This window comes from Microbacterium sp. SZ1 (assembly GCF_002362255.1).
In the GTDB taxonomy this organism is placed as follows: domain Bacteria; phylum Actinomycetota; class Actinomycetes; order Actinomycetales; family Microbacteriaceae; genus Microbacterium.
This window is the reverse complement of record NZ_LPVV01000034.1, coordinates 1-112634: the sequence shown is the minus strand read 5'-3', so window position 1 is coordinate 112634 and position 112634 is coordinate 1. Positions and strand designations below refer to the sequence as shown.

Below are 112634 nucleotides of genomic sequence, written 5' to 3'. Positions count from 1 at the left end.
CTGGTCTGAGAGTGACTGTAGGGCTTCGGGCTCGCACGAGAAACCGTCGAGTGAGACAGCGGTGGACCCTGCGCGGCAGCAACACCGTGGTGAGGCGTCAGAACGGCGGGGCTGCCCCGGGTGGCGCCGAGCCAGCGGTGTTCGTGTCGGTGTTCGTCTCCGTGTTCTGTTCGGGAGGCGCGTCGACGTAGGTGCGTCCGGTGGGGCTGGTCCAGGCGTACAGAGCGTCGCCCAGGTGTTGGACGTGCCAGGGCGTGTGATGTTTGAAGCTGTGGTGACGGCGGCAGAGGGTGCCGAGGTTTCCCCCGTCGGTGGAGCCGCCGAGCGCGTGATCTCGCGTGTGGTCGATGTCGCAGTCGCGCGGCAGCTGACCGCATCCCGGGAACCGGCATCGTTGATCGCGCGCTCTGAGATGCCGCTTCAGCTCTGCCGAGGGCCGGTACCGGTCGACAGCGAGGAGCCGACCGCTGACGGGGTGGGTGAGGATCCGATCCCATCCGCTCGCGCCGCCGGCGAGCCGCCGCGCGGTAGCTGAGTCGATCGGAATGCGTCCGTCGAGTTCCGCCGGCATCGTGCTCGTCCCCATCAACGTCTGCACGGGGACGGTGACGCTCACCGATCCGGCGATGGCTGCCAGCATCCCGTCGTCGGAATCGTGACCGGCCGGCGCCCCGGTGAGAACGAGGTCGAGTGTGAGGTCGCACCGGATCTGAGCGAGCGTCCTGGGGGTGGGAGCGGTCTCGGGCGCGCCGTGACGAGGACCCCCGAACGCATCACGAACCGTGCCAGCCGAGGGCAGGTCACCCTCGCCGCCGCGCCGTCCGCGTCGAGGCTCAGACTTCTGCGTCGAGGCGTCCGCTTCCCGCGTCGAGGCGTCCGCTTCCCGCGTCGAGGCGTCCGCTTCCCGCGTCGAGACTTCCGCCTCCAGGGGCGTGCGCTCCGCCTCCAGGGTCGTTCGCTCCGCCTCCGAAGTCGTTCGCTCCGCCTCCTCGCCCGCGACGGACTTCGACATCGCAGTGATCCGGTCGTAGGCGCCGTGAACGAGGGCGGCCGGCCCGAGCAGTCCGAGTTCGGCCATGCCGTCGGCCCGCTCCTTCACCCAGACCGCGCGGTGTTCGCGAGCGCTCTGATGACGCTCATCGATGGTGCGGCGCTGGATTCGATCGGCCACGCGTCGCGCTCGGCGGGCCAGGCGGCTCGGGGACTCGGTCTGCGCCCACTTGAGCATCTCCGCGGCGTAGGCGTCGCGGTCGTCGGCATCGTCGAGGTGCAGCCCCGCGTCGATGATCGTCCTCGACTGAACGGCGCTGAGCCGACCGTCTCCCTGGGCATGCCACAGCACGGGGAACTGCAGGACGAGCAGCTCGGCGTCGGCCATACGGCGCTGCACGGTGCGATCGCTGAGGCGCAGCGCGGCCGCGAACTCCGCTGCCACCGCGCGCAGCGCCATCTCGCCGGCATCATGAGCCCGGCTGTCGCGATCTCGGGCATCGCCGTCGTCGGCATCGTGCACAGTCTGGAGCGCGATCCGCGCACCCGTGGCGAGGAGCCCATCGCGGCAGGCCATCAGGGAGCTGATGGCGCGATCGAGGGCCACGAGCGTCCCGGTGATCGCGCCCACCGCGGCCACCTGCTCTGTCGTCGCGTCCATCAGTGCTGTCATACCCACACTGAACCAGGACCCACCGACATTCGAGGCCCAGATCAGCGGGGAAATCGGACGATCAGATGAAGTACTCCGGAACCCCGGAATGCAGCGCGAGAGCACTGCATCCGAACAGCCGCAGTCTCACCCCACGATGAGCTCGAAACCCCCGTCGGCGCCCGCACGCACGGAGACCTGTGTGAGGTCGGCGACGTGGTACTCGGGGGAGTGCGTCGCGGCGTGCGCGCCGATCCCGATGACGCGCATTCCCGCCGCCTGAGCGGCCTGGATCCCCGCGCCGGAATCCTCGAAGACCACGCAGTCCGCCGGGTCGACCCCCAGCAGCTTCGCACCGAGCAGGAAGCCCTCGGGGTCGGGCTTAGAGGCCGAGACGCTCTCGGCTGTGACGACCAGCTGCGGCACCGTCAGCCCCGCCTCGCCCATCCGCGCGTTCATCAGGGGCACGTTCGCCGACGTCACGATCGCGTGCGGCACGTCGGCGAGCGCCTCCAGCAGAGCGCCCGCCCCGCGGATCTCGACGACACCGTCGACGTCGCTCGCCTCCTTCGCCAGCATCCGCTCGTTCTCGACCAGGTTCACCGCGTGATCGCGCTCGGGAAGCATGATGGCCATGCTCTGATGACCCTGACGACCGTGGACGACGCTCAGCACGGTCGCCGGGTCGAGTCCGTGCGGCTCCGCCCACGCGAGCCAGAGCCTCTCCACGACCGCGGTCGAGTCGACGAGGGTGCCGTCCATGTCGAGCAGGACGGCGTGGGTGGAGACGATCTCGGTCATCTTCCCAGGCTACTGCGCCACAGGAGGCGCGCTCCCGGGCGATGGAATGCTCGCGGCACTCACTCCGCGCGCAGAGCCTGCGTGGCCTCGGCCGTGCGCTGCAGCGCCTCGACGGCATCCGCTCGACGCCGACGCGCGACCCCCACGAACAGGCAGTCGACGAGGGCGAGCTGCGCGATGCGACTGACCATCGCTCCGGCGCGGAGGCGCGGCTCTCTCGCGTGCGTGAGCAGCACGACGTCGCCGGACGCCGCGACGTCCGACTCCGACACGCCGGTGATCGCGATGGTCCTGGTACCGGCGGCCCGAGCCGCTTCCAGAAAGCGCTGGGTCTCGATCGTCGTGCCGGACTGCGAGATGCCCACCGCGACCGTGTCGTCTGCCGAGAGCGCGGCCGCCGCGCTCGCCACGTGCGCGTCGGTGAGGATGACCGCCGCGCGCCCGATCCGGAGCAGCTTCTGCCCGAAGTCGGCCGCGACGAGTCCGCTGGCTCCGATGCCGAAGAGGAGGATCCTCTGGGCGCCGTCGAGGGCCGCCACCGCCTCGTCGAGCTGTTCGTCGTCGAGTCCGGCGATCGTCTCCTCGATCGCCAGCACCTCGAGTGCCGCGACCTTCGCCGTCGCCTCCCGCAGCGAATCGTCGAGCGAGATCTCCGAGCCGAAACCCGTCGAAGCACTGAACTGCACCGACTCGCGGCCGAGCTCGGCGGCCAGCGCCATGCGCAGCGCCGCGTACCCGTCGACGCCCACCGAGCGGCAGAACCGCACGACGGATGCGACGGAGGTCTCGCAGATCGCCGCGAGCTCGGTGATGGTGCTGTCGACGACGACGCCCGGGTTGTCGCTCACAGCTCGCGCGATGCGCGCAAGGGAAGGGGGCAGCGTCTCTGCCGCTCCCGCGATGCGCGTCTGAATGCTCATGTCTCTCCGCCGTCCGCCTTGTGAACAATTCTTTCATGCTCTGCGGCTTATGCGTACACTATTTTCATGCCTGACCGTTCCGTGCTCGCCGTCGACCTCGGCAAGTCGCGCTGCCGCGTCGTGGTCTCCGGACCCGAGCGCCGCGCGGCAGTCGAGGGCGTCGGGTCGCCGGGACTCGCCGCCGCGGGCGGCATCGACGCCGCGCTCGCCGCCATCCTTCCGTTGACCTCCGACATCACGGGCTACGAGGCCGTGTCCGTCGGAGCCGCCGGCGCCTGGGCGGCGCCCGCCGCGGCATCCGAGCTCGCACAGCGTCTCCACGCCAGGCTCGACGTCCCGGTCGCCGTCACCTCCGACGTCGTCTCCGCCCACGTCGGTGCCCTCGGCGGGGGAGTGGGAGTGCTGTTGATCGCCGGGACCGGCGCTGCGGCCCTCGGCGTCGATGCCGACGGCATCCGCCTCGTCGACGGCTGGGGACCCGAGGTCGGCGACCTCGGCAGCGGATCCTGGTTCGGTCGCGAGGCCCTGCGCGCCGCGCTCCGCGCCTCCGTCGGACTGGTCGCTCCCACCGTCTTGTCGGAGCGCGTCGCCGCGGCGATCGGCTCGCTCGACGAGGTCCAACAGTGGCTCGCGCAGGACTCGCCGCTCGCCCGCAGACTTGCCACGCTCGCGCCCCTCGTGCTCGATGCCGCCGCCGACGGTGACCCCGTCGCACTCGACATCGCGCTGGATGGCTCGCGCCTGCTCGTCGACTCCGCCGTCGCGGCTGCCGGACACTCGGCGCGGGTCGCCCTGCACGGCGGGCTCACCCTTCACCCCTGGTTCCGCGATCTCCTCGGCGGAGCCCTGCGCGAGGCCGGTCGCGAACCCCTCGACGCCGCGGGCGATGCCCTCGACGGCGCCCTGCTCATCGCCGAGCGCACGGGCGCCGGTTCCCCGCTCCCGCACGAGAGGTACGTGCACCGTGCCGGCTGAACGAGACCAGGCTGAATCAGAGCGCGCGAGCGCGGCATCCGAGACCAACGAACCTTCCCGCACACGAGCCCCGAGAGGTCCGCACACCGTGCCCACTGAAGCCCAGCGACTGTCCGCCCTGCTCGACGAGCTCTCCGCCCTCGGCACCGAGGCGTCGTCGACCGAACGCGGAGACCTCGACCTGCTCGGCACCGCCGAGCTCGTGCGCCGCATGAACGCCGAAGACCGGCGCGTGGCGGATGCGGTCGCCGACCGCGGTGCCGAGATCACCGCCGCCGTCGACGGCATCACCGAGCGGTTCCGCCGCGGCGGACGCCTCATCTACATCGGCGCCGGCACCGCAGGACGCATCGGCGTGCTCGACGCGAGCGAGTGCCCGCCCACCTTCGGCACCGACCCCTCGATGGTGGTCGGTCTCATCGCCGGCGGCGAGACCGCCATTCGGTCCGCCGTCGAGAACGCGGAGGACGACGACCACGCGGCCGGCGAATCGCTCCGCGAGCTGCAGCTGACCGAGCGCGACACCGTGGTCGGCATCTCGGCCTCCGGTCGCACGCCGTACGTCATCGGTGGACTGGAGTACGCCCGCGGCATCGGTGCGCTCACCGTCGCGATCGCCTCGAACGCGGACTCGGCGATCGGAGCGGTCGCCGACATCGCGATCGAGGTCGTCACCGGCCCGGAGTTCATCTCGGGCTCGACACGCCTCAAGTCGGGGACGGCGCAGAAACTCGTCGTCAACATGCTCACGACGCTGTCGATGATCAACCTCGGCAAGACGTACCACGGCGTCATGGTCGACCTCCTCGCCACGAACGAGAAGCTGCATGCGCGGTCGATCCGCACCGTCACCGAGCTCACCGGCTCCGACGTCGCCCAGGCGTCGTCGGCGCTCGCGGCGGCCGACGGCTCCGTCAAACTCGCCATCCTCATCCTCACAACGGGGGCGGAACCGGATGCCGCGCGCGCCGCGCTCGTCGACGCCGACGGCATCCTGCGCGTGGCGATCGCCGCGCTCAACGGGTGATCGCCGCTCTCTCGAAGCACGCAAGCCAGGGGAGCGGGAGAGGCTCGCACTAGGCTCTCCCCGTGGATCATCTCGTCCCCGCGGCTCCGTGGTTGATGGCGCTCGCCGGCGTGATCTCCGGAGTCGCGTGCCTCGCTGCCGGACGGGGCGTCCCCTGGCAGGCGCGTCAGATGGCTCTCCTGCGGTCGGCGTCGCTGGCTGCCCTGGCGTTCGCGGGCGCTGAGACGCTGCCGCGCCTGCTGATCGGCGTCGCTCTCCTGCTCTCGGCCATGGTGGGCACGATCGGCATCCGCGGCTCCCGCACCGCGCCGATGTGCTTCCACCGGGCCGTGGTGTCGCTCGTGCTCGCGATCTGTCTGTGGGACACGGTCGCCTCTCCGACCGCCGCACCTGCGGGCGTCTCGACCGGCGCGCACGACCACGGGCCGGCGTTCACCGGCGTCCTGTCGGTGCTGGGGATCGCCGGGGTCATCGGCATCGTGCTCTGGACGATCGTGTCGGAGCGCGTGATCGAACCCACTTCGGATCGGCGCATCGACACGCTGCTCGGGGTCGAATCATGGGCGATGGCCGCGGGCGTCGCCGTGCTGTGTCTCGCGGTCTGACGCGGTCCCGGATCCTCCGCGCCTCGCACAGCGCGCGATCCGGCATCCCGATTTCTCGGCACCCTCTCGCTCGCCGTACCCTGGTGGCATCCCCCGAAGCTCACCCGGCAATTCCGCGCGCCGGCGACCTCGGCGCGCTCACACATGCAAGGACGCAGATGAACGACACCGCCGCATCCCACGACGCCTGGACGGCACGCGAAGAGCTCGCCGAGCGGATGATCCCGCTCATCGGAGCGCTCAAGCGCGACCGCGACGTGGTCACCTCGTTGCACGGCCACCGCCTCGTCGGACTCTCAGCCACCGGGATCGTCGAGATGCACGACCGCGTCGCCCAGCTCGGCCACGAGGAACTCGCACTGGAGGACACGCTCGCCGTCGTCGAGGCGATCCACGCGCTGGCACCCGGGGCCGCCTCGCTCGACGTCGCGCGCCTCGCCGAGGGGCACCGCGACAGCGGAGCGTCGCTCACCGACCACCTCGCGGAGGCCCTCGCCCCCGCGATCGGCGCGACGGCCGCCGAGCCCACCGACGTCGTGCTGTACGGCTTCGGGCGCATCGGCCGGCTGCTCGCCCGCATCCTCATCGCGCACACCGGCGGCGGCAGCGGCCTGCGGCTCCGCGCGATCGTCGTGCGGCGCGGCTCGGCCGACGACCTCGTCAAGCGCGCCTCGCTGCTGCTGCGCGACTCCGTGCACGGACGCTTCGCCGGGTCCGTCACCGTCGACGAGCAGGCCGAGCAGATCATCGCCAACGGCACCCGCATCCAGGTGATCTACTCGGACGACCCCGCATCGATCGACTACACCGCCTACGGCATCCGCGACGCGATCGTGGTGGACAACACGGGGCGTTGGCGGGACGAGGCCGGACTGAGCCGCCACCTCGAGTCCACCGGCGTCGCGCGGGTGCTGCTCACCGCGCCGGGCAAGGGCGCGCTGAAGAACATCGTGCACGGCATCAACGACCAGACGATCACGTCGGACGACCGCATCGTCACGGCGGCCTCCTGCACCACCAACGCCATCACCCCGGTGCTCAAGGCGGTCGATGAGGCGTACGGCATCGTGCGCGGTCACGTCGAGACGGTGCACTCGTTCACGAACGACCAGAACCTCATCGACAACTTCCACAGCGGCGACCGCCGGGGACGCTCGGCCGTGCTCAACATGGTCATCACCGAGACCGGGGCGGCGAAGGCCGTCGCCCGTGCCCTGCCGGAACTCGAGGGCAAGCTCACGGGATCCGCGATCCGCGTGCCCACGCCCGACGTCTCGCTTGCGGTGCTGCATCTGACGCTCGACCGTCCCGCGGTCAAGGACGAGCTCAACGACTACCTGCGCCGCGTCTCGCTGCACTCGAAGCTGCGTCAGCAGATCGACTACGTCGAGAGCCCCGAGGTCGTGTCGACGGACTTCGTCGGATCCCACCGCGCCGGCATCGTCGACGGACTCGCCACCATCGCGAACGACCGCGACGTCGTGCTGTACGTCTGGTACGACAACGAGTACGGCTACTCCTGCCAGGTGATCCGCGTGCTCGAGGTGATGGCCGGGTCGCACCCCGTCGTGCTCCCCGCACGTCGCGAGGTCACGCTGCACGCCTGACGTTCCCTCCCACCGCCGCCGAGCCACCCCTCTCTACGCGACCCACCCCTCTCGCGACGGCGACGAAAGGGGTGGCTCGAACAGGAGAGGGTGGGTCGGCGGGGGAGATTCCCGCCATCATGAGGGACATGAAGTCCGCGACCCTGCTCACCGAGCGCCTCCGCTCGCATCGCCTCACGGCTCCGGCCTCGACGGTGCGGGATGCCGCGGCGCACATGCTCGCCGTGCAGAGCCAGGACTTCACGGCCGGACGGTGGGCGCTCGCCTGCCGTACCCGCGGGGAGCCCACCCTCGCCGCGGTCGACGCTGCGTTCGACCGCGGCGACCTCGTGCGTGCATGGACCATGCGCGGCACCCTGCACACGATCCCCGCCCGAGACCTCTGCTGGGTGCTGTCGGTCACCGCGCAGCGGCAACGCCAGCAGGCGGCGGGGCGCCGCCGCGACCTCGGCATCGACGACGCGATGATCGACGTCGTCACGGCTGCGGTCGTGCCGCGGCTGCGCGACGGCGGGCTGACACGGGCGGAGATGTTCGAGGTGTTCGCGGGAGCCGGCGTCGACCCCGCCGGGCAGCGCGGCATCCACCTGCTGAGCGAGCTCACTCTGCGGGGCCTGCTGTGCCAGGGGCCGGTCGTGGCGCGAGACGGGATCACGCGCGAGCAGCGTTTCGTGCTCGTCGACCGACACATCCGCGAGCACGCCGCCCCCGAGGATCCGCTGGCCGAACTGTTCGTCCGCTACATCGACGGACATGGTCCGGCGACGGTCGCCGACTTCGCGTGGTGGTCGGGGCTCACCCTCGGCCTGTCACGACAGGCGCGCGAGCGTGCCGACCGGCGGGTGACCGAGGTCGAGGAGGGGGTCTTCGTCGCGACCGAGCGTCCGAGACGCGCGCCCGCCGCAGCATCCGTTCTCGCGCTCGGAGCCTTCGACGAGTACTACATCTCCTACGCCGACCGGACAGGGGTCTGCGCTCCCGAGCATCTGGCGGCCGTCGGCCCCGGCAAGAACGGCATGGTGCGCGCCACCCTCGTCGCGGACGGGAGGGTGATCGGATGCTGGACGCACGCCGCGGCATCCCTCGGCGCACCTCCCGAGCTCTTCGAATCGGGCGGTCCGCCGGTGGACGAGGATGCCGTGCGCGACGCCCTCGCGCGATTCACGCGCTTCCTGGGGAAGTAGAAGCGAGGGGCTGGGATCACTCGCTCGCGTGCCGCCCGAGGAACGAGTAGACCTCGTTGTCGTCGACGCCCGGGAACGCACCGCGGGGGAGCGGCGAGAACATGTGCGTGTGCACCCGGGCGCTGGGCCACGCCTTGCCGTTCCACCGCTCGGCCAGGTCGGCGGGCGGGCGGCGGCAGCACGCCTCGTCGGGGCAGCTCGACACGGCGCGGTCCGAGGTCTCGCGTCCGCGCCACCACCGCGCGTCGTCGAACGGCACGCCGACCGTCACCGAGAACTCGCCGTCGGTGGACGACCCCGTCTGCGTCGAGCACCAGAACGTGCCGGACGGCGTATCGGTGTACTGATGGTGCTCCGTCGTGCGGTTCTGCTGGGTGAAGGCGCTCCGCGCCTGGAACTTGCGGCACACCCGCTGCCCCTCCACCGAACCGGTCACGTCCATCGGCAGGGGCAGGCCGTCGTTCTCGTACACCCGGGTGATGGCACCCGTCGCGTCCACACGCAGGAAGTGCAGGGACATGCCGAGGTGCTGCGTCATGAGATTCGTCATCCGCATCCCCGCCGCCTCGTGGGTCACGCCGAACGCATCGCGGAAGTCCTCCACAGCGAGGTTGCGGTCCTTCTTCGCCTGCTGCAGGAACGCCACCGCCGCGGTCTCCGGCATCAGGCACGACGCCGCGAAGTAATTGATCTCCAGTCGCTGCTGCAGGAAGTCGGCGTAGTCGGTGGGAGGCGTGTGGCCGAGCAGGCGGTGCGCCATCGCCTGCAACGCCATCGACCGCAGGCCGTGCCCGCCGGGGATCGACGCGGGCGGCAGATAGATGCGCCCGTTCTCGAGATCGGTGACAGAGCGCGTGGAGTGCGGCAGATCATTCACGTAGATCAGCTCGAAGCCGAGCTTCTCGGCCATGATGCTCACGGTGCGGTGAGTGAGAGCGCCCTGCACATGACCGGCGGACCGCAGCTGCTTCTCGGCCAGCTTCTCGATGTCGCCCAGGTAGTTGTGCTGCGCCCGCATTCTCAGCCGCAGCTCGGTGTTGGCCCGGCGCGCCTCCTCGGGGGTGGCGATCGCCTCGCGCTCTCGGCGCTGCAGTTCGCGGTGCAGACCCAGCACCGACTCGATGGTCTCGTCGCTCATGCCCTTCGTCACACGCACGGGAGCGACGCCGAGCTGTCGGAAGACCGGGCTCTCCTGCGCCCGCTCCAGCTCGATCTCCAGTGCGGCGCGGCGGTTGGGTGGCTCGCCGGAGATCAGGTCGGTCACCTCGGTGCCCGTCGCCTGCGCCAGGGCCTGCAGGAGCGACAGCTTCGGCTCCCGCTTGCCGTTCTCGATGAGGCTGAGCTGCGAACCCGCGACGCCGACGAGCGCGCCGAGCTCGTCGAGCGTGAAGCCGTTCTCGAGTCGGTGGTGGCGGATTCGGTGGCCGAGAGTCGCCAGATGGATGCCGGAGGGTGCCATTCCTTGATACTAGCGAAAGAACACCGGTTCTTATCGGCGTATTCGTCGGAAAGTGACCCGTAACCCACAAGAAGATGGAGGCAACGGCCCCACTTCAAAGGAGAGCAGTCATGGCGATCGCCGAAGTCTTCACCCCTCGTGCAGCATCCGTCGCACCCGTGCGCACGTTCGGGACGGCACCGACCTATGACACCCCCGCGATGGCCGAGCTGGCGGCCTGGGTCGATGAGATCGCCGCGCTGACCCAGCCCGAGTCGATCCACTGGGTCGACGGCTCACGCGCCGAGAACGACTGGCTGCTGCGCGGCCTCGTCAGCGAGGGCAAGCTCATCAAGCTCAACCCCGAGTGGCGCCCCGGCTCGTACCTCGCCCGCTCCCACCCCAGCGATGTCGCCCGCACAGAGGGCCGCACCTTCATCGCCTCCGAGCGCGAAGAGGACGCCGGACCCACGAACAACTGGGCCGACCCCTCGCAGATGCGCGAGAAGATGACCGAGATCTTCGAGGGCTCGATGCGCGGGCGGACCATGTTCGTCGTGCCGTTCTCGATGGGACCGGTCGGCGGGCCCCTGTCGCACATCGGCGTCCAGGTCACCGACAGTGCCTACGCGGTCGCCTCCATCGGCATCATGACGCGCGTCGGCGACGCGGTCACCCGGCAGATCGCCGAGGGCGCCCCGTGGGTCAAGACGGTCCACTCGGTCGGTGCCCCGCTCGCAGCCGGCGAGCCGGACGTCGAGTGGCCGTGCAACGACGACAAGTACATCGTGCACTTCCCGGAGACGCTCGAGGTCTACTCCTTCGGCTCCGGATACGGCGGCAACGCGATTCTGGCGAAGAAGTGCTTCGCGCTGCGCATCGCCTCGGTCATCGCCCGTGACGAGGGCTGGCTCGCCGAGCACATGCTGCTCATCCGCGTGATCGACCCGACCGGCAAGGCCTACCACGTCGCAGCGGCATTCCCCTCGGCGTGCGGCAAGACGAACCTCGCCATGCTGCGCCCGACGATCCCGGGCTGGCGCGTCGAGACCCTCGGCGACGACATCGCGTGGATCCGCCCCGGCGAGGACGGACGGCTCTGGGCGATCAACCCCGAGGCCGGATTCTTCGGCGTCGCACCAGGCACCGGCGAGGCGACCAACGTCACCGCGGTCGAGACGCTGTGGGGCAACACGATCTTCACCAACGTCGCCCTGCGGCCCGACGGCGACGTCTGGTGGGAGGGGCTGACCGAGAACGCGCCGGCCCACCTCACCGACTGGGAGGGCAACGCGTGGACGCCGGACTCCGGTCGCCCCGCGGCGCACCCCAATTCCCGCTTCACGGTGTCGGCGTCGCAGTGCCCGCAGATCTCCGAGGACTGGGAGGAGGCCGTGCCGCTGGACGTCATCCTGTTCGGCGGGCGCCGCGCGAGCAACGTGCCCCTTGTCGTCGAGGCCACCGACTGGACCCACGGCGTGTTCCTGGGCTCGAACATCTCGTCCGAGCGCACCGCCGCCGCCGAAGGGAAGGTGGGTGAGCTGCGCCGCGACCCGTTCGCGATGCTCCCGTTCTGCGGCTACAACATGGCCGACTACTTCGGACACTGGCTGAAGGTCGGGCGCGGGCTCCGCTTCGATCGGGCGCCGCGCATCTTCCAGGTCAACTGGTTCCGCCGTGGCTCCGACGGCCGGTTCCTGTGGCCGGGATTCGGCGACAACTCCCGTGTCGTCGACTGGATCATCCGCCGGATCTCCGGTGACGTCCCCGCCGTCGACAGCCCCATCGGTCGACTGCCGCGCGTCGAGGACCTGAACCTCGACGGGATCGACGTGCCAGAGGCCGACCTCGACGAGCTCTTCTCGGTCGATCCCGAGGCGTGGAAGACCGAGGCCGACCTGACGGAGGAGTTCTACGACACCTTCGGCGACAAGGTGCCCGCCGCGCTGCGCGCCGAGCTCGCCTCCCTGCGCTACCGCCTCGACAAGGCGTGAGAGCCGGGCGCCGGTTCGGGGGAGCCGACGCCCCACACCCTCCACCGCGGAGGACCCCAGACCCGCGAGGGCGGGAAGTCAGAGACGAACCCATGGCTGAGTGGTCTCCGGCATCCCGCCCTCGCGTCTGTGCGGGTTCGGGGCCTGGGAACAGGAAGATCGCCTGAGATCAGGACGATCCCCGGCGGATGCGCCTGTCCTCGGGTTGCGATCCTGATCTTGGGCCCGCGGGAGACCGTCTAGGCCAGCAACTGATGCCGCGCGAGGTCGCGATACAGGGGCGTCGACTCCACGAGCTCGGCATGCGTGCCCTGGCCCACCACCACGCCGTCCTGCAGCACCACGATGAGGTCGCTGTCGACCACGGTCGAGAGGCGGTGCGCGATCACCACGAGCGTGCGGTCGGTCGAGACGGCGTCGATGGCCTCGCGCATCCGCTGCTCGTTGACGCCGTCGAGTGACGACGTCGATTCGTCCAGAAGCAGGATCGGTGCGTCCGTCAGCAGCGCGCGTGCGATCGCGAGTCGCTGCCTCTCGCCGCCCGACAGCATGACGCCGTCCTCACCGACCGGCGCCTGCAGTCCGAGCGGGCTGCGCTCGAGCACGTCGCCGAGGTTGACGGCACGAAGGACCCGCTCGCAGTCGGCATCCGAGGCGTCCGGAGACGCGAGCCGCAGATTGTCGGCGAGCGTGCCGGCGAGAGTCGGCGCATCCTGCTCGACATAGCCGTACTGCGCCCGCAGCTCGTCGCGGGGATAGGTGCGCGCGTCGTGCCCGTACAGGCGGATCGATCCACCCGTGGGGTCGTAGAACCGCTCGACGAGCGAGAGGATCGTGCTCTTCCCCGCACCGCTCGGGCCCACGAGGGCGACCCGGGCACCGCGTGGAACGGCGAACGACACCCCTCGGAGGACCTCGCGGTCGATCGCGGCATCCGCGGCATCCGCGGCATCCTCGTTCGGATCGAGATGAGCATCGGCGAGCAGCGTCCGTGCCTCCTTCTCGGCGGCAGCGCGAGCGGCGACGACGTTCTCGGGATACCGGAACCGCACGTCGCGGAACTCGATGGCGGGTGCGCTCGCGTCGGCCTCATCGCGCGTCACGGCGGCGGCGATCTCGGCATCCTTCTGCGTCTCCGTCGGCAGATCCAGGACCTCCTGGATGCGGCCGAGCGCCCCGAGTGCCTGATTGACCGAGGTGATGGCACCGAACGTGGTCGCGAGCGGCATCACGAGCATGAACAGGAACAGGATGAACGTGATGAGGGAGGCGATCGTGATCGCCCCGTCGGCGACGCGGAAGCCTCCGACGCCGAGCACCACGAGCAACGACAGCTGCAGGGCTACGCCCGCGATGGGAACGACCAGCGACGAGATCTTCGCGATCCGCACGCCGATGCCGTACGCCTCGGAGGCCAGCTTCGACACGGACTCGGTCTCGCGCTCGGTCGCGCCTGAGGCCCGAACAGTGCGGATCGAGCCCACGGCGCGTTCGACTCCGGAGGCCAGCTCGCCGACCTTCTCCTGCTGAGCGGTGGATGCCGTGCGGATCCGCCCGCTGAGGAGCGTGACGCCCACGACCGACGTGCCGATGACCACGACGATCAGCAGGAGCAGCACGGGATCGATCACGAGCATCGCGATGAGAGCGCCGAGGAAGAGCAGGGCGCTGCCCACGGCATCCGCCAGTCCCTGAGTGAGCACGGCGTACAGGAGCGTCGTGTCGGTGCCGACGCGCGAGACCAGGTCGCCGGTGCGGCGCGCGTCGAACTCGCTGATCGGCAGGTGCAGGATGCGAGCGATGAGCTTACGGCGGCTCGAATAGACGACCGCGGTGCCGGTGCGCTGCAGCAGGTAGTGCTGGTAGCCGGAGATGATCGACGAGACGATCACGAACCCGATGAGCAGCCAGACGAGAACGCCGATGCCGGCGTCGGACTGCACGGCCTCGATGACCTGGCCGACGAGCAGGGGCTGCGCGAGCGAGGTCGCCGCGCCGAACACGCTGAGGACGGCGACCACGATGAGCGTGCGCTTGTGCTCGAAGAGGAAGGGGAGGAGCTGGCGGAAGGTGGCGCGCGGACCGTCCTGCGGTGCGCCCCGTCCGCGTCGGCGTGACGTCGCCGTGCTGGACATGCGTGACCTCGTTCTGAAAGGGGGTACTCCGACCGTACTTCGTGCGGGCGGGGATTCTGTGGGTGGGCTGTGCGTCAGCGGCTGCCGAAGCGACGGTGGGCGGCCTGCTTGGAGACGCCGAGAGCGCCGGCGATCGCCTGCCACGAGTAACCCAGGTTGCGCGCACGGCGGACCTCGGCCTCTTCGGCGCGGGCGATCTCGGTGCGGAGCGCGGCGAGTCGGTGCAGCTCGGCGATCGGTTCGCCGCGGTCTTCGAGCGCGTGTGCTGTCGTGAGCGTCATGAGAATCTCCAACGGACGATCTGTCGATGTCGTCAATATTCGTTGACGCATGCCCGATTGTCAATATTCATTGACGAGGGAGGTCCGGCGGTCGCATCGCATAGGGTGTGCGGATGCCGAAGAAGCCATGGATCCTGTTCGACATCGGAGGAGTGCTGGAGGTCGTGGACGACGACACCTGGCAGGAGCGGTGGTGGGAGCGGGTCCGCGCTGTCTCGGGTCTCGCAGGGCCCGATCTCGACGCGCGGGTCGCCGGAGCGGACTTCCCGCGCATCGATCTCACCGTCGGCACCGAAGGCGCGTTCTGGGCCGGGCTCGCCCGGGCCCTCGACCTCGACGAACAGCAGCGGATCTCCCTTCGAGCCGACTTTTGGGACGCGTACTGCGGCGCGGGCAACCACGAGCTGATCGAATACGCTCGTTCGTTACGCGGGAGGGCGAGGACCGCGATCCTCTCCAACTCCGCCGACGGAGCGCGCGACGAGGAGGAGCGACGCTTCGGCTTCGCCTCGATCTTCGATCCGATCTGCTACAGCCACGAGCTGGGTGTCGCCAAGCCCGAGCCGCAGGCGTACCTGCGCACACTGCGAGCACTCGACGCCGACGCGGCCGATGTGCTCTTCATAGACGACCACCGGACGGCGATCGACGGGGCAGCCGCCGTCGGCATCCGCGGCGTGCTGCACCGCGACAATGCGGCGACGATCGCCGCGATCGAGAGCTTCCTCACCAGCCACTGAGCCCGGACGTGCGGAACGGCCGCACCCCGATCGGGATGCGGCCGTTCGCGAGGCGGGCTGCGTCAGAGCTCGACGGCGGCGGCGACCCCGAGGTCGGACTCGTAATCGGTGTCCTTCGTCTCGGGCGAGAGCACGAGGGCGATGAACGTCAGCACGCCCATGACCGACAGGTAGAGGCCGACGAGCCAGGGAGCGCCGTCGCCGAGCTCCCACAGCCAGACCGCGATGAGCGGCGCGACGGCGGCGCCGAGGATCGACGACACGTTATACGAGATCGCGGATCCGGTGTAGCGCACGTTCGTCGGGAACAGCTCCGGCAGCAGCGCGCCCATCGGCCCGAACGTCGCGCCCATGAGCATGAAGCCGAAGACGAGGAACGCCTGGGCGAGGGCGCCCGTGAACTTCGGGTCCATCGCCGGCAGCAGGAACGCGTTGAACGTGAGGCCGAAGACGATGATGAGACCCGTGACCCACAGCAGCAGCTTGCGGCGGCCGACAGCGTCGGCGATCGGGCCCGACAGCAGCGTGAAGATCCCGAAGAACACGACGCCGACGATCTGCATGAGCACGAAGTCGGTGTAGCCGAACCCCAGGCCGGGGTAGAACTGGGCGGCGAACGCCGAGGCGTCGAAGTCCTTGCCCGCGGCCTCGGCGGCCGCCTGCGCGGCGGCGGATGCCGTCTCCAGCGACGCGGGCTTGGTGCCGTATGCGAGGGTGAAGTTCGTCATCAGATAGAACAGCACGTACGTCGCCAGCATGATGAACGTACCGAGGATCAGCGCCTTCCAGTGGTGACGGAACACGGTCGCGAGCGGCAGCTTGCGGATCGCGCCGACCTTCTCGGCCTTCTTGAACGTGTCGGACTCGACGAGCTTGAGGCGCACCCAGAGGCCGATGATGACCATGACCGCCGAGAACAGGAACGGGATCCGCCAGCCCCACGACAGGAACGCCTCGGACTTCAGCGCCGGGTTCTCGGCGTGCGGCAGCAGCCAGTTGATGGCGAGGAAGAGGAAGTTCGCGATGATGAAGCCGAGGGGTGCGCCCAGCTGAGGGAAGGTGCCGTACCAGGCGCGCTTGCCCGCCGGAGCGTTCTCGGTTGCCACGAGTGCGGCTCCCGACCACTCGCCGCCCAGCGCGAAGCCCTGGAAGAGGCGCAGGATGAGCAGCAGCAGAGCGGCCCACCAGCCGATCTGCTGGAACGTCGGAAGCAGGCCGATCACGAACGTCGCGATGCCCATCGTGAGCAGCGACGCGACGAGTGTGGCCTTGCGGCCGAACCGGTCGCCGAAGTGGCCGAACACCACGGCGCCGATCGGGCGCGCGATCATGGCGGCGCCGAACACCGCGAACGACGACAGCAGAGAGGTGGTGTCGTTGCCCGTCGGGAAGAAGAGGACGGGGAAGACGAGCACGGCGGCGGTGGCGTACGCGTAGAAGTCGTAGAACTCGATCGTGGTGCCGACGAGGCTGGCGGTGATGACCCGCGAGCGTGGATTCGCGGGCGCTGTGGACGTACTCATGCTGCTCCTTAGATCCGTACGCCGGCATACCGGCGCACCGGGCGATCCTACGCCTTCCTGAGTGTTTGCTGGGCGTGCGTGACGGTCGGCTGCCGATATCGACCTGCGTAGAGTCGGAGGAGACGCCCTCGGAAGGATGCCGATGACCACCCGGATGCTGCTCCTCGCCGACACGCACGTGCCGAAGCGTGTACGTCGGCTGCCCGACGCCGTGCTGCACGCGATCGACCGTGCCGACATCGTGGCGCACGCAGGGGACTGGGTCGATCTGCAGACCCTCGATCTGATCGAGTCGCGGTCGCGCGTCTTCCACGGCGTGTACGGCAACAACGACGGCCCTGACCTGCGCGCGAGGCTCCCCGAGGTCGCCCGGTTCCAGGTCGAGGGCCTGCGCGTCGCGATGATCCATGAGACCGGACCGGCCGCGCGCCGCGAGCAGCGTATGGACGAGGCGTTCGCCGACACCGACCTGCTGATCTTCGGCCACTCGCACATCCCCTGGGACTCCGTCGCCCCGTCGGGCATGCGGCTGCTCAACCCCGGCTCGCCGACGGACCGCCGTCGTCAGCCTGTCTGCACGATGATGACGGTGACGATCGACGGCGTCGGGATCGACGCGACACTGATGCCGGTCACGTGAGCGAGGAGACTCCCGTCTACCGCGCGCCGATGAGATCGCGTGACGATGCGGTTTTGCACGGGGCTGGGGTGGAGCGGGCACTCGTGCTCGGAGTCTGCGGGATCGGCGGGAGGCTGCATCCTGCTCCCCGCTCCCTGGAGGATGCGCTGACGAAGGCTGACGCGCAGTCCGGCATCCGACTGGCGTGGCGTATCGAGAGATTCGCGAAGGCGCCGATGGGTGCTTTCGTCTGGACGAGAGACGTCGACGGGCTCACCTACCTCGGCCGCCTCGTCGGACCCTGGGCGTACGACACCGACGACGCAGCCGATGCCGTAGACCTCGTGCACGTCCGCGCGTGCGACTGGCTCGCGGAGCCCATCGCCGACGAGGCGGTGCCGCCGGACGTTCAGGCCGCGTTCGGCCGAGGCGGTCGCAATTGGCAGCGGATCCGCGCCGCGAGCGTCAGCGCACCGACGCAGGCGGTCTGGGATGCGGTCGCCGACGGGTGAGGCCGAGCGCGGCCGCCCCTGACCGTGCGCGCCGACCTACTCCTCGGTGTCGCCGAGGTCGGCGCGAGCGACGAACTCCGCCCGGGGATCCAGCAGCTGCTCGAGCTCGAGGACCACGACGCGGTTCGCTCCGGCCGACGTGGCGGGTGCGGGGACGTACAGCGTCCGGGTCGGACCGTTGCGCCAGTAGCGACCGAGGAAGAACCCGTTGACGAAGGCATACCCCTTGCCCCAGCGATCCGTGTCGAGGAACAGGTCGGTCGGTGAGGCGAGGTCGAACTCGCCGACCCACCCCAGCGGTCCGGCGGGCGTCTCGACGGGTGTCGAACCGTCGGCGGGGAAGTGCGCCACGCGCCCGGCGATGGCCGCGACGTCGAGAGGGGTCGACGTCCACCCGTCGAGGGCGACGCCGTCGAGCGTGACCGCGCCGATCAGACCCTTCTCCTCGCCCAGCCTGTGCTCGTAGTTCACCCGCCCCTGGTCCTCGACGAGGATGCTGAGCTCGCGCCCCGCCGGAACCTGCAGGCTCCGGTCGTGGCGGGTGCGTGACAGGGTGCCGACCGGCTGCCCGTCGACGCTCACCCAGGCGAGGTCGCGCACGTCCTCGACCGACAGCCGCCCGCCTCGACCCTCGGGCAGCGGCACGTCGTACCGGACGAGAGCGCTGGCGTGATCGAGCGCGTCGAACGTCGCGGGGTGATCGGTCAGCGCGCCGGTCGCCGCGGCATCCGTCCACCGCCCGACCGGGCTGAGCGGCGCCGAGAACTCGGGAGCCGGAGTCGCGGCAGAGGGCACCTCGTCTGGTACGGGAGCGTACCGGGCGATCACCTCGCGGAACGCATGGAACTTCGCGGTGGGCTCGCCGGCCTCGTCGAGCGGAGCGTCGTAGTCGTACGACGTCACGATCGGCAGATAGCGGCCCTTGTCGTTCGCGCCGTTCGTGAGACCGAAGTTCGTGCCGCCGTGGAACATGTAGATGTTCACCGACGCGCCCGCGGCGAGCAGGGCGTCGAGATCCGCTGCGGCTGCGGCCACATCGGTGGTGTGGTGCACGCCGCCCCACCAGTCGAACCAGCCGTCCCAGAACTCCGAGCACATCAGGGGACCGGTCGGCTGGTGCGCGCGCAGCGTCGCGAGGCGCTCCGCGCTGCGGGACCCGAACGACGCGGTCTTGTGCAGCGACGGGAGGCTGCCGTCCGCCAGCATCCGATCGGTGGGCTGATCGACCGTGGTCAGGGGCACCGTGATGCCCGCCTCCCGGGTGAGCGCGACGAGGGCCTCGAGGTAGGCGGAGTCCGCGCCATAGGCGCCGTACTCGTTCTCGATCTGCACGAGGACGACCGGTCCGCCGCGGTCGATCTGCCGCGGAGCGACGATCTCGTACACGCGTCGAAGGTACTCGCTCACGTCGGCGAGGAACGTCGGCTCCGACGAGCGGAGCTGGCGCCCGTCCGCCGTGAGCCACGTGGGCAGCCCGCCGTTGTGCCACTCGGCGCAGATGTACGGGCCTGGCCGCACGATCGCGTCCATCCCCTCCGCCTGGATCAGGTCGAGGAATCGGCCCAGATCGTTCCACCCCGTGGCATCCCACTCGCCGCGGCGCGGCTCGTGCGCATTCCACGCCACGTAGGTCTCGACCGTGTTGAGGCCCATCAGACGCGCTTTGCGGATGCGGTCCGCCCACTGATCGGGGTGGACTCGGAAGTAGTGGATGGCGCCGGAGATCACACGGTGGGGCTCGCCCGCGCGCAGGAAGTCGGTCTCGCCGATGGAGAAGGAGGTCACGATGCGGTGCTTTCGATGGAGGGCCGGGCGGAGGAGACCTCCGCCCGGCCCGGACGGTGTTACTTGTTGACGCTGAAGCCCTGCTCGTCGCCGTACTGCACGAGCGCCTCCTGCCACGACGCGAGACCCTCATTCAGGTCGGTGCCGTTCTGGTAGGACTGACCGACGGTGTCGCCGAAGATGCTGTTCGCGTACACCTGGTAGGGCAGGTAGCTCCACCCGTCGACGACCTCGCCGGCCGCGGCCGCGAGCACCTCGTTGATCTTCTGGCCGCCGAAGTACTCGGGGGCATTCGCGAGGAACTCCTCGCTGGAGAGTTCCGCGGTCGTGGAGGGGAAGCCGCCGGACTCCAGGAAGATCGAGATGCTCTCCTCCGAGTTGTTCAGCCACCACAGGAAGCCCGCGGCCAGCGCCGGGTTCTCGCTCTGCTTCGTCACGGCCTGGCCACCGCCGCCGTTCTCGGCCGTCGCCGGAGTGCCGTCGTACGTCGGCATCGGCGCCACGCGCCAGTCGCCGGAACCGTCAGGGGCGCCGGAGATGAGGTTGCCCGGCATCCAGGCGCCGATCACGAGCGTGGCGATGCTGCCGTCGCCGAGGGCGCGGAACCACTCGTCGCTCCAACTGCTGGTCGGGGCGACGAGACCCTCCTCGACCAGGCGGTTCCAGTTCTCGGTCCACTTCTTCGTGCCGGCGTCCTGCAGGTCGATCGTGACGTCGGTGCCGGAGGTCGCGAACGGCTTGCCGCCGGCCTGCCAGATCATCGACGTCGCGAAGCCCGCGTCGCCCGTATCGTTCGTGATGTACGCGTCGGGGTTGCTCGCGTGGATCGCCTTGGCCGCCTCGTAGTACTCGTCCCACGTGGTGGGCACGGCAACGCCCGCGGCGTCGAACACCGCCTTGTTGTAGAACATCGCCATCGGGCCGGAGTCCTGCGGCAGGCCGTAGATCGCGTCGCCGTCGGTGACGGAGTTCCACGTCGAGGCCGTGTAGTCGTCCTCGAAGTCGGCGAACCCGAACTGCGAGAGGTCGACGAACGCGTCGGTGAGGGCGAACTGCGGGAACGCGTAGTACTCGACCTGCACCACGTCGGGTGCGCCCGAACCCGCCTTGATCGCGTTCTGCAGCTTCGTGTACTCCTCGTTGTTGGTGCCCGCGTTGACCACGTTCACCGTCACGTTCGGATACTCCTTCTCGAAAGCCTCGACCTGGGCTTCGGCCGACGGAGTCCACGACCAGTACGTGATCTCGCCGCCCTTCTCGAGGGCCGCCTCGACCGAGTCGAACGATCCGTCACCGGCTGCGCCGGATCCTGCGTCGCCGCCGGTGCTGCAACCGGCCAGTGCGAGCGCGGCCACGGTGCCGGCCGCGAGCACCGCGACGGTGCGACGCGCGGCGGGGGAGGGAAGGTGCTTCATTGCTGTGTCCTTTCAGGGTGCGGTCCAGCGTCGGACCGGCTTTCGGGTGCGGAGGGTGCCGGACGCTACTGCTTCACGCTTCCGGCGGTGAGACCTGACTGCCAGAAGCGCTGCAGCAGCAGGAACGCGATGACGATCGGGATGATCGTGAGCAGCGAGCCCATGATCACGAGGTTGTAGATCGGCTGGGAGCCGGCGCCGATGGCCTGCGCGCTCCACTGGTTCAGGCCGACGGTCAGCGGGTACCAGTCGGGATCAGAGAGCATGATCAGCGGCAGGAAGTAGTTGTTCCACGTCGCCACGACCGTGAACAGCGCGACCGTGACGATCCCTGGCGCGAGAAGGCGCATCGAGATGGTGAAGAAGGTGCGGAACTCGCCTGCGCCGTCGATGCGGGCGGCCTCGAGCAGCTCGGTCGGAACGGACTCCGACGCGAACACCCAGATCAGGTAGAGGCCGAACGGGCTGATCAGCGAGGGGATGATCACGGCCCAGGGGGTGTTCGTCAGCCCGAGCTCACTGAACAGCAGGAAGGTGGGCACCGCGAGGGCGGTACCGGGCACGGCGACCGCGCCGAGCACGATCGCGAACACCGCGCGGCGGCCGGGGAAGCGGAACTTCGCCAGCCCGTAGCCGGCCATCGTCGCGAGCAGCGTCGCTCCGCCCGCGCCGACGACGACGTAGAGCAGCGTGTTGCCGAGCCAGCGCAGGAAGATCCCGTCGCGATAGGTGAGCGTCGCCACGAGGTTGTCGACGAAGGCGAAGTCGTCGGCGAACCAGAGACCGAACGAGCTGAAGAGTCCGGACTGCGTCTTCGTCGCGCTGAACAGCAGCCACACGAGCGGGATCACCGTGTACAGCGCGTACCCGATCATCACGATGAGGAGGATCTTCGACCGGCGCGGATTCAGCGGGTCGTGGCGCTCCGGGCTGGTGCGGGCGAGGGGGAGTGCCATGTCAGCGCACCTCCGACTTCGAGCCGCGCAGCTGCACGACATAGGCGATCACCGCGGTGATGACGCCCATGATGATGGCGACGGTGGCGGCGTAGTTGAACTGCTGCCCGGCGAAGGACAGGTTGTACGCGTACATGTTGGGGGTGAAGTACGTGGTGATGACGTTGGGGGCGAGCGGTCGCAGGATGTTCGGCTCGTTGAACAGCTGGAAGCTGCCGATGATCGAGAAGATCGTCGCGATCACCAGGGCGCCGCGCACCGAGGGGATCTTGATCGAGAAGATCGTCCGCCATGCGCCCGCGCCGTCCAGCGCCGCGGCCTCGTACATCTCGGTCGGGATGGTCTTCAACGAGGAGTAGAAGATCAGCATGTTGTAGCCGACGAACTCCCACGTGACGATGTTGCCGATCGAGACCAGCATCCATTCCTTCGCGAACGGCGTGATGGCGTCGACGCCGAGGAGATCGTTGATGTTGCTCGTGAGGCCGAACTGGTCGCCGTAGATGTACCCCCACATCAGCACCGCCACGACGGCCGGCACCGCGTAGGGCAGGAAGATCAGGATGCGGAAGAACGACGCCCCGCGCAGCCGTGCGCTGTCCAGCGCGAGCGCCGCAGCGAGGGCGAGCAGGAGCATGATCGGCACCTGCACGACGAGGAACAGCAGGACGCGGAGGAACGCCTCCCAGAACTGCGAATCGGTGAGGGCGCGCACATAGTTGTCGAGGCCGACGAAGGCGGTGCCTCCGATGAGCTTCTCCTGGAAGAAGCTCAGGTACACGGAGTAGGCGAGCGGGGCGAGGAACACCAGCGCGAACACGATCATGAACGGGCCGACGAAGGCCCATCCCTTCCAGTCGCGCTTCTCGCGCCGGCGGATGCCGTGATCGGCGATCACCGCGGAGTTCTGAGTCGTCATCGACGGGCCTTCTGAGAGAAACGGGGGCGCACTGCGCCGTGTGTCAACGTCAACATATGCGATGCGCTGCTAGTGTGTCAACGTCAACACATGAACGGATGGGTGACGTGACATCGCAACAGCTCGGAGAGGCGCCGCAACGTCGCCGCGATCCGTCGATGGAGGACGTGGCCCGTGAGGCCGGCGTCTCGGGGCAGACGGTGTCCCGCGTCGTCAATGCGCGCGGTTACGTGGGAGCCGCGACTCGCGAGCGTGTCGAGGCCGCCATGCAGCGGCTCGGTTACCGTCCCAACAGCGCGGCTCGGGCGCTGCGATCCGGACGCTTCCGTGCGATCGGCGTCGTCATGTTCTCATTCAGCTCCTACGGCAATCAGCGCACGCTCGACGCGATCGCCGTGCGTGCGTCGCAGAGGGGGTACGCGCTGACGCTGATCCCCGTCGAGTCCAGCGCGCGGGAGACCGTCGCCGGAGCCTTCCGGCGTCTCGAGGAGCACGCGCTCGACGGGATCATCATCGTGATCGAGGCGCATCAGCTCGACGAGGCCGATGTCGAGATCCCCGACGGGCTGCCCGTCGTGCTCGTCGACTCCAACCGCGGGTCGGCCCACCCGTACGTCGACACCGACCAGGCGCAGGGGGCGCGGCTCGCGACAGAGCACCTGCTCGACCTCGGCCACGAGACGGTGTGGCATGTCGCCGGCCCCGCCGAGTCGTACTCGGCCGAGCGTCGTCGCGAATCCTGGCGGCGCACCCTGACTGACCGCGGCCTGGTCGCTCCGGAGCCGCTGCAGGGGGATTGGACCGCGGAGTCGGGCTACCGGGCCGGTCTTCGACTGCGTGAGTCCGACGGCGTCACCGCCGTGTTCGTCGCGAATGACCAGATGGCGATCGGTGTTCTGCGCGCCTTCCGCGAAGTCGGCCTCGACATCCCGGGCGACATCAGCGTCGTCGGCTTCGACGGCCTCCCCGATGCCGCGCAGCTGTGGCCGCCGCTGACGACCGTGCAGCAGCACCCGGAGCGCGTGGGAGCGCTCGCCGTCGATGCCCTGCTGTCGGAGCTCGACGGCCGGGAGCCCGTTCAGACGCCGCTCGTGGGCACCGAACTCATCGTGCGAGGAAGTACGGCCCCGCCGCGACGCTGAGCGCAGCGCGGACCGTCGAGCGAGCGGAGCGAGACGAAACGCGGTGAGTCGTGTCCGGAGACTCAGCGCCAGATCGTCGCGATCGCGACGTTCGCCGCGGTCAGGATGCCGACGAGCCAGAACATCGCGGCCGGCACCGAACCGGACTTCCGCTGCCGCGCGGTGCCGATACCGAGCAGGGCGCCGATCGCGAGCAGCACGACGAGCTTCGTGCCGATCTTGGCGTAGTTCAGCTCCGCGCCCTCGGGAAGACCCCAGGGAGCGGCGAGTGCCAGACCCGCGACCGCGGCGATGGTCATGCCGATGCTCATGAGGCGGGTGAACTCGCGCTTGCCGCCGAACGCCTGCACCGCCCACGCTCCGAACAGGACGGCGAAGCCGATCAGGTGGACGAAGAGAACGATGTGGCGCAGGGTCTCCATGGCCTCACGCTACTGACGCGCGCTGATCCTCCGCCAGCAAGGACGACCTCACCTCAGCCGCGAAGCTCGCCGGTCACCAGCGCCGGCCGCAGCCTGGCCGGTTCAGCCGCGAAGCTCCCTCGTCACCAGTGCAGTGCGCAGCGCGGCATCCGCTGCTTCTGCGCCCTTGTCCTCGTGCGAGCCCTCGAGTCCCGCACGGTCGAGGCCCTGCTTCTCGTCGTCGAGCGTCAGCACGCCGAAGCCGACCGGCTTGCCGGCGTCGAGCGAGACCCGGGTGAGTCCGTCGGTCGTCGCGGCCGACACGTACTCGAAGTGCGGGGTGCCGCCGCGGATGATCACGCCCAGCGCGACCACCGCATCCGCTCCGCCCGCGAACGCGGCCTGCGCTGCGACCGCGAGCTCGAACGAGCCGGGGACCCGCACCACGCGGTAGGAGGCACCGGACTCGTCGAGCACGCGCTGTGCGCCGGCGATGAGCCCGTTCGTGATGACCTCGTGCCACGTGCCGGCGATGACGACGACGTCGAGGCCGGCTCCGTCGATCTTCTCCGTGCGGGGTGCTGCTCCTGCGCCGCTCATGCGTCGTCCTTCTTTCCGTCGGCGAGAGCCTGTGCCAGCTCCGCCTCTCCGATGATGTGACCCATGCGGTCACGCTTGGTCTCGAGGTACTGGTGGTTGTTCGGTCCGACGCCCACGATCAGCGGCACCTGCTCCACGACGTCCAGGCCGAGCGTGCGCAGCTGGTTCACCTTGTCGGTGTTGTTCGTCAGCAGTCGCACCTTCGACACCCCGAGGTCGGAGAGGATGCCGGCCGCCGCCGCATAGTCGCGGGCGTCTGCCGGGAGGCCGAGCGCGAGGTTGGCGTCAACCGTGTCGAGTCCCTCCTCCTGCAGGCTGTAGGCGCGGAGCTTGTTGATCAGGCCGATCCCTCGGCCCTCGTGTCCGCGCATGTAGATCACGACTCCGCCGTCCTGCTCGATGGCGTCGAGCGCCGCATCGAGCTGCGGGCCGCACTCGCACTTCAGCGAGCCGAACGCCTCGCCGGTCAGGCATTCGGAGTGCACCCGCACCAGCGCGGTCTCGCTGAGCTCGCCCGAGACGACGGCGATGTGATCGGTGCCGGTCACGCGGTCCTTGTAGGCCAGGAAGCGGAACGACCCGTGCTCGGTCGGTACCGTGGCGTCGGCGCGCAGACTGACGCGACGGCTTCCGGCGCCCGGGGTGGCCCCTGCGGGGTCGATCTCGTTGAGATGCGCGATGAGCTGCCCGATCGTGATGACGGGCACCCGGTCGCGGTCTCCCAGCTCGAGCAGTCCGGGTAGGCGCATCATGCTGCCGTCCTCCGCGACCACTTCCGCGATGGCTCCCACCGGGTGCAGGCCGGCGAGCTTCATGAGCTCGACCGCGGCCTCCGTGTGTCCGTCGCGCTCGCGCACGCCGCCGTCGACCGCGCGCAGGGGGAGCACGTGCCCGGGGCGGATGATGCTCGTCGCCGTCGATTCGGGGTTCGCCAGGACGTTCAGGGTGTGCGCCCTGTCGTGCGCGCTGATGCCCGTCGTCACGCCTTCGGCGGCATCCACGCTCACCGTGTAGGCGGTCGACCGGGCATCCTCGCTCGCGGCGACCATCGGCGGCAGGTTCAGCGAGTCGGCGAGGTCCGCGGGCATCGGGGCGCAGATGAACCCCGACGACCAGCGCACGGTCCACGCGACCCACTCGGGCGTCGCGAGCTGCGCCGACAGCACGACGTCGCCCTCGTTCTCGCGGTTCTCGTCGTCGGCCACGAGCACGGGGCGTCCGGCGCGCAGCGCCTCGAGCGCCTCGGGGATGGTGGACAGGCTCATCGCGAGCCTCCTTCCGCTGCGGCCCGGAAGGCGAGCAGCCGCTCGACGTGCCGGGCGAGGATGTCGGTCTCGAGGTTCACACGGTCGCCGACCGCGCGGGATCCGAGGGTGGTGGCGGCGAGGGTCTCCGGGATGAGCGACACCTCGAACCAGGCGTCGTCGGCGTCGGCCGGGCTCACGGCGCTCACCGTGAGCGAGGTGCCGTCGACCGAGATCGAGCCCTTGTCGACGACGAGCGGGGCGAGGTCGTCCGGCAGCGAGATGCGCAGCACGCTCCACTGCTCGCCGGGACGCACGTCGATGACCGCGCCGACTCCGTCGACATGCCCCTGCACGATGTGGCCGCCGAGGCGGGCGCCGACCGGCATCGCCTTCTCGATGTTCACTCGCGTGCCGACGGATGCCGTGCCCAGGGCCGCGACGTCGAGGGTCTGCTTCATGACGTCGGCGTCGAAGGACACCGGAGTCGACCCCACGACGGTCAGGCACACACCGGACACCGCGATGGATTCGCCGTGCACGGCATCCGCCGCCGCCTTCGGGGCACGGACGGTCAGCCGCCATCCGTCGCCGGACGGCGTGATCGCGGTGATCTCGCCGATCTCCTCGATGATTCCCGTGAACATCAGCGTGCTCCTTCTCGTGAGGTCTTCGCAGCCGGCGATGCGGGGTGCGCGATCGCGAGCAGGTCGGCGCCGAGCGGCATCCACTCGTCGACCGTCAGGCGACGTGCCCCGTCGATCGAGTCGACGCCGATGTCGGTGAGCGCGAGTCGGTCGCCGCCGAGCAGCACCGGCGCGAGGTAGGCGAGCACCCGGTCGGCGAGCCCCGCCGCGATGAACGCACTCGCCAGGGTGGGGCCTCCCTCGACGAACACGCTCTGGATGCCGCGGGCGTGCAGGTCGGCGAGCACGGCGTGCAGATCATGCGTGTCGTAGGCGAGTGGTGCGTGCGGATGCCGGCGGATCGCGGCGTCGGCCGGAACAGGACGCGACCCGATCACGACCGGGATCGGCTGGGTCGGGTACAGCTCGTCGCCGTCACGAGCCGTCAGCGACGGGTCGTCGGCGAGGACGGTGCCCGTGCCGACGGCGATCGCGTCGGCCTCCGCGCGGCGGCGGTGGACGTCGGCCCGCGCCTCCGGCCCGGTGATCCACTGGCTGGACCCGTCGGATGCCGCGGCGCGGCCGTCGAGGCTCTGCGCCCACTTCACCGTGACATGCGGGCGTCCGAGGCGCTGGGCGGTGAGCCAGCCGTCGATGATCCGGTGCGCGGCGCCGGCCTGCTCGCCGGAGTCGACGCTCACGCCCGCCGCGCGCAGGCGCTCGGCGCCACCGCCCGAGACGGCACCGGGGTCGTCGAGCGCGTACACGACCCGGTCGACGCCGGCCTCGATCAGCGCGACGGCGCAGGGTCCCGTGCGTCCCGTGTGATTGCAGGGCTCGAGCGTGACGACCGCGGTCGCACCGGCAGCGGCGCCCGGCGCGAGCTTCGACAGTGCGTCGACCTCGGCGTGGGGCGTGCCGGCTCCGCGATGCCAGCCCTCGGCGAGCACGTCGCCGTCGGAGGAGAGGATCACGGCACCCACCTGCGGGTTCACCCCGCGCGGGCCCAGGGTCGCGAGCTCGAGCGCCCGGGTCATCGCCCGGCGCTCCGCCTCGTTCACTGCCATCCGTGTTCCTCTCTGGACTCAGGGGTCGCAGGGAGGAGATGGCGGAACGCGCATGCGGCGGCCACCGTGCTGCCTCCCTTCCGGACTAGCGAGGCCGGGCCTCGCATCACCGTCGGTTCCGGATTTCCACCGGATCGGCACCTCGACGAATCGAGACGCTCGCGGACTGTCACCGCCGGTTCGGATTCTCACCGACCCCGGAGCACGTTGATGTTCTGAGTGTACAAGTCGCGCGGGAGCACGTTTCATTCCCCGTAATACGGGGTGAGGGAGAACGTCACTTCAGCAGGCGCGAGAGGCGGCGATCGGCGAGGATCTTGCCGCCGGTCTGGCACGTCGGGCAGTACTCCAGCGAGCGGTCGGCGAAGAACACGCTCCGCACGGTGTCCCCGCAGACGGGGCAGGCCTCGCCACGACGGGCGTGCACCTGCATCCCCCTCCGCTTCGCATCTTTGAGATCGGCCGGAGGCTTGCCCGACGCCTGCGCCACGGCATCCGTCAGCGTGCTGTGCATCGCCGCGTAGAGCCGGTCGACCTCGTCTGCGGTGAGCTTGTCGGCGATCGCATACGGCGACATCTTCGCCGCGTGCAGGATCTCGTCGGAGTACGCGTTGCCGATCCCCGCGATCACCGCCTGGTCGCGGAGGAGACCCTTGATCTGCATCCGCCGCCCGGTGAGCACATCTCCGAACGCCTGGCGGGTGAACTCGGGGTCGAGCGGGTCGGGCCCCAGCCGCTCGATGCCCGGAACCTGTTCCGGGTCGCGCACGACGTAGACGGCCAGCGACTTCTTCGTCCCGGCCTCGGTGAGATCGAACCCGCTGTCGTCGTCGAACGCCACACGCAGGGCGATCGGAGACTTGCCCGGCTTGATGAGCGTCGTCGGCAGCATCTCGTACCACCGGAGCCAGCCGGCCTTCGCGAGGTGGAACACCAGATGCAGGTCGTCGCCCGCCGACAGCACCACGAACTTGCCCCGTCGTGTGACTGCCGTGATCTCGGCGCCGTGCAGCGCGGAGTTCGGCGGATCGTAGGTTTTGAGCGCGGCGATCGCCCCGATGCTCGTTCGCGTGATCGTTCGTCCCACCACGCGGTCGGCGAGGAAGGTCGTCAGGCCCTGTACTTCCGGCATCTCCGGCATGCGCCCATCCTGCCACCCGGGTCCGACACGGGGCCAGGACCGGGCGGGTCAATCCAGCACGGGCCAGCCCACGCGGGTGCGGTCGTCGGTGGAGAGCAGACCCGCGACCCAGCTGTCCTCTCGGCGGTCGCCGCTCGCGAAAGCCTGCCGGAGCAGCCCCTCGTACCGGAAGCCGAGACTACGGGCGGCCTTGGCTGAGGCGACGTTGCCCGCGACCGCGCGCCATTCGATCCGTGCGAGGCCGAGCTCCGTGAAGCCCCAGTCGATCACGGCCCTCGCCGCCTCGACGACATACCCGCGACCGCGGGCCGCCGCAGTCACCCAGAAGCCGAGCTCGGCGCGCCCACCCGCACGGTGCGCCGCGATATCGTGCAGGCCGATCATGCCGACCAGCGCGCCGTCGACTCGTAGCGCCCACACGGTCTCGCTGCCCTCGGCCCACCAGCCGCCCACCAGGCGCACGAACTCCTCGGCATCCGAACGCGCGTAGGGGCTGGGGACCGTGGTCCACCTCTGGATCTCCGGATCCTGGCACGCCTCGGTGATTGCGTCGACGTCGGAGGTGTCCGGCGCGCGGAGCACGAGGCGCTCGGTGGTGAGGGTGACCGGTTCCATCTCGAAAGCCTACTGATCGCCGAGCCACCCCCTTGTTCGCGAGCGGCCCCGCTATGGACGGTCACGAAGGGGGTGGGTCGTTCGCAAAGGGGCGGCTCGGGGGCGCGAGCGGCGAACGCGAGCCCCTCCGCATGCGCCGGGTTCGCGCCGCCATGTCCGGGGCCGCGGCTAGGCTTGTCTGGTGACTGTTCCGGGGATTCTGCGCGCCTTGGAAGAGGCGTCTCTGTACCGCGACGCCCTCCGCTGGGCGCAGACCGACGCCGACCTCGGACTGGTCGACGGGCTCGACGCGCCCGCGCTCGCCGGCCTTCTCGAGAAGCGCCGTGCGGGTGGGCAGCCCGCGTCGTTGCTCACCGTCGTCCCGACGGGGCGCCGGGCCGAGTCGCTCTCGCAGGCGCTCGCCGCGTACCTGCCCGAGGCCGAGGTCGTCACCTTTCCGGCGTGGGAGACCCTGCCGCATGAGCGCCTCAGTCCCAGTCCCGACACGGTCGGCCTGCGCTTGCGGACCCTTCGGCGGATTGCCGAGTGGTCGGGGGAGCGGCCGCTCGTCGTCGTGGCGTCGGTCCGCGCCGCTCTGCAGCCCATCGCCGGCAACCTCGGCGAGATCGTGCCGCTCGAGCTCTCCGTCGGCGCGCGCGGACACGAGCTCGACCACGTCGCGGAGCAGCTGGTCGAGCGCGCCTACTCCCGGGTCGACATGGTGTCGCGCCGCGGCGAGTTCGCGGTGCGCGGCGGCATCCTCGACGTCTTCCCGCCGACGTCGGAGCACCCCTTCCGCATCGAGTTCTTCGGCGACGAGATCGACCAGATCCGCGCGTTCTCGGTCGCCGACCAGCGCTCGCTCCCCGGCGATGTCGCGCTGGTCGATCTGCCGCCGAGCCGCGAGCTGCTGCTCACGCAGGACGTGCGCGACCGCGCGCGAGCACTGATCGGCGGGTTCCCCGCGATCGCCGGGATGCTCGAGAAGATGGCGGAGGGCATCCCCGTCGAGGGCATGGAGTCGCTGCTGCCGGCCGTGGCGGGCCCGCTGAAGTCGCTCGTCGAATACCTCCCCGAGGGCAGTGCCACCGCGGTGGTCGACCCCGAACGCTCCAGCGCCCGAGCGATCACGCTCGGCGAGACGAACCGCGAGTTCCTCGACGCGGCGTGGAGCGCCGCGACCTCCGGCGCCTCCGCGCCCATCGACCTCGGTGCGGGCGACTTCCTCACCATCGCCAGACTTCGAGAGATCGTGCGCGATCGCGGCGGCGTGTGGTGGCGCCTCAGCCCCTTCGCGATGGGGGGAGAGGATGCCGAGACGATCGACGCGGCCGTCATCCCCTCATTCCACGGCAACGTCGACGGCGCGATCTCGTTCGTCGAGGCGAAGGTGTCGGACGGCTGGCGCGTCGTCGTGATCGCGACCGGTCCCGGTCTCGTCGACCGGGCGCGCGACGTGCTGTCCGACCGAGGCATCGCGGCTCGCGTCGTCGAGGAGCTGACGGGTCTGCCCGACGCCGGCATCGCGACGCTCGTGACGGGAGCGGTCGAGGCGGGGTTCCAGATCAGCGACGCCAAGCTCGCCGTGCTCACCGACAACGAGTTCTACGGCCGAACGATCGGCGGCGACCAGCGCGTCGTGAAGAAGCTCGCCTCGCGGCGCAAGAACGTCGTCGATCCGCTGCAGCTCAAGCAGGGCGACTTCGTCGTGCACAACACGCACGGCATCGGCCGCTTCGTCGAGATGACCAAGCGCGAGGTGTCGACGGGTGGACGCAACGCGACGAAGTCGACGCGCGACTACCTCGTGCTCGAGTACGCGCCGTCGAAGCGCGGCTACCCGGGCGACAAGCTGTTCGTGCCGACCGATCAGCTCGACCTGCTGTCGAAGTACGTGGGCGGCGAGGCGCCGACCCTGTCGAAGATGGGCGGCAGCGACTGGGCGCAGGCGAAGGGCAAGGCGCGCAAGGCCGTGCGCGACATCGCCGTCGAGCTCGTCAAGCTCTACTCGGCGCGCATGAGCGCGAAGGGCCACGCGTTCGGCCCCGACACCCCGTGGCAGCGGGAGCTCGAAGAGGCCTTCCCGTTCGCCGAGACGAACGACCAGTTGCAGACGATCGACGAGATCAAGGCCGACATGGAGCGGCCCATCCCCATGGACCGCCTGCTCTCGGGCGATGTCGGCTTCGGCAAGACCGAGGTCGCCGTGCGCGCGGCGTTCAAGGCGATCCAGGACGGCAAGCAGGTCGCGATGCTCGTGCCGACCACCCTGCTCGTGAAGCAGCACCTGGAGACCTTCACCGAGCGGTTCGCCGGCTTCCCGGTCAAGGTGCGGCCGCTGTCGCGTTTCCAGACCGACAAGGAGGCGCGGCTGACGCTCGAAGGCCTGCTCGACGGCACGGTCGACATGGTCATCGGCACGCACCGCATCCTCACCGACCAGGTCATCTTCAAAGACCTCGGCCTGATGATCATCGACGAGGAGCAGCGGTTCGGCGTCGAGCACAAGGACGCGCTCAAGAAGATGAAGACCAACGTCGACATCCTCGCGATGAGCGCCACCCCGATCCCGCGCACGCTCGAGATGGCCGTGACCGGCATCCGCGAGATGTCGACTCTCGCGACGCCGCCGGAGGACCGGCATCCGATCCTCTCGTTCGTCGGACCACGCAGCGACAAGCAGATCGCCGCCGCCATCCGTCGCGAGATCCTTCGCGAGGGGCAGGTGTTCTTCGTGCACAACCGCGTGCAGTCGATCCAGCGGGTCGCCGCACAGCTCGCCGAGCTCGTGCCGGAGGCTCGCATCGCCGTCGCCCACGGGCAGATGGGCGAGCACCAGCTCGAACAGGTCGTCGACGACTTCTGGGAGCGCAAGTTCGACGTGCTCGTGTCGACGACGATCATCGAGACCGGTCTCGACATCTCGAACGCGAACACGATCATCATCGACCGCGCCGACAAGTACGGCCTGAGCCAGCTGCACCAGCTCCGAGGACGGGTCGGCCGCGGACGCGAGCGCGCCTACGCGTACTTCCTCTACGACGACATGAAGCCGCTCTCGGAGACGGCGGCCGACCGGCTGCAGACCATCGCCGTGAACAACGACCTCGGCTCCGGCATGCAGGTCGCCCTGAAAGACCTCGAGCTGCGCGGAGCGGGCAACATGCTGGGCGCCGAGCAGGCGGGGCACATCGCCGGCGTGGGCTTCGATCTCTATCTCCGCATGATCGGCGAGGCCGTCGCGACGTTCCGCGGCGACGAGGTCGAGAGCGGCCAGGAGCTGCGACTCGAGCTGCCGCTCGACGCCCGCATCCCGGAGTACTACATCGACAGCGAGCGCCTGCGCCTGGAGGCGTATCAGAAGCTCTCCGCCGCCTCGGCCGCGACCGCCAAGGACGACGCGATCGACCTCGTGATCGAGGAGCTCACCGATCGCTACGGCACCCCGCCGGAAGAGGTCGAGGGTCTGATCGCCGTCGCCCGCCTCCGGCGTCGGGCCGCCCGTGCCGGTCTCGCCGATGTCGTGGTCATGGGGTCGAACCTGCGCATCGCGCCCGCGCGCCTCGAGGACTCGATCAAGGTGCGCCTGCAGCGGCTGTACCCCAAGGCCAAGCTCGTCGCCGGCGGAGAGGCGCTCGTCGTGCCCATGCCGACCGTGCCTGCGGCCGTCGGCGTGGGCCTCGAGCCCCTGCCCGACGCCGAGCTGCTCGAGTGGGTAGGACAGCTGTTCACCGCGATCTTCCCGGAGCCCGTCAAGGCCGAGTGAGCGTGCCGGGCGTCGCCGGAAAACGGAGACGCCCGACGCGATGTGCGGTGTGTCGTCGACCGACGCGCTGCGCGGACGCCGATGCCTCTGCGTTTTCCCGTACACGTGAGGCGGGCGGCGCGACCACCGGGTCAAAGCGAGAAGCCTCCGTCCGAGGTGAGCACCTGACCGACGACCCACGACCCGTCGGGCGTGCACAGCCACCCGATCAGGCTCGCAGGGTCGGACGGCCGCCCCACCCGGCCGAACGGCTGTGCGCTGATCCACTCGGCGACGCCCGAGAGATCGCGGTCGGTCGTGTCCGGATCGAGGTACCCGGTGTTCACCGGTCCGGGATTCACGGTGTTCAGTACGATCCCGACGTCGAGCAGCTCCCGTGCTACGGAGCGGGTGATGCCGGCGAGCGCAGCCTTGCTCGTCGCGTAGCCGATCTCGCCCACCATCGCCCCGTGGCCCTGGCCCGAGGTCATCCAGATCACGTGGCCGGTCGGCGCCTCGAACGGGCCGAGATCGGCGACGCGATCTCCCGGTCGCGCGACGTCGGCCTCCGCGCCGCCCAGCTCGGACCGCCGCCGACGGGCGAGGCCCGCGGTCAGCAGCAACGATGCCCGGGCGTTCGTCTGCCAGTGCGCGTCGAGGCGCTCCGGCGTCATGTCGAAGATCGAGCCGTCCCCGCCGGTGAGGGCCTGGTTGCAGACGAGTATGTCGAGACGGCCGGTCAGGGCGGACGCCGCATCGAGCAGGGGATCGATGGTCGACGGATCCCGCAGATCGGCGTGGTGATCGCTCATCGCGGCATCCGGCGCGAGCGCGTCGGCGACCCCGTCCCGCACGGCGTCGAGATCGTCTCCGCCCTAGGGCTGGTCGAGGTCGTGCGGACGGTAGTGATGGATCACGACGTTCGCGCCGAGAGCGGCGAGTCGGGTGGCGGTCGCGAATCCGATGCCGCGCACGCGCGAGACGCCGGTCACGAGGGCGGTCCTGCCGCGCAGGGGAAGAGGGGATACGTGCATGAGGAGGCCTTTCGATCGGGAGTGCCGAGGCGCGCGGGAACGCAGCCGAACGGCGGGGAAGGGGATCGAGTCAGAGGCCAGCCATGTGCGCCAGCGTACCAGCGGCTCTAGCGGCGGGCGAGTCGCACGTCAACGGGGTGACCGACGGCGCGCGAGCGCAGGATGCTGGACGCATGTGGGCACTGCTGATCATCCTCCTCGTCCTGTGGGCCGGTCTCGCGGTCTTCGGCTTCGTCATCAAGGGGCTGCTGTGGCTGGCTGTCCTCGCCATCGTCCTGTTCCTCGCCACGGTCGTCATCGGGATCCTGCGGCGCAGTGCCGCGACGAAGAAATAGCCCTCTCGACGGCGACGCCCGCGGCACTACGCTGGCGACATGCTGTACGAGCACCTCGGGGCTCGGCCCCGGATCCACGACACGGCCGTCATCGCTCCCACCGCCGTCGTCTCCGGTGACGTCGAGATCGGACCGGGCTGTCAGATCCTCCACGGAGCCGTCATCACCGCCGAGGGCGGACCGATCGTGCTCGGCGAGCACGTGATCGTGATGGAGAACGCGCTCATCCGCGCCACCGCCGCCAACGCCGTGCACATCGGCCCGCACACCCTCGTCGGCACGCTCGCCAGCATCGCGGGCGCCACGGTGGGCGAAGAGGTCTTCTTCGCCTCCGGTGCGCGGATCTTCAACGGCGCGATCGTCGGCGACCGCTGCGAGGTGCGCGTGAACGCGATCGTGCACCGGCGGGCCGTCCTTCCCTCGGGCACGGTGGTGCCGATCGGCTGGGTCGCGGTCGGCGACCCCGTGCAGCTCCTCTCGCCGGACCGCGATGACGAGATCGCCGCCGCGCAGCCGGAACTCGACTTCCCCGGTCACGTATTCGGCGTCGACCGTGACACCCCCGACCTCATGGTCCAGCTCACAGAGCGCTATGGCGCCTCGCTGGCTCGGCACGCCCAGGACGTGCGTGTCGACGGCGCTGCGGCGGGTGAGGGGTGAGCGTCGGCGCCGGCCTTGTCCGCCCGGACGTCACGACGGAGGATGCTGAGGCGATCGCTCGCGAGTGCTACGGCGTCGAGGCGACGGCGACCGAGCTCGGCAGCAACCAGGACCGGAACTTCGTGCTGCACGAGGCCGACGGCGGGCGCAGCGTGCTGCGGGTCGACAACCCGGTGTTCGGAGACGAGGCGCGCGATGCCCAACATGCCGCGCTCGAGGCGTACCGCGCGGCGGGCGTGCGCGTGCCCGCCGTGCTCGCTGGAATCGACGGCCGGCTCACCCAGCGCTGGCGGGGGTTCGCCGTGCGGCGCAGCGAGTACGCGGAGGGCGAGCCGCTCGTCGACGCGGGCTACCTCGCTCCGGTCGTGCTCGCCGAGTTCGGCGCGCTCGCCGCGGCATCCGTCTCGGCGCTCGCCGACCTACGGCATCCGGGACTCGACCGCGAGCAGATGTGGGACATGCGCGTCGCGTACGACCAGGTCCGCGCCCTCGCCGGCGCGATCGACGACGACGGGCTGCGGCGGCGCGTGCTGTCGGCGGCGGACGAGGCGCAGGCCGCACTCGCCGTCGTGGCCTCCGACCTGCCGGTGCAGCCGATCCACGGCGACCTCACCGACGACAACGTGACAGGCATCCGCGGCGCAGACGCGCGACTCCACCCGCACGTCGTGCTCGACCTCGGCGACCTCGGACTCGGATGGCGGGTCGCGGAGCTCGCGGTGTGCGCCTCGTCGATGCTGCATCACGAGCCGGAGCGCCCCCTGCGGGTGCTCGACACGATCGCCGCCTTCCACGACCGGGTCCCGCTGCGAGGAGCAGAGGCGGAAGCGGTGTGGCCGCTCATCGTGCTGCGAGCGGCGCTTCTCGTCGCCAGCGGGTGGCGGCAGCTCGCGATCGACGGCGCCAACGACTACGCCCGCGACCGCGTGGCGGGAGAGCAGGCGATCTTCGACGCCGCGACGGCAGTGCCGCTCGCCGAAGCGGTCGAGCACGTCCTCGAGCGGGTGGGCATCGCGCCGCGAGTCGGCCCGCCGCAGCCGACCCACGGCATGCTCCCCGACCTCGCCGGCGCACTGGTCGTCGTCGACGCGGGCGTCGAATCGGCCGAGCTCGACGCCGGGCGCTGGATGGATGTCGATGTCGAGGCCTGTCTCGTCGCCGACGCACACGCTCGGGGCGCGGGAGTCGCGGTTCTCCCGTACGGCGCGTTCCGTCTCACCCGTGCCGCCATCGACTCCGCGAAGCCGGCAGCGACGTGGCCGGTAGAGACGGAGCTGCATCTCGCACCGGGGCGGGAGTCGCGCGTGGTCGCGCCGTGGGGCGGTGAGGTCCAGGAGATCGGTGCAGGACTCCGCCTCGTCGCGGACGACGGATGGGTGCTGGAAGTGCGAAGCACGGGACTGCGCCGGTGCGCCGGCCGGGAGGTGGGCGCGGGGGAGGAGATCGCGACCGTCGCCTCGACCGACGGCCCCGTCGTGCTCGTGATCGGAGTCCGACGGACGGACGCGCCGCGGCTCGATGCCCCCGTTGACGGGGCTGCCCTCGTCACGCCAGACCGCGTGCCCGCATGGCGGCGGCTCGCGGCGGATCCGGCCGTGCTCCTCGGCATCCCGTCGCTCGCGGAGCACGACGAGGCACAGGACGAATTGCGCCGTCGGGAGCGCATCTTCGCCTCGGCGCAGGAGCGGTACTACGAGCATCCGCCGCAGATCGAGCGCGGATGGCGTCATCACCTCATCGACACGACGGGTCGCACGTACGTCGACATGGTGAACAACGTCGCCGGGCTCGGTCACGCCCATCCGCTCGTGGCGGAGGCGGCCAGCCGCCAGCTGCGCACGCTCGCGACCAACTCGCGGTTCCTGTTCCGCGACCTCGCCGAGTACAGCGAGCGGCTCATCGCGCTCATGCCGCGGGGGAGCGCGCTCGACACGGTGCTGCTCGTCAACAGCGGATCGGAGGCGGTCGATCTGGCCATCCGCCTCGCGCAGGCGGCCACCGCGCGCCGAACGGTCGTCGCGCTCCGCGAGGCGTACCACGGCTGGACCATGGCGAGCGACGCGGTCACCACCAGCGCCTACGACAACCCGTTCGCCCTCGAGACGCGCCCCGACTGGGTGCACGTCGCCGACGTGCCGAATCGCTACCGAGGCACCTACCGCGGCGGCGACACCGCCGCCCGCTACCTGGCGGATCTCGACGCCGACCTCGACCGACTCGCCGCCGAGGGGCGGGATGCCGCAGCCTTCCTCTGCGAGTCCGTGCTCGGCAACGCGGGCGGGGTGCTGCTTCCCGAGGGATACCTGGCCGGCGCATACGAGCGCGTGCGCGCCCGAGGCGGTCTCTGCATCGCCGACGAGGTGCAGGTCGGGTTCGGACGCATGGGCTCGACCTTCTGGGGATTCGAGCAGTCCGGAGTCGTGCCCGATATCGTCACGATCGCGAAGCCCATGGGCAACGGGTTCCCGATCGGCGGCGTCATCACGTCGAAGCGGATCGCCGACGCGTTGAGCAGCCAGGGGCAGTTCTTCTCCTCTGCAGGGGGCAGCACGCTCAGCTGCCGGGTCGGCATCGCGGTGCTCGACGCGATGGAGGCGGACGGCCTCCAAGACAACGCACGCGTGATCGGCGATCGGCTGGCGACAGGGTTCCGCGAGCTCGCGCGACGGCATCCGCTCGTCGGGCCCGTGCACGGGGCGGGCCTCTACCTCGGCGTGGAGCTCGTGCGCGACAGGGAGACGATGGAGCCGGCGGATGCCGAGGCCGCGGCCATCTGCGAACGGATGCGCGAGCTCGGCGTCGTGGTCCTCACGACCTCGGAGCGATCGAACGTCCTGAAGGTGAAGCCGCCGCTCTGCCTGACGGCGGAGAGCGCCGATCATGTGCTCGCATCGCTCGATCGGGTGCTCTCGGAAGGCTGGTGAGCGCAGGCTTCGAATCCCTCCTTCTTGCGCCATGTTAAATGCGTATTTCGAACGAGATTCGCTCTTCCGCTGACGAATATCTCGGGTACATACTGATGCTCAGCGTCGGACGACCCGAAGTCCGGCCCCTGCGCTTCCCCTGAGGAGTACATATGGCAGAGAAGACGAAGCCGCTCGCGCACGGCGGGGGCACCCTCCGACGAAATCTCGGACTCTGGGCGATCGTCGGACTCGGGCTCGGCTACATGACGCCGACCGTGGTGTTCGACACCTTCGGGATGGTCGCCCGCGACACGAACGACGTCGTGCCCGCCGCCTACCTCGTCGCGCTGGTCGTGATGGTGTTCACGGCGATCAGCTACGGCAAGATCGCCAGCGCCATCCCGAGCGCCGGCTCCGCCTACACCTACGTGCGCGAGTCGATCCATCCGAACCTCGGCTTCATGGTCGGCTGGACCTCGCTGATCGACTACGTCCTGCTGCCGATGGTGAACTGCCTCATCATCAAGAGCTACCTCGAGGCGATGTTCCCCGACGTGCCCGCGTGGATCTGGGTCGTCCTGTACTGCATCGCCGTCACCAGCGTCATCTACATGACCATGCGCGGCACGTCGAACCTCAACATGATCCTGCTCGTCTTCTCGATCGTCGTCATGGTCGTGTTCGTGGCGCTCGTCGTCGCGCAGCTGATGCGCGGGGACGGAGCGGCGACGATCCTCTCGGTCGGCGCCTTCCTGCATGACGACGTGACACTCGGTGCGGTGCTGACCGGTGCGACCATCGTCTGCTTCTCGTTCATCGGCTTCGACGCGGTCACGATGTACGCCGAGGAGGCGAAGGACCCGAAGATCATGCCGAAGGCGATCCTCCTCACCGTCCTCATCGGCGGAGGGATCTTCCTGGTGGCCTCATACGTGTCGCAGCTGCGGTTCCCCGACTGGAACGAGTTCGCCCCCGGCGGTGACATGCAGTTCGTCGAGGACTCCACGCTGCCGATCATCGGCGAGCTCGTCGGCGGAAACGTGCTGATGGCCGTGCTCACGGCAGCCGGGTTCTGCGCCACTCTGGCGTCCGGTCTGGCGTCGCACGCCTCGGTGTCGCGCATGCTGCTGGTGATGGGCCGCAACAACGTGCTGCCGCAGCGAGCCTTCGGGTACATCAACCGCCGCACCCACACGCCGACGTTCAACATCGTGCTGGTGGGGGCGATCTCGCTGCTCGCGATCCCGTTCACGCTCGAGCTCATCGCCGCGTGGATCAACTACGGCGCCCTGATCGCCTTCACGTTCGTGAACATCTCCGTGATCGCATGGTTCGCGGTGCGCAAGGGCATGCGCCGCACGCCGCGGGAGATCTTCTCGCACATCGTGATGCCCGCGATCGGCACGCTGCTCACCGGCCTGCTCTGGGTCAACCTGCACCCCGACGCGCTGATCGGCGGCATCACCTGGACCGTGCTCGGCCTCATCTACCTCGCGGTCATCACGAAGGGCTTCCGCAAGAAGGTGGTGGCGTTCGACGAGAACCAGGCGGTGACCGGGTTCAACAAGGTCGTGAAGGTTCCGGTCGACGAGCGCTGACGGACGAGGATGCAGAAGAGCCGCGCACCCGGGAGGGGTGGGCGGCTCTTCTCACGTGCGACTGTGCGGCGCGTCAGATCACGCCCTGGGCGAGCATCGCGCCGGCCACGCGCTCGAAGCCGGCGATGTTGGCCCCGGCGACGTAGTCGCCCGGGACGTCGTAGCGCTCTGCGGCGTCGAACGCCGCGCGATGGATGTCGCCCATGATCTCGCGCAGCTTGTTCTCGCTCGCGTCGAAGCTCCAGCGCTGCCGGGAGGCGTTCTGGCTCATCTCGAGCGCCGAGGTGGCCACGCCGCCGGCGTTGGCGGCCTTGCCGGGTGCGAAGAGCACGCCCGCCGCCTGGAAGGCGTCGATCGCCGAGGGCACGCACGGCATGTTGGCGCCCTCGGAGACGGCGCGCACGCCGTTCGCGATCAGCGCCTGCGCGGCGTCGTGGTCGAGCTCGTTCTGCGTGGCCGAAGGAACCGCGATGTCGACGGGGACCTCCCACACGCTGCCGCCCTCGACGAAGCGCGCGCCGGGTCGCCGGTTCGCGTACTCGACGATGCGGGCTCGCTCGACCTCCTTGATCTGACGGAGCAGATCCACGTCGATCCCGGCGTCGTCCACCACGTACCCCGAGGAGTCGGATGCCGTGACGGCGGTCGCTCCGAGCTGAGCCGCCTTCTGGATCGCGTAGATCGCGACGTTGCCCGACCCCGAGACCGCGACGCGCTTGCCGTCGAGCGAGTCGCCGTGCACGGCGAGCATCTCCTGCGCGAAGAACACCGCGCCGTAACCGGTCGCCTCGGTGCGCACCTCGGCGCCGCCCCATCCGGTGCCCTTGCCGGTGAACATGCCCGACTCGTGGCGGTTGGTGATCTTGCGGTACTGGCCGAACAGGTAGCCGATCTCGCGGCCGCCGACGCCGATGTCACCGGCGGGGACGTCGGTGTGCTCGCCGAGGTGGCGGTACAGCTCGCTCATGAACGACTGGCAGAAGCGCATGATCTCGGCATCCGACCGGCCGTGCGGATCGAAGTCCGAGCCGCCCTTGCCGCCCCCGATGCCCTGACCGGTGAGCGCGTTCTTGAAGATCTGCTCGAAGCCCAGGAACTTGATGATCGACAGGTTCACCGAGGGGTGGAAGCGCAGTCCGCCCTTATACGGCCCGAGTACGGAGGAGAACTGGATGCGGTATCCGCGGTTGACCTGCAGCCTCCCGGAGTCGTCGACCCACGGCACCCGGAACAGGATCTGCCGTTCCGGCTCGACGAGACGCTCGACGATGCCGCCGTCGACGTATTCCGGATGCCGATCGAGCACGGGCGCGATCGAGGTCAGCACCTCGTGCACCGCCTGCTGGAACTCGGGTTCGTGGGCGCTGCGCGCGAGCACCGTGTCGAACACGGGCTGCACGGCGCCGGGGAGCGGGTGGAAGTCAGCGGAGGGTACAGCGAAAGAGGTCACGCGAGAGAGCTTTCTGATCGGAGCGACGGGGGCGCGGTGCTGCTCCGCATCACCCGGTGTTCTGCAGGCCCGCGGCCACGCCGCTCACGGAGAGCAGCAGCAGACGGCGCTGTTCCTCGTCGGACCCGGATCCCGCGGCCTCGGCCGGGTCGCGAAGAGCGCGGAGAGCGCGCAGCTGCAGCAGTGACAGCGCGTCGACGTAGGGCGTGCGCAGCTGCACCGCGCGCTGCAGGATCGGCTTGTTCTCGAGCAGACCGACGCCGCCCGTGAGGCGGATGACCCACTCGCGGGTGAGCGCCAGCTCGTCGAGCACGAGCTGCGCGAGGTCGTCGCGATCGCCGAGCGCGAGGTACTCCCGCGCGATGCGCTCGTCGGTCTTCGCGAGGCTCATCGCGACGTTGTCGATCATGGTGTGCAGCAGCGGCCACTCGCGGTAGGCCTCTGCCAGACGCTGCTCGTCGCCCACGGCGGCGAGGGCGGTGCCGAGTCCGAACCATCCCGCGAGGTTGATGCGGGCCTGGGTCCAGGCGAAGACCCACGGGATCGCCCGGAGGTCCTCGAGCGACTCGACCGACAGGCCGCGCCGGGCCGGCCGAGAGCCGAGCGCGAGCAGGCCGATCTCCTCCATCGGGGTCACGGTCGCGAACCACGGAGCGAAGCCGTCGGCCTTCACGAGCGAGAAGAACCGCTCCCGCGACGAGCGGTCCATGACCTCGGCGATGTCGGCGAACCGTCGGGCGGCATCGCTCGTGCGCTGCTCGACGGTGGGGGAGGACGCGAGCAGGGTCGCCGCGGCCACCTGGTCGATGTGCCGCATCGCGATCGCCGGCTCGCCGTACCGCGCGAAGATGACCTCGCCCTGTTCGGTGAGCTTGAAGCGGCCGTCGACCGAGTGCGGCGGCTGCGCGAGGATCGCGGAGTTCGCGGGGCCGCCACCGCGGCCGAGAGCACCGCCTCGACCGTGGAACAGCGTCAGCTCGATACCGGACTCCTTGGCCCAGAGAGCGATCTTCTCCTGCGCCTCGTACAGCGCGAGGTTGGCGGCGACCGGGCCGACGTCCTTCGACGAGTCCGAGTACCCGAGCATGACCTCGAGGCGGTTGCCGGTGGCCGCCATCCGCTCCCGGACCTCGGGGAACGTCACGGCCTTGGCGAGGATCGCGGGTGCGGCCTGCAGGTCGGCGAAGGTCTCGAACAGCGGCACCACGTCGAGCACCGGGGCGTCGTCGCCGAGCGCATGCCGGGCGAGCGTGTACACGTTCGCGAGGTCGGAGGCCGCCTGGGTGAACGACACGACGTAGCGGCCGGCGGCGCGCAGGCCCCGGTCGCGCTGGATGTCGGCGATCGCGCGGAAGACCTCGAGCACCTCCTCGGTCTGCGCACTGACGGGCTCGTCGCCCGACAGCTCGGCGAGGGCCTTCGCGTGCACCTGCGAGTGCTGGCGCACCTCGAGCTCGGTCAGGTGGAAGCCGTAGGTCTCGACCTGCCAGATCAGGTGCTGCACGCCGCCGAACGCGTGACGACGCGCACCGGCATCCGCCAGCGACGCCTGCACGGCGCGGAGATCGGCGAGGAGCTCCTCTGGCGCCCCGTAGCGCTCGTCGTCGCCGCGACGGGTGGCGCCGACGCGGTGCGCGAGGGCGAGCACGACCCGACGGTGCGGTTCGCCGGGCGAGCGCGCGGCGAGCTCGTCGGCGAGGCCGGGCTCGGTGGCCGCGAAGCGGTCCCACAGGGCGTTCACCCCGTCACTCGGCGGTGTGCCCTCGGCATCCAGCGTCAGCGTGCGGCCGATGCGCTCCAAGGCGCGCTCCAGTCCGCGCAGCACGTGATCGGAGGCGATCTGCGACGCCTCCCTGGTGACGGATGCCGTGACGAACGGGTTGCCGTCGCGGTCACCGCCGACCCACGATCCGACGCGCACGAAGGCCGGCACGACGGGCTCGCTCGCGCCGGAGTCGTCGCCGCGCAAGGCGTCGTCGATGCGGCGGTAGACGTGCGGCACCGTCGTGAACAGCGTCTCGTCGAACACGCTCATGACCGTGCGCACCTCGTCGGTGGGCGAGGGCTTCTGCGCCCGCAGCGGGGCCGTGCGCCACAGCGTCTCGATCTCCTCGAGCATGCGGCGGCGTGCCCGGTGCTGCTCCGCGCCGCTCTCGCTCGCGGCGTCGTGCTGCGTGAGCAGCTCGGAGAGGCGACGGATGCTCGACGACACCGCGCGGCGGCGGGCCTCGGTGGGGTGCGCGGTGAACACGGGGTGGAAGCGCAGACCCTGCAGGCGCCGACGGGCCTCGTCGTCGCCGACCTCGGACTTCAGTCGCGCGTACGCGGTCGCGACGGTGTCGGCTGCGTCCTCGCGCCCGGGCTGGCCGGCGCGCTCGCGCAGCACGCGCACGCGCTGGTGCTCCTCCGCGAGGTTGACGAGGTGGAAGTAGCACGTGAACGCCCTGGCGACCTCGTCGGCGCGCTCGATCGTGAACGACTCGGCGATCGCGGCGGCGCGTTCGAAGGCGTCGGACGTCTCCTCGTCGTACGCCTGGATCGTGGCGAGACGCAGACGCTCGACGTCGGCGAAGAGGTCGTCGCCTCCTGCTTCGCGCAGCACCTGTCCGAGGAGACCGCCGAGCATTCTCACATCGGAGCGCATCGCGTCCGGAATGCCGCGGCCCGCTTCGAATCGGCCGATGATGCGGATCGCCGAGGTGTCGGTGGGCTCGGGAAAACTCTGTGCGGGGGTCACGGTTCGAGAGTAGCCGGGTCGGGAGCGGTGCCCTGCACGCATGACGGCGCGAGACATGAGAGAGTCGATCCGAACCGAGGAGCAGCACCGAGGAGCAGCCGTGACCGAAGACTCCCAGACCGATCCGCTGCGGGCTGCAGCCGACACCATGCGTGCCGTCAGGGAGCGCTGCGTGTGGTCACAGCGCATCACGCATCGCGACCTCGTGCCCTACCTGATCGAGGAGTCGCACGAGGTGATCGAGGCCGTCGAGAGCGGCACGAGCGACGACCTGCGCGAAGAGCTCGGTGACCTGCTGTGGCAGGTGCTGTTCCACGCCGCCATCGCGGCGCAGGATCCGTACGACCCGTTCGACATCGACGATGTGGCCGAGACGCTCACCGAGAAGATGGTCAGGCGGCATCCGCATGTCTTCGCGGGCGAGATCGCGACCACGCCCGAAGAGGTGCTGGTGCACTGGAACGCGGCGAAGGCGGCCGAGAAGCGCACGAGGACCAGCGTGCTCGACGGAGTGCCGCGCGGGATGCCGGCGCTCGCTCTCGCCCAGAAGCTGGTCGGACGCGCAGCCGGTGTCGGAGTCGAGCCGGACGCGGCGGAGTCCGCGGCCGCGCCTTCGAGCGAAGCCGAACTCGGGGATGCCATGCTCTCCCTCGTGGCGCTCGCTCGCGAGCGGGGATGGGATGCCGAGCGCGCACTGCGCGAGCGTCTGCGCGGCCTCGAGGGCGAGGTGCGTGCCGCCGAGGCCGCTCGCTGACCGGAGGCACCGGGCGCGACCTGGGAAGATGGAGACGTGGCTACTGTGAACCCGCCGCGCGGCATGCGCGACATCCTTCCCGCCGACAAGGCCCGCCGCGAGCGCGTGCTCTCCGTGATCCGCGAGCGCTACCGCGCGCACGGCTTCGACGAGATCGAGACCCCCGCCCTCGAGGAGTACTCGCGCCTGCACGCCGGCATCGGCGGCGACAACGAGAAGCTCGCGTACAACGTGCTGCGCCGCGGCCTCGACGCCGATGCCATCAGGGCGGCCGCCGACGATCAGGGGGCGCTCGCCGACCTGGGACTCCGCTACGACCTCACGGTGCCGCTCGCGCGCTTCTACGCGAGCAATCGCGGACAGCTTCCCGGCGTGTTCCGCGCGATCCAGATCGGGCCGGTCTGGCGCGCCGAGCGTCCGCAGAAGGGGCGCTACCGCCAGTTCGTGCAGTGCGACATCGACATCATCGGCGACGACTCGTCGCGGGCCGAGGCGGAGCTCATGGTGGCGTCCCTCGACGCCGTGGACGCGCTGGGGCTCGAGGGGGCGACGGTGCGCATCAACGACCGTCGTGCGCTCGACTGGATGCTCGACAGCTTCGGCTTCACCACCGAGGAGCGCCCCGGGGTGCTCATCACGATCGACAAGCTCGACAAGATCGGCGTCGAGGGAGTGACTGCCGAGCTCCGCGAGCGCGGCGCCGCGGCATCCGCCGTCGATGCGTTCGAGGCGTTCCTGCAGCGGCCGCAGACCATGGAGTACAACCCGTTCGGCGAGAGGCAGATCCGCAAGGCGCTGCCCGACGGAGCGCCCGATGACATCGTCGCGCACCTCGTCGGCATCGGCGAGGCCGTGGCGGCGGGTCGGGCCTCGGCCGTCCCCTCATCCGAGCTCGCCGACATCCCGCTCGTCTTCGATCCGTTCCTCGTGCGGGGCATGGGCTACTACACGGGCACGATCTTCGAGCTCGCACATCCCTCGGTCGACTACTCCCTGGGCGGCGGTGGCCGCTACGACGGCATGATCGGACGGTTCCTCGGCCAGCAGGTCGCGGCGGTCGGCTTCTCGCTCGGATTCGAGCGCCTCGTCGACCTCGTCGCGGACGGAACGGGTGCCGCGGAGCGCGCCGTCGTGCTGATCCACGACACCGACGTCCCGGTCGGGGAGCTCGTCTCGCACAAGGCGGCCCTCATCGCGGCCGGCGCCCGCGTGCGCCTCGAACGGCGCACCAAGAACGTCAAGGCGCTGCTCGAGCGCTCGGCCGCCGACGGCTACACGGCGTTCGCGACCGTGAGCGCCGGAACGTCCGAGCTGGAGCTCAAGCCGCTCAGCTGACGGGGCCGCCCGTTCACGCGGCGTTCACGCCGGTCGGGTCGAATCGGAGCGTGAGCCGTTCATCCCTCGTCGCCGCAGCGGGGGTCGGGCTCGGACTCGGGGTCGCGACGGTATCGCTCGCCGCCGGCATCCGAGCCGTCCTGACGCGCCAGGCGGCTGTCGCACGCCGCCGGATCGGGAAACCGCTGGGCGAGGACTCGCTCGACGCCGATCGGGTGTGGCGGCGAAGGCTTGACGGTCGACCGCTCGAACTGCTCGTGCTTGGTGATTCGGTGGCGGCCGGTCTCGGCGCCCTCCGCCGCAAGGAGACGCTCGGTGGGCGGCTGGCGAAGGGACTCGCGCGTCGCACCGGGCGACCGGTCGATCTGCGCACGGGCGCGGTGGTCGGTGCCGAGTCCTCCGACCTCGCCGCCCAGCTCGACGGCCTGCCCGCCGACTACAGGCCGCACGTCGCCGTCATCATCGTGGGCGGCAACGACGTCACGCACCGCGTGCCGGTCGCGGTGTCGACGCAGCACCTGCGCGACGCGATCCTCCGCCTGCGCCGAGGCGGCGCGGAGGTCGTGGTCGGCACCTGCCCGGACCTCGGTGCGCTGCGCCCGGTGCCGCAACCGCTCCGGCGCCTGATCTCCAGTATGTCCCGGCGGCTGGCCGCTGCGCAGACCGAGGCCGCGCGGGCTGTGGGTGCCCGTCCCGTCGACCTCCGACGGGCCGTCGGGATGCTGTTCTTCGACGACCCCGACGCGATGTTCAGCATGGACCGCTTCCATCCGAGCCCGCTCGGCTACCGCCGCACGGCCGAGGCGCTTCTTCCCGACGTCCACCGTGCCGCGGAGGCGGCGCTCAGCGCCCGGCGCCGTCCGACGTCTCCGCGCTGATCCCGATCCGCAGCCTGATGGCGCGATACAGGATGCCGAGCAGCACCACGACCGTGCCGATCAGCGACGCCACGACCGGAAGCGTGTTCACGAGCAGCAGGCACCCCAGTGCCCCGACGACCTGCAGTGCGCGGGGGTACCGTCGCGCCGACCCCGTCTGCCGGAAGGCCGCGGCGTTCGCGATCAGGTAGTACAGCAGCACGCCGAACGACGAGAACCCGATGGTCTCGCGCAGGTCGCCGAGCAGCACGATGCCGATCACGACGATGCCCACGGCGATCTCCGCGCGGCGGGGGACGTGCCACCGGTCGTCGATGCGGGCGAGGACACGTGGCAGGTCGCTCTCCCGTGCCATGGCGAGGGTCGTGCGACCGATCCCGGTGAGGAGGGCGAGCAGCGCTCCGAGCGACGCGGCGGCTGCGGCGATCCGCACCACGGGACCGAGTGCGGACCACTCGGTCGCCGCGACGACCTCCGCGAGCGGAGCGCTGGTGGCCGCGGCATCCGCGCCGAGAGTGAGCGTGACCGCGATCCCGACCGCCGCGTACACGACGACGGCGCCGCCGAGGGCGAGCACGATCGCCCGGGGGATCGTTCGGGCGGGGTCCACCACCTCTTCGCCGAGCGTCGCGATGCGCGCGTACCCCGCGAACGCGAAGAACAGCAGTCCGGCGCCCTGCAGCACGCCGTAGGCGTTCGTGTCCGCCAGCGGTGCGGGGTCGCTGGTCGGGATCGACCCCGCACCGATGGCCACGACGACGGCCAGTCCGAGCAGAGAGCAGACCACGAGGATGCGGGTGAGCAGTGCCGTGCGCGTCACCCCGAAGCAGTTCACGGCGACGAGGGCGGCGACGGCGGCCGCCGCCACAGGTACCTGCCAGCCGGAGGGCGCGGCGTAGGCGGCGAAGGTCAGCGCCATAGCCGCGCAGCTCGCGATCTTGCCGATCACGAAGCTCCACCCGGCCACGAACCCCCACCAGGGTCCGATCTCCGCTCGAGCGTAGGCGTAGGTGCCGCCGGCGACGGGATGCGCGGCCGCCAACTGGGCCGAGGCGGTGGCGTTGCAGAAGGCGACGACGGCGGCGATACCGAGAGCGACGAGGATGCCGTTGCCGGCGACCCCGATCGCGGGGCCCCAGACCGAGAAGACGCCGGCGCCGACCATCGACCCCAGGCCGATCATGACGGCGTCGGTGAGGCTCAGGCGGCGGGCGAGGGGCACCGGTTCATCGTGTCACGGGCGGGTGAACGGGCGGTATCGCGGCGTGCCCGATCGTGTCAGCCGCGCGAGGCGGTGACCCGCTTCTTCTCGCGTACATACACCTCGCGCCGAACGCGCGCCACAGTGTCGCCGCCGCTGTCGGTGATCACGGTCTCGAACCACTCGAGCACTTTGGATCCGCCGGCGGCACGCACCCGCAGCTCGTCGGCCTTCTCGCGCGAGACATCGAACTCGGCCGTGAGCACGCCGCGGCCGGGCTTCACGAACTCGATCTCGCCGCGGGTGTCCCAGACGACGTAGTCGCGGCCGAGCTGATGCATCACGAGCATGAAGAAGTACGGATCGGTCATCGCCGACATCGATCCGCCGAATGCGGTCTTGACGTAGTTGCGGGTGAGGACGTTGACGTGCAGCTCGACGGTCGCGTGGGTCCAGTCCTGCGAGAACCGACGGACGCGGATGCCGCTGAACAGGTTCGGGGCCCAGAGGCTCATGCCGATCGCGAGACGGCGCGGGGTGATGCGCATGTCGTCAGTGTGCGGGAGGGGAGCGCGGCATCCGAACTCTTCTGGAGGTTGCCACAGTTGTTATATTTTCCATAGAATTACTAGAGAACGACGAGGAGGTGAGCGGATGCTGATCAGGGTCGACCCCGAGAGCCCCCGGCCGCTGTACGACCAGGTGGCGGCATCCATTCGCGCCGATCTGCTCGCGGGCGTCCTCGCACCCGGAGATCGACTGCCCGCTGCGCGCGACGTCGCGACGGCGCTGCGCATCAACCAGCACACGGTCCTTCACGCGTACCAGCGGCTCCGCGACGAGGGTCTGATCGATCTCCGCCGCGGGCGAGGAGCGGTCATCTCGACGGCAGCCGCGCCCCTCGCCGACCTCGCGCATGAGATCGACGACCTCGTGGCCCGAGCCGCGCAGATGGGGGTGTCCGCCGAGATCCTCGCCGGCATCATCCGTACCCACGCCGATGCCCGCCCCGGGCCGAGTACCGCGCGGACATCGACGCACAGCCACGACCCGGCAGCAACCCCCGATCCCGAGGAGGGACAGTCATGACGTCCACCGGCCCCCGGCCCCCATCCGCCACGTCGCTGAGGCGCGCGCGGCTGCTCTTCCTCCTCGTCGCGATCGTCGTGCCCGTCGTGGTCGTCGCCGTCGCCGCCGTCGTGCTCGTCGGCTGGCTCCCCGCCTTCTCCGAACCCGTCGCCACGCACTGGGGCATCGGCGGGGCCGACGGCTTCGGCCCGGCATCCACCTACCTCTGGCTGCTTCTGGGCATCGGGTTCGGCGTGCCGCTGCTCATGGCCGTGACGACCCTCGTGTCAGCGCGCGACCAGTGGGGTGCCGCCGCCCGGCTGATGGGCGCGCTCGCCGCCGGGATGTCGGCGTTCGCGGCGGCCATGAGCCTCGGCTCGCTGTGGATCCAGCGCGACCTCCCCCCGGGCGCGGAGGTGCCCGGTATCGGCGGAGTCATGGGACTCGCGCTGGCCGGCCTCGTCATCCTCGGCGGTCTCGCCTGGGTGATCCAGCCGCGCTACCGCACTCCCGACGGACGGGTCCTCGCGCCGCGGCAGGACGTGCGCGTCGGCGCCGGCGAGCGGGTGGTGTGGCTCGCGACCGCCGCCATGCCGCGCGGAATCCTCCTGCTGCTCGCTCTCGTGCTCGCCGGCATGGTCGCGCTCGCCGTGAGCTTGATCGCCAACGGGATCGCCGGCGGATGGATCGTCGCGGTCGTGGCGGTCGTCGTCGCGCTCGCAGTCGCTGCCACCGCCTCGTATCGCGTGAGCATCACGCCCGAGGGATTCGCTGCTCGATCGCTGCTCGGACGGCCGCGTGTCGACATCCCGCTCGACGAGGTCGCCGGCGCGCGCGCGATCGACGTCTCGCCCGTCGGGGAGTTCGGCGGGTGGGGCTGGCGGATCTCCGTCGACGGCCGCACGGGGATCGTGACGCGTCGCGGACCGGCGATCGAGGTATCCCGACGGGAGCGCAAGCCGTTCCTCGTCACGGTCGACGGAGCGGAGGAGGGTGCGGCGCTGCTGCAGACCTACGTCGACCGGGGAGCAGGGGCGACGGCACCCCCGGCCGTCGGCCCTTGACGCCCTCGTCCGCATCGCGGTTGGCTGAGGACATGCAATCCACGCCCTCCGCCTGGTCGGACGCCGACGCCTACCTCGCCGACCTCCTCGTCGGACACGACCCACACCTGGAGGCGGCTCTCGACGCCCAGCGCGAGGCCGGACTGCCCGAGATCGAGGTCGCGCCGGTCGGCGGAAAGCTGCTCAACCTGCTCGTGCGCATCAGCGGCGCCCGGCGGGTGCTCGAGATCGGCACGCTCGGCGGCTACTCCACGATCTGGATGGCGAGAGCCGTCGGGCCGGAGGGGCGGGTCGTCACGGTCGAGGCGGAGGCCGACAATGCCGCCATCGCGCGGACGAGCATCGATGCCGCCGGCGTCGGCGACCGCGTCGACATCCGTGTCGGGAGGGGCGAGGACGTGCTGCCCACGCTGGAGGGCGGCTTCGACCTCGTGTTCATCGACGCCGACAAGGAGTCGAACACGCTGTACCTCGACTGGGCCGCGAGGCTCGGGCATCCGGGCACCGTCGTCGTGCTCGACAACATCGGCCGAGACGGCGAGATCGTCCGCGACGACACCACCGACCCCAAGGTGATCGGCACGCGCGAGGGTCTGCAGATGCTGGGGGAGGACCCCCGCTTCGACGCCACCGCCCTGCAGACCGTGGGCGTCAAGGGGTGGGACGGCATCGCTCTCGCCGTCGTCGTCTGACGCGGACACGACCCCTGGGGCTGAGCGGACGGCGAGCTAGACTGGGCGCGGATCGACGACGCTCCACACATCTTCCTCTCTGAACAAGGAGCACATCAGTGGCACTGATCGAGGCTGTAGGCGCACGCGAGATTCTCGACTCGCGCGGAAACCCGACCGTCGAGGTGGAGGTGCTCCTCGACGACGGCGTCGTCCAGCGAGCCGCCGTCCCGTCCGGCGCATCCACCGGTGCCTTCGAGGCGTACGAGCTGCGTGACGGCGACAAGAGCCGCTACGGCGGCAAGGGTGTGCTCAAGGCCGTCGAGGCCGTCATCGACGAGCTCGGCCCGGCCCTCGAGGGCGTCGAGGCGAGCGAGCAGCGCATCGTCGACGAGATCCTCATCGAGACCGACGGCACGGACAACAAGCAGCGCACCGGCGCGAACGCGATCCTCGGCGTGAGCCTGGCCGTGGCGAAGGCCGCCGCCGACTCGGCCGACCTGCCGCTGTTCCGCTACCTCGGCGGGCCCAACGCGCACGTTCTGCCCGTGCCGCTCTTCAACGTCATCAACGGCGGCGAGCACGCCGACAACGGCATCGACATGCAGGAGTTCTTCCTCGCGCCGATCGGTGCCGAGACCTACTCCGAGTCGCTGCGCTGGGGCGTCGAGACCTACCACGTGCTGCGCAGCGAGCTGAAGGCCGCCGGCTATGCGACCGGCCTCGGTGACGAGGGAGGCTTCGCCCCCGACCTGCCCAGCAACCGTGAGGGCCTCGACTTCCTCGTGAAGGCGATCGAGAAGGCCGGCTTCACTCCGGGCACCGACATCGCACTCGGCCTCGACGTCGCCGCGACCGAGTTCTTCTCGGACGGCGTGTACCGCCTCGACAACAAGGACTGGACCGGCCCTGAGCTGATCGAGTACTACCAGGGCCTCGTGAAGGACTTCCCGATCGTCACGATCGAGGACGCCCTCGCCGAGGACGACTGGGACAACTGGAAGCTCCTCACCGACGCTCTGGGCTCGAAGGTGCAGCTCGTCGGCGACGACCTGTTCGTCACCAACCCGAGCCGCCTCGCCGACGGCATCGCGCGCGGCGTCGCCAACTCGCTGCTCGTCAAGGTGAACCAGATCGGCACCCTGACCGAGACGTTCGACGCCGTGAGCCTCGCGCAGCGCTCCGGCTACACCGCGATGCTGTCGCACCGCTCGGGCGAGACCGAGGACACCACGATCGCCGACCTCGTCGTCGCGACCAACGCGGGTCAGATCAAGGCTGGTGCGCCTGCTCGCAGCGAGCGCGTCGCGAAGTACAATCAGCTTCTGCGCATCGAGGAGGAGCTTGGCGACGCCGCGGTGTTCGCCGGTCGCTCCGCCTTCCCCCGCTACCAGGGCTGAGCGCAGCTGAAGACGATCCACCAGACCCCTGCGGTCTGAACCCGGAGGAGGAGCCGTGGCACGACGACCGGCTCCTCCTTCGGCGTCTGCGGGCACGTCGCGGGCCACTGCGCCGACCGCTCAGCGCGGCGGGCGCGCCTCGACACCCCGAGGAACCGCGGCGCCGCGCGGTGCCGGCGACCGGCGCGTCGACGTGCGCGAGTGGGCGTCCGGCATCCGATTGTCCGCCTTCTCCGTCATCATGCTGTCGCTCGTCGTGCTGGGCGCCTGGGTGCTCGTGCCGACGCTCGGCACCTACATCGACCAGCGCCAGAAGATCGGCGCGCTCGAGCACTCGATCCAGGTGTCGGAGGACGAGATCACGGCGCTGCAGAAGGAGCGCGAGCGCTGGAACGACCCGGCGTACATCACGACCCAGGCGCGCGAGCGCCTCTACTACGTGAAGCCCGGCGAGGTCGTCTACCTCATCGACAACGACCTCGACCCCGCCGCGCTGCCCCAGGAGCAGGGGCCGGTCAGCGACACGCTCGAGGAGAAGCCCTCGGACTGGATGCCGCAGCTGCTGCGCACGCTCACCTCGGCCGGTCTCAGCGACACCGCCGTCGTCGCGCGCTGACCGCGGTCGCGGTCCGCGCGGCTCCGAGCATCCTCCCCGACTGCTCCCGTACGCTTGTCGGGTGACCACCCCGCCTTTCCCTGCCCCCACGCCCGCCGAGATCGCCGTGGTCTCGGCCCAGCTGGGGCGCCAGGCCCGCGGAGTCGTCGGCATCGCGGCGCGCTGCGCGTGCGGCAATCCGACCGTGGTCGCGACGACGCCGCGGTTGCCGGACGGCACCCCGTTCCCGACGTTCTACTACCTGACGCACCCGGCCGCCACGGCGGCGATGTCGACCCTCGAAGCCACCCAGGTCATGCCCGAGCTCGCAGCCCTGCTCGCCGACGACGCCGACATCGCAGCGGCCTACCTCGCCGCCCACGAGGCGTACCTCGCCGACCGCGCCGGGTTCGGCGACGTGCCCGAGATCGACGGGGTCTCCGCGGGCGGCATGCCGACCAGGGTCAAATGCCTGCACGCCCTCGCCGGACACGCGCTTGCCGCGGGACCAGGGGTGAACCCCATCGGCGACGAGGCGCTCGCGCGCTCCAGCTGGTCGCCCGAGGTCTGCCGCTGCGAAGACCCCGGCGCGGCGCTCCGCGACCCCGAGGCGTCATCGGCATGAGCCCGGGGCGGATGCTGCGCAGTGCCGTCGCAGCTGCGGCGGTGGTGGCGTCCGTGCTGCTGCTCGGCGCCGCGACGCCGCCGCCCGTCGCCGACGACCCGCAGGACCCCACCCGCGCCGCGGAGTACTGGCTCGACGGCGCGCGGATCCGCGAGGCGTGGCAGACCACGCGCGGCGAGGGTGTGACGATCGCGGTGATCGACACGGGTATCGGCAAAGTGCCGGGCACCTTCGACGGCGCCGTGGTGGGCGGTACCGACGTGTCCGGCGCCGGCTCTCCGGACGGGCGCACCCCGCTCGGTGCGGTCGACGGCAACCACGGATCCTGGGTCGCGTCGCTGGCCGCCGGACGGGGGGCGCCTGACGGCACCGGCATGATCGGCGTCGCTCCGGAGGCGAACCTGCTCTCGATCTCGGTGGGGTTCGGCGCGGCGGCCGCTGTGCCGTTCACCGAGCAGGTCGCGAAGGCCATGAGATGGGCGGTCGACAACGGTGCCGACATCATCAACCTCTCCTTCACGACCAACACGCTCGACTGGGACCGCAGCTGGGACGAGGCGTTCCTCTATGCGTTCGAGCACGATGTCGTCGTGGTCGTCGCGGCGGGCAACCGCGGCAGCGGCACCGACATCATCGGTGCGCCGGCGACGATCCCCGGCGTGCTCACGGTCGGGGGAGTGGACCAGACGGGCACCGCGAGCATCGAGGCGTCGACGCAGGGCATCACGATCGGCGTCGCCGCACCGAGCGAGGGGCTGCTCGGCGTCTCGGCCGACGGCAGGCTCGTCTCGTGGAGCGGCACCAGCGGCGCGGCGCCGATCGTCGCCGGCATCGCCGCACTGATCAGGTCGGCGCACCCCGACCTCGACGCCGCGAACGTCATCAACCGCATCATCAAGACGGCGATCCCCGTCGAGGGGATGGCCAGGGTGCCCGACCCGTTCTACGGATACGGGCTGATCGACGCGCAGGCCGCCGTCGCCGCGGACCTCCCCAGAGTCAGCGAGAATCCGATGGGCGACCTCGCCGAGTGGGTCCGCCTGTACCGGCGGGCCGAGACGGTGCCGCAGCCCGAGCCCACCGCGACCCCCATCGCGATCTCACCGCTTCCGGCCGCCGATGCGCCGTCGGAGCCCGGTTCACCGCTGCTTCCCAGCGCTGATTCACTGCGCTACGGTACCCTGCCGCTCATCGCGCTCACAGTCCCTGGTATCCTGATAGCGCTTGGCGTCACCGCTGCTGCCCGGCGCATCCGATCGGCGCGCGCTCGCACGCCACATTCCTGACTCCCGAGGAGTTTTTCCCCCGTGCCTCAGAACAGCACTGTGCCCAAGATTCTGATCGTCGGTGGAGGCTACGCAGGCTTCTACACCGCGTGGAAGCTCGAGAAGCACCTTCGCAAGGGTGAAGCAGACGTCACCATGGTCGACCCGCTGCCGTACATGACGTACCAGCCCTTCCTCCCCGAGGTGGCTGCCGGCTCGATCGAGGCCCGCCACTCGGTCGTCGCCCACCGTCGTCACCTCAAGCGCACGCACGTGCTGACCGCCAAGGTCACCAACATCAACCACGCCGAGAAGGTCGCGACGATCACGCCGCCGCTCGGCGAGCCGTACGAGTTCGCGTACGACCAGATCGTCGTCACCGCCGGTGCCGTGTCGCGCACGTTCCCCATCCCCGGTATCGCCGACAACGCGATCGGTCTGAAGACGATCGAAGAGGCTGTCGCGATCCGTGACCGTCTGATGTCGAACTTCGACAAGGCGGCGACACTTCCGGCCGGCCCTGAGCGCGACCGTCTGCTCACCGTCGTCGTCGTCGGCGGTGGTTTCGCCGGCATCGAGGTCTTCGCCGAGCTGCGTTCGCTCGCCTCGTCGCTGGTGAGCAAGTACCCGCAGCTCACGTTCGACGACACGCACTTCCACCTCATCGAGGCCATGGGCCGCATCATGCCCGAGGTCTCGCTCGAGACGAGCAAGTGGGTCATGAAGGACCTGGGCAAGCGTGGCGCGTTCATCCACCTCGACACGCAGCTCACGAGCGCTGTCGACGGCAACGTCGAGCTGTCGACCGGCGAGGTCATCCCGACCGATCTCATCGTGTGGACCGCCGGCGTCATGGCGAACCCGACCGTCGTGCGCGGCGGCGACCTGCCCGTCGAGGAGCGCGGTCGCATCCAGACCCGCGCGGACCTGCGAGTCGGCACCCCTGAGGCCTTCGTCGAGGGTGCCTGGGCAGCCGGTGACGTCTCGGCCGTCCCCGACCTCTCGGGCGGCGGCGTCGGCGGCTTCTGCGTGCCGAACGCGCAGCACGCCGTGCGCCAGGCGAAGCTGCTCGCGAAGAACCTCGTCGCGGTGCTCCGCGGTGAGGCTCCCAAGGAGTACTTCCACAAGAACCTCGGCGCCGTCGCCGGCCTCGGCCTCTACAACGGTGTCTTCCAGTCCGGCAAGATCGCGCTCAAGGGATTCATCGCCTGGCTCGCGCACCGCGGCTATCACGGTCTGGCGATGCCGACGTGGGAGCGCAAGTGGCGCGTGCTCTGGGGCTGGTGGAACAACCTCTGGCTGGGCCGCGACCTCGTCAACCTGCAGACGGTGCAGAACCCGCGCTACGTGTTCGAGGAGTTCGCCGCTCGCCCGCGTCCGGCCGCCGACGCACCGGCGCCTGCCGCTCCGGCCGCCCCGGCACTGCCCGGGTCTCACTCCTCGGAGCCGGCGACCACCATCGCCGCCGCCGAGAAGACCCCGGACGCCGATGAGCCGGTGAGCGACGACGCTCCTGCCGAGAAGCCCGCGTCCGAGGCCACGGGGTCGAAGGCTCCGGCCAAGAAGCCCGCAGCCAAGAAGCCGGCCGCGAAGAAGGCTTCTGCGGAGAAGGCCGCAGAGACGGCTGCCGCCAAGTAAGCCGCTCGCCGAACGCCCCGACCCCTCGCGGAGTCGGGGCGTTCGTCGTATCCAGGGAGTTTCGGCTCGCATCGCACTCATAGGCGCAATGGCTACGGTGGAGTCTGCAAGGGGAGTACTCCCATCTGCGATGGCGTCGTCATTACGGACATGAGATCGTGTCCCGGCCCATCGGCCCGCAAGGGTGGAGGAGACCGGGCGTCCGTATCAGCGCGGACGGCCACGGACCCTCGCCATCGGTTCCGGGCGGTCCGCTCGTCACACGAAGGAACCGCCACCATGGGAAAGCTGAACCGACTGATCGGGATGGCCGCGAAGGCGCTCGACCTCGACGGCAACGACCGGGAATCGACGTCGCGCGCTCCGCACCAGCCCCGTACATCACAGCCGTACGCCCCGCCCTCGGCCGGTGACCGGTACTCGCCTCCCGCGCCGCACGGCCGGTACGCACCGCCTCCCGCCGGGGCGCGGCAGGGGACGGATGCCGACCGAGCAGCCATCGCGCGCTACGACTACCTGCTGCAGACCGCCGACCCGCACCGCGTCGAGCAGATCCACCGCGAGGCGTTCGCCAGGCTCACACCGGAGCAGCGCGCTCAGGTGCAGCAGCGCATGACCGCCGAGCTCTCGCCGGGCGAGCGACCGGCGTCGTCGTCGCCCGACGATCTGGCGCGCGCCGCGGGGCGCACCGAGGCGGCGCGCCCCGGACGCATGCGCGGGCTCCTGTCGCGCGTCGGCGGCTTCGGAGCCGCCGGCCTGGCGGGCGGCGCTGCCGTCGGAGCGCTGGGCGTCGTCGCGGTCGGAGCGATCGGCAGCGCGGTCGCGGCACCCCTGCTCGAGCAGGCCGCCGGTCTCGGGGTCGACTTCGACGCGCTGGCGCAGGGCGTCGATCTCGACGCGATCGCGAGCGGCCTCGGCGCCGAGGAACTCACCGGTGCGGCCGAGGGCCTCATGGGATCCGCGGGCGAGACGGTGTCGGGACTCGGCGACACGGCGAGCGAATGGGGCCAGAAGCTCGGCGACCTCGGCATCCCCGGCATCGGCGACCTCTTCGGGCGCTGAGTCGGGCGCGGTGGTGCCCCCGCTGGGACTCGAACCCAGACTGAAGCGATTTTAAGTCGCCTGCCTCTGCCATTGGGCTACGGGGGCACGCCCGCCAGCCTACCTCCGGGATCGTCTGCGACCCGGTTCCGCAAAGGGCGAATCCGAGTGCACCCAGGTCGTATGGTGGGGGAGTGCTCGACCTCACCGCCGACCTGAACCCCGCATCGACGCAGTCCCCGGTCGCCCCCGAATGGCACGACCCCGCCCGGTACTGGCCGCGCCTGTCCGCAGCGACGGCGCACCTGCCTGCGCCGGTCGCCGTGATCGATCGCGAGGCGCTCCGCCACAATGCCCTCGACATGCTGGTGCGGGCGGGAGGACTTCCCATCCGCGTGGCCTCGAAGTCGGTGCGCGTACGCGCCGTGCTCGACGCCGTGCTGCAGCTGCCCGGCTACCGCGGCATCCTCGCCTTCACCCTCCCGGAGGCGCTCTGGCTCGCCGAGACGCACGACGACATCGTGATCGGATACCCGACCGTCGATCGCACGGCCCTCACGGAGCTCTTCGCATCGGAGCAGGCGGCACGGCGAATCACCCTCATGGTCGATGACCCCGCGCACCTCGATCTGATCGACAGCGTCGCCCCGCCGGGGCGCAGACCGGAGATCCGCGTCGCTATCGACGCCGATGCCTCGCTTCGATCCGCGGCGCTCGGTCACATCGGCGTCCGGCGGTCCGCGCTGTTCACGGCGGGCGAGGTCGCGGCGTTCGCGCGGACGATCCTGCGTCGTCCCGGCTTCCGCCTCGTCGGTCTCCAGATGTACGAGGCGCAGATCGCAGGACAGGGCGACGACGCCGGCCCGGACGCGCCCGTCATCCGCGTGATGCAGGCGCGTTCGCGCGCCGAGCTGCGGGTGCGGCGAGCTGAGATCGTCGAAGCGCTCACAGGCATCGCGCACCTCGAGTTCCTCAACGGCGGCGGTACCGGATCACTCGAGTTCACGGGCAGCGACGAGTCGCTCACGGAGGCGAGCGCGGGGAGCGGTCTGCTCGGCGGCCATCTCTTCGACGGCTACCGGTCGTTCCGCCCCGCTCCCGCCGCAGCCTTCGCGTTCGACGTCGTCCGTCGCCCGGCCGCCGACATCGCGACCGTGCTCGGCGGCGGATGGATCGCCTCCGGCCCGGCCGTGACCTCGCGACAGCCGAAGCCGGTCTGGCCCGATGGTCTTCGCACGCTGTCGAGAGAGGCGGCAGGCGAGGTCCAGACGCCGCTGCAGGGACCGAAGGCCGCGACTCTCGGGGTGGGCGACCGGGTGTGGTTCCGTCATGCGAAGAGCGGAGAACCGGCCGAGCGCATCGACAGCTATCACCTGGTGTCGGGGGACGAGGTCGTCGATGAACTGCCCACCTACCGCGGCGAGGGGAAGGCGTTCCTATGACGCGGATCGGCGGCACCTGGCAGAACTGGGGTCGGTCGGCACAGGTGAAGCCGTTGCGCGTCGAGCGTCCGCGCAGTCCGGAGGGAGTGCAGCGCGCGGTGCGGGCGGCCGTCGCCCAGCGACTGAGCATCAAGGCCGTCGGCGCCGGGCACAGCTTCACGGGAATCGCGATCGCACCCGGGGTGCTTCTGGAGCTCGACGACCTGCAGGGACTCGTCTCGGCGGATGCCGTCACCGGCCGCGTCACGCTCCTCGCCGGCACGCGGCTGCACCGCATCCCGCGGCTGCTGGCGGCGCACGGCCTCGCGATGCAGAATCTCGGAGACATCGATCGTCAGTCGATCGCCGGCGCGATCTCGACCGGCACGCACGGCACGGGTGCCGGGTTCGGAGGCCTCGCGACCCAGGTGGTCGGCGTCACCCTCGTCACGGCGGAGGGGGAGTTCCTGCGGATCGACGACGAGCACCAGCCGGAGCTGCTTCCCGCCGTGGCGCTGGGTCTCGGAGCGCTCGGCATCATCGTGGAGGTCACGCTGCAGTGCGTCCCTGCGTTCGTGCTGCAGGCCGTCGATCGGCCCGAGCCCCTCGAGAACGTGCTGGAATCACTCGATCAACGCGTCGAGGCGTCCGACCACTTCGAGTTCTACTGGTTCCCGCACACCGAGGTCGCCCTGACGAAGCGACAGACCCGGCTGGCCGAGTCGACACGACGACAGCCCCTGCCTCGCGTGGGCAAGTGGGTCGACGAGACCCTGCTGTCCAACGGCGTCTACCGTGTGGCCTGTGCCGCGGGGCAGGTGGTCCCGGCCATCACGCCGCCGTTCAGCCGCCTCGCAGTGAAGGTCACCGGCGACCGCGAGTACACCGATCTGTCGCATCGTGTGCTGACGCAGAGCCGCACCGTGCGCTTCCGCGAGATGGAGTACGCGCTGCCCGCCGAGAACGTCGTCCCGGCCTTCCGTGAGGTACGCGCGCTGATCGCGAAGCACGGGTGGCGCATCGAGTTCCCCATCGAGGTGCGGTTCGCCGCGGCCGACGACCGCTGGCTGTCGACGGCGCACGGGCGTGCGAGCGGATACATCGCCGTGCACCGCTACTGGCGGGCCGACCCCACCGAGTACTTCGAAGCGGTCGAGCGGATCATGGTCGAGCACGACGGCAGGCCGCACTGGGGCAAGCTGCACACGCTGACCGCCGAGCAGCTGCGCGAGCGCTACCCGCGTTTCGATGACTTCGTCGCGCTCCGCGACCGCCTCGATCCGGAACGGCGTTTCGCCAACCGCTACCTCGACCGAGTCCTCGGCGCCTGATGCGGCTCAGCGTCATGCGCCCAGTCGACGCGCAGACTGCGCCGATAGGATGAGAGAAACACGAGGAAGGGTGGGCCTCTGATGGAATGGCTCGTGCCGGTACTGATCGTCGTCGGAGTGATCCTGCTCGTCGGCATCTACCTGTGGGCGACGTACAACTCGCTGGTGCAGCTCAACGTCCGCGTCGACGAGGCGTGGAGCGGAATCACCGTGCAGCTCAAGCGCCGAGCCGACCTCATCCCGAACCTCATCGAGACGGTCAAGGGCTACGCCTCGCACGAGAAGGCGGTGTTCGAGAACGTCACGCGCGCTCGCGCCGAGACCCTGTCCGCCAGTGGGCCCGGCGAGGCAGGCATCGCCGAGGGCCACCTGCAGCAGGCGCTGCGCAGCCTGTTCGCGGTGGCCGAGGCGTATCCCCAGCTGCAGGCGAGCCAGAACTTCCTCCAGGTGCAGCAGGCCCTCGTCGACACCGAGGACAAGATCCAGGCCGCCCGTCGGTTCTACAACGGCGGCGTGCGCGAGCTGAACACGAAGATCAAGGTCTTCCCGAACAACCTCTTCGCCAAGGGGCTCGGATTCACCGAGCGCGAGTTCTTCGAGGTCGCCGACAGCGGCGCGATCTCCGAGCCGCCGCGCGTCCAGTTCTGATCCTCGCAGCCACGGGCGTCGACCTCACCACACCGTGACGTCGACGCCCGTTCTCGTGCGCTCGGCATCGCCGCGCACCGACCAGTTCTGCGTGCGGTAGGTCGTTGTGCGCGGGGCGCCGTCCTGACCGGTGCCCGTGACCGTGGCGATCAGCTCGCCGCCCTGCGCGACGAAACCGTCGTCGGTGAGGGTGATCTCCGGCATCCGCTCGATGCGGAACCGCGCGTCGGTCACGGCTGCGAACTCGGTTCCCCACGGGATGCGGATCCCACACGCCTCCGGCATGACGCCGTTCGGCGCGCCCGCTGCCGCGCACTGCTCGAGGTGCTCGTCGAGGTCGGCCTGCGCGGAGGCGAGCAGGTCGATCGAGGGGCTCGGCTGTGGAGTCGGACTGGCTGATGCCTCCGGTGCGGGGCGTGCCGTCGCCCAGACGATCGTCGCGATCGCGACGATCATGACGACCACAGCCGCGCCTCCGAGGAGCCATTTCGTACGGGGGGTCACGACGTCGCCTCCCTCGCGTGGACGTGTCGGCGCACCGAGGCGGCCGGAAGGGCGCTCAGGGCGCTGTGGAGGGCGTCAGCGGCCGTTCCCCAGCCCGAGACCGAGACGTGTTCGAGGCCCTGCCACGACGCAGCGAGCACCAGCTCGCTCGCGATGCGCTCGGCGTCCGCCGCGGCATCCGCCTGCGGCTCCCACCACGCCGACTGCACCTGCAGCGTCGACGTCGACCGCTCGCCCTTCAGATCGACGCGGGCGACGACCCGGTCGCCGACCAGCACGGGCAGCGAGTAGTAGCCGTAGCGGCGCTTCGCCGCAGGGACGTAGATCTCGATGCGGTAATCGAGTTCGAAGGCGCGGAGCGCCCGCTCGCGGAACCACACCACGGGATCGAACGGGGTGAGCAGTGCGGCCGCGTCGATCCGTCGGGGGAGCACGGCATCGCGGTGCCGCCACGCCGCCAGGGGGCGGCCGGCGCGTTCCCACCCCCGTACCCGGACGGGCACGAGCTCGCCCTCGTCGACGAGGTCGGCCACGGCACGCGAGATCGTCGCCCGGTCGCGGATCCGGTAGTAGTCGGCCAGGTCGGCCATCGTCGCGACGCCCGACGAGCGTGCCGCGCGCCGGATCAATTCGCGGATGGAGTCGTCGTACGAGACGTCGCGCGAGCGGATGTCGTCGGGGATGACGTGCTCGGCCAGCGCGTAACTGCGCTCGAAGCCCTTCCGTCCGCTGATCGCCACGTCGCCCGTGCGCCAGAGATGCTCCAGCGCCAGCTTCACGTCGTCCCAGTCCCACCAGGTGCCGCGTTCGCGCGGCGCGTCCGCCCGAAGGTCGGCCGGCCGCAACGGCCCTTGCGTCCGGAGCTCGTCCAGGACCCAGGAGATGGTCTGCGCGTTCTGACTCGCCCACGACTCCGGGTCGGCCCCGCGCCGCCGGAACCTCTCCATTCGGAAGCGCCACAGCGGCCAGTCCTCGATCGGGATGAACGTCGCCTCGTGCGCGAGGTACTCCACGTAGTGGGTCGTGCGGGACAGGAACATCCGGTCGAGCAGCGCGGGATCGTAGCTCCCGAGACGGGAGAAGAGCGGCATGTAGTGTGACCGGGCGAACACGTTGACCGAGTCGATCTGCAGCACGCCGAGGCGGTCCATGACCCGGTGGATGTGACGCGTCGAGGGGGCCGCAGGACGGGCGCGGGAGAAGCCCTGAGCCGCCAGGGCCATACGGCGCGCCTGCGCTGAGCTGAGAGTGTCGGTCACCCGGCCAGCGTATCCAGATGCGCCGACATCGAGGCCTCGGCGACGAGCCAGCGGACCCTCGTCATGTTGCCGCTCAGCGTCGGGGGAGCCTGGTGGAGCGCCGTAGACTTGGGCGATGAGCGAAGAGCAGCATCCGCGGCTGAGAGACCTCTTCCGTCCGCGTCCGATCTCGACCGAGCGCACGGTCACGACGGCGGCCGATGAGGCGGTCCCGCGCGGCCTGCGCGTCACGGCCGCCTACGCCTGGCGACTGCTTCTCATCGCAGCCGTCGCCGCCGGGTTCATCTGGCTCGTCATCGAGCTCAAGCTGCTCGTGATCCCGCTCATGATCGGCATCCTCATCACCGCCCTGCTGTGGCCCGCGTTCCAATGGATGCTGCGACACCACTTCCCGCGATGGGCAGCGGTGGCGATCTCCATCATCGGCACCATCGCGATCGTGACGGTGCTCATGTGGCTCGTCGTGTGGCAGATCCGCCAGCAGCTGCCCGACGTGCAGCAGCGCAGCACCCAGGCGATTCAGGACTTCCGTCAGTTCCTCCTGAACGGACCTCTTCACCTGAGCGAGGCTCAGATCCAGGGGTACATCGACCAGGGCCTGCAGATCATCAACGAGCAGGCCCAGACCCTTCTCAACGGTGCTCTGGCTGTCGGAACCACCGCCGCGCACGTCGTCACCGGAGCGGTGCTGGCGCTCTTCATCCTCATCTGCCTGCTCGCTGACGGCGGCCGCATCTGGCGGTGGACCCTCCGTCTGTTCCCGCGCGCTGCGCGCCCCGCGGCCGACGCCGCCGCGACGAACGGATTCGCGACCCTCGTCAACTACGCGCGCACGCAGCTCTTCGTCGCCGCCATCGACGCCGTCGGGATCGGCGTCGGCGCCGCACTCCTCGGCGTCCCGCTCGCGATCCCCGTCGCCGTCCTCGTCTTCCTCGGCTCGTTCGTGCCGATCGTCGGTGCCGTCGTCACCGGCGCGATCGCCGTGCTGCTCGCCCTCGTCTACAACGGCCCGTGGATCGCCCTCGCGATGCTCGGCGTCGTGCTCGCGGTGCAGCAGCTCGAGGGGCACATCCTGCAGCCGATCATGATGGGATCGGCGGTCAAGGTGCACCCGCTCGCCGTGGTGCTCGTCGTGGCCGGCGGCTCGATGGTCGGCGGCATCCCCGGGGCGCTGTTCGCGGTGCCCCTCGCGGCATTCGTCAACGTCGCCGCGGTCACCATCAGCACGGGGTCGTGGCGCACCGGCGATCAGCCGGACGCCGACCTGATCTGGAGCACAGTCCCGCGTGAGCGGACACGGAGGAATCGATGAGCGCAGTCCCCAGCCTGACCGAGTTCGAGCACGCCGCTCAGAGTCTGGCTGAGGTGATCATGCACACGCCGACCCTGCCGTCGCGTGCTCTGACCGACGTGCTGGGTTCGCCCGTGCTTCTCAAGATGGAGAACCTGCAGCGCACCGGTTCCTTCAAGATCCGCGGGGCCGCGTACCGTCTGTCGAGGCTGAGCGCGGAGGAGCGGGCGCGCGGCGTCGTGGCGGCGTCGGCAGGCAACCACGCGCAGGGCGTCGCCCTCGCCGCGCAGGCGCTCGGCATCCCCGCGACGATCTTCATGCCGATCGGCGTCCCGGTGCCGAAGCTCCTCGCGACCCGCAACTACGGTGCCGAGGTCGTGCTCGAGGGCGAGACGGTCGCGACCTCCCTGCGATTGGCGGCGGAGTTCGCCGAGCGCACCGGCGCCGTGCTCATCCACCCGTTCGACCACCGCGACATCGTGATCGGCCAGGGGACGCTGGGACTCGAGCTGCTCGACGACGCCCCGGACGTCGACACGATCGTGTTGAGCATCGGCGGCGGCGGCCTGATCGCCGGGGTCGCCGCCGCGGCCAGGGCGCGAGCCGCAGAGCGCGGGAGGAGCGTGCGGATCATCGGCGTCCAGGCGGAGAACGCGGCCGCGATGCTGCCCTCGCTGGAAGCGGGTGAACCCGTCGACATCGAGACTCGGCCCACGATCGCCGACGGCATCCTCGTCGCACGCCCCGGCGCGATCCCTTTCGGCATCATCAAGGATCTCGTCGACGAGGTCGTCACCGTCTCCGACGACGATCTGGCCCGGGCGATCCTCATCCTGCTCGAGCAGACCAGGGTCGTCGCGGAGCCTGCTGGTGCGGCCGGTGTCGCCGCGATCCTCGCCGGCAAGGTGCAGTCGTCCGGGACGACGATGGCCGTGTTGTCGGGCGGCAACATCGACCCGCTGCTGCTGCAGCGCGTGGTGTCGCACGGACTCGCGGCATCCGGACGCTACCTCACGATCCGCATCCCGTTGCCCGACCGCCCCGGTCAGCTGGCCCGGGTCTCGGAGCTCATCGCCGAGGCGGGTGCCAACGTCATCGAGGCCATGCATACGCGCCACGGACACGGACTGCAGATCAACGACGTCATCCTCGAGCTCAGCGTCGAGACCCGCGGACCCGAGCACTCCGACTTCACGCTCGAGACGCTGCGGCGGGAGGGCTTTCTGCCGATGGTCGTGCCCGACTGAGCGTTTCACTTGGCACCCCGTGCCGCAATTCGCGCAGGATTGCCGCAGCAGGTGTCAACTGAAAGCGGCGAGCGAGAGCGCCGTACACGAGGAAGGCCCCGTCCGACAGGACGGGGCCTTCCTCGTGTCACCGGTCAGCCAGTGTAGGTTTCGACGTTGACGATCTCGACCGAGATCGAGCGGCCGTTCGGGGCCTCGTACGACGACTTATCGCCGACTTTGAGTCCGAGGATCGCCTGTCCGAGAGGGCTCGCCTCGCTGTAGACGTCGAGGTCGCTGCCGGCTGCGATCTCGCGGCTGCCGAGCAGGAAGACCTCTTCGCCGCCCGCGACGACGGCCGTGACGACCGTGCCGGGCTCTACGATTCCGCGGCTGGGCGGTGCCTCGCCGACCTTCGCGGTCTTCAGCAGACCCTCGAGGGTGCGGATGCGGGCCTCCTGCTTGCCCTGCTCGTCCTTCGCGGCGTGGTAGCCGCCGTTCTCCTTGAGGTCGCCCTCTTCTCGGGCGGCCTCGATGCGCTTGGCGATCTCCTCGCGACCCGTCGTCGACAGGTGCTCCAGCTCGGCGACGAGCCGGTCGTAGGCTTCCTGCGTGAGGAAGGGAACCTGAGCGTCAGTAGACATGACGAAGCTCCTTCATTCGGTATCCACCGACGTTCCGCGGGGGATATGCCAAGACGCCCCGGCACGGTGCCAGGGCGTCGTCTGTCTGCCCCGAGTCTAGGCGACCCAGCAGCTGTTCACCAAACCCGTCGTCGCCTCCGCGACGGTGGGCACGGTGGTCGACAGCGCCTGCGAGTGGGAGTCGGATGCCGGGATCTCGACGACCTTCCAGCCGACCACGCCGAACTCCTCGTCGAGCGCTTCGACGACGCACACGACGTCCTTGCCCTGCACGCCGGTGATCTGGAAGCGCACGTCGACCGTGTGCTCGTCGACGAGGTCGAAGCCCAGGTCGTCGGAGTCGACGCTGTTCATCTGCTCCGTCACGATCGACCAGCCGAACGCGCCGACGAGGAGCACGGCCACCGTGATCAGCACGATCCAGGGCGCCTTCCGTCGGCGGGTGCGACCATAGCGGTCGTCGAGCTGCTGTGCGGTCGTCACGGGGCGGGTCTTCCGGTCGTTAGGCTGGTAACTCCAGGTTATGCGACCTGCGCAGGAAAGGCAGACTCCATGCTCGCTCTGACCGAGACCCCGATGCCGACACCGTCGATGACGGTGGCGCCCGAGTCGGTCACCCCCGGATTCGTGGGGTTCGCCGCCGTGGTGATCCTGCTCGTGGCCGTGATCCTGCTGATTCTCGACATGAACCGCCGGATCCGTCGCGTTCGCTATCGCGAAGAGGTCCGCGAGGAACTGGATGCCGAGGAGGCCGCCGCCCGCGCGGCCGATGAGGCGACCGAGACGGACGCCGACCTGCCGATCGTGCGCGAGGGCGACGACGACCCCGAGAGGCGCTGATTCTCGGCCGCTAGGCGCCGAGCGACGGTGACAGCGGCTCGAGAGCGATGAGCAGGCACGCCGTCCAGTGGCACAGGAAAGCCAGCACCGTGCACACGTGGAAGATCTCGTGGAACCCGAAGTGCCCCGGCCACGGGTTCGGCTTCTTCAGCGCGTAGACCACCGCGCCGCCCGTGTAGAGCAGCCCGCCGATGATCACCAGCACCATCATCGCGACGTTGGCGTTCAGCAGGTCGACGATGTACATCACCGCGGCCCAGCCGAGCAGCAGATAGAGGGCGACGTACAACCAGCGAGGCGCGTTGATCCAGAACACCCGGAACAGGATGCCGAGCAGCGCGCCGCTCCACACGAGGATGAGCAGCAGCATCCCCTTCTCCGGAGGAAGCGCGAGCACGGCTAGCGGCGTGTACGTGCCGGCGATGAGCAGCAGGATGTTCGCGTGGTCGATGCGCTTGAGGACGACCTTGACCGTGGGGCCCCAGTTGAAGCGGTGGTAGACGGCGGAGTTGCCGAACAGCAGCAGCGACGAGGCCATGAAGACGGCGGCGGCCCACTTGGCGGCGCCGCCCTGGGCGAAGACGATCAGGACGATCCCGGCGGCGATCGCGACGGGGAACGTGCCGGCATGGATCCAGCCGCGCCACGTGGGCTTGATCTCGACGTGCGCGTCGTCGGCCGCTTCTTCGAGCAGCGGCAGCTGGGGAAGATCGGGGGCGGAAGCGTCGGGAGTGCTCACGTGCTCACTCTAGGTGGGGTGCCATTCCGCCAGGCGTACATAACCTGAGAGCTCGACGGGTGATATCCCCGGCGGCAGCTCTCGGGCATTCCCGAGCCCCGCACGATAGCGTAGGGAGGTGATGTCACGCGATGGTCAGGGGCGGGGGCCGCTGTACCGGCTCTACACCAGCCGGCTGCGCCGTCACCTCGATCCGGCGTCGGTTCCGCATCACGTCGCCATGATGATCGACGGCAACCGTCGGTGGGCGCGACAACTCGGCTACGCGACTCCGGCGGAAGGGCATCGCGCAGGCGCGGCGAAGATGATCGAGTTCCTCGGCTGGTGCGACGAGCTCGGCATCCGCGTCGTCTCGCTGTATCTGCTGTCCAGCGACAACCTCCGCAAGCGCGACTCCGCGGAGCTCGCCGACCTCATCGAGATCATCGCCGAGCTCGCCGACGAGCTGTCCCGCGAGGGGAACTGGCGGGTCAAGCATGTGGGTCGCTCCGACATCCTGCCGCCCGAGCTCGCGCGCGTGCTCGAGGATGCGCAGGAGCGCACCAAGGACCACACGGGTCTGCACGTGAACCTCGCGGTCGGCTACGGCGGACGCAACGAGATCGTCGACGCCGTGCGCAGCATCGTCACCGCGCACCAGGCGTCCGGTGGCACGATCGAGGATCTCGCCGCCCACCTCACCCCGGAGATGATCGGGGAGCACCTCTACACGGGCGGGCAGCCCGACCCCGACCTCGTGATCCGCACGAGCGGCGAGCAGCGGCTCAGCGACTTCCTGCTCTGGCAGAGTGCGCACAGCGAGTTCTACTTCGTCGAGGCGCTCGGCCCGGATCTCCGGCAGGTCGACTTCCTGCGCGCGATCCGCGACTACGCCGATCGCGACCGCCGGTTCGGTCGCTGAGCCTCCGCGCGGGCGCCGCCGATCCGTTCATCAACACGTAACGAATTGCTGGCGTGTCGAGCCGACGAAATGTCGGCGGCTGGTCGTAGCTTCTAGGCATCGGGCAAGGCGCCCGTCGAGTCGGCCTCAGGTTCGCGACTCGTGACCCCCTGGTCGACTCGTTCGAATAGCCGGGATTCCCCGGGTCGGGAGTGGGTCGTGACCTCACGTACAGCGCAGCAGTCCTCCAGCACCGCGCAGCAGTCCACCCGTAAGACGACGAGTCGGGCCACGTCCGCAGTCCCTGATCAGGATCTGCGCACCTACGTGCTCGACACCTCTGTCCTGCTCAGCGATCCGCAGGCGCTGTTCCGCTTCGCGGAGCATTCCGTCGTCCTCCCGGTCGTCGTCATCACCGAGCTCGAGGGCAAGCGCCACGACCCCGAGATCGGCTACTTCGCGCGCCAGGCGCTCCGCCACCTCGACGACCTGCGCATCGAGCACGGCCGGCTGGACTTCCCCGTCGAGGTCGGCGAGGGCGGCACGCTCCGCGTCGAACTGGCCAACGCCGACACGTCGGTGCTCCCCGCCGGTATCCGACTGAGCGACAACGACAGCCGCATCCTCTCGGTCGCGATGCACCTCGCTCAGGACGGTCAGGACGTCACGATCGTGTCGAAGGACCTCCCGATGCGCGTGAAGGCCGCATCGCTGGGTCTCCGTGCCGAGGAGTACCTGGCCGAGCAGGCAGTCGACTCCGGCTGGACTGGGATCACCACGCTCGACCTGTCGGGCGATGAGATCAGCGACCTGTACGAGAGCGAGGTTGGGATCAGCGAGGAGGCCCGCGGCCTGCCCGTGAACACCGGACTCATCATCCACTCCGAGCGCGGGTCGGCCCTGGGGCGCGTCACCGGCGACGGCGAGTACCGGCTGGTGCGCGGAGACCGGGACATCTTCGGCATGCACGGGCGTTCGGCCGAGCAGCGGATCGCGATCGACCTGTTGCTGGACCCCGAGGTCGGCATCGTCTCACTCGGCGGGCGGGCAGGAACCGGCAAGTCGGCACTCGCACTCTGCGCGGGTCTGGAGGCCGTGCTCGAGCGGCAGCAGCAGAAGAAGATCATCGTCTTCCGTCCGCTGTTCGCGGTCGGAGGTCAGGAGCTCGGATACCTGCCAGGCGACCAGGGCGAGAAGATGGGGCCGTGGGGACAGGCGGTGTTCGACACGCTCGGCTCGGTCGTCTCGGGCAACGTCATGGAAGAGGTCGTCGAGCGGGGGCTCCTCGAGGTGCTGCCGCTCACGCACATCCGCGGGCGCTCGCTGCACGACGCGTTCGTGATCGTGGACGAGGCGCAGTCGCTCGAACGCAACGTGCTGCTGACGGTCCTGAGCCGGATGGGGCAGAACTCGCGGGTGATCCTCACCCACGACGTGGGCCAGCGCGACAACCTTCGGGTCGGGCGCCACGACGGCATCGCCAGCGTGATCGAGACCCTCAAGGGGCACGACCTGTTCGCCCACGTCACGCTCATGCGCTCGGAGCGCTCGGCGATCGCGGCGCTCGTGACCGAGTTGCTGGAGGGCGGCGAGCTCAGCTAGGACCGGCGACGGAGACGACGGATGCCGCAGGGAAAAGGTCCCTGCGGCATCCGTCTGTCGTCCGGGCTCAGCCGGGGTGCGTCATCGAGAGCAGGTCGAGCTTCTCGTCGAGCTGCTCGAGCGTGAGCTCGCCGCGCTCGACGTAGCCGAGGTCGATCACGGCGTCGCGCACCGTGATGCCCTTCGCGACCGAGTGCTTGGCGATCTTCGCCGCGGCCTCGTAGCCGATGAGCTTGTTCAGGGGCGTCACGATCGACGGGCTCATGCCCGCGAAGGCGGCGGCGCGGTCGAGGTTCGCCTGCAGTCCGTCGACCGTCTTGTCCGCGAGCACGCGCGAGGCGTTCGCGAGCAGGCGGATCGACTCGAGCAGCGCCGTGCCCATGACCGGGATCGCGACGTTCAGCTCGAACGAACCGGATGCTCCGGCCCAGGCGACCGTAGCGTCATTGCCGATCACACGTGCGCAGACCATCAGCACGGCCTCGGGCACGACCGGGTTGACCTTGCCGGGCATGATCGACGAACCCGGCTGCAGGTCGGGGATGTGCAGCTCGCCCAGACCCGTGTTGGGGCCGGAGCCCATCCACCGCAGGTCGTTGTTGATCTTCGTGAGGGAGACGGCGATGGTGCGCAGCGCGCCCGACGCCTCGACGAGTCCGTCACGGGCGCCCTGCGCCTCGAAGTGGTCCTTCGCCTCGGTGATCGGCAGCTCGGTCTCGGCGGCGAGGAGTTCGATGACCTTCTGCGGGAAGCCGAGCGGGGTGTTGATGCCGGTGCCGGTGGCGGTGCCGCCCAGGGGCACCTCGGCGACGCGGGGGAGCGCCGACTGCACCCGCTCGATGCCCAGGCGGATCTGACGTGCGTAGCCGCCGAACTCCTGGCCGAGGGTGACCGGGGTCGCGTCCATGAGGTGCGTGCGGCCGGACTTGACGGCGTCCTTCCACAGCTCGGCTTTCGCCTCGAGAGCGACCGCGAGGTGGTCGAGCGCCGGGATGAGCGTGTCGATGAGAGCCTGCGTCACGGCGATGTGCACGGAGGTCGGGAAGACGTCGTTCGACGACTGCGAGGCGTTGACGTGGTCGTTCGGGTGCACGTTCGCGCCGAGGATGCGGCTCGCCAGCGTTGCCAGGACCTCGTTCATGTTCATGTTCGACGACGTGCCGGAACCGGTCTGGTAGGTGTCGACGGGGAACTCGCCGTCGTGCGTGCCGGCGGCCACCTGGTCGGCGGCCTGCGCGATGGCGTCGGCGATCGCGCCGTCGAGCGTGCCGAGCTCCTTGTTGGCGAGCGCTGCCGCCTTCTTGATGCGGGCGAGCGCGGCGATCTGCGCCGACTCCAGACCCTTGCCCGAGATCGGGAAGTTCTCCACCGCACGCTGGGTCTGCGCCCCGTAGAGCGCGTTGACGGGCACCCGCACCTCACCCATGGTGTCGTGCTCGATGCGGTACTCCTGCTGGGTGTCGGTCATTCCGAACCTTCCTTGGTTGCGGGGCTCTGCCCCTCGGTCTCGATGCCGTCGGTCTCGATGCCGACGGTGATGACGGGCACAGCGGTGCCCTCTGCGAGTCGGTAGTTGGCGCCCACGATGCCCAGTCGCCCCTCGGCGACGGCGTTCGAGATGATCTCGGACGACTGCAGCAGGTCGCCGACCGTGTTGCGCAGGTGCTCGCGCCCGACGAGCTCGGCGTCGATCTCGTCGACGGTCGTTCCGCCGCTCTCGGCGAGCACCTTGCGGGCCGCGGGCACGATCGGGGCGATGAGCTTCCAGATGTGCGGGGGGAGCGGGTCGGCGTCGATCGCGGTGCCGTCGATCGCGGCCCGGACGGCGCCGCACGAGTCGTGTGCGAGCACCACGATCAGCGGCACCTCCAGCACGGCCACGGCGTACTCGAGGCTCGCGACGATGGATTCGCCGATCACCTGGCCGGCGTTGCGCACGACGAAGAGATCGCCGAGACCGAGGTCGAAGATGATCTCGGCGGCGAGACGGGAATCGGAGCACCCGAACAGGGTCGCCACAGGATGCTGAGCGGCCTCGAGATCGCGCCGCCTGACCACATCCTGATTGGGATGACGAGGCTCGTCGTTCACGAAGCGCCGATTCCCCTCCTGCATCTGCGTCCAGGCGGCGGCGGGCGTGAGCGGGTGCGTCATGGGCTACTCCGAGAGATCGCGGATCTGGGGGACGAGGGTTTCGGCGAGGTCGGCGGTCGAATCGGCCGAGCGCGAGCCGTACAGGAGCACGTAGTCGTCGCCTGCCTGCGTGCCGATGGCGTAGGTGACGTTCTGCTTCGCGCCGGCGTCGCCGAGCGAGTAGACGTCCCACTCGATTCCGCCGATCGCGGTGGTATCGGTCGGGGCGACGCCGTTCAGTCGCTGCGGCGCCCACGACGAATCGACCCCGAAAGCCTGGGCGAGCTTGATGAACCCGCGCTCGTTCTCCGCTGCCGGTGCCAGGGTCACATCCCACACGGGTGTGGCGCCGCTCGTGAGACCCGCGGCGTTCACGCGCCAGAAGTCGTCGAGCTCGGGCACGATCACCGGGCTGCCGAGCGACGATTCCACGTCGGCGGCGATGCCGGTCACGTCGACCTCCCGCTCGGTCGCAGGCTCGCCGCGGGGCACCGCCAACACGATGACGACGACGATCGCCAGGGTGGCGAGCAGAGCGGCGATGAGTCCGCGGACCGTCTGACTCGACCGGTACGCCTTGCTGAACTCGGCCTTGCGGGCCGCGGTCTCCTCCGGCGTCTCGGGGCGGCCGAGTTCGGCCACGATCGGGGCGCGCTTGCTCATGACTCCGCTCCGCCAGCAGAGTCGGATGCCGCGGCCCTGGCGGCCTCCAGGCGGCGCTTCGCGCCGAGCAGCCACTCCTCGCAGCGGGCGGCGAGGGCTTCGCCGCGCTCCCACAGGGCGAGCGACTGCTCGAGGGTCGGCGCGCCCTGTTCGAGTTCCGCGACCACCTTCACGAGCTCGTCGCGCGCGGCCTCGAACGACAGCGTCTCCACGGGGGTGTCGTTCAGCGCACTCACGCCTCCATCCTACGCGGTGCGCGCAGCGCGCTCACCCGGAGGGGGCGGCCTCGCGCGGTCTCCGCAGAGGATGGACTCAGGGCGGTGACGGGCTCAAGAATCGTCCGACGTCACCCGTCGCTCTCGGCGATCTCGCCCTCGGAGCGTGCGGCGATCGAGCCGCGGTCGACGGTGATCGTGAGAGCGCTGCCCGCCGGAGCGTCGGCGGCGTCGCGAAGGATCAGCCCGCCGTCGAGGTGAGCGATCGCGTACCCGCGGGCGAGTGTGGCGGCGGGGGAGAGCGCGCGCAAAGACGCCCGTAGCTCGCTCGTCTCCCTCGCTGCTGCATCGAGCTGCCGCGCGATGCTGTCGCGGCCCCGGGAGAGCATGAGCCACACCTCCTGCGAGCGCGAGTCGATGATCGGATCCGGGGAGCGCAGCGCAGGCCGTGAGCGCAGCTGCTCCAGCTGGGCGATGTCGTGAGTGATCCGCTGCGTGAGGCGCGACGTCGCCCGCGAGCGCAGCTGGGCGATGAGCGCCCGCTGCTCGCTGACGTCCGGTACGACGCGCTTCGCGGCGTCGGTCGGAGTGGACGCGCGCAGGTCGGCGACATCGTCGAGCAGAGGATGGTCGTTCTCGTGACCGATCGCGCTCACAACGGGGGTGGATGCCGCCGCGACGGCCCGCACCAGGCGCTCGTCGCTGAAGCCGAGCAGGGTCTGCGGATCGCCGCCGCCGCGGGCGATGACGATGACGTCGACGTCGGGATCGGCGTCGAGCCGCGCGAGGGCCGCCAGTGTGTCAGGCACGCACCGATCGCCCTGGACCGCCGCGTACTCGGTGCGGAACCGCACCTGCGGCCAGCGCAGCTCGGCGTTGCGGTGCACGTCCTTCTCGGCATCCGACCGCTCGCCGGTGATGAGGCCGATCACGTGCGGGAGGAAGGGCAGGCGCTTCTTGCGCGACGGGTCGAACAGCCCCTCCTGCCGGAGCTGCACGCGCAGGCGCTCGAGGCGTTCGAGCTGGTCGCCCAGTCCGACGTGCTTCATGGCCGACACCGCGAAGCTGAAGTCGCCGGACTTCACGAAGTAGTCGGCCTTGACCGCCGCGACGACGTGATCGCCCACGCCCAGGTCGTTCGGGATGCGCGGCCGCACGCTCGACCAGATGCGGATGGAGATCTGGGCGTCGGAGCGGGTGTCCTTCAGCCGGGCGAAGATGTTGCCGGCGCGCACGTTCCACGAGGTGATCTCGCCCTCGACCCAGACCGTGTTCCAGCGGGCGACGAAGTCGCGGATCGTGGCGTTCAGCCGGGCGACGGACGTGGGGGCGGATGCCGACGAATCCCGCGGCGCGACGGCGTCGGCGGGAGGCGTCTCGCCGGGGCGCGTCGTCGCTTCGAAGACTGTCATCCGCTCCGTGCCCCTTCCCGGCCCTGCTCAGGTAGCCGCCGGTAGAATCGAAGGGTGACTTCGACTGCCGTTCATCTCCCGACTCCCCGCATCCCACGAGTACGTGCGGCGGCAGGTCGGCTTCAGGATAACCCGGTGGTCGGACAGAAGCGTGTTCTGCTCGCCGCCCCGCGCGGATACTGCGCCGGTGTCGACCGTGCCGTGGTCGCGGTGGAGAAGGCTCTCGAGCGCTACGGCGCGCCCGTGTACGTGCGCAAGCAGATCGTGCACAACATCCACGTCGTGACCGAGCTCGAGGAGAAGGGCGCGATCTTCGTGGAGGAGGTCGACGAGGTCCCCGAGGGCGCTCACGTCGTCTTCAGCGCGCACGGGGTGTCGCCGGCGGTCGTGAATGCGGCATCCGATCGAGGACTCCACGCGATCGACGCCACCTGCCCCCTCGTCACCAAGGTGCACCGCGAGGCCGTGCGCTTCGCGCGCGACGACTTCGAGATCCTGCTCATCGGCCACGACGGCCACGAGGAGGTCGAGGGCACGGCGGGAGAGGCTCCCGAGCACGTCACCGTCGTGAACTCCCCGGAGGAGGCCGACACGGTCGAGGTCAAGGACCCGTCGAAGGTCGTCTGGCTCTCGCAGACCACGCTGTCGGTCGACGAGACGATGGAGACGGTGAACCGTCTGCGCACGCGCTTCCCCGAGCTGCACAATCCGCCGTCCGACGACATCTGCTACGCGACCCAGAACCGCCAGGTCGCGATCAAGAAGGTCGCCAAGGACGCGGATCTCGTGATCGTCGTCGGATCGGCGAACTCCTCGAACAGCGTGCGTCTCGTCGAGGTCGCGCTCGAGTACGGCGCCAAGGCCGCCTACCGCGTGGACTACGCGGAGGAGGTCAAGCAGGAGTGGCTCGACGGCGTCGCCACCGTCGGCGTGACCAGCGGGGCCTCGGTGCCCGAGGTGCTCGTGCGCGAGGTGCTCGACGCACTCGACGGCGCGGGGTACCGGGACGTCGAAGAGGTGAAGACGGCCGAGGAGGACCTCATGTTCTCGCTGCCGAAGGAACTGCGGCAGGATGCCTCGGGTCAGCGCGATTCGCGGGCACTGGGAGGTCGCGCGTCCGGCGGAGGCGCATAGCGGTGAACGCCGCCGAGGCCGAGCCGACCCTCATCGGGTCGGTGCAGCGCGCGCTGCGCCTCGTCGACATCGTCGCCAATTCGCCTCGCCCGATACCGGTGAAGACGCTTTCCGCCATCACCGGACTCACCACCGGCACGACGTACAACCTCGTGCGCACCCTCATTCACGAGGGGTATCTCACGAGCGAACCCGACGGGTTGGTCCTCGGAACCCGTTTCCCGGCATTCCAGTCGGAGACCGATGCACGCGGGATCTTTCTCGCGCGGGTGCGCGCGGCGCTCCGCACCGTCACCGACGAGGTCGGCGCGACGGCGTACCTGTCGCGGTACCACGACGGCGAGATGCATCTCGTCGACATCGTCGACGCCGTGCGCAATCCCCGCATCGAGCTCTGGGTCGGTCTCGACGCCAGCGCGCACGCGACGGCGCTCGGCAAGCAGATCCTCGCCGACCTCTCCGACGAGGAGCGGCTGGACTACCTGTCGCGGCACCGTCTCGAGGAGCTGACCCCGCGGACCATCAGCGATCGTCGCACCCTGCTCACGCAGCTCGAGCACTCGCCGGGGTTCGCCGTCGACCAGGAGGAGTACGCGATCGGCAACACGTGCGTGGCCGTGCCGGTGATCGCCCCCAACGTGATCGCGTCCCTGGCCATCTCGCTGCCGTCGGAGCACATCGTGGGGCGGAGCCTCGTGACGCGGATGCAGCGGGCGGCGCAGAGGCTGTCGCTGCAACTGGGGGCCGATGCCCTCGACGGGAGCACGACGGCTTCCGACTTCTCCATCTGAGGTTGGTTCACTATCTGAAGAAATCGCTCTGGTGGCCCGCGCACAGCAGCTCCTATCATCAAGATGTAGCCGTCTGTGCAAACGAGGCTACTGGTGTGTGAGAACGTCCCCAGCGTTCCAACTACCACCAGGACGGCACGTGTCCCCAGCACCGCCGTCCGCGGCCCCGAGGATTCCCCAAGCCTCCGGGGCCGTCATCGTTTTCGGAGCGACTCCGCTGAGAGTCGCTCAGAGGCAGCCCGGATAGCATGACGGGATGACCGATCAGCGGCCGCGGTACGGAGAACTCGCCACCCCCGAGGAACAGCGGCGGGCGGCGGGCCTGCCCCCGCTGGATGAGATGCCGGATGCCGTCGTCGCCGGTCCTCCCGCCGCGGTCGCGGCGGAGCGGCCCGCCCGGCGATCCAACCCGGTCGACCGATTCGTCACGGTCGCGCTGCTCGCGTACGGCCTCATCAACGTGGTACTGACCGCGATCTCCTACCTCGACTTCCCGACCGCGATGAACGAGGTCATGAAGGTCGTCGGCGTCGACGGCGAGTTCACCAATATCGCACAGGGGCGCATCTGGGGCACCGTCGCCGCGATCGTCCTCGTAGTCGGGTGGTCTCTGACCGCGGCGATCGCGCTCCGCCGGCTGCGCAGCAGAAGGCTCAGCTGGTGGGTTCCCGTCGTAGGAGCGGCGATCACCCTGCTGCTCACGTCGATCTGTGCGGCCATCCCGATGATGGGCGACCCTGCTTTCATCGAGTACATCATGAGCACCACCGGACGCTGACACAGGTCCCAGATGCACGGATGCCCCGGCCGAGTCGGCCGGGGCATCCGTCTGTCAGCGGGATCAGCTCTTCGACTGGCCGTACGAGCCGAGCTGGCGGGTCGACTCGACGACACGGGCGGCCATCGCCGTCTCGGCGATCTTGCCCCACGCGCGCGGGTCGTACTGCTTCTTGTTGCCGACCTCGCCGTCGACCTTGAGGACGCCGTCGTAGTTCTTGAACATGTAGTCGGCGATCGCGCGGGTGTACGCGTACTGGGTGTCGGTGTCGATGTTCATCTTGATCACGCCGTTCGCGACCGCGAGAGCGATCTCGTCGTCGGTCGAGCCGGACCCGCCGTGGAAGACGAGGTCGAGCGGCTTGGCGCCCGTGTTGTACTTCGCCGCGACCTGTTCCTGGATCTCGCCCAGGAGCTCCGGGCGCAGCTTCACGCCACCGGGCTTGTACACGCCGTGCACGTTTCCGAAGGTGAGGGCGGCGATGTAGCGGCCCTGCTCGCCGAGACCCAGCGCCTGCACGGCCTGGTCCACATCGGCGAAGGTCGTGTAGAGCGCCTCGTTGGAGCCCTCGTGTGCGACGCCGTCCTCCTCGCCGCCGACGACGCCGATCTCGACCTCGAGGATCGCGTTGATCGCCTTCATGCGGGGGAGGAGCTCCTTCGCGATCTCAATGTTCTCGGCGAGCGGCACAGCCGAGCCGTCCCACATGTGCGACTGGAAGATCGGGTTGCGGCCGGCCTTCACCTCGTCTTCGGATGCCGCGATGAGCGGCTCGACGAAGCCGGCGAGGGCGTCCTTCGGGCAGTGGTCCGTGTGCAGAGCCACGGTGACGGGGTAGTTCTTGGCGACCTCGGTCGCGTAGCGCGCGAAGGCGAGCGCGCCCGTGGCGCGAGCCTTGACGGTGTGGCCGGCGAAGTAGTCGGCGCCGCCCGTGGTGACCTGGATGATGCCGTCCGAGCCCGCCTCGGTCAGGCCCTGGAGCACGGCGTTGATGGTCTGCGAACTCGAGACGTTGAAGGCGGGGTACGCGAAGCCGCCGGCCTTCGCGCGGTCGAGCATTTCGGCGTACTGATCCGGGGTGGCGACGGGCATGAGAACTCCTGCGATAGGTGAAGCCGGGACAGCAGTCACTCTATCGGGGTCGATGTCCGGATGCCGTCGGGGGAACGACGCCGGAGAGTGCCTCCTGCCGTGGCGTTAAGAACAACGATTCCTTCGGTCGCTCAGCGCCGAAAACCGGCGTGCGAACTGCGCTCCGTGGCTAGGCTGACGACATGGTGAGTCTGACGGCCGATCTGAGCCCCCTGCGTCCCGACCGAAACCTCGCAATGGAGCTGGTGCGTGCGACCGAGGCGGCCGCGATCCGAGCCGTTCCCTTCATCGGCCGCGGCGCCAAGGAGGCCGCTGACGGTGCGGCGGTCGACGCGATGCGGGCGTTCCTCGGCACCGTGGCGTTCCAGGGTCGGGTCGTGATCGGCGAGGGGGAGAAGGACAACGCCCCGATGCTGTTCAACGGCGAGGTCGTCGGAACCGGCACGGGCCCCGAGTGCGACATCGCCGTCGACCCGATCGACGGCACGTCGCTGACCGCCGCCGGACGTCAGAACGCGCTCTCGGTGATCGCGGTGTCCGACCGGGGATCGATGCTCGACGCCTCGAGCGTCTTCTACATGGACAAGCTCGTCACCGGACCGGCCGGCGTCGGCGTCGTCGACATCCGCCTGCCGATCGGCGAGAACATCCGGAAGCTCGCCGGCGCGCTGGACAAGCCGGTGGACGAGATCGTCGTGTCGGTGCTGAACCGGCCGCGGCACGAGAAGCTCATCCAGGAGATCAGGGATGCCGGCGCCGGTACCCGTCTCATGAGCGACGGCGATGTGGCCGGCGGCATCAATGCGGCGCGACACGCCGCGCGGACCGACATGTGCGTCGGCGTCGGAGGCAGCCCGGAGGGCATCGTCACGGCCTGTGCGATCAAGGCTCTCGGCGGGCACATCCAGGGCCGTCTGTGGCCCCGCGACGACGACGAGCGCCAGCGCGGAATCGACGCCGGGCTCGACATGGACAAGGTATACGAGGCCGACGACCTCGTGCGCGGGGACAACACGATTTTCGTGGCGACGGGCGTCACCGACGGTCAGCTCGTCGCCGGCGTCCGCCGTGAGCACGGGTACATCTACACCGAGAGCGTCGTGCTGCGGGGGGCCTCGGGAACACTGCGCCGCATCGCTTCGGAGCATCTCGTCTCGAAGTGGCTGTGATCTGATCGGGGCTGCGTTGTCGGGGCATCGTTACCGAGCCGGTATGCCCTGACGGCGACCGGGCGCCGAGCTTTCCTGCAGGGGCGTGTCACAATTGACCCTGGGTTTGTCGCCGTCGACGGAGCCGCCAGGCACCGCAGGCACAGGAGGGCGAACAGATGGCAACGCAGCAGACGAGTGGTTCTCAGGCCGCGCGGACGAAGATCGTCACCACCAACACAGGTCGCATCCTGCGTGTGAACGTCGACGAGATCTCGGCACCGGGAGCCGCTGCTCCTGCCGCGACGCCACCGGGAGCACCGTCTCCCGTCGTCACGGATCCCGCGCGTCGTGCCGACGTCCTCTTCCGCAAGCGTCGTGATGAGGGCCACGAACTCAGTTCCTGGTGGATGATCGGCGCCTTCGTCGTGACGAGCGGACTGGTGATCCTGCTGCTCAGCGGAGTGCCGGGCGTCGCCTGACCCTACGGAGCACGCCTGACCCTTCGGGGCTCGCCTGACCCGTCGAGCACGCCGCCTGTGACTCAGTCCTGAGCCGGACCACGCGGCTCGTCCAGTCGAGAACGCACCTCGCCGACGTCTGCGAAGAGGGCGTCGTCGACGCGCTGAGCATCGCCCAGCAGTTCCGGCGCAGTGAACGGCCGAGCCTGTGCGGTCACGCTCTTCGGTGACTCGGCGAGCCCGCTCGTGTCGATGCCGGGGAACTGCCGCGCCGTCACGAGAACCCGGCTCTCGAGCGACCCGGCGAAGCGGTTGTAGCTCTCGACCGTGCGCTCCAGAGCGCGACGCAGATCGTCGGCGTGCCCGGCCACGACGCCGAGGCGGTCGTACAGCTGGGTGCCGAGGGCGAGAAGAGCCCGCGCCTCGGTCGAGACCTCCTGCTGCGTCCAGGTGTAGGCGACCGTCTTCAGCACCGCCCAGAGATTCACCGGCGAGGCGAGCGCGACGCGGCGACCGAAGGCGTAGTCGAGCAGGGTCGGATCCTCGTCGATGGCCGCCGACAGCAGCGACTCGCTCGGCAGGAAGCAGATCACGAACTCGGGACCGGACTCGAGCCCTGACCAGTACGCCTTCTTCGCGAGCGCGTCGATGTGCGCGCGCACCGCCTTGACGTGCTTCTGCATGTGCGCTCGGCGCTGCGCCTCGTACGCATCGCCGAGCGGGAGCGCCGAGGCTTCGAGGAACGCGTCGAGCGGAACCTTCGCGTCCACCGCGATCGACGCGCCGCCCGCCAGGCGGATGACCATGTCGGGCCGCCCCTGGCCGCGGTCGGAGGCGATCGTGGTCTGCAGATCGAAGTCGACGTGCCGGGTGAGCCCCGCGGCCTCCACGACCCGTCGCAGCTGCGTCTCGCCCCACACACCGCGCGTGGCGGTGGAGCGCAGGGCCCCCGCCAGCGACTCCGTCGTGGCACGCAGCGCCTCGTCGGACTCCTGAGCGCGCCGCAGCTGCTCGGCCAGCGAGCCGAACTGCTCGTGACGCTCCTGCTCCATGGCGGAGACCTTGGTCTGCATCTGACGCAGGCTCTCGCGCACCGGTGCGAGCGCGGTGAGCACCGCGTTCTGCTGCTGCACGCGCTCGGCCTCGGCCCGCTGCGCCGAGCGCGAGTGCTCGACGGCGTCGCGATACAGGTCGTACTGCCGGTCGCGGTCGTCGCGCAGGGCGGTGAGCTCGGCCTCGGCGCGTGCGAGGTCGACGCCGCCGCGGCTCGCGCGTAGCGTCCATCCGGCCGCGGCACCCACGAGCAGGGCCGCGAGGAGGAGAACGATCGTCAGAGCATCCATGCGTCCATCGTGCCGGGAGCCTCGGACATTCCCGGGAGGACCCGGCGCGCCGACGGCGGCCGGTGGAGCGTGATCAGGCGACGGCGAGATCCGTGGCGACTAGCGCCTGGTCGGGGCGCGGGTCCGCGACGCGCGGCGTGGTCACCCGAAGGCTGAGCGCCTCGGCGAGGGCGAACACATCCGGCACCGCGAGGCGCTGCGCAGCATCCATCACGATGTGCGCGCAGGCGAGAGCATCCGCCAGCGCATCGTGGTGCGAGAACCCGGTGAACCCGGCCGCCTCGGCGGCCTTCGGCAGGCGGTACGACTCGAGGTCGTAGACCTTGCGGGCCACCTGCAGGCTGCAGAGTGAGCGATACGGAGGGCAGTCGAGGCCCGTGGCCTCCGACGCCCGGCGGAGGACGTTGAGGTCGAAGCCCGCGTTGTGCGCCACCAGCACGTCGGAGCCGACGAAGTCGCACAGCGCGGCGAACTGGTCGATCCAGGAGGCCGCCGAGACGACGTCCTGCGCGCGGATCCCGTGGATCCTCACGTTCCACTCCTGGAACTCGTCGTGTCCGACAGGCGGGCGGATCAGCCACCCGGCCGTGGCGACGACCCGTCCGTCCCGTACGCGGACGAGTCCGACGGAGCAGGCGGAGGCGGGGCTGGAGTTCGCCGTCTCGAAATCGATAGCGGTGAAATCCAAGGGCACGCCTCCACTCTCTCCCGCCGTGAACGGGCGGGGAGGAGGACGCGCCGTAGGCTGACGACATGAGCGATGGACTGTCGAGATCCTTCGGGGCCGAGGCGCACAACTACGAGCTGGGCCGACCCGACTATCCGTTCGCGGCGGTCGCCTGGATGCTGGAGCCGCTGCCGGCGAACTCCCACCGCATCGCCGACGTCGGTGCCGGAACCGGCAAGCTCACGCGTGTCCTCGCCAAGGCGCCGGATGCCGAGATCGTCGCCGTCGACCCGGATGCCGCGATGCTCGCCACTCTGCGCGGCGCGATCCCCGGCGTGCCGACCTTCGTGGGCACCGCCGAACGGCTGCCGCTCCCGGACGCCAGTCTCGACGCGGTCGTACTCGGTCAGGCGTGGCACTGGGTCGACCCCGTGCGCGGATCGGCGGAGGTCGGTCGGGTGCTGCGCGAGGGCGGCGTGCTCGGACTGATCTGGAACATCCGTGACGAGCGCGTCGACTGGGTGCGCCGCCTCACCGAGATCATGCACGGGAGCCACGCCGAGGTCATGCTCGCGCGGGGCGGCCCCGAGGTCGCGCCGCCGATGGGACCTCTCGAAGAGCAGTCGTGGGAATGGGTGCGTCCGATCACGCGGGACCTCCTGCACCGGATGGCGTCATCGCGCAGCTACGTCATCACCGCGCCGGACGAGGAGAAGCAGCGCATCCGCCAGGACATGGACGCGCTGTTCGACGAGCTGGGGCTCGAGGGCGACGCGACGGTCGACCTGCCGTATGTGACCAGGGCGTTCCGTAGCCTCAAGGCCTGACGGGGTGAGGCCGGGCGGCGGGTAGACTCGTACCCCGTGGCTCTCACTATCGGCATCGTCGGCCTGCCCAACGTCGGCAAGTCCACCCTCTTCAACGCCCTGACCAAGAACGACGTGCTCGCGGCGAACTACCCGTTCGCGACGATCGAGCCGAACGTCGGCGTGGTGAACCTGCCCGATCCGCGGCTCGACAAGCTCGCTGAGATCTTCCACAGCGAGCGCATCCTGCCCGCCGCGGTGTCGTTCGTCGACATCGCCGGCATCGTGCGCGGCGCGAGCGAGGGGGAGGGGCTCGGCAACAAGTTCCTCGCGAACATCCGCGAGGCGGATGCCATCGCACAGGTCGTCCGCGGGTTCGCCGATGACGACGTCGTGCACGTCGACGGCGCCGTGAACCCGGCGTCCGACATGGAGACCATCAACGCCGAGCTCATGCTCGCCGACCTCGAGACCGTGGAGAAGGCCATCACGCGGTACGAGAAGGAAGTTCGGGGCAAGAAGATCGAGCCCGTCGTGCTCGAGACGGCGAAGGCCGCGAAAGACGCGCTGGAGCGCGGCATCCTGCTCTCCGTCAGCGGACTCGACCTCGCACCGATCCGCGAGCTCGGCCTCCTCACCTCGAAGCCCGTGATCTTCGTGTTCAACGTGGACGAGGGCGTGCTCACCGACACCGCCCGCAAGGAGGAGCTCGCCGCGCTCGTGGCCCCCGCGAAGGCGATCTTCCTCGACGCGAAGATCGAGTCGGAGCTCAAGGACCTCGACCCCGAGGATGCCGCGGAGCTGCTCGCCTCCACCGGGCAGGACGAGTCCGGCCTCGACCAGCTCGCCCGTATCGGGTTCGACACGCTGGGCCTGCAGACGTACCTCACGGCCGGTCCGAAGGAGGCGCGTGCCTGGACGATCCCCAAGGGATCGAAGGCGCCGCAGGCCGCAGGAGTCATCCACACCGACTTCGAGAAGGGCTTCATCAAGGCGGAGATCGTCTCGTTCGACGACCTCGTCGAGACGGGCTCCGTCGTCGAGGCCCGTGCCAAGGGCAAGGCCCGCCTCGAGGGCAAGGACTACGTCATGCAGGACGGCGACGTCGTGGAGTTCCGCTTCAACAACTGACACGCACGCGCCCTCTCGACCGGATCCGCATCCGGTCGAGAGGGCACGAGCATCCGATGGCACAGGGTGACTGCGCGGCGTCACTCCTTGTTCATGGCGTCCTGGGCGGCGCCGGCGACCTTCTCGACGACGTTCGGCATGTCGGTCGTGCCGTAGAAGCGCGCGTCGGGGCGGGTGGGCGGCGGCATGACGGCCGTCGTCGTCGGGCCGTCGTGGTAGCTGAACTCGCCCTTGCCGTCGGGCGTCGGGCCGCTCGCCCACGAGCCCTCCGCCGCGGCGGCACCGTCGCTGAAGTTGAGGTACTGATACGAGACCTCGCGGTGCTCCTTGCCCAGCGGGAAGTTGCTCGGCACCGGCAGCTCCTCGGCGCCCTCGGCCTTGAGCTCCTCGACCGCGGCGAGCCACTGGTTCTGGTGCATCGTGTCGCGGGCGAGCAGGAAGCCCAGCATGTCTCGGATGCCGTGGTCGTCGGTCATGTGGTACAGCCGCGCGACCTGCACACGACCCTGCATCTCGGCGTTGGCGTTGGCCATGAAATCGGCGAGCAGGTTGCCGCTCGAGGTGATGTACGAGCCCTGCCACGGGTTGCCGTTGCTGTCGACCGGGCGCGCGCCTGCGCCCGCGACGATGCCCTGCTGCACGTCGGTGCCGCCGACTATGGCGGCGACCGTCGGGTCGTCCTGCACGGCATCCTCCGTGATACCGAGCGGTGCCTTCTCGAGCAGCTGCGCGATCATCACCGCGAGCATCTCCACATGCCCCATCTCCTCGGCGCCGATGCCGAACACCAGGTCGCGATACTTGCCAGGGATGTGCATGTTCCAGGCCTGGAACTGGTACTGCAGCGCGACGGTGATCTCGCCGTACTGTCCGCCGAGCACCTCCTGCAGCTTTCGCGCGTAGACGGCATCCGGGGCCTCGGGTGTCGCCGAGAACTGGAGCTCCTGTCGATGGAAGAACATGGTGCGCCTTTCTGATCGTCTGTCGGTGGACTGGCCATGCAACGCTCGTGACGCCGGATCACGAGGGGGGTTTCCAGATCGGCTCATCCCTGCGACAATCGCGCGCCAGCCTGTGAACCGCTTCTCGACCGGCCTGTAGCGAGGCCTGGCAGGCAGAGTCAACCCCGAAGCGGGGATCAGGACAGAAGGCCAGGGTGGCCGCATGGACGAGACGGAACCGCGCGCGGCACAAGACGAGGCGATCGACGGGATCGCTTCGTACCTGGAGGAGGCCGCGGGCGACATCGTCGAGCGGCTCTCCGCCTGGGTAGCGATCCCCTCGGTGTCGGCGGCTCCCGACCGCCGTATGGACATGACTCGATCGGCGCACTGGATCGCGGGCGAGATGCGCGACGCGGGGCTCGAGACGACACTGCTGCCCACCGGGGATTCCTTCGCCGTGCTCGGCGACCGACTCGTGGACCCCGCGGCACCCACGATCCTCGTCTACAGCCACCACGACGTGCGGCACGCGAAGCCCGAGGAATGGAGCGAGACCGAGCCGTTCACCGCCGCGCTCCGCGACGGACGTCTCTACGGGCGGGGCACCTCGGACGCGAAAGGGCAGGTGCTCGCGCACATCTGGGGGCTGCGAGCGTTCGACGCCTGCGGTGACCTGCCTTTGAACGTGAAGCTGCTCATCGACGGCGAGGAGGAGATCGGCTCGCCGAACCTCGAGGCTCTGCTTCAGGAGCACCGCGACCGGCTCGCATGCGACGCGATCGTCTTCTCCGACACGATCCAGTGGCGGGATGACGCGCCCGCGCCGGTCACCTCGATGCGCGGCACCCTCACCGCCACTCTGACCGTGATGGGGCCCGAACGCGACCTGCATAGCGGGGTCGCATCGGGGGTCACCCTGAATCCGTCGCTGGTCCTGGCGCGGATACTCGCGGGAATGCACGACGAGTCGGGGCGCATCGCCATCCCCGACTTCTACGACGGGGTCGCCGCCGTGTCTTCGGAGCGACGCCGAGAGCTGAGCGAGCTCCCGTTCGACGAGGACGTCTGGCTCGAGCGCACGGAGACGCGAGTGGTCACGGGGGAGGCCGGGTACACCGTTCCCGAGCGGCTCTGGGTGCGACCGGCCATCGAGGTGATCTCGCTTCTCGCAGGGGATCCGACAGGGATCGAACGGTCGGTCATCCCGCGCGAGGCGACGGCCTCGCTCAGCATCCGCACCGTTCCCGATCAGCGCAACCACGACGTCGCCGATCGCCTCAGGGAGTACGTCGCCGCGGCGATGCCCGTCGGAGCGGCGTACGAACTGACCGTCGACGAGCGGATCGCGCAGGAACCGTACACGTCACCTCGAGACGCGATGCTCGACGCCCTCGAGCTCGCCCTCGCCCGCGGCTACGGAACCGAGGTGCGCGGACGCATGGGCAATGCGGGGGGAGGGCCTGCAGAGCTCCTGACACGCGAACTCGGGGCGTCGGTGACGTTCCTCGGAACCGGGCTGCCCGAGGACCACTGGCACGCCAGCGACGAGAGCGTGGATGTGCGGATGCTGCTGCACGGCGCCGCCACGATCGCGCACCTCTGGCAGGAGATCGCCCGCCGGGGAAGATCCGCTCTGCGCGACTGAGCGGGATACGCTGGAGGGCGAGGGGACGACCGCGACTGCCGAGCTCATCGCCGCAAGCCCCTCGTCACCCCCTGAACGGCACGAGGAGAACCACGCCCATGACCGACACGCAGATCTTCGAGCCCGACGGCCGCGCGATCCCCTTCGCCGACGAGGGCGACGGTCCGGTCAAGCTGGTCCTCATCCAGGAGCAGGGTCTCGCCGCCGACGTGCTCGGCGTCGCTGCGCACTACCTCGCCGAGGAGGCGGGCTTCCACGTACTGCGCATCGGGCACCGAGCCGGTGACGCGACGCTCGAGGAGCGGGTCGAGGATGCCGTCGCCGTGATCGACCACGTCGGCATCGACGACACCTGGGTCGGAGGTCATGGTTTCGGCGGCACGATCGCCCGCGCCCTCGTGGCCGCACACACCGACCGCGCGAACGGGCTTCTCCTGCTCGGCGTCGAGGACGTCGACATCCCGGTCGCGCCGGCGATCCCGGTGCTGATCGTGCAGGGCGCGGAAGACACCGACACCCCGCCCGCGAACGCCGAGGCCCTGCAGGCGAGCGTTCCTGACCGCTCCAGCATCAAGACCATCACCGGCGACCACCTCTTCCCGATGCATCACCCGATCGAGACCGGTGTGATCATCGAGGAGTACCTCGACTGGGACTGACATGGTGACCGGTGCCGAACGACAGCGCTCGCGGACGGTCATGCTCGTGATCGACATGCAGGTCGGCGTGATGACCGGCTGCGCTGACGAGCACGTGTCCTCGCCCGCGCGAACGCGCTCGTCCGCCGGGCTCGAGACGCAGGACGCCGTCCGGCTCTGACGGGTCAGCGCCCCTGACGCTTCTTGTACGGCTTCGGCTGGCCTTTGACGATCGGGGCGCGCCCCTTGCCCTTCGACGCCTTCGCCTTGCCGCCGGCCGGCGCCGCCACCTTCGGCGCAGGCGGCGGAGCGGCGGCGACAGCCGCCCGTGCCTCCGCGAGGAACAGCGTCCCGACGCTGGTCAGCCGCGGGGTCCCCTCGCGGGCAACGAGCGTGTGGCCGACCTCGGCCTCGAGCTTGTCGAGCGACGTGTACAGCGAGGCCAGCGGGATGCCGAGCTGCTCGGCGGCCCTCGGGAAGTGCAGGGTCCCGGCCAGTACCACGTAACGGCGCAGCAGGGCGATCTTCATCCGGGTTCGCCTCCTCGGCGGTGCTCGGTGTCCTCCCAACCTATGCCAGACGCGCAGAGGGGTGCGCCGCACCCCCGACGCACGGATGCCGCGGCTCAGTGAGCCACGGCATCCGCGATGAAGCTGGTGAGGTCAGGCGACCTGGCTGAGAACGGCGAAGGACACGGCGCCCTCGTCGTCGACGCCGGCGTCGAGCACCTTATCGTCGAGCGCGGCGGCGGCGGTCTCGTCGAGGAACAGCCGGGTGCCGGAGACCTCGACGACCTGGTCGGCCGGCTCGGGATCCGGCGCGACGAGCACCGCGAGGCGGGCGCCGCCGTCGGGGCCGGGGTCGGGCGTCGAGTGGATGCGGAGACCGGCGTCTGCGGCGTCGGTCTGACGGCTGACGAGGGTGTTCACGATGGCGGTTGCGTTGTCGGTGAGGGTGAGCACGAGACTCTCCTTCCGGTTGCGGACACGAGGCGGTCGCGACGTGTCCGGGCCACGATGCCGAACCCCGTGGGCAGGATCAACCCGACGCGCCCGGTTCGGAGGGTTCTCCCACCGGATGCAGAGGTTTGCGCAGGAACACCTGGTCGGTGCCGTCGCCCTGCGGGATGCGAGCGCTCTCGACGTATCCGCACTTCTCGTACAGGCGGATGTTCGCCTCGCTGAGGCTTCCGGTGAACAGCTCGGCCTCCTCCGCCGACGACGCTTCCTCCGCCGCCGACAGCAACGTCCGGCCGATGCCCTCTCCCTGCATGTCAGGGGCGATCGCGATGCGACCGATCAACAGCGTCCGCTCGTCCTCCGCGAACCGGATGGCTCCGACCAGTCGGCCGCCGATGCGGGCGCCGAGGCCCGACCCCGACCGCAGCTCCGCCTCGACCTCGGCGAGCGTTTGCGTCAGCGGGGGCATGTCGGCGCTGCCGTAGATCTGAGCCTCCGAGACGAAGGCGGCGCGCTGCAGCGTCATCACCTCGCCGGCATCCGCGGCGCTCAGCGGAGCGATGTCGATCGGCACGTTCTTCTCTGTCATTCGTGACCTCCGCACGCCACCATCGGCGCTGCGGGGAACGAGTGTCAACCCCCTCGATCACGAGGGACCATCCCGGCTATCGTCGCCGCCAGGAGGATACACATGGCTGAGAAGAAGAGCACCGGCACCGCGACGAACAAGCGCGGTGCGAAGACCACCCGTCGTCAGAACGCCGAGAAGGGATTCACCGCGTCGCCCACGCTCGCGGCGAACCTGCAGACAGTGCTCGTCGACCTGATCGAGTTGTCGCTTCAGGGCAAGCAGGCGCACTGGAACGTCGTCGGGCGCAACTTCCGCGACACCCACCGTCAGCTCGACGAGATCATCGAGGCCGCCCGTACCTTCAGCGACACGGTCGCCGAACGGATGCGCGCGCTCCACGCCGTTCCCGACGGCCGCACCGACACGATCGCGGAGACGACCTCCCTGCCCGCCTTCCCCATGGGCGAGGTGTCGACCCAGGACACGATCGACCTCATCACCGCGCGCCTGGAGGCGGCCATCGCCACGATGCGAGACGTGCACGACGCCGTCGACGAGGAAGACCCCACCTCGGCAGACATCCTGCACGCCGTGCTCGAGAGCCTCGAGCAGTTCGCATGGATGGTCAGCGCGGAGAACCGCACTCCCGCAGGCAGCTGAGAATCGACGGGCTCGGACTCATCTCTCGTGGATGTCGTTCCGAGCCCGTCGCACGAGGGTCGGCATCGCGATCCACAGCCCGACGATCACCACGATCGAGGCCACGAGCGCGATGAGGCCGGCCGACCGGTTGACGGTGAAGTCGATGATGAGGGTCGTCACGCCGACCGTGAGCGCCGCGATGACGATCAGATCGATCCGCACGATGCGCGCCGCCACCCGCACGAGCTGCGGCTTGCGTTGGCGACCGAAGAGCGCCCGGTGCATACCGACCGGTGCGAGTGCGAGGATGGTCGCGAGAGCTGCCAGGCCGACGAGCACGACGTAGACGTCGCGCTGGAAGGCATCCATGTCCTCGAAACGAGGCTGGAACGCGACCGCGAGGAGGAAGCCCGTGAGGATCTGCGTGCCGGTCTGCATCACCCGGAGCTCCTGCAGCAGTTCGTCCCAGTTGCGGTCGGCGCGCTCGTTGACCGTCTCATCTCGACCGTCCTCGCGGTCATCGCGTTCGATCGGGTGCAGCGGGCGGTCTTCCGAATCCATGTCGACAGTTTCCCGGTCGCCGCTCGCCGCTGTCCAGACTCTTGACGCGCATATCGACCGCTCGCCCGGGAGAGGGGACCGACGATGACTCTGCCGCCGATCAGGGAATGGTGGAACGAGCTCTCCGACGAGGCGAGGCTCGGCGTCTTCGAGCACGCGCCGCACGTGGGCGAGATCGCCCGAGAGGAGATCCGAGAGATCACCGGCGCTGTCGTCGGCATGGCCGAGACACTGACCGATGACGACCTCGACTACGCGCGGTCGGAGACGTCCAAAGAGGTCTGATCCGTCTCCTCGCGGAGCCTCGGCTCGCGGCGGCGTTCGGGGCGCAGTCCCGCCTTGTCGGAGTAGAAGGCGCGGATGCGGTCCATGTCGGCACCGACATCGCCGGTCAGTTCGATGGCGGGCCCGAGCCCGGTGGTCATCGTCGTGCGGTCGACGAATCCGAGCGTCACCGGCATGCCTGTCTCGCGGGCGATCCGGTAGAAGCCCGATTTCCAGTAGCCCGTCGCGCTGCGCGTGCCGTCGGGGGTGACGACGAGGCCGAACACCTCGCCCCGGTGCACGCGCTCGACCACGTCGCCCACCACGCGTGCGGGGTCGGAGCGATCGACGGGGATGCCGCCGAGGCGCCGCATGATCGGACCCCGCCACCCCCGGAACAGGCTGCTCTTGCCGAGCCAGCGCACATCGATGCCGAGGCGCCATGCGATCGCCAGCATGAGCACGAAGTCCCAGTTGGAGGTGTGCGGGGCGCCGATCAGCACGGTCGGCCGGGCGGGCACCGCCTCGACGGTCAGGGTCCAGCGGCTGAGCGCCCAGTAGAGGCGGGCGAGGAGTCGGGTCACCATGCCTCAACGCTAGGGGAGCGGGCTGTCGATTCCCTGGCGGTTGACACGCTCGCGCTCCGTGTGCGGGCATGCGCGGTCGGTGGCGTGGGCGAGGACGGCGCCGAAGGCGCGCAGCAGGCGTACCATCGAGGGATGGCCACCGCACAGGAACCCGCAGAGCACGAGCAGCGCCCCGCGCTGTCGCCGCTGCCCGGCACCCTGAATCTGCTGGACGACGCCGACGACAGCCTCGGGTATTGCAGCGGAGGCGTCTGCCACTTCCCGGGGCCGAAGAAGCAGTAGCGCGTCCCGCCGCGCGCCACCCCGGGGTCAGTGACCGCCGTGGAAGCCGGACGGCTCCTCGGCGGGCTTGCGCACGAACGCGCTGAGCGCGACCGCTGCGAGCGAGATGATCGCCGCGATGAGGAACGCCATGCGCGCGCCCGGCGCTCCGGCGACGGCGGTGGTCAGGCCCTCGCTCTCGCCCGCGTGCAGGATCGACGAGTAGGTCACGGTGAGCAGGGCGACACCGGCGGCGCCGCCCACCTGCTGCAGCGTGTTGAGCACCGCCGAGCCATGAGAGTACAGCGAGCGGTCGAGCGAGCCGAGCGACGCCGAGAACAGCGGCGTGAACGACATCGCGAGGCCGACCGACATCGCGGCCTGCACCAGGACGAGGACCCAGAAGACAGTGTGTTCGCCGACGGTCGAGTAAAAGAACAGCGACGCCGACACGAGGATGGTCCCGGGGATCAGCAGCGGGCGCGTGCCCTTCGCGTCGTAGATGCGGCCCATGATCGGACCGAGCAGACCCATCAGCACCGACCCGGGCAGCAGGATCAGGCCGGACTCGAGCGCGTTCAGACCCGCGACGTTCTGCAGGTACTGCGGCAGCAGGGTGAGGGTGCCGAACATCGACAGCGCGAGGATCGTCATGATGATGACCGAGAACGTGAAGTTCACGGCGCGGAAGACGCGCAGATCGAGGAGGGCGTCGTCGACGCGCTGCAGGACGAGCTGACGCCACACGAAGAGAGCGAGCGCGACCGCGCCCACGACGAGCGCGATGATGCCGGCGGCCTGACCCGATCCGCCCTCGCCGCCGAACTGGCTGAGCCCGAAGACGATACCGCCGAAGCCGAGCGCGGCGAGCGGGATCGAGAGCACGTCGAGCGGTACGACGCGGGTCTCGCCGAGGTTCGTCATCCACTTCGCGCCCATGAGGAGCGACACGATCGCGATCGGGAGGACGATCGCGAACAGCGCCCGCCAGTTGAGCGTTTCGAGCACGGCGCCGGCGAGCGTCGGGCCGATGGCGGGCGCGAGCGAGATCACGAGACCGACGCGACCCATCATGCGGCCGCGGGACTGGGGCGGCACGACGTTCATGATCGTGGTCATGAGCAGCGGCATCATGATGCCGGTGCCGGCGGCCTGGATCACGCGGCCGGCCAGCAGCACGGTGAAGCCGGGCGCGACCAGGGCGACCAGGGTTCCCAGTGAGAACGCCGTCATCGCGGCGATGAAGACCTGCCGGGTGGTGAAGCGCTGCAGGATGAACCCGGTGGTCGGGATCACGACGGCCATGGTCAGCATGAAGGCGCTGGTGAGCCACTGGCCGAGCTCCGGCGGGATGCCGAGGTCGGTGTTGAGATGCGGGATCGCGATCCCCATCGTCGTCTCGTTGAGGATGGCGACGAACGCGGCCACGAGGAGCAGCCAGATGACGCGCATGTCGCTGCGCGCGATCTCGCCCCTCGCTGCGGGAGGGGGCGTGGTGATGGAACCGGTGTCGACGGCAGACATGCGGCGGCCTCCTGGGCGCGGAAGAGGGAGGGTGCGCGAATGCGCGGGGACCATTCAGCGTAACGTCAGGTTCGGACATTCCATTCCGCATTCGGGCGGATCCGCTCTCGGCGGAGATCGGACGGCGCGGTTCCGGGCCCGGTGTCGTCGGCTGACTACGCTGGCGAGATGAGCATGGGCGGCGGTATGGGAGGGCGCGGCGGAGGTTTCCGCGGCGTCGACGAGGCGGCGCAGCGCCGCATGAACGCCGAGGCCCCTCGCATCAACGGGCTCGGTGCGCGCGTGGTCGCGCTGTTCCGTCCGTACCGCTGGCGCATCGCGGTGACCGGCATCCTCGTGGTGCTCGGAGCAGGGATCGCGGTCATCCCGCCCCTGCTCGTGCAGCGCATCTTCGATGACGCGCTCTTCCCGGTCGACGGGGGCAGCCCGCAGCTGCCGCTGCTCGGGTGGCTCGTGGGCGGCATGATCGGACTGTTCCTGCTCTCGGCCGCGCTCGGCGTCGCGCAGACCTGGCTGACCTCCACGGTGGGCAACAGCGTGACCGGCGACCTGCGCGTGCGACTCTTCGAACACCTGCAGGCCATGGAGCTCGGGTTCTTCACCCGCACGAAGACAGGGGTGATCCAGTCGCGGCTGCAGAACGACGTCGGCGGCGTCTCCGGCGTGCTCACGAACACGGTCACGAGCATCCTCGGCAACGTCGTGACGGTGATCGCGTCTCTCGTCGCGATGATCCTCATCGATTGGCGGCTCACGCTGATAGCGGTCGTTCTCATGCCGTTCCTCATCATCGTGCAGCGCCGCGTCGGTCAGGTGCGAGCGCGCATCGCCGGCGAGACGCAGGAATCGCTGTCCGAGCTCACCTCGATCACGCAGGAGACGCTGAGCGTCTCGGGGATGCTGCTGTCGAAGGCCTTCAACAGGCAGCGCACGGAGTCGGCCCGCTATCAGGCGGAGAACCGCAACCAGGTCGTCCTGCAGGTGCGGCGGGCGATGAGCGGCCAGGGATTCTTCGCGGTCGTCCAGGTCATCATGGCCAGCGTCCCCGCGATCATCTACCTCGTCTCCGGCTACCTGATCGCCGGCGGCACGGGTGCGATCACGGCCGGCACGATCGTCGCCTTCACCACCGTGCAGGCACGCCTCCTGCAGCCGCTGATGGGGCTCATGCGGGTGTCGCTCGACCTGCAGACGTCGTCGGCGCTGTTCGCGCGCATCTTCGAGTACCTCGATCTCGTGCCGGAGATACAGGACGCCCCCGACGCGATCGACGTCGCCCAGGCCCCCGGTCCGCGCGGACGGATCGAGTTCGACCAGGTCGTCTTCCGCTACCCCGATGCAGCGCCGGACGCACGTCCGACCCTTCATGGGGTCTCTTTCGTGGCGGAGCCCGGGCAGCATGTCGCGTTCGTCGGCCCGTCGGGCGCAGGCAAGACGACCGTCCTCTACCTGGCGCCGCGACTCTATGAGGCGCACGGCGGTGCGGTGCTCTTCGCAGGCGCCGACGTGCGCTCGCTCACACAGGAGTCGATCATCGACCAGGTCGGTATCGTCTCGCAGGAGACCTACCTCTTCCATGCGACGATCCGCGAGAACCTGCTGTACGCGAAGCCCGGGGCGACCGAAGAGGAGATGATCGCCGCATGCACCGCGGCCAACATCCATCACATCATCGCCGGGTTCGAGCAGGGGTACGACACCGTGGTGGGAGAGCGTGGCTACCGCCTCTCGGGCGGCGAGAAGCAGCGCATCGCGATCGCGCGCGTGCTGCTGAAGGATCCGCCGGTGCTGCTGCTCGACGAGGCGACCTCGGCACTCGACACGGTCTCAGAGCGCGTCGTCCAGGAAGCGCTCGACGAGGCAGCGAAGGGACGCACGACGCTCACGATCGCGCACCGGCTGTCGACCGTCATGTCGGCCGACGTCATCCACGTGCTCGAGGCGGGGCAGATCGTGGAGTCGGGCACCCACGCGGAGCTCCTGGCCCATGGTGGCCTCTACGCCGAGCTGGCCGCCCAGCAGGTGGCCGCCTCACGCGTGCTCGACACCGAGGCCGAGGTCGAGCAGGCGGTCACCGGAGGAGTCGGCGCTGCGCTCGCAGAACGGCGCGCCGATCGCGCACCCGACGATTCGGCGGGTGAGGATGCCGTGGCCACCCTCACGGCCGCGGTGCCGCTGCTCGATGCGCCGCCATCCGACGGCCGCGTGTACCCGGAGCAGCACTGACCAGCCCACCGGTGCACGCCGGGCAGCACTGGCGAATCGCGTCGCGGACCACGTCTCAGTGGACCGACAGGCCCCCGTCCACGAACAGCGAGTGACCGGTGATGTACGCCGACCCCGCCCCGGCGAGGAACACCGCCGCGGCCGCGAAGTCCTCGGGCAGGCCGTTGCGACCGATCATCGTCCGCGCGGCCAGGGCGGCGATCTGCTCCGGATCCTCCTGCAGCCGCGCGTTCAGCGGGGTGAGCACGAAGCCCGGCACGAGCGTGTTGCTCGTGACGCCAGAGCCGCCCCAGGCCTCCGCCTCCGAGCGCATCAGCGACTCCACCGCGCCCTTCGACGCGCCGTACACGCCGCTCGAGACGAACGCCCGGTGCGCCTGCTGAGAGCTGATGTGGATGAGTCTGCCGTATCCGCGCTCTGCCATCCCGGTCGCATAGCGCTGCCCGAGCAGAAAGGGCGCGAGCGCATTCACGGTCATCGTGGCGTCCCAGTCGTCCTCGGTGATGTCGGCGAACGGCGGACGGATGTTGATACCGGCCGAGTTCACGAGGATGTCCGGTTCGCCGAAGGGCTCGACGGCAGCCTCTGCGAGCGCTCGGATGCCGTCGCGAGAGCCGAGATTGCCCACGACGCCGGCCGCGCGGCAGCCGGCATCCTCCAGTTCGCGCACGGTGCTCGCGATCCGCTCCTCGCCGCGCGCGACGATCACGGTCGCTGCGCCGGCGCGGGCGAGCGCGGTCGCGATGCCACGCCCGATGCCGGAACTGCCGCCGGTGACGACGGCCGTGCGGCCATGCAGCGAGAACAGGTCGGCGAGGTAGTCGTTCACGGGTATCTCTCCTTCGCGGAGTCGGCGGTCACCAGCTCAGTCCGGCGGTGATGGTGGGGTCGGGGCGGGCGTCGGCGAACTGGGGGAGCTCCTGCAGCTCCGAGACGAAGTCGTCGAGGGTTCTGCCGTACTGCGGGTCCGGATGCCGAGCGGCGATGTCACGCAGCGGAGGAAGGTCCATCGCCAGGATGAGATCGAGCCGCGCGGTCACGGCGGCCCCGGCATCCGCCTCCTGCAGCACGCGGATGCCGCCGAGCAGCGCCGCGAGGTAGTCGCGCAGCACCGGCAGCTGCGCCTTCCCCTGCGTGATCGAGGTTCCATCGGCGCGCACACGCCAACGCACGAGAGCATCGGGGATCACGTCGAAGCGGCGGGCCCGCGTATACAGCAGCTGGGCGACGACCTGATCCTCATAGGCGACGCCCTCGGGGAAGCGCAGGTCCTGCCACATCTCGGTGCGGCTCACCTTGGACCAGGCGACGATGTTCGCGCTCGCCGCAGGATGCTCGACGATCGTCGTGCCGAGGCGCTCGGGATCGGTGGCCGCGGCGACCCAGGGCTGCACGCGCCCGGCGACGTAGCGTTCGCCGTCGAATCGGGATCGCACGTAGGCACCGGCGACGAGGTCGCTTCCGGTCGCGGAGAGGGTGCCGGTGAGGCGTTCGAGGGCCGTGGGTGCGAGCTCGTCGTCGCCGTCGAGGAAGCCCACGTACGGGGTGTCGACGGTGTCGAGTGCCGCGTTGCGCGCGGCTCCGAGGCCCCGCGACTCCTGATGAGCGATCACATGGAAGCGCGGGTCGGCCTCAGCAGCCTGCGCGAAGATCCGGGCTGTCGCGTCACGGGACCCGTCGTCGACGAGCACGGCCTTCCAGCGCGGCTCGGTCTGCGCTCGAAGCGACTCGAGGGCAGCGGGTGCGAAGGCGGCGATATCGCGACCGGGGACGATCATCGTCACGATCGGGGCGAGGGCGGTCACCAGCCGAGTCTAGAGCGGAGCGTCCGGGGCGATCCTCGACGGCGGCGGCCGACGGGGCACGCGACGGCCGGCGCGCCGTGCCCCGTCGTCAGTTCCCCGCCGCCGCGCGCACCGCGTCGGCGACCGCAGCGGCGAGTCGGCCGGGGACCTCCGTCGGCAGCGGCTCGCGCCCGAACGTGAACCGCACTGCGGTCTGAGCGAGATCCGGATCGAGGCCGCAGGCGAGGAGCACGTGCGACGGCTCGCCGCTGTCGGCGGCGCACGCCGATCCGCTCGACGACACGACACCGCGACGCTCGAGCTCCAGCAGCACCGTCTCGCCGTTGACTCCGGCGAACGTGAAGCTCGCACAGCCCGGCAGGCGCGAGTGCGGATCGCCCGTGAGCGCGGCTTCGGGCACGGAGGAGAGCACACCCGCGATGAACCGCGCGGTGGCTTCGCCGACGCGCCCGTACACCTCCTGCTGCTCCGAGGCGGCGAGATCGAGCGCGGTGGCGAGCGCAACGGCACCGGCGACGTTCTCGGTGCCGGAACGGCGACCGCGTTCCTGTCCTCCTCCGTGCAGCAGCGGTTCGACGGGCACACGGCCCCGAACGGCGAGCACGCCGATGCCCTGAGGTGCGCCGATCTTGTGCCCGGCGATCGTCACGGCATCCGCGCCGAGCTCGTGCAGGGGGAGCCAGCCCGCCGACTGCACGGCGTCGACGTGCAGCGGCACCGCGGCCGCCGAGGTCAGCGCCGAGAGCGCCGCGATGTCCTGCACCGTGCCGATCTCGTTGTTCGCGTGGTCGACCGAGACGAGCGCGGTATCGTCGCGCAGCGCCGCACGCAGGTCGTCGACCTCGATGCGCCCGGCGCCGTCGACCGGCAGGTGCGTCACCTCGACGCCGTGGAATCGGTGCAGATAGTCGGCCGGGGCGAGCACCGACTCGTGCTCGATCGACGATACGACGAGGTGACGCCGCCCGCGAGCGAGCGCCGCGAGCACGATGCCTTTGACGGCGAGGTTGTTCGCCTCCGTGCCGCCGCCAGTGAAGATCACATCTCCGCTCCGGAATCCGAGCACCGTCGCCACCCGCGACCTCGCATCCTCCAGCGCCTGCGCCGCGGCCTCTCCGACGGTGTGGTGGCTGGAGGGGTTGCCGAACGCCCCGGTCAGGTAGGGAAGCATGGCGTCGCGCACCTCGGGGCGCAGGGGCGAGGTCGCGGCGTGGTCGAGGTACAGCATCGGCTCAGTCGATCCGCACGTCCAGGCCCAGATCCAGCGCGCGGGCTGAGTGCGTGAGCGCCCCGACCGAGATCACGTCGACCCCGGTGGCGGCGATGGCGGCGACGCTGTCGAGACTCACACCTCCCGAGGCCTCGGCCTGGGCGCGTCCGTCGATGAGGGCGACCCCCGCGCGCAGTTCATCCGGTGTGAAGTTGTCGAGCAGCACGGTGTGCGCGCCGCCCGCGATGACCGCGTCGATCTGGTCGAGGCGGTCGACCTCGACGACGACGTGGGTCGTGTGGGGGAGCTGCGCGAGCGCCTCTCGCAGCGCCGAGGCGAGGTCGCGCCCGGAGCGCTGCAGCACCGCGAGGTGATTGTCCTTCGCCATGACCGCGTCCGAGAGCGAGTGACGGTGGTTGTGGCCGCCGCCGGAGACGACGGCGTGCCGCTCGAAGGCTCGCAGGCCCGGCGTGGTCTTGCGGGTATCCGCGATGCGGGCCGCGGTGCCCGCGGTCGCGCGGACGTAGGCGGCGGTGAGCGTGGCGATTCCGCTCATGCGCTGCGTGAAGTTCAGCGCGATCCGCTCGGCCGTGAGGATGCCTCGGGCACCCCCCGACACGGTCGCCAGGACATCGCCGGCGAAGAACTCGTCTCCGTCGCCGACGTGCACATCGACCCGGATCGCGGGGTCGGTGAGCGTGAAGGCGGCGGTGAAGACCTCGCCGCCGCTGAAGACGCCGGGTTCTCGCGCGACGAGATCGGCGGTGGCCGTCGCGTCCGACGGCAGCAGAGCGGTGCTCGTGAGGTCGCCCCAGGGTGCGTCCTCGTCGAGGGCGGCGCCGACGACGCGGGCGATGACGGCGGGAGTGAGCATCAGACGGTCTCCAGGAGGGGTGCGGGTGCGGGTTCGCGATAGTGCGCGCCGATCGGATCGACGCGGGCGAGGGCGGCGGATGCCGTCGCCTCGGCCAGCAACAGCAGATTCGCGTCCTCGTGCTCCCGAACCGTCACGGGCGGCGTCGCAGCAGCAGCCCAGGCCCGCACGGTCGCGAGGGCCGCCTCGAGGCCGGGGGTGTCGCGGAGCAGTCCGACGTGATCCCACATCAGCCGCTGCAGCGCGTCGCGGGCGAACGGGGTGTTCGCAGCGGCCGGCGCGGTCATCGGCTTCGGGCGCGCGGCCACCCGCATCTCGCGCCACGGAGCGGTGAGCGCGGCTGCCGCGCGGGCGCCGAACACCGCCCCCTCCAGCAGCGAGTTCGAAGCGAGTCTGTTCGCGCCGTGCACACCGGTGCGGGCGAGCTCGCCGGCTGCGAAGAGGCCACGGAGAGTGGTGCGGCCGTCGAGGTCGGTCCGCACCCCGCCCATCAGATAATGCGCCGCGGGTGTGACGGGGAGCGGTTGCGCCGACCAGTCGAGGCCCCGTTCGCGCGTGACGCGATCGATCGTCGGGAAGCGCCGGGCCAGCCGCCCCGCCCCGAGCATCGTCGCGTCGAGGTGCACGGAGGAGCCCTGCTCGGCGGCTCGCCGCGCGATCGCCCGCGACACGACGTCTCGGGGAGCCAGTTCGCCGTCGGGGTGGCTGTCGAAGACGAAGCGTCGGCCGGTGTCGTCGACGAGGGTGGCTCCCTCGCCGCGCACGGCCTCCGAGATCAGGAACGGGGAGCCGACCGCGAGCACGGTCGGGTGGAACTGCACGAACTCCAGGTCGGTCACGGCCGCACCGGCACGGATCGCCGCCGCGATGCCGTCGCCGGTCGTGCCCTCGGGATTCGTCGTCTGCGCGTAGAGGCAGCCGGCGCCGCCCGTCGCGAGGATCACCGCATCGGCTTCCAGATCGGCAGTCACGCCGTCGCGGAGAAGACGGATGCCGCGCACTGCGCCGACCGCGACGATGAGGTCGACCAGCATGGCGCGCTCGACGACCGCGACCCGCACGTCGCCGCGCACTGCCGCCACCAGTGCCCGCGCGATCGCGGCGCCCGTCGCATCCCCGCCTGCGTGCACGATGCGCGCGTGGCTGTGCGCCGCTTCCCGTCCGAGCAGCAGCCGGCCGTCGGCATCCCGGTCGAAGGCGACGCCGCGGGCGATCAGCTCGGCGATCCGCGCGCCCGCATCCCGGACGAGCACGTCGACGGCGTCGGCATCGGCGAGTCCGGCGCCCGCGCTGAGCGTGTCTGCGGCGTGCTGCTCCGCGGAGTCGTGCGGCCCGTAGACGCCGGCGACGCCGCCCTGCGCGTAGCTCGTGCATCCCTCACCGATGGCGTCCTTCGTCACCAGCGTCACGCGGTGACCGGCTTCCGCGGCGTGCAGCGCGGCGGTGAGTCCGGCGATGCCGGATCCGACCACGACGACGTTCATCGCGCGCTCGCCGCCGGGGGCTTCGCGGCCAGCATCCGCTCGAGGGCGACGCGGGCGGGATCGGCCACGTCGGAGGTCACCTGGATGCGGTTCGGAGTGCGCCCGGCGACGATCTCCTCCAGCACCCACGCGAGATAACCGGGGTGGATGCGGTACATCGTCGAGCACGGGCACACGACCGGGTCGAGGCAGAAGATCTCGTGCTGGGGGGACTGGGCGGCGAGGCGCCGCACCAGGTTGATCTCGGTGCCGATCGCGAAGGTCGTCGGGTCGGTCGCGGCGGCGATGACCCGGCGGATGTAGTCCGTCGATCCGGCCTCGTCGGCGGCGTCGACGACCTCCATCGGGCACTCGGGGTGCACGATGACGCGGACGCCGGGGTGCTCGCGGCGCGCCTGCTCGATCTGGCCGACGGTGAATCGGCGGTGCACGGAGCAGAAGCCGTGCCAGAGGATCACGCGCGAGTCGAGGAGCTCGCTCTCGGTGGATCCGCCGAGGGCCTTGCGGGGATTCCACATCGGCATCTGCGAGAGCGGCACGCCCATGGCCTTCGCCGTATTGCGGCCGAGGTGCTGGTCGGGGAAGAAGAGCACCCGGCGGCTGCGTTCGAACGCCCACTCCAGCACCGTCTGCGCGTTCGAGGAGGTGCAGACGATTCCGCCGTGGCGTCCGACGAAGCCCTTGATCGCCGCCGAGGAGTTCATGTAGGTCACCGGGATGACCGGGACCCGCCCGTTTTCGTCCTGCTCGTCGAGGTCGCCGAGCACGTCGGACAGCTGTTCCCAGCAGTCCTCGACCTGATCGATGTCGGCCATGTCGGCCATGGAGCAGCCGGCCGCGAGGTTCGGCAGCACGACGGCCTGGTCCGGCCCGGAGAGGAGGTCGGCGGTCTCGGCCATGAAGTGCACTCCGCAGAACACGATGGCCTCGGCATCCGGTCGGTCCTTCGCCGCGGTCGCGAGCTGGAACGAGTCGCCGACGTAGTCGGCGTGCCGCACGACCTCCTCCCGCTGGTAGAAGTGGCCGAGGATCACGACGCGGTCTCCGAGCGTCTCCTTGGCGGTTCGGATCCGCTCGTCGAGCTCCTCCTCGGACGCCTCGCGATACTCGGCCGGGAGCTCGCCCTGCCGTGGTGCGCCGGTGGGGATCACGTCGCCCATCGACGACCCCGGTCCGTATCCGGGACGGATGTCGAAGTCCCACGGGCCCGCGGCGAGATCGGTCGTACAGGTCGCGTCGGTCGAGGCGCCGGCGACGATCGCCTGGATCGCGTGATCCACCGAGGCGTCCGAGCGCGGAACGGACGGGGTGGGGACGAAGGTGATGCTCATCGGATGCTCGTTTCCTCGGGTCCGAGCGGGCCGTGGTCGGCCAGCTCCACATCGGTGTCGTATCGGTAGAGGCGGGCGGGGCGGTGGCTTCCGGTGCGGAAGCGGTCGGTGGGGATCAGATTCCCCGTCGACTCGACCTGACGGCGGAAGTTCGCCGGGTCCAGCTGGCGACCGAGGATCGACTGATACGCCTCGCGGAGATCGGAAAGGGTGAACTCGGCGGGGAGGAACCCCTGTGCGACGCGGCTGTAGCCGACCTTGTTGCGGAGGCGCCACAGTGCATAGTCGACGATCTTGTCGTGGTCGAAGGCGAGTGCCGGGCGCTCGGAGAGATCGAACCAGCGCACGTTCTCCGGCGCGAGACCGGATGCACGGTGCGCGGCGCTCTGCGCGTCGACGTCGTCCTGCCGGAGCAGCGCCCAGTACACGATGGACACGACCCGGGTGGGGGAGCGGTCGACGGCTCCGAACGCGTAAAGCTGCTCGAGGTAGCTCGGGGTGAGGCCGGTGGTCTCGGCCAGGGTGCGCGCTGCGGCGTCGACGGGCGACTCGGCCGCGGTGAGCCATCCGCCGGGCAGTGCCCACTCGCCGTCGAAGGGAGCGCGGGTGCGACGCACGAGGGGCAGGGCGAGCACGGGTTCGCCGCTCTCGGCACGCCGCAGCGTGAGGATCACGGTCGACACGGCGACATCGATCCCAGTACTTTGAGTCTTGCGCACCTTAACCTCCTGCGTTCGATCTTAGTGTCATCGCGACCCTTAGTGCAGCTGTGTGACGGCATCCGTCGGTCGAGTCCGAAACGTTATGCAGGAGCGTTCAGAGCCCTTGTCGAGGGTGGGCGGGTTTGTTAGGTTACTGTCCTAACAAACCCCCTTCCGGGGTTTGCCCGAGCCCCGCCCAGGGGTCCGTCTCCATCCGGAGAATCCCTCCTGCAGTGCAGCACCGAGAGGAAACGACAGAATGATCCGTACCGGAAAGCGCAAGATCGCGCTCACCGCCGTGGCGGGGGCTTCCGTCCTCGCCCTGGGCCTGACGGCCTGTGGCGCGGGTGGCAACGACGGGAGTGGCGCCGACGGCGACCGCGCGCTCCGCGTCTGGGCCGGAAGCCAGACCCCGATCACGGCGAACTACAACCCCTTCGCGCCCACCGTGCTCCACGGTGCGCTCGGCCCCATCTACGAGCCGCTGTTCTTCTTCAACAAGACTGCCGACTCCGAGCCCGAGGGCATGATCGGCGACACGTACGAGTACAACGAGGACGGCACGGTGATCACGATCACCATCAAGCCCGACCTGAAGTGGAGCGACGGAGAGCCGCTCACCGCGGCCGATGTCGCGTTCTCGTTCAACTACGAGGCGAACAACCCCGAGGGCAACGGCCTCGTCTCTGCCGAGGCGACCGACGACACGACCGTCGTGCTCACGTACTCGACCGCGCAGTTCACGACCGAGTTCCAGCGTCTCGGCTCGACGTACATCCTCCCCGAGCACATCTGGGCGGATGTCGACGACTACGCGAACTTCGCCAACGAGGAGCCGGTCGGCTCCGGCCCCTACGTCGTCGACAAGACCACGAGCGAGTCCTACACCCTCGTCGCGAACGAGAACTTCCGCGGCGCCGACGACCTCGGCGTCAAGAAGGTGCAGTACATCGCTGTCGACAACAACCAGACCGCGCAGGACCTCCTCGCCGCCGGCAAGCTGGACTGGACCGGCATGTTCATCCCGAACCCCGACGACGTCACCGCGAACGGCGCGATCTCGTGGATCAACACCCCGCAGGACCCGACCGTCCTCTACACCTGCTCCAACGCGGAGCTCGGCTGCTCCGGTCCGCAGACCGATGTCGCCGTGCGTCAGGCGCTGAACGCCGCGATCGACCGCGGCACCATCAAGGACAAGGCGTTCGTCGGCCTGACCGGCGACATCTCGCCCACGTACGCGCTGCTTCCGCGTGACGAGAAGTGGGTCGCCGACTCCGCGAACGAGGTCAGCCCGCAGGAGCCGGATGCCGCCGAGGCGGGGTCGATCCTCGAAGCCGCCGGCTACACCAAGGGCTCGGACGGCATCTACGAGAAGGACGGCCAGAAGGTCGAGCTCACGCTGACCTCGGTCGATGGCTGGACCGACTACAACGACGCCGCGAAGCTGATCGCCGAGCAGGCCGAGGCCGCGGGCATCAAGATCAACGCCTCCACCGTGCAGTGGCAGGAGTTCTCCGACTCCCGTCAGAGCGGCGACTTCCAGCTCATCGTCGGCGGCATGATCGGCACGTCGGTCGCTGACCCGTTCCAGATCTACCGCGACTGGTTCGGCGGCACGACCGTCGGCTCCACCGGTCCGGTGGGTGAAGAGGTCCCGACCGGTCGCTGGAACTTCAGCCGGTACAACAACCCGGTCGTCGACCAGGCCGTGCAGTCCGCCATCAGCACGAACGACGAGGCGACGAAGAAGGAGCTGTACGCGACCATCCAGACCGAGATCGTGCGCGACCTCCCGTACATCCCGCTGGTGATCAACGCGACCCAGACCTTCTACAACACGAAGGACTACACGGGCTGGCCGACGGAGGACGACCTCTACGCCTTCCCGCCGTCCTGGGGCTCGATCGCGGCCGGCTACGTGCTGACGCACCTCCAGCCCGCCGAGTAGTCCGCGTCACCGGGGAAGCAGGGAGTCGAAGAAGACCGTCATGAAGTTCTACGCACGACGAATAGGGTTCTACGCGTTCACGCTGTGGGCCGCCATCTCCATCAACTTCCTGCTTCCCCGCATGATGCCGGGCAATCCGGCCGACATCATGATCGCCAAGATGCAGCGCGCGGGCGGAGAGGTCTCCGAAACCACCATCCGCAACATCAAGCTGCTCCTCGGCGGCGACGACTCCTCCCTGTGGGAGCAGTACCTCTCCTACTGGGGGCGGATGTTCCAGGGCGACCTCGGGATCTCCGTCACCAAGTTCCCGACACCGGTGACCGAGCTGATCGGCCAGGCACTGCCGTGGACGCTCATCCTCGTCGGCACCGCGACCGTCATCTCCTTCATCCTCGGCGTCGTGCTCGGCGCCTGGGCCGGATGGAAGCGCGGCACCTGGGTCGACCACATCATCCCCGCGACGACCGTGCTGCAGTCGATCCCGTACTTCTGGATGGCGCTCATCCTCGTCGCCGTCTTCGCCGTGGGCCTGGGATGGTTCCCGATCTTCGGCGGCTACGACGTGTTCGACTTCCCCGACGGCCCCGAGCCGACGTGGGCGTTCTTCTCGAACGCGCTGTCGCACGCGATCCTCCCCGCGCTCACCATCGTGGTCAGCTCCGTCGGGGGATGGCTGTTCGGCATGCGCAACATGATGGTGCAGACGATGTCGGAGGACTACGTCCTCACGGCCGAGGCCAAGGGCCTGCGTCCGCGACGCATCATGACGACGTACGCCGCGCGCAACGCCGCCATCCCGTCGATCGCCGGCTTCTCGATCACCCTCGGCTTCGTCGTCGCCGGTTCGATCGTCATGGAGCAGGTGTTCACCTACCCCGGCATCGGCAAGCTCATGTTCCAGGCCGTGACGAACAACGACTACGCCCTCATGCAGGGGCTGTTCCTCGTCATCACGATCACGGTGCTCGCCGCCAACTTCTTCATGGACCTGATCTACGGATTCATCGACCCGAGGGCGCGCCAGAATGTCTGACACCAAGCTCACCCCGATGCAGATCGTCAAAGAGCAGCCGGCCGCGGAGCCGGCCACCACCGTCACGCTCGCGACGCAGAAGCCGAAGAAGGGGCGTGGCCTGCTGCCGACCGGTTCGGCGAAGTTCGTCGTCGGCCTCGTGCTCGTGCTGTCGATCGTGCTCTTCGCGATCATCGCCCCGTTCTTCACGCAGAACCCGCGCAGCACCGACAACGCCGCCCTCCAGCCGCCGTCCGCCGAGCACTGGCTCGGCACGACCAAGCTCGGCAACGACATGCTCGCGCAGCTCGCGATCGGCGCGCAGGGATCGCTGCTCGTCGGCGTCGTGGCCGGCGGCATCGCGATCGTCCTGTCGCTGGTCTTCGGCGTGCTGGCCGGTTACCTCGGCGGCTGGCGCGAGGACGCCCTCGCACTGCTGACCAACGTGATGATCGTCATCCCCGGGCTTCCGCTCGTGATGGTGATCGCGTCCTTCGTGCCGCAGCGCAGCTGGCAGCTCGTGGCGTTCGTGCTCGGCATCACCTCGTGGGCCGGAGCCGCGTACGTGCTGCGGCTGCAGACCCGCTCGCTGCGCACGCGCGACTACGTCTATGCATCGAAGGTCGCAGGGGAGCGCTCGTTCCGCGTCATCCTCGTCGAGATCATGCCCAACCTGCTTCCGCTGCTCACCGCGCAGTTCCTCTTCGCGATCATCTTCGCGATCCTCGGGGAGGCGGGTCTGTCGTACCTCGGTCTCGGCCCGAACTCCTCGATCACGTGGGGCAGCATCCTCAACGACGCCCAGTCCGGCCAGGCGCTCGGCCGTGGCGCCTGGTGGTGGTTCGTGCCGCCGGGCGTGATGATCGCGGTGCTCGGCGCGGGTCTCGCCCTCATCAACTTCGCGATCGACGAGGTCATCAACCCCAAGCTGCGCAACGCGCCCGACGCCGCGCGCCGCGTGCGCAAGGCCGCCAAGACGAAGGGAGTGGCCGCGTGATCGCCCCGGAAGCCGTGCTGACCGCACGCAACGTGTCCATCGAGTACGAGGTCGACCCGCCGGTGAAGGCGGTCCGCAACGTCTCGCTGACCCTCAACCGCGGCGAGATCCTCGGCCTCGCCGGAGAGTCGGGATGCGGCAAGACCACCCTCGCGTACGGCATGAACCGGCTGCTCAAAGCGCCGGCGCTTATGACGGGCGGCGAGATCGTCTTCCACGATCGCAACGGCACCGACATCGACGTGGTCGCGCTCGACGGCGACGGGCTGCGGGCCTTCCGCTGGGACAAGATCTCGATGGTGTTCCAGGGCGCGATGAACTCGCTCAACCCGGTGATCGACGTGCGGGCGCAGATCTTCGACATCTTCGACACGCACCGACCGGGCATGTCGAAGCGGGACAAGCAGGCCAGGGCCGAGGAGCTGCTCACGCTCGTCGGCGTCGATCCCTCTCGCCTCCGCAGCTTCCCGCATGAGCTGTCGGGCGGTATGCGGCAACGCATGATGATCGCGATGGCCCTCGCCCTCGACCCGCAGGTCATGGTCATGGACGAGCCGACCACCGCGCTCGACGTCGTCGTGCAGCGGGGCATCATCCGCGAGATCATGCGCCTGCGCGAGCGCCTCGGGTTCGCGGTCATCTTCATCACCCACGACCTGCCGATGCTCATCGAGATCAGCGACCGCATCGCGGTGATGCTGCAGGGCGAGATCGTCGAGCAGGGTACGGCGGAGGAGATCTACCGCACCCCGCAGCACGAGTACACCAAGCGCCTGCTGTCCAGCTTCCCGAGCTTGATGGGGGAGCGCGGCGACTTCGTCCGCACCGGCAGTCGCGTCAGCCAGGAGGAGATCCGATGAGCGCCCCCACCCTCGAGGCGAGGAACCTCGTCAAGGACTTCCACCTGCGATCCGGATTCAAGACCTCGACGCTGCACGCCGTCAAGGACGTCTCGTTCACGATCGAGGCGGGAAAGACGATCGCGCTCGTCGGGGAGTCGGGATCGGGCAAGTCGACGATCGCTCGGATGCTGATGAAGCTCGAGACCCCGACGAGCGGGCAGATCCTGCTCGACGGGAAGGAGACCGGCGCGAGCGGTCGCGCGGTGGAGGGCTACCGCTCGCAGGTGCAGATGGTGTTCCAGGACCCGTTCGCGTCGCTGAACCCGTACCACACGATCTTCCACCACCTGGAGCGGCCGATCCGGCTGCATCACCCGCAGCTGTCGCGCACAGAGGTGCGCGAGCGCGCTCTCGAGCTGCTGGAGCGTGTGCGTCTGACGCCGGCGGAGAGCTTCGCCGAACGGCGGCCGCACGAGCTGTCGGGCGGACAGCGGCAGCGCGTCGCGATCGCGCGCGCCCTCGCACCGGGAGCGAGGTTCATCGTCGCGGACGAGCCCGTGTCGATGCTCGACGTGTCGATCCGGCTCGGGGTGCTCAACCTCCTCGCCGACCTGCAGCGCGAAGACGACCTGGGAGTGCTGTACATCACGCACGACCTCGCCACGGCGCGCCACTTCAGCGACGAGATCATGGTGCTCTACAAGGGCGACGTGGTCGAGCGAGGGCCGGCCGACGACGTCATCCTGCACCCGCAGCATGAGTACACCAGGACGCTGCTCGGCGCTGCGCCCGAGCCCGAGAACCTGGGTCGCCTCCGCGACGAGGTGCGGGCCGAGCTCGCCGGGCTCTAGGGGCGTTCGGCGCGGGGGCACCCGCTACACTGGGACCACAATCGAACACAGGCCGAACGGGCCACGCGGGAGAGCCCCGGCGAACGCAGCCGGGCACCGAAGGAGCAAGCCTCCCCGCCAATCTCTCAGGTACGCGTACCGCGGGGTCCCGGCCACTCTGAAAAGAGACGTGAAGCGCAGAGCCCCACGTCCGCCGACGGTGAAAGCCCCTCAGGGGTGAAACTCTCAGGCCCATGACAGAGGGGGAGTTCCGAGGAACGACGTCGCCGCCGTTCCGCCCGACCCAGCCCGGGAGAACTCCATGTCCGACCCCCGCTACACACCGCTGCGAGACCGCCACGAGCTTCTCGGCGCCTCCTTCACCGACTTCGGCGGCTGGCAGATGCCGGTCCGCTACACGTCGGACCTCGCCGAGCACCACGCGGTGCGCCGGGCCGCGGGGATCTTCGACATCTCGCACATGGCCGAGTTCACGGTGCGCGGCGCCGAGGCGGACGCCTACCTCGACTACACCCTTGCCGGGCGGCTGTCCGCGCTCGCGGTCGGCAAGGCGAAGTACTCCCTGCTGCTCGCCGAGACCGGCGGCATCATCGACGACGTGATCGTCTACCGCCTGGCCGATGACGACTACCTCGTCATCTCGAACGCCGGAAACCGGGATGCCGTGCGCGATGCGCTGTCCGCGCGCACCGACGGCTTCACGGTCGAAGTGACCGACGTCTCCGACGACTACGCGCTCATCGCGGTGCAGGGTCCGAACGCCGAGGCGATCCTCGCCGAGACCCAGGGCATCGTCGACGTCAGCATCCCGTGGCCCGAGCAGCGCTACTACGCGTGGGCGACCGCGACGTTCGGCGGTCAGCCGCTGCTGCTCGCCCGCACCGGCTACACCGGCGAGGACGGCTTCGAGCTCCTCGTCCCCGCGGCGCTCGCCGGCGCGCTGTGGGACGCCGTGGTCGCCGCCGGAGAGCCGCACGGACTGGTACCGGCAGGACTCGCCGCCCGTGACACGCTCCGCCTCGAGGCGGGCATGCCGCTCTACGGCCACGAGCTGACCCTCGACACCAAGCCGGCCCAGGCCGGTCTGGGCCGGGTCGTCGTCTCGGCGAAGGAGAGCTTCGTCGGGAAGGATGCCGTCGACCCGGCACCCGATGCCCGCGTCCTGGTGGGCCTCGCGGCCGAGGGCAAGCGCGCCGGCCGTGCCGGCTACGCGGTCGTGACCGAGGACGGCACGCCGATCGGCGAGATCACGAGCGGCGCGCTGAGCCCGACGCTCGGCCATCCCATCGCGATGGCGTACGTCGACCCTTCTTCCGCTGCGGAGGGATCCGCAGTATTCCTTGACGTGCGGGGAACCCGCATTCCCGCGACCGTGACCGCTCTGCCTTTCTATCGGAGGACGAAATGACCGACCTGACCACTCTCAAGTACAGCGAAGAGCACGAATGGGTCTCGGTCGACGGCGCCGTGGCGACCGTCGGCATCACCGACTTCGCGGCTGACGCCCTCGGCGACATCGTCTTCGTGGAGCTGCCCGCCGTCGGCACGGCCGTCTCCCGCGGCGACGTGTTCGGCGAGGCCGAGTCGACCAAGTCGGTCTCCGAGCTCTACGCGCCCGTCGCGGGCACGGTGACCGAGATCAACCAAGCCGTCGTCGACGACCCGGCGCTGCTGAACTCCTCGCCGTTCGAGGACGCGTGGCTCATCAAGGTCGAGGTCGCGGACGACGCGCTCGACGGACTCCTCGACCGCGACGCATACGTCGCGCACACGGAGGGCTGATCGCGTCGTGGTCTCCTTCGCCGATCGTCATATCGGACTCACCCCGTCCGCCCAGAGCCGGATGCTCGAGGCGCTCGGTCTCTCCGCCGAGTCCGCCGACCAGAGCTCGATCGAGGCGCTGATGCGCGAGGCCGTGCCGGCCTCGATCTTCACCCCCGAGCGCGAGGACAGCGTCATCCCGCCCGCAGCGAGCGAGACGGAGGCGCTGGCCGAGCTCCGTTCGCTCGCCCGCCGCAACGCCGTGAACCGACCGATGATCGGCCTCGGCTACTACGGCACGATCACGCCCAGCGTCATCCAGCGGAACGTCCTCGAGAACCCGTCCTGGTACACCGCCTACACGCCGTACCAGCCGGAGATCTCGCAGGGCCGCCTCGAGGCGCTCATCAACTTCCAGACCATGGTCTCCGAGCTGACGGGTCTCACCACCGCGAACGCGTCGATGCTCGATGAATCGACGGCCGTGGTCGAGGGGATGCTGCTCGCTCGCCGCGCCTCGAAGACCACGTCGAACGTGTTCGCCGTGGACGCCGACGCGTTTCCGCAGACGACGGCGCTGCTCGCCGCCCGGGCGGAGGCCGTGGGCATCGAGCTCGTCACGGTCGACCTCGCCGCGGGAGAGGAGCTGCCCGCCGAGCTGTTCGGAGTGTTCGTGCAGTACCCCGGCGCCTCCGGTCGTGTGTGGGATCCGAGCGCCGTGATCGACGCCGCGCACCTCGCAGGCGGACTCGCGGTCGTCGCGGCCGACCTGCTCGCTCTGACCCTCATCGCCTCGCCCGGGAGCATGGGCGCCGACGTCGCCGTCGGAACGACGCAGCGCTTCGGTGTGCCGATGGGCTTCGGCGGTCCGCACGCCGGGTACATGGCCGTGCGTGCAGGACTAGAGCGTCAGCTCCCCGGACGCCTCGTCGGTGTGTCGGTGGACGCCGACGGACGCCCTGCGTACCGCCTGTCGCTCCAGACACGCGAGCAGCACATCCGCCGCGAGAAGGCGACGTCGAACATCTGCACCGCCCAGGTGCTGCTCGCGGTCATGGCATCGATGTACGCGGTGTACCACGGCCCGGACGGGCTCAGCGCCATCGCCCGGGAGACGGCGGCGAAGGCCGCGCTGCTCCGCGACTGGCTGGTCGACGCCGGCGCCGACATCGTGCACGACTCCTTCTTCGACACCCTGCAGGTGCGGGTCCCCGGTGCCGCAGCCGAGTGCATCGCCGCGGCGCACGAGAAGGGCCTCCTCCTCCGCCCGGTGGATGCCGACACGGTCGGGATCTCGGTCGACGAGACCACCACGACCGCCGACCTCCATGAGGTCGCGCGGGTGTTCGGCGGTCCGCAGCAGCGGGTGTTCGGGCTGACCGGCTTGCTGTCGGCGCTTCCCGAGGCGCTGCTCCGCCAGGACGAGTACCTCACGCATCCCGTCTTCCACGCGCACCGCAGCGAGACCGCCATGATGCGGTACCTGAAGTCGCTGGCCGACCGGGACTACGCGCTCGACCGGGGCATGATCCCGCTCGGCTCGTGCACGATGAAGCTCAACGCCGCCACCGAGATGGCCGCGATCACGTGGCCGGAGTTCGCAGGCATCCACCCGTTCGCCCCGGCGTCCGACGTGCAGGGCTACCTCGACCTCATCGAGCAGCTCGAGTCGTGGCTGGCCGAGGTCACCGGGTACGACGCGGTCTCGTTGCAGCCGAACGCAGGGTCCCAGGGAGAACTCGCCGGACTCCTCGCGATCCGGGGATACCACCACGCCAACGGCGACACGCATCGCACGATCTGCCTGATCCCGTCGTCGGCCCACGGCACGAACGCCGCCTCGGCGGTGCTCGCAGGCATGAAGGTGGTCGTGGTCGCGACCGACGAGCTCGGCAACGTCGACCTCGCGGATCTCCGCGCCAAGATCGCGCAGCACGCCGACGAGCTGGCCGCGCTCATGATCACCTACCCGTCCACGCACGGCGTGTACGAGCAGGACGTCGTGGAGATCACCTCCGCCGTGCATGACGCGGGCGGACAGGTGTACGTCGACGGCGCCAACCTCAACGCCCTGCTCGGCTACGCGCGCTTCGGCGACCTGGGCGGCGACGTCTCGCATCTCAACCTGCACAAGACGTTCGCGATCCCGCACGGCGGCGGCGGACCCGGCGTCGGCCCGGTCGCCGCGAAGGCGCACCTCGCGCCGTTCCTCCCGTCGCACCCGCTCGCGCAGCGCGCCGAGCACGCGGGCGGCTTCGTGTTCGACGGCGGTCCGATCTCGGCAGCTCCATACGGCTCCGCCGGCATCCTGCCGATCTCGTGGGCGTACGTCCGCATGATGGGCGCCGACGGCCTGCGCCGCGCCACGGCATCCGCCGTCCTGTCGGCGAACTACATCGCCGCGCGCCTCGGGGGGCACTATCCGGTGCTCTACAGCGGAGAGAACGGGCGGGTGGCGCACGAGTGCATCCTCGACCTGCGTCCGCTGAAGGAGGCGACCGGTGTGACGGTCGACGACGTCGCGAAGCGGCTCATCGACTACGGCTTCCACGCCCCCACCATGTCGTTCCCGGTCGCGGGCACCCTCATGGTCGAGCCGACCGAGTCGGAGGACATCGACGAGATCGAGCGCTTCGTCGAGGCCATGGTCATGATCAAGGCGGAGGCCGATGCCGTCGCCGCCGGCCGCTGGCCCGCCGACGACAACCCTCTGGTCAACGCTCCGCACACCGCGGTGTCGCTCATCGCGGGGGAGTGGAAGCACGCCTACACCCGCGAGGACGCCGCCTACCCCGTGCACGCGCTCGTCGCGGGCAAGTACTGGCCGCCGGTGCGACGTATCGATCAGGCCTACGGCGACCGCAACCTCGTGTGCGCCTGCCCGCCGATCGAGGCCTTCGCCTGATCACAGGTGCAGAAGGGGGTCGGATGCCGCGGC

109 protein-coding genes, 1 tRNA gene and 3 riboswitches (1 of these 113 running past the window's edge) are annotated in these 112634 nt (G+C 69.8%); of the genes, 58 read left to right on the top strand and 52 right to left on the bottom strand.

Annotation, left to right across the window (positions count from 1 at the left end; all coding sequences use genetic code 11):
* Positions 1-9, top strand: partial view of an Lrp/AsnC family transcriptional regulator gene (locus AUC47_RS11330; protein WP_179297597.1) — the final stretch only. 429 nt of this gene lie to the left of the window's left edge; the window shows 9 of its 438 coding nt (coding positions 430-438); the start codon falls outside the window, past its left edge; the stop codon is at positions 7-9.
* 88 nt (positions 10-97) lie between these two features.
* Here AUC47_RS11330 and AUC47_RS11325 read toward each other — a convergent pair whose 3' ends face one another.
* From AUC47_RS11325 to AUC47_RS11315, 3 genes are all read right to left on the bottom strand, one after another.
* Positions 98-1663 carry an HNH endonuclease signature motif containing protein gene (locus tag AUC47_RS11325; RefSeq protein ID WP_096715289.1) on the bottom strand — a complete coding sequence of 522 codons (1566 nt, stop codon included), beginning with the start codon at positions 1661-1663 and terminating at the stop codon, positions 98-100.
* 126 nt (positions 1664-1789) lie between these two features.
* Positions 1790-2443, bottom strand: a complete 654-nt coding sequence (locus AUC47_RS11320) for an HAD-IA family hydrolase (RefSeq protein ID WP_096715288.1) — start codon at positions 2441-2443, stop codon at positions 1790-1792.
* A gap of 59 nt (positions 2444-2502) precedes the next feature.
* Positions 2503-3363, bottom strand: coding sequence for a MurR/RpiR family transcriptional regulator (locus AUC47_RS11315; RefSeq protein ID WP_096715287.1), 861 nt, complete (start codon positions 3361-3363; stop codon positions 2503-2505).
* Between the two features lie 66 nt (positions 3364-3429).
* On the opposite strand from AUC47_RS11315, the gene AUC47_RS11310 reads away from it, so the two are divergent.
* The 5 genes from AUC47_RS11310 to AUC47_RS11290 all read left to right on the top strand — a co-directional run bounded on the left by AUC47_RS11310 (position 3430) and on the right by AUC47_RS11290 (position 8761).
* Positions 3430-4338 carry an N-acetylglucosamine kinase gene (locus AUC47_RS11310; RefSeq protein ID WP_096715286.1) on the top strand — a complete coding sequence of 303 codons (909 nt, stop codon included), beginning with the start codon at positions 3430-3432 and terminating at the stop codon, positions 4336-4338.
* Between the two features lie 88 nt (positions 4339-4426).
* The gene (gene murQ, locus AUC47_RS11305) at positions 4427-5365 is read left to right on the top strand and encodes an N-acetylmuramic acid 6-phosphate etherase (protein ID WP_096715285.1); all 939 of its coding nucleotides are present in this window, start codon (positions 4427-4429) and stop codon (positions 5363-5365) included.
* A gap of 62 nt (positions 5366-5427) precedes the next feature.
* Complete coding sequence (locus AUC47_RS11300; RefSeq protein ID WP_143740731.1) at positions 5428-5970, top strand: hypothetical protein; 543 nt, start codon at positions 5428-5430, stop codon at positions 5968-5970.
* 158 nt (positions 5971-6128) lie between these two features.
* Positions 6129-7577 (top strand): glyceraldehyde-3-phosphate dehydrogenase, encoded by a 1449-nt coding sequence (locus tag AUC47_RS11295; protein ID WP_096715283.1) that lies wholly within the window; start codon positions 6129-6131, stop codon positions 7575-7577.
* A gap of 128 nt (positions 7578-7705) precedes the next feature.
* Positions 7706-8761, top strand: a complete 1056-nt coding sequence (locus AUC47_RS11290; protein WP_096715353.1) for a winged helix DNA-binding domain-containing protein — start codon at positions 7706-7708, stop codon at positions 8759-8761.
* A 16-nt stretch (positions 8762-8777) separates the two neighbouring features.
* On the opposite strand, the gene AUC47_RS11285 is transcribed toward AUC47_RS11290, so the two are convergent.
* The gene (locus AUC47_RS11285; protein WP_096715282.1) at positions 8778-10220 is read right to left on the bottom strand and encodes an XRE family transcriptional regulator; all 1443 of its coding nucleotides are present in this window, start codon (positions 10218-10220) and stop codon (positions 8778-8780) included.
* A gap of 110 nt (positions 10221-10330) precedes the next feature.
* Here AUC47_RS11285 and AUC47_RS11280 point away from each other — a divergent pair, with 110 nt between their 5' ends.
* Positions 10331-12193, top strand: coding sequence for a phosphoenolpyruvate carboxykinase (GTP) (locus AUC47_RS11280; RefSeq protein ID WP_096715281.1), 1863 nt, complete (start codon positions 10331-10333; stop codon positions 12191-12193).
* Positions 12194-12432: 239 nt separating this feature from the next.
* Here the strand turns inward: AUC47_RS11280 and AUC47_RS11275 are convergent, their stop codons facing one another.
* Positions 12433-14328: an ABC transporter ATP-binding protein gene (locus AUC47_RS11275; RefSeq protein WP_096715280.1), complete on the bottom strand. Its 1896-nt coding sequence runs from the start codon at positions 14326-14328 to the stop codon at positions 12433-12435.
* A gap of 74 nt (positions 14329-14402) precedes the next feature.
* Positions 14403-14609, bottom strand: coding sequence for a transcriptional regulator (locus AUC47_RS11270; RefSeq protein ID WP_096715279.1), 207 nt, complete (start codon positions 14607-14609; stop codon positions 14403-14405).
* A 113-nt stretch (positions 14610-14722) separates the two neighbouring features.
* On the opposite strand from AUC47_RS11270, the gene AUC47_RS11265 reads away from it, so the two are divergent.
* Positions 14723-15349, top strand: coding sequence for an HAD family hydrolase (locus AUC47_RS11265; RefSeq protein ID WP_256999546.1), 627 nt, complete (start codon positions 14723-14725; stop codon positions 15347-15349).
* A gap of 62 nt (positions 15350-15411) precedes the next feature.
* On the opposite strand, the gene AUC47_RS11260 is transcribed toward AUC47_RS11265, so the two are convergent.
* Positions 15412-16872, bottom strand: a complete 1461-nt coding sequence (locus tag AUC47_RS11260) for an MFS transporter (protein ID WP_096715278.1) — start codon at positions 16870-16872, stop codon at positions 15412-15414.
* Between the two features lie 142 nt (positions 16873-17014).
* Between AUC47_RS11260 and AUC47_RS11255 the strand changes: the two genes are divergently transcribed.
* Positions 17015-17512, top strand: coding sequence for a metallophosphoesterase family protein (locus tag AUC47_RS11255; RefSeq protein ID WP_096715351.1), 498 nt, complete (start codon positions 17015-17017; stop codon positions 17510-17512).
* Between the two features lie 68 nt (positions 17513-17580).
* Positions 17581-18003 carry a GAF domain-containing protein gene (locus AUC47_RS11250; protein ID WP_256999545.1) on the top strand — a complete coding sequence of 141 codons (423 nt, stop codon included), beginning with the start codon at positions 17581-17583 and terminating at the stop codon, positions 18001-18003.
* Positions 18004-18039: 36 nt separating this feature from the next.
* On the opposite strand, the gene AUC47_RS11245 is transcribed toward AUC47_RS11250, so the two are convergent.
* The 4 genes from AUC47_RS11245 to AUC47_RS11230 form a co-directional block, all read right to left on the bottom strand.
* A complete protein-coding gene (locus AUC47_RS11245; protein ID WP_096715277.1) occupies positions 18040-19788 on the bottom strand; it encodes a glycoside hydrolase family 35 protein in 1749 nt (582 codons plus the stop codon).
* A gap of 59 nt (positions 19789-19847) precedes the next feature.
* Entirely contained in the window at positions 19848-21203 is a 1356-nt protein-coding gene (locus tag AUC47_RS11240; protein WP_096715276.1) for an ABC transporter substrate-binding protein, read from the bottom strand.
* Between the two features lie 65 nt (positions 21204-21268).
* Positions 21269-22159 carry a carbohydrate ABC transporter permease gene (locus AUC47_RS11235; RefSeq protein ID WP_179297596.1) on the bottom strand — a complete coding sequence of 297 codons (891 nt, stop codon included), beginning with the start codon at positions 22157-22159 and terminating at the stop codon, positions 21269-21271.
* A gap of 1 nt (position 22160) precedes the next feature.
* Positions 22161-23078: a carbohydrate ABC transporter permease gene (locus AUC47_RS11230; protein ID WP_096715275.1), complete on the bottom strand. Its 918-nt coding sequence runs from the start codon at positions 23076-23078 to the stop codon at positions 22161-22163.
* Positions 23079-23236: 158 nt separating this feature from the next.
* Here AUC47_RS11230 and AUC47_RS11225 point away from each other — a divergent pair, with 158 nt between their 5' ends.
* Positions 23237-24220, top strand: coding sequence for a LacI family DNA-binding transcriptional regulator (locus AUC47_RS11225; protein ID WP_096715274.1), 984 nt, complete (start codon positions 23237-23239; stop codon positions 24218-24220).
* Positions 24221-24282: 62 nt separating this feature from the next.
* On the opposite strand, the gene AUC47_RS11220 is transcribed toward AUC47_RS11225, so the two are convergent.
* The 7 genes from AUC47_RS11220 to AUC47_RS11190 all read right to left on the bottom strand — a co-directional run bounded on the left by AUC47_RS11220 (position 24283) and on the right by AUC47_RS11190 (position 29914).
* Positions 24283-24642 carry a Fe-S protein gene (locus AUC47_RS11220; RefSeq protein WP_096715273.1) on the bottom strand — a complete coding sequence of 120 codons (360 nt, stop codon included), beginning with the start codon at positions 24640-24642 and terminating at the stop codon, positions 24283-24285.
* A 102-nt stretch (positions 24643-24744) separates the two neighbouring features.
* Positions 24745-25221, bottom strand: coding sequence for a 6,7-dimethyl-8-ribityllumazine synthase (ribH, locus tag AUC47_RS11215; protein WP_096715272.1), 477 nt, complete (start codon positions 25219-25221; stop codon positions 24745-24747).
* Entirely contained in the window at positions 25218-26486 is a 1269-nt protein-coding gene (ribA, locus tag AUC47_RS11210) for a GTP cyclohydrolase II (RefSeq protein WP_096715271.1), read from the bottom strand. The genes ribH and ribA overlap by 4 nt, the downstream gene beginning before the upstream one ends.
* Complete coding sequence (locus tag AUC47_RS11205) at positions 26483-27112, bottom strand: riboflavin synthase (RefSeq protein ID WP_096715270.1); 630 nt, start codon at positions 27110-27112, stop codon at positions 26483-26485. The genes ribA and AUC47_RS11205 overlap by 4 nt, the downstream gene beginning before the upstream one ends.
* Complete coding sequence (gene ribD, locus AUC47_RS11200; protein ID WP_096715269.1) at positions 27112-28158, bottom strand: bifunctional diaminohydroxyphosphoribosylaminopyrimidine deaminase/5-amino-6-(5-phosphoribosylamino)uracil reductase RibD; 1047 nt, start codon at positions 28156-28158, stop codon at positions 27112-27114. Before ribD ends, AUC47_RS11205 begins: the two co-directional genes overlap by 1 nt.
* A gap of 63 nt (positions 28159-28221) precedes the next feature.
* Positions 28222-28367, bottom strand: a riboswitch (FMN riboswitch).
* 68 nt (positions 28368-28435) lie between these two features.
* Positions 28436-29299: an Fpg/Nei family DNA glycosylase gene (locus AUC47_RS11195; RefSeq protein WP_096715268.1), complete on the bottom strand. Its 864-nt coding sequence runs from the start codon at positions 29297-29299 to the stop codon at positions 28436-28438.
* Positions 29300-29347: 48 nt separating this feature from the next.
* The gene (locus AUC47_RS11190; protein WP_096715267.1) at positions 29348-29914 is read right to left on the bottom strand and encodes a GNAT family N-acetyltransferase; all 567 of its coding nucleotides are present in this window, start codon (positions 29912-29914) and stop codon (positions 29348-29350) included.
* A 181-nt stretch (positions 29915-30095) separates the two neighbouring features.
* Here AUC47_RS11190 and mfd point away from each other — a divergent pair, with 181 nt between their 5' ends.
* A complete protein-coding gene (gene mfd / locus AUC47_RS11185; RefSeq protein WP_096715266.1) occupies positions 30096-33659 on the top strand; it encodes a transcription-repair coupling factor in 3564 nt (1187 codons plus the stop codon).
* 131 nt (positions 33660-33790) lie between these two features.
* Here mfd and AUC47_RS11180 read toward each other — a convergent pair whose 3' ends face one another.
* Positions 33791-34492 carry an SDR family oxidoreductase gene (locus tag AUC47_RS11180; RefSeq protein WP_256999544.1) on the bottom strand — a complete coding sequence of 234 codons (702 nt, stop codon included), beginning with the start codon at positions 34490-34492 and terminating at the stop codon, positions 33791-33793.
* A 21-nt stretch (positions 34493-34513) separates the two neighbouring features.
* Positions 34514-34672 carry a hypothetical protein gene (locus AUC47_RS16945; protein WP_256999543.1) on the bottom strand — a complete coding sequence of 53 codons (159 nt, stop codon included), beginning with the start codon at positions 34670-34672 and terminating at the stop codon, positions 34514-34516.
* A gap of 173 nt (positions 34673-34845) precedes the next feature.
* On the opposite strand from AUC47_RS16945, the gene AUC47_RS16780 reads away from it, so the two are divergent.
* From AUC47_RS16780 to AUC47_RS11165, 4 genes are all read left to right on the top strand, one after another.
* Entirely contained in the window at positions 34846-35007 is a 162-nt protein-coding gene (locus AUC47_RS16780) for a hypothetical protein (protein ID WP_179297595.1), read from the top strand.
* Positions 35008-35046: 39 nt separating this feature from the next.
* A complete protein-coding gene (locus tag AUC47_RS11175) occupies positions 35047-35667 on the top strand; it encodes a gamma carbonic anhydrase family protein (protein WP_096715265.1) in 621 nt (206 codons plus the stop codon).
* A complete protein-coding gene (locus AUC47_RS11170) occupies positions 35664-38591 on the top strand; it encodes an aminotransferase (RefSeq protein ID WP_096715264.1) in 2928 nt (975 codons plus the stop codon). The genes AUC47_RS11175 and AUC47_RS11170 overlap by 4 nt, the downstream gene beginning before the upstream one ends.
* 152 nt (positions 38592-38743) lie before the next feature.
* Positions 38744-40171: an APC family permease gene (locus AUC47_RS11165; protein WP_096715263.1), complete on the top strand. Its 1428-nt coding sequence runs from the start codon at positions 38744-38746 to the stop codon at positions 40169-40171.
* 73 nt (positions 40172-40244) lie between these two features.
* On the opposite strand, the gene gdhA is transcribed toward AUC47_RS11165, so the two are convergent.
* The gene (gene gdhA, locus AUC47_RS11160; RefSeq protein WP_373557861.1) at positions 40245-41570 is read right to left on the bottom strand and encodes an NADP-specific glutamate dehydrogenase; all 1326 of its coding nucleotides are present in this window, start codon (positions 41568-41570) and stop codon (positions 40245-40247) included.
* Between the two features lie 100 nt (positions 41571-41670).
* Positions 41671-44358: a phosphoenolpyruvate carboxylase gene (locus AUC47_RS11155; protein WP_256999542.1), complete on the bottom strand. Its 2688-nt coding sequence runs from the start codon at positions 44356-44358 to the stop codon at positions 41671-41673.
* A gap of 148 nt (positions 44359-44506) precedes the next feature.
* Here AUC47_RS11155 and AUC47_RS11150 point away from each other — a divergent pair, with 148 nt between their 5' ends.
* The 3 genes from AUC47_RS11150 to AUC47_RS11140 all read left to right on the top strand — a co-directional run bounded on the left by AUC47_RS11150 (position 44507) and on the right by AUC47_RS11140 (position 47325).
* The gene (locus AUC47_RS11150; protein WP_256999553.1) at positions 44507-45112 is read left to right on the top strand and encodes a MazG family protein; all 606 of its coding nucleotides are present in this window, start codon (positions 44507-44509) and stop codon (positions 45110-45112) included.
* A 63-nt stretch (positions 45113-45175) separates the two neighbouring features.
* Positions 45176-46447: a histidine--tRNA ligase gene (locus AUC47_RS11145; RefSeq protein ID WP_218838222.1), complete on the top strand. Its 1272-nt coding sequence runs from the start codon at positions 45176-45178 to the stop codon at positions 46445-46447.
* A 50-nt stretch (positions 46448-46497) separates the two neighbouring features.
* Entirely contained in the window at positions 46498-47325 is an 828-nt protein-coding gene (locus AUC47_RS11140; protein ID WP_096715260.1) for an SGNH/GDSL hydrolase family protein, read from the top strand.
* Here the strand turns inward: AUC47_RS11140 and AUC47_RS11135 are convergent.
* Positions 47291-48508: an APC family permease gene (locus AUC47_RS11135; RefSeq protein WP_373557860.1), complete on the bottom strand. Its 1218-nt coding sequence runs from the start codon at positions 48506-48508 to the stop codon at positions 47291-47293. The genes AUC47_RS11140 and AUC47_RS11135 overlap by 35 nt on opposite strands.
* Positions 48509-48603: 95 nt before the next feature.
* Entirely contained in the window at positions 48604-49074 is a 471-nt protein-coding gene (locus tag AUC47_RS11130; protein ID WP_096715258.1) for a DUF4442 domain-containing protein, read from the bottom strand.
* 106 nt (positions 49075-49180) lie between these two features.
* On the opposite strand from AUC47_RS11130, the gene AUC47_RS11125 reads away from it, so the two are divergent.
* The 9 genes from AUC47_RS11125 to AUC47_RS11085 all read left to right on the top strand — a co-directional run bounded on the left by AUC47_RS11125 (position 49181) and on the right by AUC47_RS11085 (position 57914).
* On the top strand, positions 49181-49615 hold the full coding sequence (locus tag AUC47_RS11125) for a GntR family transcriptional regulator (protein ID WP_096715257.1): 435 nt from the start codon (positions 49181-49183) through the stop codon (positions 49613-49615).
* Complete coding sequence (locus tag AUC47_RS16560; protein WP_179297593.1) at positions 49612-50658, top strand: DUF1648 domain-containing protein; 1047 nt, start codon at positions 49612-49614, stop codon at positions 50656-50658. Before AUC47_RS11125 ends, AUC47_RS16560 begins: the two co-directional genes overlap by 4 nt.
* Before the next feature lie 32 nt (positions 50659-50690).
* On the top strand, positions 50691-51350 hold the full coding sequence (locus AUC47_RS11115; RefSeq protein WP_096715256.1) for an O-methyltransferase: 660 nt from the start codon (positions 50691-50693) through the stop codon (positions 51348-51350).
* Between the two features lie 98 nt (positions 51351-51448).
* Positions 51449-52729 (top strand): phosphopyruvate hydratase, encoded by a 1281-nt coding sequence (gene eno / locus AUC47_RS11110; RefSeq protein WP_096715255.1) that lies wholly within the window; start codon positions 51449-51451, stop codon positions 52727-52729.
* A 55-nt stretch (positions 52730-52784) separates the two neighbouring features.
* Positions 52785-53345, top strand: coding sequence for an FtsB family cell division protein (locus tag AUC47_RS11105; RefSeq protein WP_179297592.1), 561 nt, complete (start codon positions 52785-52787; stop codon positions 53343-53345).
* Between the two features lie 61 nt (positions 53346-53406).
* On the top strand, positions 53407-53949 hold the full coding sequence (locus AUC47_RS11100; RefSeq protein ID WP_096715253.1) for a DUF501 domain-containing protein: 543 nt from the start codon (positions 53407-53409) through the stop codon (positions 53947-53949).
* Positions 53946-55235 (top strand): S8 family serine peptidase, encoded by a 1290-nt coding sequence (locus tag AUC47_RS11095; protein WP_096715252.1) that lies wholly within the window; start codon positions 53946-53948, stop codon positions 55233-55235. Before AUC47_RS11100 ends, AUC47_RS11095 begins: the two co-directional genes overlap by 4 nt.
* A gap of 39 nt (positions 55236-55274) precedes the next feature.
* Positions 55275-56852, top strand: coding sequence for an NAD(P)/FAD-dependent oxidoreductase (locus AUC47_RS11090; RefSeq protein ID WP_096715251.1), 1578 nt, complete (start codon positions 55275-55277; stop codon positions 56850-56852).
* Between the two features lie 279 nt (positions 56853-57131).
* Positions 57132-57914: a cation-transporting ATPase gene (locus tag AUC47_RS11085; RefSeq protein ID WP_096715250.1), complete on the top strand. Its 783-nt coding sequence runs from the start codon at positions 57132-57134 to the stop codon at positions 57912-57914.
* Between the two features lie 11 nt (positions 57915-57925).
* On the opposite strand, the gene AUC47_RS11080 is transcribed toward AUC47_RS11085, so the two are convergent.
* A tRNA-Leu gene (locus tag AUC47_RS11080) sits at positions 57926-58001 on the bottom strand.
* Between the two features lie 86 nt (positions 58002-58087).
* Here AUC47_RS11080 and AUC47_RS11075 point away from each other — a divergent pair.
* The 3 genes from AUC47_RS11075 to AUC47_RS11065 all read left to right on the top strand — a co-directional run bounded on the left by AUC47_RS11075 (position 58088) and on the right by AUC47_RS11065 (position 61293).
* Positions 58088-59335, top strand: a complete 1248-nt coding sequence (locus AUC47_RS11075; protein ID WP_096715249.1) for an alanine racemase — start codon at positions 58088-58090, stop codon at positions 59333-59335.
* Positions 59332-60645 (top strand): D-arabinono-1,4-lactone oxidase, encoded by a 1314-nt coding sequence (locus tag AUC47_RS11070; RefSeq protein ID WP_096715248.1) that lies wholly within the window; start codon positions 59332-59334, stop codon positions 60643-60645. Before AUC47_RS11075 ends, AUC47_RS11070 begins: the two co-directional genes overlap by 4 nt.
* An 81-nt stretch (positions 60646-60726) precedes the next feature.
* A complete protein-coding gene (locus AUC47_RS11065; RefSeq protein WP_050721493.1) occupies positions 60727-61293 on the top strand; it encodes a LemA family protein in 567 nt (188 codons plus the stop codon).
* A gap of 24 nt (positions 61294-61317) precedes the next feature.
* Here AUC47_RS11065 and AUC47_RS11060 read toward each other — a convergent pair whose 3' ends face one another.
* Positions 61318-61797: a hypothetical protein gene (locus tag AUC47_RS11060; RefSeq protein WP_143740729.1), complete on the bottom strand. Its 480-nt coding sequence runs from the start codon at positions 61795-61797 to the stop codon at positions 61318-61320.
* Positions 61794-63056 carry a winged helix-turn-helix domain-containing protein gene (locus AUC47_RS11055; RefSeq protein WP_096715246.1) on the bottom strand — a complete coding sequence of 421 codons (1263 nt, stop codon included), beginning with the start codon at positions 63054-63056 and terminating at the stop codon, positions 61794-61796. Before AUC47_RS11055 ends, AUC47_RS11060 begins: the two co-directional genes overlap by 4 nt.
* Before the next feature lie 115 nt (positions 63057-63171).
* On the opposite strand from AUC47_RS11055, the gene AUC47_RS11050 reads away from it, so the two are divergent.
* Both AUC47_RS11050 and ilvA read left to right on the top strand, forming a co-directional pair.
* The gene (locus AUC47_RS11050; protein ID WP_096715245.1) at positions 63172-64368 is read left to right on the top strand and encodes an AI-2E family transporter; all 1197 of its coding nucleotides are present in this window, start codon (positions 63172-63174) and stop codon (positions 64366-64368) included.
* Complete coding sequence (gene ilvA / locus AUC47_RS11045) at positions 64365-65594, top strand: threonine ammonia-lyase (RefSeq protein WP_096715244.1); 1230 nt, start codon at positions 64365-64367, stop codon at positions 65592-65594. Before AUC47_RS11050 ends, ilvA begins: the two co-directional genes overlap by 4 nt.
* A gap of 134 nt (positions 65595-65728) precedes the next feature.
* Here ilvA and greA read toward each other — a convergent pair whose 3' ends face one another.
* Both greA and AUC47_RS11035 read right to left on the bottom strand, forming a co-directional pair.
* The gene (gene greA / locus AUC47_RS11040) at positions 65729-66217 is read right to left on the bottom strand and encodes a transcription elongation factor GreA (protein WP_096715243.1); all 489 of its coding nucleotides are present in this window, start codon (positions 66215-66217) and stop codon (positions 65729-65731) included.
* A 96-nt stretch (positions 66218-66313) separates the two neighbouring features.
* A complete protein-coding gene (locus AUC47_RS11035; protein WP_096715242.1) occupies positions 66314-66700 on the bottom strand; it encodes a DUF4307 domain-containing protein in 387 nt (128 codons plus the stop codon).
* 69 nt (positions 66701-66769) lie between these two features.
* Between AUC47_RS11035 and AUC47_RS11030 the strand changes: the two genes are divergently transcribed.
* Complete coding sequence (locus tag AUC47_RS11030) at positions 66770-67057, top strand: hypothetical protein (RefSeq protein ID WP_256999541.1); 288 nt, start codon at positions 66770-66772, stop codon at positions 67055-67057.
* A gap of 10 nt (positions 67058-67067) precedes the next feature.
* On the opposite strand, the gene trhA is transcribed toward AUC47_RS11030, so the two are convergent.
* A complete protein-coding gene (trhA, locus tag AUC47_RS11025) occupies positions 67068-67796 on the bottom strand; it encodes a PAQR family membrane homeostasis protein TrhA (protein ID WP_096715241.1) in 729 nt (242 codons plus the stop codon).
* A 121-nt stretch (positions 67797-67917) separates the two neighbouring features.
* Here trhA and AUC47_RS11020 point away from each other — a divergent pair, with 121 nt between their 5' ends.
* Positions 67918-68697, top strand: a complete 780-nt coding sequence (locus AUC47_RS11020; protein WP_096715240.1) for an isoprenyl transferase — start codon at positions 67918-67920, stop codon at positions 68695-68697.
* Between the two features lie 198 nt (positions 68698-68895).
* Positions 68896-70278 (top strand): PhoH family protein, encoded by a 1383-nt coding sequence (locus tag AUC47_RS11015; protein WP_096715239.1) that lies wholly within the window; start codon positions 68896-68898, stop codon positions 70276-70278.
* 67 nt (positions 70279-70345) lie between these two features.
* Here AUC47_RS11015 and AUC47_RS11010 read toward each other — a convergent pair whose 3' ends face one another.
* From AUC47_RS11010 to xseA, 5 genes are all read right to left on the bottom strand, one after another.
* Positions 70346-71746 (bottom strand): class II fumarate hydratase, encoded by a 1401-nt coding sequence (locus AUC47_RS11010; RefSeq protein WP_096715238.1) that lies wholly within the window; start codon positions 71744-71746, stop codon positions 70346-70348.
* Complete coding sequence (locus AUC47_RS11005) at positions 71743-72432, bottom strand: carbonic anhydrase (RefSeq protein ID WP_096715237.1); 690 nt, start codon at positions 72430-72432, stop codon at positions 71743-71745. Before AUC47_RS11005 ends, AUC47_RS11010 begins: the two co-directional genes overlap by 4 nt.
* Before the next feature lie 3 nt (positions 72433-72435).
* Positions 72436-73074, bottom strand: a complete 639-nt coding sequence (locus AUC47_RS11000; protein ID WP_096715236.1) for a DUF4245 family protein — start codon at positions 73072-73074, stop codon at positions 72436-72438.
* Positions 73071-73310 carry an exodeoxyribonuclease VII small subunit gene (locus AUC47_RS10995; protein ID WP_096715235.1) on the bottom strand — a complete coding sequence of 80 codons (240 nt, stop codon included), beginning with the start codon at positions 73308-73310 and terminating at the stop codon, positions 73071-73073. The genes AUC47_RS11000 and AUC47_RS10995 overlap by 4 nt, the downstream gene beginning before the upstream one ends.
* Before the next feature lie 110 nt (positions 73311-73420).
* Positions 73421-74701: an exodeoxyribonuclease VII large subunit gene (gene xseA / locus AUC47_RS10990; RefSeq protein ID WP_096715234.1), complete on the bottom strand. Its 1281-nt coding sequence runs from the start codon at positions 74699-74701 to the stop codon at positions 73421-73423.
* Positions 74702-74791: 90 nt separating this feature from the next.
* On the opposite strand from xseA, the gene AUC47_RS10985 reads away from it, so the two are divergent.
* The 3 genes from AUC47_RS10985 to AUC47_RS10975 all read left to right on the top strand — a co-directional run bounded on the left by AUC47_RS10985 (position 74792) and on the right by AUC47_RS10975 (position 77404).
* Positions 74792-75835, top strand: a complete 1044-nt coding sequence (locus tag AUC47_RS10985; RefSeq protein ID WP_179297603.1) for a 4-hydroxy-3-methylbut-2-enyl diphosphate reductase — start codon at positions 74792-74794, stop codon at positions 75833-75835.
* A 2-nt stretch (positions 75836-75837) separates the two neighbouring features.
* The gene (locus AUC47_RS10980; protein ID WP_096715232.1) at positions 75838-76626 is read left to right on the top strand and encodes an IclR family transcriptional regulator; all 789 of its coding nucleotides are present in this window, start codon (positions 75838-75840) and stop codon (positions 76624-76626) included.
* Between the two features lie 256 nt (positions 76627-76882).
* Positions 76883-77404 (top strand): DUF6264 family protein, encoded by a 522-nt coding sequence (locus tag AUC47_RS10975; RefSeq protein WP_096715231.1) that lies wholly within the window; start codon positions 76883-76885, stop codon positions 77402-77404.
* Between the two features lie 63 nt (positions 77405-77467).
* Here AUC47_RS10975 and fbaA read toward each other — a convergent pair whose 3' ends face one another.
* Positions 77468-78496: a class II fructose-bisphosphate aldolase gene (gene fbaA, locus AUC47_RS10970; protein WP_096715230.1), complete on the bottom strand. Its 1029-nt coding sequence runs from the start codon at positions 78494-78496 to the stop codon at positions 77468-77470.
* 182 nt (positions 78497-78678) lie between these two features.
* On the opposite strand from fbaA, the gene glpX reads away from it, so the two are divergent.
* Positions 78679-79665 (top strand): class II fructose-bisphosphatase, encoded by a 987-nt coding sequence (gene glpX / locus AUC47_RS10965; protein ID WP_096715229.1) that lies wholly within the window; start codon positions 78679-78681, stop codon positions 79663-79665.
* A 158-nt stretch (positions 79666-79823) separates the two neighbouring features.
* A complete protein-coding gene (locus AUC47_RS10960) occupies positions 79824-80126 on the top strand; it encodes a hypothetical protein (RefSeq protein WP_096715228.1) in 303 nt (100 codons plus the stop codon).
* Between the two features lie 62 nt (positions 80127-80188).
* On the opposite strand, the gene AUC47_RS10955 is transcribed toward AUC47_RS10960, so the two are convergent.
* Both AUC47_RS10955 and AUC47_RS10950 read right to left on the bottom strand, forming a co-directional pair.
* Positions 80189-81448 carry a DNA recombination protein RmuC gene (locus AUC47_RS10955; RefSeq protein ID WP_096715227.1) on the bottom strand — a complete coding sequence of 420 codons (1260 nt, stop codon included), beginning with the start codon at positions 81446-81448 and terminating at the stop codon, positions 80189-80191.
* A 73-nt stretch (positions 81449-81521) separates the two neighbouring features.
* The gene (locus AUC47_RS10950) at positions 81522-82142 is read right to left on the bottom strand and encodes an exonuclease domain-containing protein (RefSeq protein WP_096715226.1); all 621 of its coding nucleotides are present in this window, start codon (positions 82140-82142) and stop codon (positions 81522-81524) included.
* Positions 82143-82201: 59 nt separating this feature from the next.
* On the opposite strand from AUC47_RS10950, the gene AUC47_RS10945 reads away from it, so the two are divergent.
* Positions 82202-82942: a class I SAM-dependent methyltransferase gene (locus AUC47_RS10945; RefSeq protein ID WP_096715225.1), complete on the top strand. Its 741-nt coding sequence runs from the start codon at positions 82202-82204 to the stop codon at positions 82940-82942.
* Positions 82943-82978: 36 nt separating this feature from the next.
* Complete coding sequence (gene ychF, locus AUC47_RS10940) at positions 82979-84052, top strand: redox-regulated ATPase YchF (RefSeq protein WP_096715224.1); 1074 nt, start codon at positions 82979-82981, stop codon at positions 84050-84052.
* Positions 84053-84132: 80 nt separating this feature from the next.
* Here ychF and AUC47_RS10935 read toward each other — a convergent pair whose 3' ends face one another.
* On the bottom strand, positions 84133-85014 hold the full coding sequence (locus AUC47_RS10935) for a manganese catalase family protein (protein WP_096715223.1): 882 nt from the start codon (positions 85012-85014) through the stop codon (positions 84133-84135).
* A 202-nt stretch (positions 85015-85216) separates the two neighbouring features.
* Here AUC47_RS10935 and AUC47_RS10930 point away from each other — a divergent pair, with 202 nt between their 5' ends.
* The 3 genes from AUC47_RS10930 (at position 85217) to AUC47_RS16775 (ending at position 87460) form a co-directional block, all read left to right on the top strand.
* Positions 85217-86641, top strand: a complete 1425-nt coding sequence (locus AUC47_RS10930; protein ID WP_096715222.1) for a M20/M25/M40 family metallo-hydrolase — start codon at positions 85217-85219, stop codon at positions 86639-86641.
* Between the two features lie 98 nt (positions 86642-86739).
* Positions 86740-87300 carry an alpha/beta fold hydrolase gene (locus AUC47_RS10925; protein ID WP_096715221.1) on the top strand — a complete coding sequence of 187 codons (561 nt, stop codon included), beginning with the start codon at positions 86740-86742 and terminating at the stop codon, positions 87298-87300.
* 1 nt (position 87301) lies between these two features.
* Entirely contained in the window at positions 87302-87460 is a 159-nt protein-coding gene (locus AUC47_RS16775) for a hypothetical protein (protein ID WP_179297591.1), read from the top strand.
* Between the two features lie 4 nt (positions 87461-87464).
* Here the strand turns inward: AUC47_RS16775 and AUC47_RS10920 are convergent, their stop codons facing one another.
* From AUC47_RS10920 to AUC47_RS10910, 3 genes are all read right to left on the bottom strand, one after another.
* Positions 87465-87809: a LysR family transcriptional regulator gene (locus AUC47_RS10920; RefSeq protein ID WP_096715220.1), complete on the bottom strand. Its 345-nt coding sequence runs from the start codon at positions 87807-87809 to the stop codon at positions 87465-87467.
* Between the two features lie 132 nt (positions 87810-87941).
* Entirely contained in the window at positions 87942-88241 is a 300-nt protein-coding gene (locus tag AUC47_RS16770; RefSeq protein WP_096715219.1) for a Fe-S cluster assembly protein HesB, read from the bottom strand.
* A gap of 76 nt (positions 88242-88317) precedes the next feature.
* On the bottom strand, positions 88318-88827 hold the full coding sequence (locus AUC47_RS10910) for a GNAT family N-acetyltransferase (protein WP_096715218.1): 510 nt from the start codon (positions 88825-88827) through the stop codon (positions 88318-88320).
* Positions 88828-88929: 102 nt separating this feature from the next.
* Here AUC47_RS10910 and AUC47_RS10905 point away from each other — a divergent pair, with 102 nt between their 5' ends.
* Positions 88930-89469: a Dps family protein gene (locus AUC47_RS10905; RefSeq protein WP_096715217.1), complete on the top strand. Its 540-nt coding sequence runs from the start codon at positions 88930-88932 to the stop codon at positions 89467-89469.
* Between the two features lie 18 nt (positions 89470-89487).
* Here the strand turns inward: AUC47_RS10905 and AUC47_RS10900 are convergent, their stop codons facing one another.
* Positions 89488-90012: a DUF6328 family protein gene (locus tag AUC47_RS10900; RefSeq protein ID WP_096715216.1), complete on the bottom strand. Its 525-nt coding sequence runs from the start codon at positions 90010-90012 to the stop codon at positions 89488-89490.
* An 84-nt stretch (positions 90013-90096) separates the two neighbouring features.
* Between AUC47_RS10900 and AUC47_RS10895 the strand changes: the two genes are divergently transcribed.
* Complete coding sequence (locus AUC47_RS10895) at positions 90097-90297, top strand: hypothetical protein (protein WP_096715215.1); 201 nt, start codon at positions 90097-90099, stop codon at positions 90295-90297.
* Here the strand turns inward: AUC47_RS10895 and AUC47_RS10890 are convergent.
* Positions 90264-90863 (bottom strand): 1-acyl-sn-glycerol-3-phosphate acyltransferase, encoded by a 600-nt coding sequence (locus AUC47_RS10890; RefSeq protein WP_096715214.1) that lies wholly within the window; start codon positions 90861-90863, stop codon positions 90264-90266. The genes AUC47_RS10895 and AUC47_RS10890 overlap by 34 nt on opposite strands.
* A 132-nt stretch (positions 90864-90995) precedes the next feature.
* On the opposite strand from AUC47_RS10890, the gene AUC47_RS16765 reads away from it, so the two are divergent.
* Positions 90996-91145 carry a hypothetical protein gene (locus AUC47_RS16765; protein ID WP_179297590.1) on the top strand — a complete coding sequence of 50 codons (150 nt, stop codon included), beginning with the start codon at positions 90996-90998 and terminating at the stop codon, positions 91143-91145.
* Positions 91146-91172: 27 nt separating this feature from the next.
* Here the strand turns inward: AUC47_RS16765 and AUC47_RS10880 are convergent, their stop codons facing one another.
* On the bottom strand, positions 91173-92648 hold the full coding sequence (locus AUC47_RS10880; protein ID WP_096715212.1) for an MDR family MFS transporter: 1476 nt from the start codon (positions 92646-92648) through the stop codon (positions 91173-91175).
* 174 nt (positions 92649-92822) lie between these two features.
* Here AUC47_RS10880 and AUC47_RS10875 point away from each other — a divergent pair, with 174 nt between their 5' ends.
* Entirely contained in the window at positions 92823-94874 is a 2052-nt protein-coding gene (locus AUC47_RS10875; protein ID WP_096715211.1) for an ABC transporter ATP-binding protein, read from the top strand.
* Between the two features lie 55 nt (positions 94875-94929).
* Here AUC47_RS10875 and AUC47_RS10870 read toward each other — a convergent pair whose 3' ends face one another.
* From AUC47_RS10870 to AUC47_RS10840, 7 genes are all read right to left on the bottom strand, one after another.
* The gene (locus tag AUC47_RS10870) at positions 94930-95703 is read right to left on the bottom strand and encodes an SDR family NAD(P)-dependent oxidoreductase (RefSeq protein ID WP_218838221.1); all 774 of its coding nucleotides are present in this window, start codon (positions 95701-95703) and stop codon (positions 94930-94932) included.
* Positions 95704-95731: 28 nt separating this feature from the next.
* Positions 95732-96679, bottom strand: a complete 948-nt coding sequence (locus AUC47_RS10865; RefSeq protein ID WP_256999539.1) for a glycosyltransferase family 2 protein — start codon at positions 96677-96679, stop codon at positions 95732-95734.
* Positions 96680-96767: 88 nt separating this feature from the next.
* Positions 96768-97907, bottom strand: coding sequence for a cysteine desulfurase family protein (locus AUC47_RS10860; RefSeq protein ID WP_096715209.1), 1140 nt, complete (start codon positions 97905-97907; stop codon positions 96768-96770).
* A 4-nt stretch (positions 97908-97911) separates the two neighbouring features.
* Entirely contained in the window at positions 97912-98763 is an 852-nt protein-coding gene (gene nadC, locus AUC47_RS10855) for a carboxylating nicotinate-nucleotide diphosphorylase (protein WP_096715208.1), read from the bottom strand.
* Positions 98763-100247, bottom strand: a complete 1485-nt coding sequence (gene nadB / locus AUC47_RS10850) for an L-aspartate oxidase (protein ID WP_096715207.1) — start codon at positions 100245-100247, stop codon at positions 98763-98765. The genes nadC and nadB overlap by 1 nt, the downstream gene beginning before the upstream one ends.
* Positions 100244-101578: a quinolinate synthase NadA gene (gene nadA, locus AUC47_RS10845; protein ID WP_096715206.1), complete on the bottom strand. Its 1335-nt coding sequence runs from the start codon at positions 101576-101578 to the stop codon at positions 100244-100246. Before nadA ends, nadB begins: the two co-directional genes overlap by 4 nt.
* Positions 101575-102261, bottom strand: a complete 687-nt coding sequence (locus AUC47_RS10840) for an NUDIX hydrolase (protein ID WP_096715205.1) — start codon at positions 102259-102261, stop codon at positions 101575-101577. Before AUC47_RS10840 ends, nadA begins: the two co-directional genes overlap by 4 nt.
* A gap of 277 nt (positions 102262-102538) precedes the next feature.
* Here AUC47_RS10840 and AUC47_RS10835 point away from each other — a divergent pair, with 277 nt between their 5' ends.
* From AUC47_RS10835 to gcvP, 8 genes are all read left to right on the top strand, one after another.
* Positions 102539-104230, top strand: a complete 1692-nt coding sequence (locus AUC47_RS10835; protein WP_096715204.1) for an ABC transporter substrate-binding protein — start codon at positions 102539-102541, stop codon at positions 104228-104230.
* Positions 104231-104270: 40 nt separating this feature from the next.
* Entirely contained in the window at positions 104271-105266 is a 996-nt protein-coding gene (locus tag AUC47_RS10830; RefSeq protein ID WP_096715203.1) for an ABC transporter permease, read from the top strand.
* Positions 105259-106242, top strand: coding sequence for an ABC transporter permease (locus tag AUC47_RS10825; RefSeq protein ID WP_096715202.1), 984 nt, complete (start codon positions 105259-105261; stop codon positions 106240-106242). The genes AUC47_RS10830 and AUC47_RS10825 overlap by 8 nt, the downstream gene beginning before the upstream one ends.
* Positions 106242-107102, top strand: a complete 861-nt coding sequence (locus AUC47_RS10820; protein ID WP_096715345.1) for an ABC transporter ATP-binding protein — start codon at positions 106242-106244, stop codon at positions 107100-107102. Before AUC47_RS10825 ends, AUC47_RS10820 begins: the two co-directional genes overlap by 1 nt.
* On the top strand, positions 107099-107935 hold the full coding sequence (locus AUC47_RS10815; RefSeq protein WP_096715201.1) for an ATP-binding cassette domain-containing protein: 837 nt from the start codon (positions 107099-107101) through the stop codon (positions 107933-107935). The genes AUC47_RS10820 and AUC47_RS10815 overlap by 4 nt, the downstream gene beginning before the upstream one ends.
* A 56-nt stretch (positions 107936-107991) precedes the next feature.
* Positions 107992-108086, top strand: a riboswitch (glycine riboswitch).
* Positions 108087-108185, top strand: a riboswitch (glycine riboswitch).
* Positions 108186-108236: 51 nt separating this feature from the next.
* Positions 108237-109343 (top strand): glycine cleavage system aminomethyltransferase GcvT, encoded by a 1107-nt coding sequence (gene gcvT / locus AUC47_RS10810; protein WP_096715200.1) that lies wholly within the window; start codon positions 108237-108239, stop codon positions 109341-109343.
* Positions 109340-109717, top strand: a complete 378-nt coding sequence (gcvH, locus tag AUC47_RS10805; protein ID WP_096715199.1) for a glycine cleavage system protein GcvH — start codon at positions 109340-109342, stop codon at positions 109715-109717. The genes gcvT and gcvH overlap by 4 nt, the downstream gene beginning before the upstream one ends.
* A gap of 7 nt (positions 109718-109724) precedes the next feature.
* Positions 109725-112601 carry an aminomethyl-transferring glycine dehydrogenase gene (gcvP, locus tag AUC47_RS10800; RefSeq protein WP_096715198.1) on the top strand — a complete coding sequence of 959 codons (2877 nt, stop codon included), beginning with the start codon at positions 109725-109727 and terminating at the stop codon, positions 112599-112601.
* Positions 112602-112634 lie beyond the last annotated feature (33 nt).

Coding starts and splice junctions, on each gene's coding strand:
- AUC47_RS11325 (WP_096715289.1), bottom strand. CDS start 1,663: ATGACAGCACTGATGGACGCGACGACAGAGCAGGTGGCCGCGGTGGGC.
- AUC47_RS11020 (WP_096715240.1), top strand. CDS start 67,918: ATGTCACGCGATGGTCAGGGGCGGGGGCCGCTGTACCGGCTCTACACC.
- AUC47_RS10935 (WP_096715223.1), bottom strand. CDS start 85,014: ATGTTCTTCCATCGACAGGAGCTCCAGTTCTCGGCGACACCCGAGGCC.
- AUC47_RS11095 (WP_096715252.1), top strand. CDS start 53,946: ATGAGCCCGGGGCGGATGCTGCGCAGTGCCGTCGCAGCTGCGGCGGTG.
- AUC47_RS10875 (WP_096715211.1), top strand. CDS start 92,823: ATGGGCGGCGGTATGGGAGGGCGCGGCGGAGGTTTCCGCGGCGTCGAC.
- fbaA (WP_096715230.1), bottom strand. CDS start 78,496: ATGCCCGTCGCCACCCCGGATCAGTACGCCGAAATGCTCGACCGCGCG.
- AUC47_RS11195 (WP_096715268.1), bottom strand. CDS start 29,299: ATGCCGGAGATGCCGGAAGTACAGGGCCTGACGACCTTCCTCGCCGAC.
- AUC47_RS10900 (WP_096715216.1), bottom strand. CDS start 90,012: ATGGATTCGGAAGACCGCCCGCTGCACCCGATCGAACGCGATGACCGC.
- glpX (WP_096715229.1), top strand. CDS start 78,679: ATGGTGAGTCTGACGGCCGATCTGAGCCCCCTGCGTCCCGACCGAAAC.
- AUC47_RS16765 (WP_179297590.1), top strand. CDS start 90,996: ATGGCCACCGCACAGGAACCCGCAGAGCACGAGCAGCGCCCCGCGCTG.
- AUC47_RS11145 (WP_218838222.1), top strand. CDS start 45,176: ATGCGCGACATCCTTCCCGCCGACAAGGCCCGCCGCGAGCGCGTGCTC.
- AUC47_RS10955 (WP_096715227.1), bottom strand. CDS start 81,448: ATGGATGCTCTGACGATCGTTCTCCTCCTCGCGGCCCTGCTCGTGGGT.
- AUC47_RS11205 (WP_096715270.1), bottom strand. CDS start 27,112: ATGTTCACGGGAATCATCGAGGAGATCGGCGAGATCACCGCGATCACG.
- AUC47_RS10960 (WP_096715228.1), top strand. CDS start 79,824: ATGGCAACGCAGCAGACGAGTGGTTCTCAGGCCGCGCGGACGAAGATC.
- AUC47_RS11290 (WP_096715353.1), top strand. CDS start 7,706: ATGAAGTCCGCGACCCTGCTCACCGAGCGCCTCCGCTCGCATCGCCTC.
- gcvH (WP_096715199.1), top strand. CDS start 109,340: ATGACCGACCTGACCACTCTCAAGTACAGCGAAGAGCACGAATGGGTC.
- AUC47_RS11225 (WP_096715274.1), top strand. CDS start 23,237: ATGGAGGACGTGGCCCGTGAGGCCGGCGTCTCGGGGCAGACGGTGTCC.
- AUC47_RS10830 (WP_096715203.1), top strand. CDS start 104,271: ATGAAGTTCTACGCACGACGAATAGGGTTCTACGCGTTCACGCTGTGG.
- AUC47_RS11010 (WP_096715238.1), bottom strand. CDS start 71,746: ATGACCGACACCCAGCAGGAGTACCGCATCGAGCACGACACCATGGGT.
- AUC47_RS11260 (WP_096715278.1), bottom strand. CDS start 16,872: ATGAGTACGTCCACAGCGCCCGCGAATCCACGCTCGCGGGTCATCACC.
- AUC47_RS10895 (WP_096715215.1), top strand. CDS start 90,097: ATGACTCTGCCGCCGATCAGGGAATGGTGGAACGAGCTCTCCGACGAG.
- AUC47_RS11310 (WP_096715286.1), top strand. CDS start 3,430: ATGCCTGACCGTTCCGTGCTCGCCGTCGACCTCGGCAAGTCGCGCTGC.
- AUC47_RS11005 (WP_096715237.1), bottom strand. CDS start 72,432: ATGACGCACCCGCTCACGCCCGCCGCCGCCTGGACGCAGATGCAGGAG.
- xseA (WP_096715234.1), bottom strand. CDS start 74,701: ATGACAGTCTTCGAAGCGACGACGCGCCCCGGCGAGACGCCTCCCGCC.
- AUC47_RS11220 (WP_096715273.1), bottom strand. CDS start 24,642: ATGGAGACCCTGCGCCACATCGTTCTCTTCGTCCACCTGATCGGCTTC.
- AUC47_RS11235 (WP_179297596.1), bottom strand. CDS start 22,159: ATGGCACTCCCCCTCGCCCGCACCAGCCCGGAGCGCCACGACCCGCTG.
- AUC47_RS10835 (WP_096715204.1), top strand. CDS start 102,539: ATGATCCGTACCGGAAAGCGCAAGATCGCGCTCACCGCCGTGGCGGGG.
- AUC47_RS10860 (WP_096715209.1), bottom strand. CDS start 97,907: ATGCTGTACCTCGACCACGCCGCGACCTCGCCCCTGCGCCCCGAGGTG.
- AUC47_RS10890 (WP_096715214.1), bottom strand. CDS start 90,863: ATGGTGACCCGACTCCTCGCCCGCCTCTACTGGGCGCTCAGCCGCTGG.
- nadB (WP_096715207.1), bottom strand. CDS start 100,247: ATGAACGTCGTCGTGGTCGGATCCGGCATCGCCGGACTCACCGCCGCG.
- AUC47_RS11135 (WP_373557860.1), bottom strand. CDS start 48,508: ATGATCGGCCTGGGGTCGATGGTCGGCGCCGGCGTCTTCTCGGTCTGG.
- AUC47_RS16560 (WP_179297593.1), top strand. CDS start 49,612: ATGACGTCCACCGGCCCCCGGCCCCCATCCGCCACGTCGCTGAGGCGC.
- nadC (WP_096715208.1), bottom strand. CDS start 98,763: ATGCTCACTCCCGCCGTCATCGCCCGCGTCGTCGGCGCCGCCCTCGAC.
- gcvT (WP_096715200.1), top strand. CDS start 108,237: ATGTCCGACCCCCGCTACACACCGCTGCGAGACCGCCACGAGCTTCTC.
- AUC47_RS11255 (WP_096715351.1), top strand. CDS start 17,015: ATGACCACCCGGATGCTGCTCCTCGCCGACACGCACGTGCCGAAGCGT.
- AUC47_RS10910 (WP_096715218.1), bottom strand. CDS start 88,827: ATGACAGAGAAGAACGTGCCGATCGACATCGCTCCGCTGAGCGCCGCG.
- AUC47_RS10825 (WP_096715202.1), top strand. CDS start 105,259: ATGTCTGACACCAAGCTCACCCCGATGCAGATCGTCAAAGAGCAGCCG.
- AUC47_RS11265 (WP_256999546.1), top strand. CDS start 14,723: ATGCCGAAGAAGCCATGGATCCTGTTCGACATCGGAGGAGTGCTGGAG.
- AUC47_RS11190 (WP_096715267.1), bottom strand. CDS start 29,914: ATGGAACCGGTCACCCTCACCACCGAGCGCCTCGTGCTCCGCGCGCCG.
- AUC47_RS10880 (WP_096715212.1), bottom strand. CDS start 92,648: ATGTCTGCCGTCGACACCGGTTCCATCACCACGCCCCCTCCCGCAGCG.
- AUC47_RS10815 (WP_096715201.1), top strand. CDS start 107,099: ATGAGCGCCCCCACCCTCGAGGCGAGGAACCTCGTCAAGGACTTCCAC.
- AUC47_RS11065 (WP_050721493.1), top strand. CDS start 60,727: ATGGAATGGCTCGTGCCGGTACTGATCGTCGTCGGAGTGATCCTGCTC.
- AUC47_RS11285 (WP_096715282.1), bottom strand. CDS start 10,220: ATGGCACCCTCCGGCATCCATCTGGCGACTCTCGGCCACCGAATCCGC.
- AUC47_RS11125 (WP_096715257.1), top strand. CDS start 49,181: ATGCTGATCAGGGTCGACCCCGAGAGCCCCCGGCCGCTGTACGACCAG.
- AUC47_RS11270 (WP_096715279.1), bottom strand. CDS start 14,609: ATGACGCTCACGACAGCACACGCGCTCGAAGACCGCGGCGAACCGATC.
- AUC47_RS10930 (WP_096715222.1), top strand. CDS start 85,217: ATGGACGAGACGGAACCGCGCGCGGCACAAGACGAGGCGATCGACGGG.
- AUC47_RS11295 (WP_096715283.1), top strand. CDS start 6,129: ATGAACGACACCGCCGCATCCCACGACGCCTGGACGGCACGCGAAGAG.
- AUC47_RS10925 (WP_096715221.1), top strand. CDS start 86,740: ATGACCGACACGCAGATCTTCGAGCCCGACGGCCGCGCGATCCCCTTC.
- ribA (WP_096715271.1), bottom strand. CDS start 26,486: ATGAGCCTGTCCACCATCCCCGAGGCGCTCGAGGCGCTGCGCGCCGGA.
- AUC47_RS10945 (WP_096715225.1), top strand. CDS start 82,202: ATGAGCGATGGACTGTCGAGATCCTTCGGGGCCGAGGCGCACAACTAC.
- AUC47_RS11130 (WP_096715258.1), bottom strand. CDS start 49,074: ATGCGCATCACCCCGCGCCGTCTCGCGATCGGCATGAGCCTCTGGGCC.
- AUC47_RS16780 (WP_179297595.1), top strand. CDS start 34,846: ATGTGGGCACTGCTGATCATCCTCCTCGTCCTGTGGGCCGGTCTCGCG.
- ribD (WP_096715269.1), bottom strand. CDS start 28,158: ATGGCAGTGAACGAGGCGGAGCGCCGGGCGATGACCCGGGCGCTCGAG.
- AUC47_RS11280 (WP_096715281.1), top strand. CDS start 10,331: ATGGCGATCGCCGAAGTCTTCACCCCTCGTGCAGCATCCGTCGCACCC.
- AUC47_RS11150 (WP_256999553.1), top strand. CDS start 44,507: ATGCGTGCCGTCAGGGAGCGCTGCGTGTGGTCACAGCGCATCACGCAT.
- AUC47_RS11070 (WP_096715248.1), top strand. CDS start 59,332: ATGACGCGGATCGGCGGCACCTGGCAGAACTGGGGTCGGTCGGCACAG.
- ilvA (WP_096715244.1), top strand. CDS start 64,365: ATGAGCGCAGTCCCCAGCCTGACCGAGTTCGAGCACGCCGCTCAGAGT.
- ribH (WP_096715272.1), bottom strand. CDS start 25,221: ATGAGCGGCGCAGGAGCAGCACCCCGCACGGAGAAGATCGACGGAGCC.
- AUC47_RS11085 (WP_096715250.1), top strand. CDS start 57,132: ATGGGAAAGCTGAACCGACTGATCGGGATGGCCGCGAAGGCGCTCGAC.
- AUC47_RS11315 (WP_096715287.1), bottom strand. CDS start 3,363: ATGAGCATTCAGACGCGCATCGCGGGAGCGGCAGAGACGCTGCCCCCT.
- AUC47_RS11320 (WP_096715288.1), bottom strand. CDS start 2,443: ATGACCGAGATCGTCTCCACCCACGCCGTCCTGCTCGACATGGACGGC.
- AUC47_RS16775 (WP_179297591.1), top strand. CDS start 87,302: ATGGTGACCGGTGCCGAACGACAGCGCTCGCGGACGGTCATGCTCGTG.
- AUC47_RS11240 (WP_096715276.1), bottom strand. CDS start 21,203: ATGAAGCACCTTCCCTCCCCCGCCGCGCGTCGCACCGTCGCGGTGCTC.
- AUC47_RS16945 (WP_256999543.1), bottom strand. CDS start 34,672: ATGCACGTATCCCCTCTTCCCCTGCGCGGCAGGACCGCCCTCGTGACC.
- AUC47_RS11175 (WP_096715265.1), top strand. CDS start 35,047: ATGCTGTACGAGCACCTCGGGGCTCGGCCCCGGATCCACGACACGGCC.
- AUC47_RS11050 (WP_096715245.1), top strand. CDS start 63,172: ATGAGCGAAGAGCAGCATCCGCGGCTGAGAGACCTCTTCCGTCCGCGT.
- AUC47_RS11115 (WP_096715256.1), top strand. CDS start 50,691: ATGCAATCCACGCCCTCCGCCTGGTCGGACGCCGACGCCTACCTCGCC.
- AUC47_RS11275 (WP_096715280.1), bottom strand. CDS start 14,328: ATGTCCAGCACGGCGACGTCACGCCGACGCGGACGGGGCGCACCGCAG.
- AUC47_RS11000 (WP_096715236.1), bottom strand. CDS start 73,074: ATGAGCAAGCGCGCCCCGATCGTGGCCGAACTCGGCCGCCCCGAGACG.
- AUC47_RS11030 (WP_256999541.1), top strand. CDS start 66,770: ATGCTCGCTCTGACCGAGACCCCGATGCCGACACCGTCGATGACGGTG.
- AUC47_RS11165 (WP_096715263.1), top strand. CDS start 38,744: ATGGCAGAGAAGACGAAGCCGCTCGCGCACGGCGGGGGCACCCTCCGA.
- AUC47_RS10920 (WP_096715220.1), bottom strand. CDS start 87,809: ATGAAGATCGCCCTGCTGCGCCGTTACGTGGTACTGGCCGGGACCCTG.
- AUC47_RS10905 (WP_096715217.1), top strand. CDS start 88,930: ATGGCTGAGAAGAAGAGCACCGGCACCGCGACGAACAAGCGCGGTGCG.
- AUC47_RS11230 (WP_096715275.1), bottom strand. CDS start 23,078: ATGACGACTCAGAACTCCGCGGTGATCGCCGATCACGGCATCCGCCGG.
- AUC47_RS10975 (WP_096715231.1), top strand. CDS start 76,883: ATGACCGATCAGCGGCCGCGGTACGGAGAACTCGCCACCCCCGAGGAA.
- greA (WP_096715243.1), bottom strand. CDS start 66,217: ATGTCTACTGACGCTCAGGTTCCCTTCCTCACGCAGGAAGCCTACGAC.
- nadA (WP_096715206.1), bottom strand. CDS start 101,578: ATGAGCATCACCTTCGTCCCCACCCCGTCCGTTCCGCGCTCGGACGCC.